The organism is Pseudomonas sp. S31, from assembly GCF_016648105.1.
In the GTDB taxonomy this organism is placed as follows: Bacteria; Pseudomonadota; Gammaproteobacteria; order Pseudomonadales; family Pseudomonadaceae; genus Aquipseudomonas.
Map to the genome: position 1 here is coordinate 1 of NZ_JACVVE010000018.1, position 111772 is coordinate 111772.

Annotated in this window: 110 protein-coding genes, 1 tRNA gene and 1 pseudogene (1 of these 112 cut by a window edge); 85 read left to right on the plus strand and 27 right to left on the minus strand. The window is 62.6% G+C overall.

Annotation, left to right across the window (positions count from 1 at the left end; genetic code table 11):
• Positions 1-393: 393 nt before the first annotated feature.
• Positions 394-1836, plus strand: a complete 1443-nt coding sequence (gene mgtE / locus IAE37_RS14755; protein ID WP_201174749.1) for a magnesium transporter — start codon at positions 394-396, stop codon at positions 1834-1836.
• 87 nt (positions 1837-1923) lie between these two features.
• Here the strand turns inward: mgtE and IAE37_RS14760 are convergent, their stop codons facing one another.
• Positions 1924-2250 carry an Arc family DNA-binding protein gene (locus tag IAE37_RS14760; RefSeq protein WP_003254499.1) on the minus strand — a complete coding sequence of 109 codons (327 nt, stop codon included), beginning with the start codon at positions 2248-2250 and terminating at the stop codon, positions 1924-1926.
• A 344-nt stretch (positions 2251-2594) separates the two neighbouring features.
• On the opposite strand from IAE37_RS14760, the gene phnN reads away from it, so the two are divergent.
• Both phnN and IAE37_RS14770 read left to right on the plus strand, forming a co-directional pair.
• Positions 2595-3185 carry a phosphonate metabolism protein/1,5-bisphosphokinase (PRPP-forming) PhnN gene (gene phnN, locus IAE37_RS14765; protein ID WP_201174750.1) on the plus strand — a complete coding sequence of 197 codons (591 nt, stop codon included), beginning with the start codon at positions 2595-2597 and terminating at the stop codon, positions 3183-3185.
• Between the two features lie 130 nt (positions 3186-3315).
• A tRNA-Arg gene (locus IAE37_RS14770) sits at positions 3316-3392 on the plus strand.
• 10 nt (positions 3393-3402) lie between these two features.
• Here the strand turns inward: IAE37_RS14770 and IAE37_RS14775 are convergent.
• Both IAE37_RS14775 and IAE37_RS14780 read right to left on the minus strand, forming a co-directional pair.
• A complete protein-coding gene (locus tag IAE37_RS14775; protein WP_201174751.1) occupies positions 3403-4962 on the minus strand; it encodes a J domain-containing protein in 1560 nt (519 codons plus the stop codon).
• A gap of 3 nt (positions 4963-4965) precedes the next feature.
• The gene (locus tag IAE37_RS14780; protein ID WP_201174752.1) at positions 4966-6663 is read right to left on the minus strand and encodes a molecular chaperone HscC; all 1698 of its coding nucleotides are present in this window, start codon (positions 6661-6663) and stop codon (positions 4966-4968) included.
• A 259-nt stretch (positions 6664-6922) separates the two neighbouring features.
• Here IAE37_RS14780 and IAE37_RS14785 point away from each other — a divergent pair, with 259 nt between their 5' ends.
• The 3 genes from IAE37_RS14785 to IAE37_RS14795 all read left to right on the plus strand — a co-directional run bounded on the left by IAE37_RS14785 (position 6923) and on the right by IAE37_RS14795 (position 9793).
• Positions 6923-7831, plus strand: coding sequence for a hypothetical protein (locus tag IAE37_RS14785; protein WP_201174753.1), 909 nt, complete (start codon positions 6923-6925; stop codon positions 7829-7831).
• A gap of 78 nt (positions 7832-7909) precedes the next feature.
• Positions 7910-8902, plus strand: a complete 993-nt coding sequence (locus tag IAE37_RS14790) for a YiiG family protein (protein WP_442967823.1) — start codon at positions 7910-7912, stop codon at positions 8900-8902.
• 150 nt (positions 8903-9052) lie between these two features.
• Complete coding sequence (locus tag IAE37_RS14795; RefSeq protein ID WP_201174755.1) at positions 9053-9793, plus strand: sulfite exporter TauE/SafE family protein; 741 nt, start codon at positions 9053-9055, stop codon at positions 9791-9793.
• 96 nt (positions 9794-9889) lie between these two features.
• On the opposite strand, the gene IAE37_RS14800 is transcribed toward IAE37_RS14795, so the two are convergent.
• The gene (locus IAE37_RS14800) at positions 9890-10942 is read right to left on the minus strand and encodes a proline racemase family protein (protein WP_201174757.1); all 1053 of its coding nucleotides are present in this window, start codon (positions 10940-10942) and stop codon (positions 9890-9892) included.
• Between the two features lie 219 nt (positions 10943-11161).
• Here IAE37_RS14800 and IAE37_RS14805 point away from each other — a divergent pair, with 219 nt between their 5' ends.
• The 6 genes from IAE37_RS14805 to IAE37_RS14830 all read left to right on the plus strand — a co-directional run bounded on the left by IAE37_RS14805 (position 11162) and on the right by IAE37_RS14830 (position 17580).
• Positions 11162-11512, plus strand: coding sequence for a cupin domain-containing protein (locus IAE37_RS14805; protein ID WP_201174758.1), 351 nt, complete (start codon positions 11162-11164; stop codon positions 11510-11512).
• A gap of 11 nt (positions 11513-11523) precedes the next feature.
• On the plus strand, positions 11524-11865 hold the full coding sequence (locus IAE37_RS14810; RefSeq protein WP_201174759.1) for a RidA family protein: 342 nt from the start codon (positions 11524-11526) through the stop codon (positions 11863-11865).
• Between the two features lie 201 nt (positions 11866-12066).
• Complete coding sequence (locus tag IAE37_RS14815) at positions 12067-13458, plus strand: NAD(P)/FAD-dependent oxidoreductase (protein ID WP_201174760.1); 1392 nt, start codon at positions 12067-12069, stop codon at positions 13456-13458.
• A 10-nt stretch (positions 13459-13468) separates the two neighbouring features.
• Positions 13469-14437, plus strand: a complete 969-nt coding sequence (locus IAE37_RS14820) for an NAD(P)-dependent oxidoreductase (RefSeq protein WP_201174761.1) — start codon at positions 13469-13471, stop codon at positions 14435-14437.
• Entirely contained in the window at positions 14434-15885 is a 1452-nt protein-coding gene (locus tag IAE37_RS14825; RefSeq protein WP_201174762.1) for an aldehyde dehydrogenase family protein, read from the plus strand. The genes IAE37_RS14820 and IAE37_RS14825 overlap by 4 nt, the downstream gene beginning before the upstream one ends.
• A gap of 366 nt (positions 15886-16251) precedes the next feature.
• Complete coding sequence (locus IAE37_RS14830) at positions 16252-17580, plus strand: MFS transporter (protein ID WP_201174763.1); 1329 nt, start codon at positions 16252-16254, stop codon at positions 17578-17580.
• A 45-nt stretch (positions 17581-17625) separates the two neighbouring features.
• On the opposite strand, the gene lpdA is transcribed toward IAE37_RS14830, so the two are convergent.
• From lpdA to IAE37_RS14850, 4 genes are read right to left on the minus strand one after another with little or no spacing between them, the layout of a single operon-like run.
• Positions 17626-19005: a dihydrolipoyl dehydrogenase gene (gene lpdA / locus IAE37_RS14835; protein WP_201174765.1), complete on the minus strand. Its 1380-nt coding sequence runs from the start codon at positions 19003-19005 to the stop codon at positions 17626-17628.
• A gap of 2 nt (positions 19006-19007) precedes the next feature.
• The gene (locus IAE37_RS14840) at positions 19008-20291 is read right to left on the minus strand and encodes a dihydrolipoamide acetyltransferase family protein (RefSeq protein ID WP_201174766.1); all 1284 of its coding nucleotides are present in this window, start codon (positions 20289-20291) and stop codon (positions 19008-19010) included.
• Entirely contained in the window at positions 20292-21350 is a 1059-nt protein-coding gene (locus tag IAE37_RS14845) for an alpha-ketoacid dehydrogenase subunit beta (RefSeq protein WP_201174767.1), read from the minus strand. It abuts the gene before it with no gap.
• A 1-nt stretch (position 21351) separates the two neighbouring features.
• A complete protein-coding gene (locus IAE37_RS14850; RefSeq protein ID WP_201174768.1) occupies positions 21352-22584 on the minus strand; it encodes a 3-methyl-2-oxobutanoate dehydrogenase (2-methylpropanoyl-transferring) subunit alpha in 1233 nt (410 codons plus the stop codon).
• Between the two features lie 197 nt (positions 22585-22781).
• Here IAE37_RS14850 and bkdR point away from each other — a divergent pair, with 197 nt between their 5' ends.
• Positions 22782-23267 (plus strand): Bkd operon transcriptional regulator BkdR, encoded by a 486-nt coding sequence (gene bkdR / locus IAE37_RS14855; RefSeq protein ID WP_201174769.1) that lies wholly within the window; start codon positions 22782-22784, stop codon positions 23265-23267.
• A gap of 148 nt (positions 23268-23415) precedes the next feature.
• The gene (locus IAE37_RS14860) at positions 23416-24759 is read left to right on the plus strand and encodes an MFS transporter (RefSeq protein ID WP_201174770.1); all 1344 of its coding nucleotides are present in this window, start codon (positions 23416-23418) and stop codon (positions 24757-24759) included.
• Between the two features lie 64 nt (positions 24760-24823).
• Here the strand turns inward: IAE37_RS14860 and IAE37_RS14865 are convergent, their stop codons facing one another.
• The 4 genes from IAE37_RS14865 to flgA form a co-directional block, all read right to left on the minus strand.
• Positions 24824-25567 (minus strand): flagellar brake protein, encoded by a 744-nt coding sequence (locus tag IAE37_RS14865; protein WP_201174771.1) that lies wholly within the window; start codon positions 25565-25567, stop codon positions 24824-24826.
• 81 nt (positions 25568-25648) lie between these two features.
• A complete protein-coding gene (locus tag IAE37_RS14870) occupies positions 25649-26116 on the minus strand; it encodes a flagella synthesis protein FlgN (RefSeq protein WP_201174773.1) in 468 nt (155 codons plus the stop codon).
• 46 nt (positions 26117-26162) lie between these two features.
• Positions 26163-26477, minus strand: a complete 315-nt coding sequence (flgM, locus tag IAE37_RS14875) for a flagellar biosynthesis anti-sigma factor FlgM (protein WP_201174774.1) — start codon at positions 26475-26477, stop codon at positions 26163-26165.
• Positions 26478-26630: 153 nt separating this feature from the next.
• Positions 26631-27383 carry a flagellar basal body P-ring formation chaperone FlgA gene (gene flgA / locus IAE37_RS14880; RefSeq protein WP_201174775.1) on the minus strand — a complete coding sequence of 251 codons (753 nt, stop codon included), beginning with the start codon at positions 27381-27383 and terminating at the stop codon, positions 26631-26633.
• 80 nt (positions 27384-27463) lie between these two features.
• On the opposite strand from flgA, the gene IAE37_RS14885 reads away from it, so the two are divergent.
• From IAE37_RS14885 to IAE37_RS14955, 15 genes are all read left to right on the plus strand, one after another.
• Positions 27464-28393: a chemotaxis protein CheV gene (locus IAE37_RS14885; RefSeq protein ID WP_201174776.1), complete on the plus strand. Its 930-nt coding sequence runs from the start codon at positions 27464-27466 to the stop codon at positions 28391-28393.
• A gap of 50 nt (positions 28394-28443) precedes the next feature.
• Entirely contained in the window at positions 28444-29271 is an 828-nt protein-coding gene (gene cheR / locus IAE37_RS14890) for a protein-glutamate O-methyltransferase CheR (RefSeq protein ID WP_201174777.1), read from the plus strand.
• 395 nt (positions 29272-29666) lie between these two features.
• A complete protein-coding gene (flgB, locus tag IAE37_RS14895) occupies positions 29667-30074 on the plus strand; it encodes a flagellar basal body rod protein FlgB (protein ID WP_201174778.1) in 408 nt (135 codons plus the stop codon).
• 2 nt (positions 30075-30076) lie between these two features.
• Entirely contained in the window at positions 30077-30520 is a 444-nt protein-coding gene (gene flgC / locus IAE37_RS14900; protein WP_201174779.1) for a flagellar basal body rod protein FlgC, read from the plus strand.
• Positions 30521-30532: 12 nt separating this feature from the next.
• Positions 30533-31225 (plus strand): flagellar hook assembly protein FlgD, encoded by a 693-nt coding sequence (locus tag IAE37_RS14905; RefSeq protein WP_136915926.1) that lies wholly within the window; start codon positions 30533-30535, stop codon positions 31223-31225.
• Positions 31226-31252: 27 nt separating this feature from the next.
• Positions 31253-32551, plus strand: coding sequence for a flagellar hook protein FlgE (flgE, locus tag IAE37_RS14910; protein WP_201174781.1), 1299 nt, complete (start codon positions 31253-31255; stop codon positions 32549-32551).
• Positions 32551-32736: a hypothetical protein gene (locus IAE37_RS14915; protein WP_201174783.1), complete on the plus strand. Its 186-nt coding sequence runs from the start codon at positions 32551-32553 to the stop codon at positions 32734-32736. The genes flgE and IAE37_RS14915 overlap by 1 nt, the downstream gene beginning before the upstream one ends.
• A 215-nt stretch (positions 32737-32951) precedes the next feature.
• The gene (gene flgF / locus IAE37_RS14920; protein WP_201174785.1) at positions 32952-33692 is read left to right on the plus strand and encodes a flagellar basal-body rod protein FlgF; all 741 of its coding nucleotides are present in this window, start codon (positions 32952-32954) and stop codon (positions 33690-33692) included.
• 63 nt (positions 33693-33755) lie between these two features.
• Entirely contained in the window at positions 33756-34541 is a 786-nt protein-coding gene (gene flgG / locus IAE37_RS14925; protein ID WP_133328297.1) for a flagellar basal-body rod protein FlgG, read from the plus strand.
• A gap of 60 nt (positions 34542-34601) precedes the next feature.
• Positions 34602-35297, plus strand: coding sequence for a flagellar basal body L-ring protein FlgH (flgH, locus tag IAE37_RS14930; RefSeq protein WP_201174786.1), 696 nt, complete (start codon positions 34602-34604; stop codon positions 35295-35297).
• Between the two features lie 12 nt (positions 35298-35309).
• Complete coding sequence (locus IAE37_RS14935) at positions 35310-36419, plus strand: flagellar basal body P-ring protein FlgI (RefSeq protein ID WP_201174787.1); 1110 nt, start codon at positions 35310-35312, stop codon at positions 36417-36419.
• A gap of 11 nt (positions 36420-36430) precedes the next feature.
• Positions 36431-37603 carry a flagellar assembly peptidoglycan hydrolase FlgJ gene (gene flgJ / locus IAE37_RS14940; protein WP_201174788.1) on the plus strand — a complete coding sequence of 391 codons (1173 nt, stop codon included), beginning with the start codon at positions 36431-36433 and terminating at the stop codon, positions 37601-37603.
• Between the two features lie 10 nt (positions 37604-37613).
• The gene (gene flgK, locus IAE37_RS14945; RefSeq protein ID WP_201174789.1) at positions 37614-39662 is read left to right on the plus strand and encodes a flagellar hook-associated protein FlgK; all 2049 of its coding nucleotides are present in this window, start codon (positions 37614-37616) and stop codon (positions 39660-39662) included.
• Positions 39663-39674: 12 nt separating this feature from the next.
• Entirely contained in the window at positions 39675-41243 is a 1569-nt protein-coding gene (locus IAE37_RS14950; RefSeq protein WP_201174790.1) for a flagellar hook-associated protein 3, read from the plus strand.
• 267 nt (positions 41244-41510) lie between these two features.
• Positions 41511-42440, plus strand: a complete 930-nt coding sequence (locus IAE37_RS14955; protein ID WP_201174791.1) for a ketoacyl-ACP synthase III — start codon at positions 41511-41513, stop codon at positions 42438-42440.
• Positions 42441-42535: 95 nt separating this feature from the next.
• Here IAE37_RS14955 and IAE37_RS14960 read toward each other — a convergent pair whose 3' ends face one another.
• Both IAE37_RS14960 and IAE37_RS14965 read right to left on the minus strand, forming a co-directional pair.
• Positions 42536-44395: an FkbM family methyltransferase gene (locus tag IAE37_RS14960; protein ID WP_201174793.1), complete on the minus strand. Its 1860-nt coding sequence runs from the start codon at positions 44393-44395 to the stop codon at positions 42536-42538.
• A 21-nt stretch (positions 44396-44416) separates the two neighbouring features.
• Positions 44417-46057 carry a tetratricopeptide repeat protein gene (locus IAE37_RS14965; RefSeq protein WP_201174795.1) on the minus strand — a complete coding sequence of 547 codons (1641 nt, stop codon included), beginning with the start codon at positions 46055-46057 and terminating at the stop codon, positions 44417-44419.
• A gap of 334 nt (positions 46058-46391) precedes the next feature.
• Here IAE37_RS14965 and IAE37_RS14970 point away from each other — a divergent pair, with 334 nt between their 5' ends.
• From IAE37_RS14970 to flhB, 26 genes are all read left to right on the plus strand, one after another.
• Positions 46392-47531, plus strand: coding sequence for a flagellin N-terminal helical domain-containing protein (locus IAE37_RS14970; RefSeq protein WP_201174797.1), 1140 nt, complete (start codon positions 46392-46394; stop codon positions 47529-47531).
• Between the two features lie 75 nt (positions 47532-47606).
• Positions 47607-47957: a flagellar protein FlaG gene (locus tag IAE37_RS14975; RefSeq protein WP_201174799.1), complete on the plus strand. Its 351-nt coding sequence runs from the start codon at positions 47607-47609 to the stop codon at positions 47955-47957.
• A gap of 96 nt (positions 47958-48053) precedes the next feature.
• Positions 48054-49463 (plus strand): flagellar filament capping protein FliD, encoded by a 1410-nt coding sequence (gene fliD / locus IAE37_RS14980; protein WP_201174801.1) that lies wholly within the window; start codon positions 48054-48056, stop codon positions 49461-49463.
• A 99-nt stretch (positions 49464-49562) separates the two neighbouring features.
• Positions 49563-49961 (plus strand): flagellar export chaperone FliS, encoded by a 399-nt coding sequence (gene fliS, locus IAE37_RS14985; protein WP_201174804.1) that lies wholly within the window; start codon positions 49563-49565, stop codon positions 49959-49961.
• Complete coding sequence (locus IAE37_RS14990) at positions 49958-50290, plus strand: flagellar protein FliT (protein WP_201174806.1); 333 nt, start codon at positions 49958-49960, stop codon at positions 50288-50290. The genes fliS and IAE37_RS14990 overlap by 4 nt, the downstream gene beginning before the upstream one ends.
• Positions 50291-50630: 340 nt before the next feature.
• The gene (gene fleQ, locus IAE37_RS14995) at positions 50631-52106 is read left to right on the plus strand and encodes a transcriptional regulator FleQ (protein ID WP_201174808.1); all 1476 of its coding nucleotides are present in this window, start codon (positions 50631-50633) and stop codon (positions 52104-52106) included.
• Between the two features lie 193 nt (positions 52107-52299).
• Entirely contained in the window at positions 52300-53508 is a 1209-nt protein-coding gene (locus IAE37_RS15000; protein WP_201174810.1) for a sensor histidine kinase, read from the plus strand.
• Complete coding sequence (locus IAE37_RS15005; protein ID WP_201174812.1) at positions 53508-54881, plus strand: sigma-54-dependent transcriptional regulator; 1374 nt, start codon at positions 53508-53510, stop codon at positions 54879-54881. The genes IAE37_RS15000 and IAE37_RS15005 overlap by 1 nt, the downstream gene beginning before the upstream one ends.
• A gap of 102 nt (positions 54882-54983) precedes the next feature.
• Positions 54984-55316, plus strand: a complete 333-nt coding sequence (gene fliE, locus IAE37_RS15010) for a flagellar hook-basal body complex protein FliE (RefSeq protein WP_201174813.1) — start codon at positions 54984-54986, stop codon at positions 55314-55316.
• 15 nt (positions 55317-55331) lie between these two features.
• Entirely contained in the window at positions 55332-57107 is a 1776-nt protein-coding gene (gene fliF / locus IAE37_RS15015; RefSeq protein ID WP_201174815.1) for a flagellar basal-body MS-ring/collar protein FliF, read from the plus strand.
• The gene (fliG, locus tag IAE37_RS15020; protein WP_201174816.1) at positions 57100-58119 is read left to right on the plus strand and encodes a flagellar motor switch protein FliG; all 1020 of its coding nucleotides are present in this window, start codon (positions 57100-57102) and stop codon (positions 58117-58119) included. Before fliF ends, fliG begins: the two co-directional genes overlap by 8 nt.
• Before the next feature lie 147 nt (positions 58120-58266).
• A complete protein-coding gene (gene fliH / locus IAE37_RS15025) occupies positions 58267-59028 on the plus strand; it encodes a flagellar assembly protein FliH (protein ID WP_201174817.1) in 762 nt (253 codons plus the stop codon).
• The gene (fliI, locus tag IAE37_RS15030) at positions 59018-60376 is read left to right on the plus strand and encodes a flagellar protein export ATPase FliI (RefSeq protein ID WP_201174818.1); all 1359 of its coding nucleotides are present in this window, start codon (positions 59018-59020) and stop codon (positions 60374-60376) included. The genes fliH and fliI overlap by 11 nt, the downstream gene beginning before the upstream one ends.
• Positions 60377-60382: 6 nt before the next feature.
• The gene (gene fliJ / locus IAE37_RS15035) at positions 60383-60835 is read left to right on the plus strand and encodes a flagellar export protein FliJ (protein ID WP_201174819.1); all 453 of its coding nucleotides are present in this window, start codon (positions 60383-60385) and stop codon (positions 60833-60835) included.
• 230 nt (positions 60836-61065) lie between these two features.
• Positions 61066-61371, plus strand: coding sequence for an STAS domain-containing protein (locus IAE37_RS15040; protein WP_201174820.1), 306 nt, complete (start codon positions 61066-61068; stop codon positions 61369-61371).
• A gap of 8 nt (positions 61372-61379) precedes the next feature.
• Positions 61380-63071: an ATP-binding SpoIIE family protein phosphatase gene (locus tag IAE37_RS15045; protein ID WP_201174821.1), complete on the plus strand. Its 1692-nt coding sequence runs from the start codon at positions 61380-61382 to the stop codon at positions 63069-63071.
• Positions 63072-63120: 49 nt separating this feature from the next.
• A complete protein-coding gene (locus IAE37_RS15050) occupies positions 63121-63468 on the plus strand; it encodes an Hpt domain-containing protein (RefSeq protein WP_201174822.1) in 348 nt (115 codons plus the stop codon).
• Between the two features lie 64 nt (positions 63469-63532).
• Positions 63533-64840: a flagellar hook-length control protein FliK gene (locus tag IAE37_RS15055; RefSeq protein WP_201174824.1), complete on the plus strand. Its 1308-nt coding sequence runs from the start codon at positions 63533-63535 to the stop codon at positions 64838-64840.
• A gap of 183 nt (positions 64841-65023) precedes the next feature.
• Positions 65024-65521 carry a flagellar basal body-associated protein FliL gene (fliL, locus tag IAE37_RS15060; RefSeq protein ID WP_201174825.1) on the plus strand — a complete coding sequence of 166 codons (498 nt, stop codon included), beginning with the start codon at positions 65024-65026 and terminating at the stop codon, positions 65519-65521.
• Between the two features lie 9 nt (positions 65522-65530).
• Complete coding sequence (gene fliM / locus IAE37_RS15065) at positions 65531-66499, plus strand: flagellar motor switch protein FliM (protein WP_133328350.1); 969 nt, start codon at positions 65531-65533, stop codon at positions 66497-66499.
• A 47-nt stretch (positions 66500-66546) separates the two neighbouring features.
• Complete coding sequence (fliN, locus tag IAE37_RS15070) at positions 66547-67008, plus strand: flagellar motor switch protein FliN (protein ID WP_201174827.1); 462 nt, start codon at positions 66547-66549, stop codon at positions 67006-67008.
• 12 nt (positions 67009-67020) lie between these two features.
• A complete protein-coding gene (gene fliO / locus IAE37_RS15075; protein ID WP_201174903.1) occupies positions 67021-67455 on the plus strand; it encodes a flagellar biosynthetic protein FliO in 435 nt (144 codons plus the stop codon).
• Positions 67455-68222: a flagellar type III secretion system pore protein FliP gene (gene fliP, locus IAE37_RS15080; protein WP_201174829.1), complete on the plus strand. Its 768-nt coding sequence runs from the start codon at positions 67455-67457 to the stop codon at positions 68220-68222. Before fliO ends, fliP begins: the two co-directional genes overlap by 1 nt.
• A 21-nt stretch (positions 68223-68243) precedes the next feature.
• On the plus strand, positions 68244-68513 hold the full coding sequence (gene fliQ, locus IAE37_RS15085; protein ID WP_008093282.1) for a flagellar biosynthesis protein FliQ: 270 nt from the start codon (positions 68244-68246) through the stop codon (positions 68511-68513).
• Between the two features lie 7 nt (positions 68514-68520).
• Complete coding sequence (gene fliR / locus IAE37_RS15090) at positions 68521-69297, plus strand: flagellar biosynthetic protein FliR (RefSeq protein ID WP_201174831.1); 777 nt, start codon at positions 68521-68523, stop codon at positions 69295-69297.
• Positions 69297-70439, plus strand: coding sequence for a flagellar biosynthesis protein FlhB (flhB, locus tag IAE37_RS15095; protein WP_201174833.1), 1143 nt, complete (start codon positions 69297-69299; stop codon positions 70437-70439). The genes fliR and flhB overlap by 1 nt, the downstream gene beginning before the upstream one ends.
• A 136-nt stretch (positions 70440-70575) precedes the next feature.
• On the opposite strand, the gene IAE37_RS15100 is transcribed toward flhB, so the two are convergent.
• The 6 genes from IAE37_RS15100 to IAE37_RS15120 form a co-directional block, all read right to left on the minus strand.
• Positions 70576-71505 (minus strand): D-alanine--D-alanine ligase family protein, encoded by a 930-nt coding sequence (locus tag IAE37_RS15100; RefSeq protein ID WP_201174835.1) that lies wholly within the window; start codon positions 71503-71505, stop codon positions 70576-70578.
• Entirely contained in the window at positions 71498-72670 is a 1173-nt protein-coding gene (locus IAE37_RS15105; protein WP_201174837.1) for a cysteine desulfurase family protein, read from the minus strand. Before IAE37_RS15105 ends, IAE37_RS15100 begins: the two co-directional genes overlap by 8 nt.
• A gap of 9 nt (positions 72671-72679) precedes the next feature.
• Complete coding sequence (locus tag IAE37_RS15110) at positions 72680-73558, minus strand: LPD16 domain-containing protein (protein ID WP_201174838.1); 879 nt, start codon at positions 73556-73558, stop codon at positions 72680-72682.
• Positions 73559-73587: 29 nt separating this feature from the next.
• A complete protein-coding gene (locus IAE37_RS15115) occupies positions 73588-74763 on the minus strand; it encodes a trans-sulfuration enzyme family protein (protein WP_236409970.1) in 1176 nt (391 codons plus the stop codon).
• On the minus strand, positions 74756-75172 hold the full coding sequence (locus IAE37_RS28825; RefSeq protein WP_236409971.1) for a hypothetical protein: 417 nt from the start codon (positions 75170-75172) through the stop codon (positions 74756-74758). The genes IAE37_RS15115 and IAE37_RS28825 overlap by 8 nt, the downstream gene beginning before the upstream one ends.
• Before the next feature lie 69 nt (positions 75173-75241).
• On the minus strand, positions 75242-76378 hold the full coding sequence (locus tag IAE37_RS15120) for a hypothetical protein (protein ID WP_236409972.1): 1137 nt from the start codon (positions 76376-76378) through the stop codon (positions 75242-75244).
• Between the two features lie 108 nt (positions 76379-76486).
• Between IAE37_RS15120 and IAE37_RS15125 the strand changes: the two genes are divergently transcribed.
• Positions 76487-77527, plus strand: a complete 1041-nt coding sequence (locus tag IAE37_RS15125; RefSeq protein WP_328822743.1) for a D-alanine--D-alanine ligase family protein — start codon at positions 76487-76489, stop codon at positions 77525-77527.
• On the opposite strand, the gene IAE37_RS15130 is transcribed toward IAE37_RS15125, so the two are convergent.
• Positions 77497-78201, minus strand: a complete 705-nt coding sequence (locus IAE37_RS15130; RefSeq protein WP_201174842.1) for a GntR family transcriptional regulator — start codon at positions 78199-78201, stop codon at positions 77497-77499. The genes IAE37_RS15125 and IAE37_RS15130 overlap by 31 nt on opposite strands.
• A gap of 404 nt (positions 78202-78605) precedes the next feature.
• On the opposite strand from IAE37_RS15130, the gene flhA reads away from it, so the two are divergent.
• The 14 genes from flhA to IAE37_RS15200 all read left to right on the plus strand — a co-directional run bounded on the left by flhA (position 78606) and on the right by IAE37_RS15200 (position 92839).
• Entirely contained in the window at positions 78606-80735 is a 2130-nt protein-coding gene (gene flhA / locus IAE37_RS15135; RefSeq protein WP_201174844.1) for a flagellar biosynthesis protein FlhA, read from the plus strand.
• A gap of 11 nt (positions 80736-80746) precedes the next feature.
• A complete protein-coding gene (gene flhF, locus IAE37_RS15140; protein WP_201174846.1) occupies positions 80747-82054 on the plus strand; it encodes a flagellar biosynthesis protein FlhF in 1308 nt (435 codons plus the stop codon).
• A 97-nt stretch (positions 82055-82151) separates the two neighbouring features.
• Entirely contained in the window at positions 82152-82994 is an 843-nt protein-coding gene (fleN, locus tag IAE37_RS15145) for a flagellar synthesis regulator FleN (protein WP_201174905.1), read from the plus strand.
• Entirely contained in the window at positions 82991-83731 is a 741-nt protein-coding gene (fliA, locus tag IAE37_RS15150) for an RNA polymerase sigma factor FliA (protein WP_201174848.1), read from the plus strand. The genes fleN and fliA overlap by 4 nt, the downstream gene beginning before the upstream one ends.
• Positions 83732-83836: 105 nt before the next feature.
• Positions 83837-84211, plus strand: coding sequence for a chemotaxis response regulator CheY (locus tag IAE37_RS15155; protein ID WP_133328372.1), 375 nt, complete (start codon positions 83837-83839; stop codon positions 84209-84211).
• 18 nt (positions 84212-84229) lie between these two features.
• Complete coding sequence (locus tag IAE37_RS15160; protein WP_201174851.1) at positions 84230-85018, plus strand: protein phosphatase CheZ; 789 nt, start codon at positions 84230-84232, stop codon at positions 85016-85018.
• Positions 85019-85030: 12 nt separating this feature from the next.
• Complete coding sequence (locus IAE37_RS15165) at positions 85031-87259, plus strand: chemotaxis protein CheA (protein ID WP_201174853.1); 2229 nt, start codon at positions 85031-85033, stop codon at positions 87257-87259.
• 45 nt (positions 87260-87304) lie between these two features.
• Positions 87305-88444 carry a protein-glutamate methylesterase/protein-glutamine glutaminase gene (locus IAE37_RS15170; RefSeq protein WP_201174856.1) on the plus strand — a complete coding sequence of 380 codons (1140 nt, stop codon included), beginning with the start codon at positions 87305-87307 and terminating at the stop codon, positions 88442-88444.
• Positions 88444-89184, plus strand: coding sequence for a flagellar motor protein (locus IAE37_RS15175; RefSeq protein WP_201174859.1), 741 nt, complete (start codon positions 88444-88446; stop codon positions 89182-89184). Before IAE37_RS15170 ends, IAE37_RS15175 begins: the two co-directional genes overlap by 1 nt.
• A gap of 3 nt (positions 89185-89187) precedes the next feature.
• Positions 89188-90045: a flagellar motor protein MotD gene (gene motD / locus IAE37_RS15180; protein ID WP_201174862.1), complete on the plus strand. Its 858-nt coding sequence runs from the start codon at positions 89188-89190 to the stop codon at positions 90043-90045.
• 186 nt (positions 90046-90231) lie between these two features.
• Entirely contained in the window at positions 90232-91023 is a 792-nt protein-coding gene (locus IAE37_RS15185; protein WP_201174866.1) for a ParA family protein, read from the plus strand.
• Positions 91020-91919 carry a CheW domain-containing protein gene (locus IAE37_RS15190; protein WP_201174867.1) on the plus strand — a complete coding sequence of 300 codons (900 nt, stop codon included), beginning with the start codon at positions 91020-91022 and terminating at the stop codon, positions 91917-91919. The genes IAE37_RS15185 and IAE37_RS15190 overlap by 4 nt, the downstream gene beginning before the upstream one ends.
• Before the next feature lie 43 nt (positions 91920-91962).
• Positions 91963-92442, plus strand: coding sequence for a chemotaxis protein CheW (locus tag IAE37_RS15195; protein ID WP_003254393.1), 480 nt, complete (start codon positions 91963-91965; stop codon positions 92440-92442).
• A gap of 1 nt (position 92443) precedes the next feature.
• Entirely contained in the window at positions 92444-92839 is a 396-nt protein-coding gene (locus IAE37_RS15200; protein ID WP_201174869.1) for a DUF2802 domain-containing protein, read from the plus strand.
• A 72-nt stretch (positions 92840-92911) separates the two neighbouring features.
• Here the strand turns inward: IAE37_RS15200 and IAE37_RS15205 are convergent, their stop codons facing one another.
• From IAE37_RS15205 to fliK, 3 genes are all read right to left on the minus strand, one after another.
• Positions 92912-95668, minus strand: a complete 2757-nt coding sequence (locus IAE37_RS15205) for a dermonecrotic toxin domain-containing protein (RefSeq protein ID WP_201174870.1) — start codon at positions 95666-95668, stop codon at positions 92912-92914.
• Between the two features lie 65 nt (positions 95669-95733).
• The gene (locus IAE37_RS15210; protein WP_201174871.1) at positions 95734-96054 is read right to left on the minus strand and encodes an EscU/YscU/HrcU family type III secretion system export apparatus switch protein; all 321 of its coding nucleotides are present in this window, start codon (positions 96052-96054) and stop codon (positions 95734-95736) included.
• The gene (fliK, locus tag IAE37_RS15215) at positions 96051-97607 is read right to left on the minus strand and encodes a flagellar hook-length control protein FliK (RefSeq protein ID WP_201174873.1); all 1557 of its coding nucleotides are present in this window, start codon (positions 97605-97607) and stop codon (positions 96051-96053) included. Before fliK ends, IAE37_RS15210 begins: the two co-directional genes overlap by 4 nt.
• Before the next feature lie 227 nt (positions 97608-97834).
• On the opposite strand from fliK, the gene ccmA reads away from it, so the two are divergent.
• The 14 genes and pseudogenes from ccmA to IAE37_RS15285 form a co-directional block, all read left to right on the plus strand.
• Positions 97835-98467, plus strand: a complete 633-nt coding sequence (ccmA, locus tag IAE37_RS15220; protein ID WP_201174874.1) for a cytochrome c biogenesis heme-transporting ATPase CcmA — start codon at positions 97835-97837, stop codon at positions 98465-98467.
• On the plus strand, positions 98464-99132 hold the full coding sequence (ccmB, locus tag IAE37_RS15225; RefSeq protein ID WP_008096270.1) for a heme exporter protein CcmB: 669 nt from the start codon (positions 98464-98466) through the stop codon (positions 99130-99132). The genes ccmA and ccmB overlap by 4 nt, the downstream gene beginning before the upstream one ends.
• Positions 99133-99177: 45 nt before the next feature.
• Positions 99178-99945, plus strand: a complete 768-nt coding sequence (locus tag IAE37_RS15230) for a heme ABC transporter permease (protein WP_201174875.1) — start codon at positions 99178-99180, stop codon at positions 99943-99945.
• A complete protein-coding gene (ccmD, locus tag IAE37_RS15235) occupies positions 99942-100118 on the plus strand; it encodes a heme exporter protein CcmD (protein WP_133332240.1) in 177 nt (58 codons plus the stop codon). The genes IAE37_RS15230 and ccmD overlap by 4 nt, the downstream gene beginning before the upstream one ends.
• Complete coding sequence (gene ccmE, locus IAE37_RS15240) at positions 100115-100570, plus strand: cytochrome c maturation protein CcmE (protein WP_201174876.1); 456 nt, start codon at positions 100115-100117, stop codon at positions 100568-100570. Before ccmD ends, ccmE begins: the two co-directional genes overlap by 4 nt.
• 11 nt (positions 100571-100581) lie before the next feature.
• Positions 100582-102555, plus strand: a complete 1974-nt coding sequence (locus tag IAE37_RS15245) for a heme lyase CcmF/NrfE family subunit (RefSeq protein ID WP_201174906.1) — start codon at positions 100582-100584, stop codon at positions 102553-102555.
• Positions 102552-103088: a DsbE family thiol:disulfide interchange protein gene (locus tag IAE37_RS15250; protein WP_201174877.1), complete on the plus strand. Its 537-nt coding sequence runs from the start codon at positions 102552-102554 to the stop codon at positions 103086-103088. Before IAE37_RS15245 ends, IAE37_RS15250 begins: the two co-directional genes overlap by 4 nt.
• Positions 103085-103573, plus strand: a complete 489-nt coding sequence (locus tag IAE37_RS15255) for a cytochrome c-type biogenesis protein (protein ID WP_201174878.1) — start codon at positions 103085-103087, stop codon at positions 103571-103573. The genes IAE37_RS15250 and IAE37_RS15255 overlap by 4 nt, the downstream gene beginning before the upstream one ends.
• A complete protein-coding gene (gene ccmI / locus IAE37_RS15260; protein ID WP_201174879.1) occupies positions 103566-104756 on the plus strand; it encodes a c-type cytochrome biogenesis protein CcmI in 1191 nt (396 codons plus the stop codon). The genes IAE37_RS15255 and ccmI overlap by 8 nt, the downstream gene beginning before the upstream one ends.
• Before the next feature lie 12 nt (positions 104757-104768).
• The gene (locus tag IAE37_RS15265; protein ID WP_201174881.1) at positions 104769-105188 is read left to right on the plus strand and encodes a hypothetical protein; all 420 of its coding nucleotides are present in this window, start codon (positions 104769-104771) and stop codon (positions 105186-105188) included.
• 157 nt (positions 105189-105345) lie between these two features.
• Entirely contained in the window at positions 105346-106284 is a 939-nt protein-coding gene (locus IAE37_RS15270; RefSeq protein ID WP_201174883.1) for a 2-hydroxyacid dehydrogenase, read from the plus strand.
• A gap of 51 nt (positions 106285-106335) precedes the next feature.
• Positions 106336-107124, plus strand: coding sequence for a PhzF family phenazine biosynthesis protein (locus IAE37_RS15275; RefSeq protein ID WP_201174885.1), 789 nt, complete (start codon positions 106336-106338; stop codon positions 107122-107124).
• 23 nt (positions 107125-107147) lie between these two features.
• Positions 107148-107486 (plus strand): FKBP-type peptidyl-prolyl cis-trans isomerase, encoded by a 339-nt coding sequence (locus IAE37_RS15280; RefSeq protein ID WP_201174887.1) that lies wholly within the window; start codon positions 107148-107150, stop codon positions 107484-107486.
• A gap of 55 nt (positions 107487-107541) precedes the next feature.
• Positions 107542-107658: pseudogene (locus IAE37_RS15285) on the plus strand (histidine phosphatase family protein); the annotation flags it as partial.
• 17 nt (positions 107659-107675) lie between these two features.
• Here IAE37_RS15285 and IAE37_RS15290 read toward each other — a convergent pair.
• From IAE37_RS15290 to IAE37_RS15300, 3 genes are all read right to left on the minus strand, one after another.
• Complete coding sequence (locus IAE37_RS15290) at positions 107676-108404, minus strand: aspartate/glutamate racemase family protein (RefSeq protein WP_201174889.1); 729 nt, start codon at positions 108402-108404, stop codon at positions 107676-107678.
• 16 nt (positions 108405-108420) lie between these two features.
• The gene (locus IAE37_RS15295) at positions 108421-109947 is read right to left on the minus strand and encodes an NCS1 family nucleobase:cation symporter-1 (RefSeq protein WP_201174891.1); all 1527 of its coding nucleotides are present in this window, start codon (positions 109945-109947) and stop codon (positions 108421-108423) included.
• Between the two features lie 641 nt (positions 109948-110588).
• Complete coding sequence (locus IAE37_RS15300; protein ID WP_201174893.1) at positions 110589-111026, minus strand: Lrp/AsnC family transcriptional regulator; 438 nt, start codon at positions 111024-111026, stop codon at positions 110589-110591.
• A gap of 133 nt (positions 111027-111159) precedes the next feature.
• On the opposite strand from IAE37_RS15300, the gene IAE37_RS15305 reads away from it, so the two are divergent.
• A protein-coding gene (locus IAE37_RS15305) for a DMT family transporter (RefSeq protein ID WP_201174895.1) crosses the window boundary here: on the plus strand, positions 111160-111772 show its 5' portion. The gene runs 281 nt beyond the window's last position; 613 of the gene's 894 nt are visible here — the first part of the coding sequence; its start codon is at positions 111160-111162; its stop codon lies off the right edge, out of view.

Genomic DNA, 111772 nt, shown 5'->3' on the forward strand with positions numbered 1-111772 from the left:
ACTCGGCTACGAACCGAGCGGTCGCAGGTTCGAATCCTGCTGAGTCCGCCATACAATCAAGAAGCCCGCTCATTTGAGCGGGCTTTTTGTTTTCTCGTTTCGCTGAATTGTCATCGAACTGCAACTACGCTTTCTTACACACACCGACATCTTATCGTTGACTGATTCGCTTCTTGCGTTGTCACAGCTTTATCACGCAAACGATTGTTCTGGCCAAAAATTTAGGCGATCTAGCCGCCCAGGCAGTGTATGATTGCGCCCGTCAGCCCCGCCGGGGCTTGTGGAAAACCACCATGGACTTACCCAGTAGTTACTCCCTAACACGATTCATACAGCTTGATCTGACAGATTGATTCTCCCGGCGTGCTCCGCTGCTGGGAGTGGAGTTCGCCTATGACCGAAGTAGAAGTAAAGAAAGGCCAAGACAGCCTGCAGGATCGCCTGGCTCAGGTGGTCGATCTGCTGCAGCGCCAGCGTGTCGTCGAAGACGTCACGCATCGCCAGGAAGGCCAGCACCAGGACCTGGTTGAAAGCCTCGTCCACCGCCAGAACCTCGTGGAGCTGCAGCGCAAGCTCGACGACCTGCACCCCGCCGACATCGCCTACATCCTCGAAGCCTTGCCCCTGCAGGATCGCCTGACGGTCTGGCAACTGGTGCGCTCGGATCGCGATGGCGACATCCTCCTCGAAGTTTCCGATGCCGTTCGCCAGTCTCTGATCGCCGACATGGACGATCACGAACTGCTGGCCGCAGCCAAGGAAATGGACGCCGACGAACTGGCCGACCTGGCACCGGAACTGCCGCGTGACGTCGTCCACGAGCTGATGGAAAGCCTCGACGCCCAGCAGCGTGAGCGTGTGCGCTCGGCGCTGAGCTACGACGAGGAGCAGGTCGGCGCGCTGATGGACTTCGAGATGGTCACCATCCGCGAGGATGTCAGCCTCGAGGTGGTCCTGCGTTATCTGCGTCGCCTGAAGGAATTACCGAACCACACCGACAAACTGTTCGTGGTCGACTACGGCGGCATCCTCAAAGGTGTGCTGCCGATCAAGCGTCTGCTGGTCAACGACCCGGAGAAGAAGGTGGCAGAAGTCATGGCCACCGACCCGGTGTCGTTCCACCCGGACGAAGACGCCTACGATGCTGCCCAGGCCTTCGAGCGTTACGACCTGGTCTCGGCTCCCGTGGTGGACAAGAGCGACCGCCTGATCGGCCGTCTGACCATCGATGAGATGGTCGACCTGATCCGTGAGGAAAGCGAAAGCGAAGTGCTGAACATGGCCGGTCTGCGCGAGGAAGAAGACATCTTCGCCTCGGTCTGGCGTTCGCTGCGCAACCGTTGGGCCTGGCTGGCAATCAACCTGATCACCGCTTTCCTGGCCTCGCGGGTGATCGGCCTGTTCGAGGGTTCGATCGAGAAGCTGGTGGCCCTGGCGGCGTTGATGCCCATCGTCGCGGGCATCGGTGGCAACTCCGGCAACCAGACCATCACCATGATCGTGCGCGCCATGGCGCTCGATCAGGTATCGCCGGGCAACACCAGCCGCTTGATGCGCAAGGAACTGGCGGTGTCGTTGCTCAATGGCCTGATCTGGGGCGGGGTGATCGGCGCGGTGGCGTTCTGGCTGTATGGCAGCTGGTCGCTGGGCGTGGTGATGACCGCGGCAATGACCTTGAACCTGCTGCTGGCCGCGTTGATGGGCGTGCTGATCCCGATGACCCTGACGCGCCTGGGGCGCGACCCGGCGATGGGCTCCAGCGTGATGATCACCGCCGTGACGGATAGTGGCGGCTTCTTCATCTTCCTCGGGCTGGCGACGCTGTTCCTGCTCTAGGCCTTGGAGAGAGGGGCGCGCAGCGCCCCTGACGGCAGACACGAAAAAGCCAGCTTTCGCTGGCTTTTTGCTGGTTGGCCGAACGACTCAGGAAGCGTCGGCAGCCATTTCCACATCGTGAGCGATGAGGGCCACCAGGGCGTTCTGTTGGCGGTGGGAGAGTTGGCGGAAGCGTTGGAGCAACTCGCGCTCATGCAAGGACAGCTCTGGGCTGTCCAGGCGCATGCTCAGCTCGTCACCCAACGCACCTTCTTGGATAAGGCTCTGTTCCAGGCGCGCGATGATCTCGGAGTTCATGCTGCGGTGATGGTTGCGCGCTACCTCGGCAATGCGCTCACGCATTCCGTCTGGCAGGCGGACGACGAACTTGTCAGCAGTGCGGCTCGAATAAATAGCCTGTTTCATTGGGCGCATATAAATTGACCGGATATCTGGTTCAGGGGAAAGCGGTTCTCAAATTGGCCGCACGGGATGGAAGTACGACCGTGGCGACGACAAAATGTTCAACCGAGATGAAAAATAGGCTGTGCATTTTGCCATGGTCGCCGTTTCCTTGGCGTCAATTATGTGACTAATAGTGAGCCGGGTAAAGGCTTTTTGCCAGTACCAATTATCAGAAATGAGCACTGGTTTGAAAAATTTCACATCGATCGGCGCATTCTACCGTCAGCCGTTTGCCGTCAAAAACCGGTAAATAACAGCAAATGGTCGGGAAAAGCCCTAGAATGCACGGGTTTCCTTCCTAGAGCATAGTGGCTATGCAATATGACGCAAGCGATAGCTGTTTCCATTCAGCACGTCTGGTATTTCTGGTAGGACCCTCCGGCTCGGGTAAAGATTCCGTGATCGACGCAGCCCGTGCGCGCCTGGCGGCTGCGGGGGTGAAAATCGCCCGACGGGTCATCACCCGCTCCGCCGAATCCAAGGGGGAGGCTGCTCAAGGCGTCACGCCCGAAGGTTTCGCGGCGATGCTCGCGGCTGGGGAGTTTGCCATGCACTGGCACGCCAATGGGTTGGATTACGGGATACCGGCGCAGGTGGATCGTTGGCTCGAGGAAGGGCATCCGGTGCTGGTGAATGGCTCGCGGGCCTACTTGAGCGAGGCGCGGCGGCGTTATCCGGACCTGCTGGCGATCATGCTCGAAGTGCGGCCGGAGATTCTGCGCCAACGCCTGCTGGCGCGCGGGCGGGAATCCGAGGCACAGGTGGAGCAGCGGCTGGCGCGTGGCGCCTCGCTGCAGGGCGAGGTCGAAGCGGATGTGCATCGCCTGGATAATTCGGCATCGCTGGAGACTGCTGTCGAGGCGCTGCTGGCGTTGCTGGGCAGGGAAGGGGTGATTCGGATTTGAAATTCAGTGTCGGCCGCTTCGCAAAGGAGGCCGGAAAAGTCGCCTGCAAGCGATCGAGACATGACAAACGGCAGCCCGCTGGTTAAGATGCTCGCCGTCCTGTCGCTTGGCTTTCATGCCTGGCAAAAATGTCTCAGTAGCTCAATTGGATAGAGCATCCCCCTCCTAAGGGGAAGGTTGCAGGTTCAAATCCTGCCTGGGACGCCATGCTCCTCCCTCAGAGGGACACTCCCTGCAACCGCAGATACCCGATCACCCCCACCATCGCAGCGCAAAACAACCACTGCAGCCAACTTAGCCCGGCTATCCGGTAGATCGCCTGCAATGGCCTGCGCCAGCGGTATTGGCGATCCTGTGGGGCCATGTCGGCCGGCTGCAGCACACCGATCACGCCGGTCAGCAAATAGGTGGCCAGCCCCAGCCACCCTAGCCAGAGCCCGATCACCAGGCCCAGGCCGATCAACGGGCCGGCGTTGCGTATCACCAGCAAGCGACGATCGCGGGTGAGGTTTCTGCGGACACATTCTGCGCTGAGCCGCTGGTCGAGGTCGTGAAGGCTCTCGGCGATATCGAACCAGAGACCGAGCAGCCACTTGCCGACATAGGCGCCTAGCAGTGCCGCCAGGGCATAGAGCGGTAGTATCAGCAGCATCACGGCCAGCCCGGCACCGGGTAGGCTCTGCAGGGCAAGTGTCAGGGTCAGCACGGCAGTCGTGCGCTTGATGCCGTAGGGTGGGTCGCGGGGCTCGACGAGTCGTTTCCAGAACCACGGATCATGCATGGGGAACATCCCCAGCAAGTCGGCGAAGCGCGACGAGAAGGCATCGGACAGCCGTTCACAGGCTTGCCAGTCGGCCTCGACGAAACCTGCGGCCAATTCCCTCTGCTGCTCGGGTTGTTGCACCAGCAGAAACAGCGCGGCGGCGTTGGCCTGGGGGCTCGGCTGTTGTTCGCGTCGAGCCGCCAGCGCGCGCAACGCATCGATCCAGGTGCGTTGCTCGCAACGCCGATGCAGCGCTTGCCAATGTTCGTCGGGGATCGGCGGCGTGGCGCCTGGAGCGTCCCAGGCGAAGACCTGGCAGATGCCGACGAACAACGCCGGTGGCCAGTCCTCGTTGTCGAGCAGCAGGGTCAGCACATGCACCTGGAATGCCTGGCGACGCGAGAGGTCGCCCAGCCAACCTTGGCGACTGGCTTGCGCCAGGCAATCGATGAACTGCGCAGGCTCACCCGCGGCCATGTACTGCTCCAGCCTGGCGTGGAGCGCGGTGGCAAGTAGCAGGGCCAGGCGTTGCTGCTCCAGTTCGCCGGTTGCGAACTGCTGCCAAGGGGTCAGCCACTGGCGCTGCTCCACGCCCCAGCGCAGCAGGTTCGGGTGGGCGGTGGCTGCCTCCAGGCAGCGTCTGAACAGCAGCGGCTCCAGGGCTCGTTCGATGCCTTTTGCCTTGGCCTCGTACCAGGTGCGCTCGACGGCGCCATCGTCGAGCGCTGCCAGTAGGGCCAGCGCCTGCTCGTGCTCTGAAGGCGCTGCCGGCTTGGGTACTGTCGATCTGCTGCAGATGGGGGGCACGGCATCGGCAAGCGCGACCGTGGCCTCGGTACGCGCCTCGCGCGCTGATTGCAGGGCTTCTTCATAGGCCTCGCGCAAGCGCTGGAATGCCACCGGATCTTCGTCGGGGCGGGTGCGCTTGAGCAACCTGGCGTATTGCCGCTTGATGCTGCGTTCATCGGCTTCAGGGGAAAGTTCCAGCACCTGCCAGCAACGGGAAATGCGCATGGCTCAGAAACCGCCCTGGTGTTCGAACTGGTCCAGGCGCTCGCTCAGTTGCTTGCGCGCCTGGCGGATGACGCGTTCGTCCTGGCTGGCCAGTGCCTGTTGGAACAGGTTGGCCCAATGATCGATCTGCTGGCGATGTTCGCCCAGGCTCTCCTGGTACAAACGCTCCAGGCGCGCGACCAGCAGCGTGTTGACCTGCTGCTCGCGGGGATGAACCTTGAGCGCTGCCAGGTTCTGCAGGCACGTGGCGATTTCCTCGGGGCTGAGTACCCCAGGATTGTTCTCGATCACCAGCTCGAACTGCTCACCGGTCAGCGGAATGCTCACCTGGCATTCCAGGATGCCGTTGTTGTCATAGGTGAAGCGCACATCCAGGTCCACGGAGCCGCCGGTGTTCGGCGGTACCGGGATCTCCAGGGCTCCCAGCGCGATATTGTCGCGCACCAGGCGGCTTTCACCCTGGAAAATCCGCACCTGCACGCGCTCCTGCGACTCATCGACGGTGCACACGGTTTCGACGCGGCTGACCGGTACCGTGCTGTTGCGCTCGATGATCGGCAGGTAATGCCCGGCCTCGAGCCGTTGGCCGAAGCGCTGCGAGGTCTCGATGCCCAGGGTATAGGGGCAGACGTCGGTCAGCACCACCTCTTCCAGGGCGGCATCCCGCGCGTTCAGTGCGGCTTGGATCGCGGCGCCGTGGGCCACGGTTTCGTCCGGGTTCAGGTGCACCGAGGGGAAGCGACCGAACAGGCTGGCGGCCAGTTTGCGCACCAGGGGCATGCGCGTGGCGCCGCCTACCATGAGGATCTGATCCAGTTCGTCGATGCGGATGCGCGCATCGCGCAGGGCGCGCTCGACCGGATTGCGCAGCCGCTCCAGCAACGGCTCGAACAATTGGGCCAGGTCTTGCTGGGTGAAGCTGTACTGCCACTGCTGGCCGTCGAGCCGCAATACGAACTCGCAGCTAGCGGCTTGCCCCAGCGCGATCCGCACCCGCTCGGCCTCGCGTTGCAGGGCCTCGCTGATTGCATGGGTGGCGGGAAATCCGGGGGTCTCGGCCTGGGTCTGGAGAAAGCGCTGCACCAGCAGCTGATCGAAGTCTTCGCCCCCCAGGTAGTTGTCGCCAGCACTGGAGCGGACCTCCATCACGCCATCGAACAACTCCAGGATCGACACGTCGAACGTCCCACCACCCAGGTCGAACACCAGGAACGAGGACTCGCCGCCGCGCTGAGGCAGGCCGTAGGCCAGGGCGGCTGCGGTCGGCTCGTTGATCAGCCGGGTAACGGTCATCCCGGCCAGTTCGCCAGCGATGCGCGTCGCCTTGCGCTGGGCATCGCTGAAGTAGGCCGGCACGCTGATCACCACATCGGTCACTGGCTTGCCATGAGCGCGCTCGACGTCTTCCTTCAGGCTCCTCAGCAGCATCGCCGATAGCTCTTCGGGACGAAAGGGCGTGGCTCCCAGCTGCACCGTGCGAGCACTGCCCATGTGGCGTTTGAACAGGGCAGTGGTCAGTCCGGGATGGGTAGACAGGCGCTCGCGGGCCGCTTGCCCGACCAGGATCCGCCCCTGGTCATCCAGGCCGACCACCGAGGGCGTCAGCAACTGCCCCAGGGCATTGGTGACGAGCACGCTGGTGCCCTTGTCCCAGACCGCTACCAGGCTGTTGGTCGTGCCCAGGTCGATTCCGACGATCATGAAGCAATTCCTTTTCCTTCCAGTCGCGAAGGCTCTGACGAACAGCGTCGTCCGCGCAAGTCCTTTTTCCAGAATGAGAGGCGGTACTCAAAAACGCAATAAAACCGCTCGAGATTGAACTTATATATTCCTGAGCGTTCTAGGATACCGCTCCGGGCTGGTGGCAATGTGTCAGCAGCTGCGCTGAATAGCGATGCAAAAGCGTGCAACAGGCCTGGATGGCAGAGTCCGACAGACACTTACAGGGATGCAACCTCTCATGCAGCAGACTTCCAATCAAGCGCCCGCCACGGGTGCCCTGGTCGGCCATTACTACTATGGCAAGGCGGCCAAGATCTTTGTCATCATCCTGGTCGCGACCCTGCTGTTGCTGGCAGGCGCCATCCTCTACTTCACTACGTTGCTGCCGGCGAACGGCTCCGGGCCGGTGGCGTTCACCACTTCGAGCGGCTCGACCGTACGCTTCGACGGCCAGGTCTCGTTGCTGTACTTCACCAGTGGCCTGCTGGCGGTGCTGGGGCTGGGCGTCGCGGCACTCTGGGCCTGGCACAGCCGCTATCGGCACAGCAGCTACGAGCTGTTCGAGAAGGGTATCGCCTACACCACCAAGGGCGTGCGTACCTATGTGCCGTTCACCGAGATCGAAGACCTCTACCTGTTCAGCTCCGGGCAGATGGTGATGACCGGCATGATCACCAACCTGGCCTTCCGGCGTAACGCCAGCGAGCCGTTCCATCGGGTGATCGAGCCGCTCAAGCGCTTCCACGAGTTCGTGCAGCTGTTCCGCGAGCTGTATCTCGATGCGCGCCAGCCGGCGGTCCTGCAAACGCTGCAGGCAGGTGGCTCGGTGACGTTCAAGTACATCGCCACCGGTGAGGTCTGGCGCAAGCGCGTGAGCGGCAACTTCCTCGATGCCAAGACCCTGCCCATCGTGGTCACCCGGGACCACCTGCAAGTGCAGGGCAGCCAGGTGTCGATCGCGTCGCTGCGCAGCATGGACACCAGCACCTGGTCCGAGAAGATCAACCTCAAGGATGCGTCCGGCAACACCGTCCTGTCGACCGTCGCCACCGGCATCATGAACATGGACCTGTTTCTCAATACCTTGGGCCTGCTGATGGAAGACTCCGCTGCGCAAGCGCCGCAAGCAGCTGCTTCCCAGGCCTGAACCCGTGCCTGGGGCGGCGATGACGAGCGCCCGGGCCAATGGCGATCGGATGAGCCGATCGCCCAGCGAACCTTAAGGATGAACACAGTGCAGTCGAAGAATGTTTGGGTAGGGATGCTGGTCGCCGTGGGCATTTTGCTTGCCGGTTGTGACAACGGCGAGTCGCCCCGCAGCGCGGCGGCGACCCAGGGGCAGGAGGCGCCGCAAGCGCCGAGCGCCGAGCAGGTCGAGATCGAGAAGTACAACTTCTATGTCGACGCGGCGAACCGTGGCGGCAACTTCGGCGCGATCCTGGAAAAGCGCCGCACCGAATATGCCAAGGGCCTGAAGTCGGACAAGCCATTGTCCGATTACTACATCTTCAGTGCGTATGACATCAGCGGCCTGCGCGACAACCTCAGCAAGGCCTTGGCCCTGTCGTCGCCCATGCCGGAACTCGACGAGCCGGCCAAGGCGATGCTGGTGGCGCTGGAGAAGCTCGCGCCGATCCACGCCGACCTCGCCAACTACGCCGACTCCAAGGGCTACCTGGCCGATGGTGGCAAGAAGGCCAAGGAGCTGGAGCCTGCGCTCGACGCCGCCATCGAGGCGGTTGCCACGGAGCAGGACAAGTTCTACGACGGCCTCGCCAAGCGCGACGAGATCAACACCCAGCAAGCGTTCGACGACGCCGAGAAGGATACCCTGGAGTACTACCGCGCTGGCATCGTGCTCTACGCCAAGCAATCGGTGCGCTTGTCCAAGGACTTCTACCAATCTGCAGGCAAGGAAGAAACCGCCAAGCCGTTCGAGGAAAGCCTGAACAAGACCGCGCAGATGATCGAAGGCTGGGACAAGCAGAGAAAGGCGCAAACGCCGCAAATGTCCTGTAGCGTGTTGCTGAGCGACCTGAACCGCTTCGTTGGCAAGGGGCGTGAGTCCATCGCCAATGCCCGCAAGGGTGGCTACAAGTACGATGAACAGCGTCAGATGATGTGGAAGAACAACAACCCGATCAAAGCCGATGCGCAATGGTTCGCGCGCTTCTACGACTCGGTCATCAATGGCATGAACGCTACTCGCTGCAGCTGAGTAGGCTCATCCGGGGAGGGCGGCCGGGTTGGCCGCCATCTCCTGTTTCAGGTCCATCCGCTTCTATCCGCCGCCTGCCGTCTTCTGCACACTGTGCTACATCGCCCAAGCTGCGCGTCGCCGCCGCTTCCCTCTTGTGCAGAGATCCTCATGCTCTCCCAGTTGACGCTCGTTTCGCCCTCGGTCACCGCCTATGCGCTGGGCTGTGTATTCATCGCCGCGCTCGCCCGAGGGTTTTCCGGGTTCGGCTTCACCTTGCTGGCGATCATGTCACTGTCGTTCGTATTGCCGCTGTCGACCATCGTGCCGGCGATGTTCGTGCTGGAGATCGCCGCGGGCGTGAAACTGCTGCCATCGATCTGGGGCCAGGTGCACTGGAGTTCCATCCGCGTACTGGTCATCACCTCGGTTCTCGCCACGCCCCTGGGGGCCTACCTGCTGGCGCGCATGCCGGGTGAGCTGGTGAAGGTGATCCTGGCCGTGCTGATCATCGGCTGTTGCCTGGTGATGATCACCGGCTTCAAGTTGCGGCGCATGCCGTCGTTCATGCAGACGGCCGCCACCGGCGCCGGGGCCGGTGTGCTCAATGGCTCGCTGGGCCTGGGTGGGCCGCCGGTCATCGTGTTCTTCCTCGGCTCGCCGCTGGCGCTGGAGGCAGGGCGGGCGTCGATCATCGCGGCGTTCCTGGCCATGGACGTGGCGGCGTTGCCGGCGTTCTGGGCGCTCGACCTGTTCGGTCGCGACGCGCTGCACCTGGGCCTGATGAGCCTGCCGGTACTGGTGCTGGGGGTGTGGCTGGGGGCGCGTATGGCGCAGCGGGTGGAAGAGACCTTGGCGCGCAGGATCATCATCGTGTTTTTGCTGATTCTGGCGTTGGGGAGCCTTTTTTAGCGGGGGGCTTGGCCTGGTTTTTGTGAGAGGGCTGAAATCGAGCGCCGCGCGGGCGGCGCTCGATCTACGCTACGCCGAAAATCCTCCGACAAACACTCAAGCCCAGATATCACCAATGGTGAAGCCTTCGGTAAACGGATCGTCATGGTCCAGCACGAAGGTGTTCAGGCCGTAGATCCAGCTGGTGCCGGTCACGGTCGGCACCACCGCCTTGTGCTCGCCGATGCGTGTCTCGTCGATCAGGCGGCCGGTATAGATGTTGCCGAGAATGCCCTGGTGACGGAAGTCCTGGTTCAGCGGTAGCTCGCCCTTGGCATGCAGGGTCGCCATCTTGGCGCTGGTACCGGTGCCGCAGGGGCAGCGGTCGAGAGCGCCGGTCCAGGTGGCCGGGTCGTCCCAGGAGAAGGTGCCGGAGGCCATGGTGACGACGTTCTTCCAGTCGGCGCTGGGGTCGTCGGTAGGGCCGGACAGCTGCGAGATGGTGATGCCCACGCCCGGATAGTCCGGGTGGGCGACCGGTAACTGCTCGATCGCCGCCTCGCGGATCATCGACGACACCCTGGCGATCTCGCCGCCGTGCTCGGGCTTGAGCTCCAGGCCCTTGAACTGGCGCACGTCGGCGATCACGTAGAACATCCCGCCCCAGCCCACATCGACCCGCACCTTGCCCAAGTGCGGCACATCGATGACGGCATCGATGTGCGCGGCGAAGGCCGGCACGTTCTGGAAGGTGACGCCCTTGACCTTGCCGTTCTGGCACTGCGCCTTGATGCGGATCAGGCCTGCCGGTGCTTCGAGCACCAGTTCGGTCAGTGGCTCCTTCATCGGCAGCAGGCCCATCTCCAGCAGTACGGTCACCACCGAGATGGTGTTGCCCCCGGACATCACCGGGTACTCGATCTGCTCCATGATGATGTAGCCCGCATCGGCTTCGGGGTGGCACGGCGGGACGATGATGTTGCAGCAGTGCGCCGGGTAGCCGCGCGGCTCGCGCAGCATCAGCTTGCGCAACTGGTCGTCATTTTCCTCCAGCCATTTCATCTTGGCGTAGACGGTGTCGCCGGGGATGTGCGGTACGCCGCCGGTGATCACCCGCATCGGAGTGCCGGCGTGGGTGTCGACCGCGTGAATGGTTCTCTTGAAGGCCATGGGCAAGCTCCAGCTTATTGTTCGTATGGATCGCGTGCCGGCACTTTCTCATCCTCGGCCCAGCAACCCCTATAAGAATTGGGACAGCTCATGTGAGGTTCGGGCGATCCCCTGACGCCGGGTGATTCGTACCAGTAGTTGTCCCAATCCTTATAGTGGGGGCGGCGTGTGGTTGGCAGAGTGATCGCCTGCAGAATGCATCCATCCGAGGAGTGTTTCATGAGCCAAGTTCTTACCGTCGTTCGTCAAGCCGCCGAGTCCGCCCTGGGTGAGCTGGCCCCGGCCAAGCTGCCGATCGGCGAACCGATCGCCCAGGCAGCCACCGGCCAACATCAGGCCGATGACGCCGTCAACGCCAGCATCGGCGTCTGGGAAAGCACCCCGGGTGTGTTCCGCCGCCACCTGAAGAACCGTGAGTTCAGCCACATCGTCAGCGGTGCCTGCACCTTCACCCCGGACGGCGGCGAACCGGTGGAGCTGCGTGCCGGCGATGCCGTGCTGTTCCCGGAAAACTGCGAAGGCGTGTGGCACATCCACGAGACCCTGCGCAAGACCTACGTGCTGTTCTGAGGAGGCGATCCATGATCGAGCGCATCAACCCTGGCAAGCGCGCCAGCCAGATGGTGATCATCGATGGCCGCATCGAGACCTCCGGCATCGTCGCCGAGAACCTCGACGGCGACATCGCCGAGCAGACCCGCTGCGTGCTGCGCCAACTGGAGTCCTGGCTGGCGCAGGTCGGGGCGAGCAAGGCCAACCTGTCGCGGATGCAGATCTGGCTGGCCGACATGGGCGAGTTCGCGCGCATGAACGAAGTCTACGATGCCTGGGTCGGCGAGGCGCCGCCGGTACGCGCCTGCGTCGGCGCGCCGTTGGCGGCTGCGGGCTACCGCATCGAGATCCAGGCGTTCGGGCAGCTCTGAGATGGGGCGCTGGGCTCGAGAGCTGTAGCGCCTATGAGAACGCGCGCCGCCCGCGCGGCGCCACCGCATCTCTCCAGCCGAACACCGAGCACCTGTGCGTACTTCTACCATCAATTGTCATGCTCGTTACAGCGAGGGGAGCCGCTGGGTGCGCATCATGTTGCAAAAACCAACATGCTCTCACGCTCAAAGGCACCAACTATGTACCGTGGATTTTGGTATGCCCAGGCACTCGACCTGGATAGCGATCTCGCCCCTGCCTTGCAGGATTCGATTCAAGCGGACGTGTGCATCGTCGGCGGCGGGTTTCTCGGCTTGTGGTCGGCCATCCGCCTGAAGCAGGCGCACCCGGAAAAAACCATCGTCATCGTCGAGCGTGATCGCTGCGGCTCCGGTGCCAGCGGCCGCAACGGTGGCATCGCGACCAACTGGTGGGGCAAGTACCTGTCGGTACGCACCATCTGCGGTGACGTCGAGGCGCGGCGCATCTGCGAAGCGGCCGAGTCGGCGATCGACGAGATCGGCAGCTTCTGCCAGGAGCATGGCATCGATGCCCAGTACCGCAAGGATGGCTGGCTGTGGACCGCCACCAACCAGCGGCAGATGAACTCCTGGCGCATACTCACCGACGGTCTGCAGAAGCTCGACGTCAACCCGTTCCAGGAAATGGACCGCGAGACCATCCGTGGCCGAGTCGGCTCGCCGCTGGTGCTGGGCGGCATCTACGACCCCAATGCCGCCACCGTGCAGCCGGCCATGCTGGCGCGCGGCTTGCGTCGGGTGGCACTGAAGCTGGGGGTGAAGATCTTCGAGAAATCGCCGTTCACCCACCTGGTGCGTGGCAAGAACCCGGTGGTGCATACCGCCAAGGGCCATGTGAAGGCCAACCACGTGGTGCTGGCGCTGAACGCCTGGGGCGCGCAGTTCCCCGAGTTGCGCCGGATGATCGCGATCATGTCCAGCGACATGGTGGCCACCGCGCCGGTCAAGGCCAAGCTCGATGCCATCGGTTTCAGCCGCGGCGAGTGCATGACCGACTCGCGCACCGTGCTCAACTACTGGCGCAACACGCCCGACGGCCGCGTGGTCTTCGGCAAGCCACTGGGCCAGTTCGCCTACGCCGGGCGCATCGGCAACCTGTACGAGAAACCATCGCCTGCGGCCGACAAGGTCGCCGCCGAACTGCGCCGGCTGTACCCGCAGCTCGAGGATGTGCCAGTGGTCAGCAGCTGGACGGGGCCGATCGACCGGGCCATGAAGGGCCTGCCCAACTTCGGCTACCTCGACCAGCACCAGACCGTCAGCTACGGCATCGGCTTCTCCGGCAATGGCGTCGCCACCACGGTGTTCGCCAGCCGCATCATCAAGGCGCTGGCCACCCATGCCAACGACGAGTGGGCCAACTGTGGCCTGGTCAACCAGAAGATGAAGCTGCTGCCGCCAGAGCCGTTCCGTTTCTTCGGTGCGCACATGGTACGTGACGCGCTGGTACGCAAGGAATCGTTGGAAGATCACGACCAGGACGCCGGCTTCATCACTCGCCAGTTGGTCGGCATGGCCCCGGCTGGTTATGTCCCCGCCCAGAAAAAATAAGATCAGGATCATGAGCGAACATATCGTTTTTCTCGACGACGACGGGCTTGCCGCCTCGACGCGTCTCAAGCGCCCCGACTGCGAACACACCTGGCAGCAGTTTGCGTACACCCATCCTGACCAGGTGCTCGAGCACCTCAAGGACGCCACCGTCGCCCTGACCTGCAGCGTGCCGCTGCGCGAAGAGCACCTGCGTCAGTTGCCCAAGCTGAAGATGATCTCGCTGGCGCTGACCGGCCGTGACATCGTGGACGTCGACTACTGCGATGCCCATGGCATCGAGGTCTCCAGCGTGCCGGGCTATGCCGCCAACACCGTGGCCGAGCACAGCATGGCGATGATGCTCGAGCTGTTCCGCCGGCCAGTGGCGTTCAGCCGCCTGATGCGCAAGGTGCAGGCTGGGCAGGCCGAGTACAAGAACATCTATTTCGACCACCGCATCCGTGATGTGCGGGGCAAGCAGATGGCGATCATCGGCAGCGGCCCGATTGCCCTGCGCCTGGCCGAACTGGCCCGGGCCTTCGGCATGGAAGTGCTGTTCGAGGACCGCGGCGGCAAGCGCCGTGGCGCCGATTGCCGTTCGCTGGAAAGCCTGCTCAAGAGCTGCGACGTGCTGTCGATCAATGCCCCGCTGACGCCAGAAACCCATGACCTGATCGATGCTGCAAAACTGGCGACCATGAAGCCCGATGCGTTGGTGATCAACACCGGACGTGGTGGCATCGTCAACGAGGCAGCCCTGATCGACGCCCTGCAAAACGGGCGCTTGGGTGGCGTGGCCCTGGACGTGGTGGAAGTAGAACCGCTACATCCGAGCAATCCACTGTTCCAGCTGATCGATCGCGACGATTTCATCCTCAACCCGCACATTGCCTGGAGCAGTGAGGATGCCATGCAGCAGTTGATGGATCGCGCCGTCGACAACATCACTGACTACGTTGCCCGCCACGCCACCGAGAAAAGGATCCGTACCGCATGACCATCGCCAGCAAAAGCAGCTTCGTCGACGGCGCTTTCGTCGCTCTGGATAGCGCCGCCGATATTCTCGAAAACCGCAATCCGTCGAACCCTGGTGAGGTCGTCGAGCGTTTCGTGCGTGCCGATCAGGCGCTGACCGAGCAGGCCATCGCCGCCGCCCGTCGTGCCCAGCCGGCCTGGGCGCGCAGCAACCCGCAGCAGCGCGCCGATGCGCTGGATTTCATCGGTACCGAGATCCTTGCCCGGCGTCAGGAACTAGCGGAGTTGCTGGCGCGCGAAGAAGGCAAGATCGTTCGTGAAGCCCTCGGCGAAGTCGACCGCGCGGGCCGTTCGTTCAAGTTCTACGCCCAGGAAGCGCTGCGCGCTGAAGGCGAGAAGTACCAGTCGGTGCGCCAGGACGTAGGCATCGATGTGTTCACCCAGCCGTTGGGCGTGGTCGGCATCATCGCGCCATGGAACTTCCCGATCGCCATCCCGGCCTGGAAGATCGCGCCAGCGCTGTGCTTCGGCAACTGCGTGGTGTTCAAACCGGCCGAACTGGTGCCGTCCTCGGCCTGGGCCCTTGCCGAGATCATCAGCCGTTCGGGCCTGCCAGCGGGCGTGTTCAACATGCTGATCGGCCCTGGCCGCAGCGTTGGCGACACCATCATCCGTTCGCCGCACATCGATGGCATCAGCTTCACCGGTTCGGAAACCACTGGCCGTCAGATCGCCAGGCTCGCGGCCGAAGGCATGAAGAAAGTCCAACTGGAGATGGGCGGCAAGAACCCGCTGATCGTGCTGGACGACGCCGATCTGGAGCAGGCGGTGGACGTTGCGCTCAATGGCTCGTTCTTCAGCACCGGCCAGCGTTGCACCGCCAGTTCGCGTGTCATCGTTACCGAGGGCATTCACGACGCATTCGTAGCGCGCTTGGCGGAGCGGACCCGAGCCCTGAAGGTGGGCGATGCATTGCAGGCTTGCACCGATATCGGTCCAGTCGTGGACAGTCGGCAGCTGGAGCAGAACCTGTCCTACGTGGCCAGCGGCCGCGAGCAGGGTGCGAAGCTGGTATGTGGTGGCGAGCGCATCGAAAACGAGGCGGGCGGTTACTTGTTCACACCGGCGCTGTTCACCGAAGTGACGCCCGAGATGCGTATCTACCGCGAAGAGATCTTCGGGCCGGTGTTGAGCGTGCTCAAGGTTCGTGATTATGAAGCCGCCTTCGCCGCTGCCGAAGATACCCAGTTCGGGCTGTCCGCCGGTATCGTGACTACTTCGCTGCGTTATGCCGAGCACTTCAAGCGCAACAGCTCGGCGGGGATGGTGATGGTCAACTTGCCGACGGCTGGAGTGGACTACCACGTTCCGTTCGGTGGCAATGGGGCTTCCAGCCTCGGGTCGCGTGAGCAGGGCACCCATGCCCGGCAGTTCTTCACCCGCGTCAAGACCACCTACCAATTGTCCTGATGGGGCCTATTCGCGGCGGTTCGGCGCCCCGATGAACCCGCTCCTACAGGCATTCACCGTTTCAACATGGATTGAGACCCTGTAGGAGCGGGTTTACCCGCGAATGCTGGCTGGCGGACCACACAGAAATACCCCCATTCAGCTGCTGGCCGTAATCTCGCATTCTTTGAGGTAATCCTCCTATTTCCTGAAGTCATGCAGGCTTACTCTGCAGCTAAGAGAGCGTGCGCACACTTTCGTATTACCCGTACCACCAGTTACTCACATTCTAAAAACAATAGATGGACTCCAAGTTCGCCATCGCCCATTCGTGTGCCTGGCATTCGAAGAGCCGTCTGCATTGCGCAGCAAAAGAGGCAACAGAACGTGACCAATAATCATAAGATTTCACTAGAAGACGCGCCGCTCAACAGCTTCCATAAAAAGCTGGCGATCTATTCATCGGGTGCACCGTTCCTGGATGGTTACATCCTCAGCATTATCGGTGTCGTTCTGCTTCAACTCAGCCAGGCCTTGCAACTGACCGTTCTCGAAGAGGGCATGGTGGCCGCGGCTTCGCTGATCGGCATGTTCTTCGGCGGTTTCGTCGGCGGCCTGTTCACCGACAAGCTTGGGCGCAAGACCTTGTACGTGCTGGTACTGGTTGCCCTGGCGGTATTCTCGCTCGGCCAGTTCTGGGTCACTTCCGCTGCGGCGCTGATTGGCCTGCGTTTCTTGCTGGGTGTCGCGATCGGTGCCGACCATCCCCTGGCCACCTCGCTGCTGGCCGAATTCCTGCCCAAGAAGCAACGCGGTTCGATTCTCGCCAGCCTGGTGATGATGTGGTTCGTCGGCGCTGCGGTAGCCTATGTCGCCGGTGAGTTCATCCTGCGCACCATGGGCCCGGAAGCCTGGCGCTGGGCGCTGGCCAGTGCGGTGGTGCCGGCGGTGGCATTCCTGGTGATGCGCGCCGGTACGCCGGAGTCGGCACGCTGGCTGTTGAGCAAAGGGCGCACCGCCGAAGCGGACCAGGTGATCAAGCGGGTCTACGGCGACGCGTTCTCCATCGCCGATCTGCCGGAACCGGTATCGCAACGCCGGGTGTCGGTGTGGCAGCTGTTCCACTCGCACTATGGCAAGCGCATCTTCTTCGTCAGCATCTTCTGGACCTGCTCGATCATTCCGCAGTTCGCCATCTACGCTTTCGCGCCGAAGATTCTCGCCGCGATGGGCCTGACCGGTGACCTGGCGGCCTGGGGCGCGGTGGCCATCACCATCATCTTCGTGTTCGGCTGCCTGCTCGGAGTGAAGCTGATCAACCCCATGGGCCGTCGGCGCATGCTCATCCACAGCTTCCTCTGGTCTGGCCTGGCGTTGCTCCTGCTGGGCCTGTACCCCGATGGCGCTGGCCTGGTCACCCTGGCGCTGTTCGGCAGCTATGCACTGTTCATCGGCGGGGCGCAGGTGCTGCAGTACGTCTACCCGAACGAGCTGTTCCCGACGGAAGTGCGCGGTTCGGCGGTCGGCCTGGCCACCTCGCTGTCGCGCATCGGCGCGGCGATCGGGACCTACCTGGTGCCGATGTCGCTGTCGTCGATCGGCATCGCCAACACCATGATCGCGGCCTTCGGCATTTCGATGGTAGGCCTGTTCTTCACCTGGCAGATGGCGCCGGAAACCCGCTCGCTCGACCTGGCGACGGCGAGCGCCGCCTGATCCAGCGTTTGGGCGCGCACTCTCACACGGGACGGGCAGGTTTGCTCAGATATGCAATGCATGCCCCAGTGCACGCAGTGCCGCTTCCTGCACCGCCTCGCCCAGCGTCGGATGGGCATGGATGGTGCCGGCGATGTCTTCCAGGCGTGCGCCCATTTCCAATGACTGGGCAAACGCCGTGGAAAGCTCCGACACGGCCACCCCGACCGCCTGCCAGCCGACGATCAGGTGGTTGTCACGCCGCGCCACCACCCGCACGAAGCCGCTTTTCGCTTCCAGGCTCATGGCCCGACCGTTGGCGGCGAACGGGAACTGCGCGACGATGCAGTCCAGGCCCTGTTGGCTGGCCTGCTCCGGCGTGGCGCCGACCACCACCACTTCCGGGTCGGTGAAGCACACCGCCGCGATAGCGCCGGGCTCGAAACGTCGCGCCTTGCCGGCGATGATCTCGGCGACCATCTCGCCCTGGGCCATGGCGCGGTGCGCCAGCATCGGCTCGCCAGCCACGTCGCCGATGGCCCAGACATTGCGCATGCTGGTCTGGCAGCGGGCGTCGATGGCGATCGCCGCACCGTTCATCTTGAGGTCCAGGCATTCCAGGTTGTAGCCCGAGGTGCGCGGGCGACGGCCCACCGCCACCAGCACGCGGTCAGCTTCCAGGCGCAATTGCCCGCCCTTGTCGTCGCGGGCCAGCAGGCAACCGTCGTCGTAGCCCTCTACGCTATGCCCGAGGTACAGCGCGATACCCAGTTTCTTCAGCGACTCGGCCACGGGCGCCGTGAGTTCGCTGTCGTAGGTCGGCAGGATGCGTTCGCGGGCTTCCACCACACTGACCTGCACGCCCAGCTTGCGGTAGGCGATGCCCAGTTCCAGGCCGATGTAGCCACCGCCGACCACCACCAGATGCTTGGGCAGGGTCTGGGGTGCCAAGGCTTCGGTGGATGAAATCACCGCGCCGCCCAGGGGCAGCATCGGCAGTTCGACGCTGTTCGAGCCAGTGGCCAGCAGCAGGTGCTCGCACTGGATACGCTGGCCGTCGACCTCGACCTGCTTGCCGTCGAGAATGTTCGCCCAGCCTTGGATCACCTTGACCCCATGTTTTTTCAGCAACGCGGCGACGCCTGTGGTGAGGCGGTCGACGATGCCGTCCTTCCAGGCCACGCTCTGGCCGATATCCAGGCGCGGCGAGGTGACGCTGATGCCCAGTGGCGACTGACCGGCCTGGCGGGTGGCCTGGTGGAACTGCTCGGCCACGTGGATCAGCGCCTTGGACGGGATGCAGCCGATGTTCAGGCAGGTGCCGCCGAGGGCCTGGCCCTCGACCAGCACGGTGGGAATGCCCAGTTGCCCGGCGCGGATGGCGGCCACGTAGCCGCCAGGGCCGCCACCGATGATCAGCAGGGTGGTATCGATGATCGGTTGCATGGTCACTCCACGAACAGGCAGGCAGGTTGTTCCAGCAGGCCGCGCACAGCCTGGATGAACAGGGCGGCATCCATGCCGTCGACCACCCGGTGGTCGAACGAACTGGACAGGTTCATCATCTTGCGCACCACGATCTGGCCATCGACCACCATGGGCCGCTCGACGATGCGGTTGACGCCGACGATCGCCACTTCCGGGGTGTTGACCACCGGCGTGCTGACGATACCGCCCAGGGCGCCGAGGCTGGTCAGGGTGATGGTCGAGCCGGACAGCTCTTCGCGGCTCGCCTTGTTGTTGCGTGCGGCGGTGGCCAGGCGCGAGATCTCGCCGGCATTGGCCCACAGGCTGGCGGCTTCGGCATGACGCAGCACCGGCACCATCAGGCCGTTGTCGCCTTGGGTGGCGATGCCCACGTGCACTGCGCCGTGGCGGGTGATGACCTGGGCTTCGTCGTCATAGGTGGCGTTGATCTGCGGGAAGTCGCGCAGGGCGACCACCAGCGCACGCACCAGGAACGGCAACAGGGTCAGCTTGCCGCGGCTGTCGCCATGCTTGGCATTGAGCTGCTGGCGCAGGGCTTCGAGGGCGGTCACGTCGATTTCCTCGACGTAGCTGAAATGCGCCACCCGGCGCTTGGCATCCTGCATGCGCTGGGCGATCTTGCGGCGCAGGCCGATCACCGGCACCTGTTCGCTGTCGGTGCGCTTGGCATAGCCGCTGGGCGCTTGCCCGGCGTTGCTCTGCGGTTTGCTCATGAAGGCGTCGAGGTCTTCATGCAGGATACGCCCGGCAGGGCCGCTGCCATGCACATAGCGCAGCTCGATGCCGGCATCCAGGGCGCGCTTGCGCACCGCAGGCGAGGCCAGCGGCTTGTCGCCTGGCTGGCGCGGCACGATCGGCGCGGCGACAGGCTCGGCCGGGGCCTGGTAGGCAGCCGCTTGTGGTTGTGGTTGCGCCTGTGGATGCGCCTGTAGCTTGCCGGCCTCGGCGGCAGGCGTTGCCTCGACCAGCTTGGCCTGTGGGATATCGACGTGGTTACCGCTGCCTTCGACCTCGATGCGGATCAGCTCGCTGCCCACCGCCATGACCTCTCCGGGCTGGCCACCCAGGGCCAGCACCTTGCCGCTGACCGGCGAGGGAATTTCCACGGTGGCCTTGTCGGTCATGACGTCGGCCACCACCTGGTCCTCGGCGATGACATCGCCGACCTTGACGAACCACTCCACCAGTTCGACCTGGGCGATGCCTTCGCCAATGTCCGGCATCTTGATGACGTGTGTGCCCATTCAGACCTCCATGACCCGTTTCAATGCCGCGCCGACCCGCGCCGGCCCTGGGAAATAAGCCCATTCCTGGGCATGCGGGTAGGGGGTGTCCCAACCGGTGACGCGCTCGATCGGCGCTTCGAGGTGATGGAAGCAGTGCTCCTGCACCAGCGCGACCAGCTCGGCGCCGAAGCCGCAGGTGCGCGTGGCTTCGTGCACCACCACGCAGCGGCCGGTCTTGCGCACCGAGTCGACGATGGTTTCCAGGTCGAGCGGCCACAGGCTGCGCAGGTCGATGACTTCGGCGTCGACGCCGCTTTCCTCGGCGGCCACCTGGGCCACGTAGACCGTGGTGCCGTAGGTCAGCACCGTGACGTCGTTGCCAGGGCGGGTGATCGCTGCCTTGTCCAGCGGCACCGTGTAGTAGCCATCGGGTACGGCGCTTTGCGGGTGCTTGGCCCAGGGCGTCACGGGGCGGTCGTGGTGGCCGTCGAACGGGCCGTTGTACAGGCGCTTGGGTTCGAGGAAGATCACCGGGTCGTCGCATTCGATCGAAGCGATCAGCAAGCCCTTGGCGTCATAGGGGTTGGACGGCATCACCGTGCGCAGGCCGCAGACCTGAGTGAACATGGCCTCGGGGCTCTGGCTGTGGGTTTGGCCGCCATAGATACCGCCGCCGCAAGGCATGCGCAGGGTCAGTGGGGCGATGAACTCGCCGGCCGAGCGGTAGCGCAGGCGGGCAAGCTCGGAGACGATCTGGTCGGAGGCGGGGTAGAAGTAGTCGGCGAACTGGATTTCCACGACTGGGCGCAGGCCGTAGGCACCCATGCCCACGGCGGTGCCGACGATGCCGCTCTCGGAGATCGGCGCGTCGAACACCCGCGACTTGCCGTACTTGTTCTGCAAGCCTTCGGTGCAACGGAACACGCCGCCGAAGTAGCCGACGTCCTGGCCGTAGATCACCACGTTGTCGTCGCGCTCGAGCATGATGTCCATGGCCGAGCGCAGGGCCTGGATCATGGTCATGGTGGTGGTGGCCATGGCGGTTTCCGGGTTGATGGCGTTGGTGTGGTCGTTCATCTCAAACCCCCAGTTCCTGGCGCTGGCGGCGCAGGTGGTCGGGCATGTCCTTGTACACGTCCTCGAACATCGAGGCAGCGCTTGGGATGTGGCCGTTGGCAAGGGTGCCGTACTGCTCGGCTTCCTTCTGCGCGGCGACCACTGCGGCTTCGAGCTCGGCGGTGGTGGCCTGGTGTTCTTCCTCGGACCAGTGGCCGATGTTGATCAGGTGCTGCTTCAGGCGGGCGATCGGGTCGCCCAGCGGGAAGTGGCTCCAGTCGTCGGCGGGGCGGTACTTGGATGGGTCGTCGGAGGTCGAGTGCGGGCCGGCGCGGTAGGTGACCCATTCGATCAGCGTTGGCCCCAGGCCCCGGCGGGCGCGCTCGGCGGCCCAGCGCGAGGCGGCGTAGACGGCGACGAAGTCGTTGCCGTCTACCCGCAGCGAGGCAATCCCGCAGCCCACGCCACGGCCGGCGAAGGTGGTGGCTTCACCGCCGGCGATGGCCTGGAAGGTAGAGATCGCCCACTGGTTGTTGACCACGTTGAGGATCACCGGCGCGCGGTAGACGTGGGCGAAGGTCAGGGCGGTGTGGAAGTCCGACTCGGCGGTGGCGCCATCGCCGATCCAGGCCGAGGCGATCTTGGTATCGCCCTTGATGGCCGAAGCCATGGCCCAGCCGACCGCCTGTACGAACTGGGTCGCCAGGTTGCCGCTGATGGTGAAGAAACCGGCCTCACGCACCGAGTACATGATCGGCAGCTGGCGGCCCTTGAGCGGGTCGCGTTCGTTGGACAGCAGCTGGCAGATCATCTCCACCAGCGACACGTCGCGGGCCATGAGGATGCTCTGCTGGCGATAGGTGGGGAAGCACATGTCGCTGCGGTTGAGCGCCAGGGCCTGGGCGCTGCCGATGGCTTCCTCGCCCAGGCTCTGCATGTAGAAGGACATCTTCTTCTGACGCTGGGCGACTACCATGCGGCTGTCGAAGATCCGCGTCTTGAGCATGGCGCGCATGCCCTGGCGGAGGATCTGCGGGGCGATGTCCTCGGCCCACGGGCCCAGGGCGTTGCCTTGCGCATCGAGCACGCGGACCAGGCTGTTGGACAGGTCGGCGGTGTCGGCGGCATCGACGTCGATCGGAGGTTTGCGCACTTGGCCCGCGTCGTTGAGGCGCAAGTAGGTGAAATCGGTCTGGCAGCCTGGCCGGCCGGTGGGCTCGGGCACATGCAAACGCAGGGGGGCGTACTCGTTCATGCTTTTTACGCTCGCTCGGATGTTGTTTTTGTGAGCACTGAAGCGGTCGCTGCTGGCTGCCGGCTCGTGACCAGCAGGTCAGCGTTGATTACATCTTAGAGGGACGGGCGGAGAATTTTTCTCTCAAGTTGATTGCCTTTGGCTGACAGCCCAGATAAACATTCCTCATAACCACAAAAAACCGGTGAATTTGTCTCATGCGTAAGCTCGACCGTACCGATATCGGCATTCTCAACAGCCTGCAGGACAACGCCCGCATCACCAACGCGGAGCTGGCGCGCTCGGTGAACCTCTCGCCGACCCCGTGTTTCAACCGGGTCAAGGCCATGGAGGAGCTGGGGGTGATCCGCCAGCAGGTGACGCTGTTGTCGCCCGAGGTACTGGGGTTGGATGTGAATGTGTTCATTCATGTGAGCTTGGAGAAACAGGTCGAGCAATCGTTGCATCGGTTCGAGGAAGAGATCGCCGAGCGGCCCGAGGTGATGGAGTGTTACCTGATGACTGGCGATCCGGACTACCTGCTGCGGGTGCTGTTGCCGAGCATTCAGGCGCTGGAGCGGTTTCTCGACTACCTGACGCGGTTGCCTGGGGTGGCCAACATTCGTTCGAGTTTTGCCTTGAAGCAGGTGCGCTACAAGACGGCGTTGCCGTTGCCGGCCAATGGGATGACGTTGCGCGAATAAGCCGGCTCAGGCCTGATCGCGACACAACCGCTACTGGACGCGCCCTTGCCCGGTTATTTTGCCGGGCAGGGCCTGCAACGCCAGCGATTTGCTTTTATGCTTGCCTGCAACCCAACCCGCCACCTGACCAGGGAGCCTCGCGGGACGTATGCGAAACATCTGGAAGTCTTTTCGCTCGCTGTACTTTGCCGCCCTGATGATGCTGATCGGTTCGGGTTTGTTGAGTACCTACCTGGCGCTGCGGCTCGCGGCCGAAAACGTCAACAGCCTGTGGGTCGGTGCACTGATGGCGGCCAACTATTTCGGCCTGGCGGTCGGTGGCAAGGTCGGCCACCGCCTGATCGCTCGGGTCGGGCACATCCGTGCGTATGCCACCTGTGCCGGCATCGTCGGCGCTGCGGTGCTCGGCCATGGCCTGAGCGACTGGCTGCCGGCGTGGGTCGGGCTGCGGATGATCGTCGGCCTGGGCATGATGTGCCAGTACATGGTCATCGAGAGCTGGCTCAACGAGCAGGCCGATGCCAAGCAGCGTGGGGCGGTGTTCAGCGGCTACATGATCGCCTCGTACCTGGGCCTGGTGCTCGGCCAGCTGATTCTGGTGGTGCATCCCCAGCTCGGCCCGGAACTGCTGATGCTGGTGGCCATGTGCTTCGCCCTGTGCCTGGTGCCGGTGGCGATGACCCGGCGTATCCACCCGGCGCCTTTGCGCCCGGCGCCGATGGAGCCGAAGTTCTTCATCAAGCGCGTGCCGCAGTCGTTGAGCACGGTGCTCGGCTCGGGGCTGATCGTCGGTTCGTTCTACGGCCTGGCGCCGCTGTATGCCTCCAGCCAGGGCTTGCCCACCTCGCAGGTAGGCCTGTTCATGGGCACTTGCATCTTCGCCGGGCTGGTGGTGCAGTGGCCGCTGGGCTGGTTGTCCGACCGCTACGACCGCGCGGTACTGATCCGCAGCGTGGCGTTGGGCCTGGCGTTGGCCTCGGCGCCGCTGGCGATCCTGCCCAGCGTGCCGCTGGAGCTGCTGTTCGGCATCGGCTTCGTCATCTCGCTGTTGCAGTTTTGCCTGTATCCGCTGGCGGTGGCGTTTTCCAACGACCATGTGGAAAGCGAGCGACGCGTCTCGCTGACGGCCATGCTGCTGGTGACCTACGGCGTCGGCGCCTGTATCGGGCCATTGGCGGCAGGTGTGCTGATGAAGTACCTCGGGCCGCAGATGCTGTATGCCTTCTTCGTGTTCTTCGCCCTGGTGCTGGTCTGGCGCATCCGGCCCAAGGCGGTCACCGGCCTGCACCAGGTGGACGACGCGCCGCTGGGCCACGTGGCCATGCCGGCCGCCGGTTCGCCACTGTCTGCGGCGCTCGACCCGCGGGTCGACGAGCAGACCGTGCAGGACGTGATGCAATCGCCGGTGGCGGCGGAGGATACCGAAGAACCCGATCAGGCCGAGCCGGCTGGCGAGGATCAGGCGCAGGATGAGATCAGCAGAACGGTTTGAGGTCAGGAGCGGCCAGACATGAAAACGCCACCCTGTGGGTGGCGTTGATGCATCTACCAGGCGCTCAGTAATCGTCTTTGTCGAACCGTCGCGCTTCGCGCTGCAGTTGGTAGACCAGGCTCTCGACCTTGCGCTGGGCCTGGCCGTTGAGGTTGTGGAAGCGCACGCCGGCGAAGGTGGTGTTGATGCGTTCCTCGAAGTGCAGGTGGCGCAGCTCGACCATGATGTCGGTCAGGCCCAGCGGGTTGCCGGCCTTGAAACGCTCGTAGACCTGGCCCAGTTGCAGGCGCTCTTCGACATTGCCCTCGAAACGCAGCTTGCAGCCGGTGGCGGAAATGTCCAGCAGCTTGCCGCGCAGTGCGCCATTGCCCTTGAGGTGGGTGCCGTCGAGGATGATGTCGAGCAGTTGCGACAGCTTCAGCGCCGCGCGGAAGGCGTTGCGGCGCTGGTGGTAGGTCATTTCCTCGGGCAGGCCGCCGCGGTAGCTGCGGTGGCCGTCGATTTCGGTGATCTTCAGCTCGGAGTGGCATTCCCAGGCGATACGCACGCCATCGTGGAAGCCTTCGACGCGGAACGGCTCGCCGTTCTCGATGAATTTTTCACCGTCGCGCGGGATCAGTTCGTCCAGCGCCAGGGTATTGGTGTCGCGGTCTACATGCACCACGTAGCTCTGGAACCGCTGGCTGCGCTCGGGGAAGGTGATGATCAGCGGATCATGGCTATCCATCAATTGGCGCAGGTTAGCCACGATCTCCAAAGGAGTGGTAAGCACCTTTGGCGGCTGCGGGGCATCGGTTTCATTGAACACGGGTTATCACTCTCCAGGCAAAAACGACACACGCAAGTAACGGCATTTTGCCAGTATGTTCCGTGCCTTGAATAGGAAAAATCACACCTGGCTGAGCGCCCGGGGCTTGGCCAGTAGGGAAGTGGCACCACGGCTGTTATAGAGCGATGGCGCATCGCCCCCCATCAGGACTCGAATCTGATTGGCCGTGGCATTCTGTTGAACCTGAATGATCTTGCCATTGGTCACGTTGACTTTCTGGCAGGCGTCCATCAGCTCGCTGAGCATTTCCAGGCGTTCGAGCATGATCTTGCCATTAGGCGATTTTGCCGCGACGGCTTGTACGCCGGCGTGATCGGCGCTGTGGCCGAGGCTCGTAAGCAATTGTCTACGCCGCTGCCCATGCTGTTCGAGCAGGATGATCAGGGACTGCTTGCGCGCCAGGATTTGCTCCAGCAGGGGCATGTTGCGCCCGTGCAGGGCGACCGATTCCTGGTTCAGAAGGTCAAGCAACTCCTGCATGGGGGCAAGGTCGTGTTCGATCAGTTGCAGCAGCGTAGTGTCGTGCATGGCTAACTCTTGGTTCTAGCGTCCGTGAAGCCAGCGCGCCTACAGGTCAGCGCTGGGCTTCGAAATCAAGCAGCTTGCTGGCGACCCGGTCGGCGTCGACCTTGTAGCTGCCGTCGGCGATCGCCTGTTTCAACTCGGCCACGCGGGCGCTGTTGACTACCGGCTGATCGCGCAGCTTGTCGGTGACCTGCTGCAACTGCTGGGCCTCTGGGCTCAGGTGTACCGATTCTCCGCTGGTGCTGGCGGTCTTGCTGGCCTCGACGGTTTCGCCGGTCTTTTCGGCGTTGCCGGAGGCGCTGTTGCCGCGCACGCCGCCCGTGATGGACGGAGAATTATTCAAACGACTGATGTCGATGACCATGATGAGAAAACCTCTGGGTATTGGGACGCTTGCCTTGTTTTCGGCCAACCCGAAAGAAACTTTAGCGGCAAATGCATTGCCGCCTGTCAGACGGCGAGCGGTCCCACGTATCGACACAGTTTAGGAAAAGCGGTTCCCCGCCGCCAGCCCTCTCTACATGGCGACCTCGACTTGGCCCGGGCCGGTGACCCGGGCCTTGATCACCCGCTTGGAATTGAGGTTGCGTACCCGGATCTGCTCGCTCAGGCCGCCTTTGCTCAGGGCTTCGCCGGGCATGCGCACGCTCAGGCTGCCACTGTGGGCGATGATCACCACATGGTCGCCCTTGCGCACCACCTCGGCCTGCTCCAGGTGCTGCGGGGTCAGTATCTGGTCGATCACCGTGGGGCGCAGCATCTTCATGCCAAGGGCCTGGTCCAGCGCAGTCAGGTAACCCTGGGTCAGGGTACCGACATCGCGTTCGCGCATGGCCACGTCGCCTTCGCCGATCACGTTTTCCCGCTTCAGCGGCCGCGTCACCACCACCACGTCGCGGAACAGCCGCACGGTGGCCGGGACGAACACCGTCCACGGCGCGCTGCTGTCACAGCGTACCCGTACCGTCACCCGGCCGATGGGCGTGCCGCTGCCTTCGAGCGACGCGTCGAGTTGCTGGCTGCACAGCGGCATGCGCAGGCGTGGATCCAGCGGGTTGACCTGGATCTCGTAGCGCCCTTCGGTCTGGGTGGTCGCCAGATAATCCTCGACGGTGAATTCAAGAAACCCCTGGGTGACACCGATAAGCTGTTCAGGCAAGGTGAACGCGACCGCCAGCGTGCGGCCGGCGCAAGCCAGCAGGCACAGTGCGGCCAGCGAGCCGCACAGCGCGCGCGTCAATCGTCGGGAAAATGTCGTTTTCGTGTACATGGCGCTCAAAAAAGCAAAGCCCGTGCCGACTCGGTATCGAGTGGCTATAAAAACGGGCTGATTCAAAAAAGGAGTCTGGCATGGCTGGTGTTATGGATTCGGTCAACCAGCGCACGCAACTGGTGGGGCAGAATCGCCTGGAGCTGTTGCTGTTCCGCCTCAATGGCGATCAGGTCTACGGCATCAACGTATTCAAGGTCAGGGAGGTGCTGCAGTGCCCGGAACTGACCGTGATGCCCAAGTCCCACCGAGTGGTGCGCGGCGTGGCCAACATTCGCGGGGCGACCATCCCGATCCTCGACCTGTCGATGGCGACCGGGTTGCCGGCGCTCAAAGAAGAAACCCGCAACAGTTTCGTGATCATCACCGAGTACAACACCAAGACCCAGGGCTTCCTGGTGCACTCGGTCGAGCGCATCGTCAACATGAACTGGGAAGAGATCCATCCGCCACCCAAGGGCACCGGTCGCGACCACTACCTGACCGCGGTGACCCGGGTGGACAACCGCATGGTCGAGATCATCGACGTGGAGAAGGTGCTGGCCGAAGTATCGCCGTCGTCCGAGTCGGTGTCGGCCGGGGTGGTCGATGCCGAGGTGCAGGACAAGGCCGTGCTGCTGCGGGTGCTGACCGTCGACGACTCGTCGGTGGCGCGCAAGCAGGTGACCCGCTGCCTGCAGACGGTGGGCGTGGAGGTGGTGGCGCTCAACGATGGCCGCCAGGCGCTGGACTACCTGCGCAAGCTGGTGGACGAAGGCAAGCGCCCCGAGGAAGAGTTCCTGATGATGATCTCGGACATCGAGATGCCGGAGATGGACGGTTACACGCTGACCGCAGAGATCCGCAGCGATCCGCGCATGCAAAAACTGCACATCGTCCTGCATACTTCGCTGTCGGGGGTGTTCAACCAGGCGATGGTCAAGAAGGTCGGCGCCGATGACTTCCTGGCCAAGTTCAAGCCGGACGACCTTGCCCAGCGCGTGGTCGACCGGATCAAGGCGACGCATTGAAACCGCCAGGGGCGACCCTGGCACCAGTGATTGAATTAGAGGCGGCAGCATTGTCTACGGGTAATTTGGATTTCGAACAGTTCCGGGTATTCCTGGAGAAGGCCTGTGGCATCCTGCTGGGCGAGAATAAGCAGTACCTGGTCTCCAGCCGTCTCAACAAGCTGATGGAGCAGCAGGGCATCAAGAGCCTGGGTGAGTTGGTGCAGCGTATCCAGACCCAACCGCGTGGTGGTCTGCGCGAGATGGTGGTCGATGCCATGACTACCAACGAGACGCTGTGGTTTCGCGACACCTATCCGTTCGAAGTGCTGAAGAACAAGGTCATCCCCGAGTTCATCAAGAACAACCCGGGCCAGCGCCTGCGCATGTGGTCGGCGGCCTGTTCGTCGGGGCAGGAGCCGTACTCGATCTCGATGGCCATCGACGAGTTCGAGCGCAGCAACCTGGGGCAGTTGAAGATGGGCGCGCAGATCGTCGCCACCGATCTGTCCGGGTCCATGCTGACCAACTGCAAGACTGGCGAGTACGACAGCCTGGCGATTGCCCGCGGCCTGTCCCAGGAGCGTCTGCAGCGCTACTTCGACACCAAGGGTCCGGGGCGCTGGGCGGTCAAGCCGGCCATTCGCAGCCGCGTCGAGTTCCGCTCGTTCAACCTGCTCGACAGCTATGCGAGCCTGGGCAAGTTCGACATCGTGTTCTGCCGCAACGTGCTGATCTACTTCTCGGCGCAGGTCAAGAAGGACATCCTGATGCGCATCCACAGCACCTTGAAGCCGGGGGGGTATCTGTTCCTCGGGGCTTCCGAGGCGCTCAATGGGTTGCCGGATCATTATCAGATGGTGCAGTGCAGCCCGGGGATCATCTACCAGGCCAAGTGAGTGTGGGGCGGGCATCCCGCGTCCGCATCGCGGGTGTTTTCTGGAAGCTGGTGCGATCCCTGTAGGAGCGGGTTCACCCGCGAAGCAGGCACCGCGATGAATGGCACGGGCTACGCCCGTGTTCGCGGGTTAACCCGCTCCTACAGAGGTAGCGCCAGCCGCGCGCTCTTGCTTACCCCGCCTTGCTGACGTCAATTTTTTGTTTTGCCGCTTTTGCCGCCCGGCAATTGCCGCTTTCGCGCCTCCCGGCGGAAGCACTTTGCCGCTTTTCTGGCATCGCCACTCCCGACGAATTCGCCCAAAGCCCCGCACTCAGAGGCTTTTGAAGGTTTGGCACAGCCCTTGCTATAGCTTGGCCAACGACACTCCGGTCAACCTTCGAAGGTTTCCCTGACATGAGCATCAGTTTCGACAAGGCGCTTGGCATCCACGAAAAGGCCCTGAGCTTCCGCGCCCAGCGCGCCGAAGTGCTGGCCAACAACATCGCCAACGCCGACACGCCCAACTACAAGGCGCGTGACATGGACTTCTCGTCGGTGCTCGCCGCCGAGAGCGACAAGCAGCAGAAGGGCCGCTTCGCCCTCGACCGGACCAACAGCAAGCACATCGAAGCCGAAGGGCTGGCCATGGCCGACGACACCCTGCAGTACCGCACCCCGACCCAGCCGTCGATCGACCAGAACACCGTGGACGCGCAGATCGAGCAATCGAACTACACCGAGAACGCGGTCGGCTTCCAGGCCAGCTTCACCTTGCTCAACAGTAAATTCAAAGGGCTGGTTTCGGCCCTGCGTGGAGAGTGACCATGTCCCTTGCCAGTGTCTTCAACATCGCCGGTAGCGGCATGAGCGCGCAGAACACCCGCCTCAACACCGTTGCCTCCAACATCGCCAACGCCGAGACCGTCTCGTCGAGCATCGACCAGACCTACCGCGCACGCCATCCGGTATTCGCCACCACCTTCCAGAACGCCATGGCCGGCAGCAGCCAGTCGCTGTTCGAGGATCAGGGCGAAGCCGGGCAGGGCGTGCAGGTCAAGGGCATCATCGAGGACCAGAGCAACCTCGAGGCGCGCTACGAGCCGAGCAATCCCGCCGCCAATAAGGACGGCTACGTGTACTACCCGAACGTCAACGTGGTCAACGAGATGGCCGACATGATCTCCGCCAGCCGTGCGTTCCAGACCAACGCCGACATCATGAACACCGCCAAGACCATGATGCAGAAAGTTCTGACCCTGGGTCAGTGAGAGGGATAGCCGATGACCACCACGACTGACGCCACCAGCGCTTCCGCGATCTACTCGCAGTACGCCCTGGCTAGTGATACCTCCAGCAGCACCAGTAGCACCGATACGCTGGGCAAAGATACTTTCTTGCAGTTATTGGTGACCCAACTGCAGAACCAGAACCCGCTCGATCCCCAGGACAACTCCGAGTTCGTCGCCCAATTGGCGCAATTCAGCAGCCTGGAATCGATGCAGACGCTGAACGACACCGTCGATACCTTGCTTGGCAACTACACCTCGACCCAGGCCCTGCAGGCTTCGTCGCTGGTCGGTCGCTCGGTCATCACCGAGGCGGACACGGCAACGGTCGCTGCCGGCACCGGCCTGACCGGGCAGATCGACGTGACCTCCTCGACCACCGGCCTGACCGTGAACGTGTATGACGCCGATGGCAACGTGGTGAAAAACATCGACCTTGGCTCGCAGAGCGCCGGTACGGTCAGCTTCACCTGGGATGGCACCGATAACGACGGGCTGGCAGTGGATGCCGGCACCTACACCTTCGAGGCCAAGGCCACCGTCGATGGTGAGGAGGTCGCCCAGACCACCTACCTGCCATCGGTGGTCAACAGCGTCACCGTGGGTAGCACTGCAGGTTCGTACACGCTCAATCTGGCAAGCGGCGAGAGCATCGCGCTTTCGGACGTCAAAACCATCGGATCGTAAGCCGGGCATCGGCACAGGAGTCAAGCAATGTCGTTCAATATCGGCCTCAGCGGCCTCAATGCAGCCAGCACCAGCCTGGATGTCACCGGCAACAACATCGCCAACGTCGGCACCACCGGTTTCAAGTCGGCGCGTGCCGAGTTCGGTGATCTGTACGCCAACTCGCTGTTCCTCGGTGGTTCCCGCTACACCGTGGGTAGCGGCGTGACCACCCAGGCGATTTCCCAGCAGTTCACGCAAGGCAACGTCAGCACCACAGGCGCCAGCCTGGACCTGGCCATCAACGGCAACGGCTTCTTCATCACCAGCAATAACGGCTCGACCACCTATACCCGCGCAGGTGCTTTCGGTACCGATAGCTCTGGCTACATCGTCGATGCCAGTGGCAATCGCCTGCAGGGCTATGGCGTCGATGCCGATGGCGAGGTGGTGGAAGGTATCCTCACCGACCTGACCGTCAGCACTGCCGCCGTTGCGCCGAAGGCCAGCACCAGCCTGACCGAAACGCTGAACCTGAACTCTTCGGACACAGTGCCTACCGAAACGCCGTTCGATGCATCCGATACCGACACCTACAACTACACCTTCAGTACCGACATCTACGACAGTCAGGGTAATGCTCATAGCCTGAGCCAGTATTTCGTCAAGACCGACCAGAATACCTGGACCATGTACGTCACCGTGGACGGTGTGAATCCGGCCGATCCGACTTCCACAGATCCCTACAGTGCGGACCTGACCTTTAACTCGGCCGGTGCATTGACCGCCTCCACCAGTTCCGACTTCACCGTCGACAGCCTGGGTAATCTGACCCTGACCAACTGGGTCCCTGCCGCCAAGAACGCAGCCGGTACCATGGCCAGCAACGGCGCTTCGGCAGCGACCGATGGCGTGACCATCGACATGTCGGCGACCAGTCAGTACAACAGCACCTCCGCTGTAACCGCCAAGTCGCAGGATGGCTATGCGCCGGGCAATCTGTCGTCGCTGTCCATCGATTCCGATGGCAACCTGTTCGGTACTTACAGCAACGGCCAGTCGAAGGTCATCGGCCAGGTCGCGTTGGCCAACTTTGCCAACGTGCAAGGTCTGACGCCGGTCGGTGGCACGGGCTGGAAGGAATCCTACGCTTCGGGCGTTCCGGTGGTCGGCGCACCGAACACCGGTGTCATGGGGGATATCACTGCCGGTGCTCTGGAGGACTCCAACGTCGACCTGACTTCCGAGCTGGTCAACCTGATCAAGGCGCAGAGCAACTACCAGGCCAACGCCAAGACCATCTCCACCGAAAGCACCATCATGCAAACCATCCTTCAGATGACCTGATGAGCACGTGCTTCAGGTTGATGCTGGTGCTGGTCTGCGCGCTGCCCCAGGCGGGCGCGGCAGCACCAGCGCCTTGGTACAAGTACCAGAGCATCAAGACCGGCGTGTTCATCTGCACCCAGGTCGATCCCGGCAAGCAATTCATCCGCTTTGCCGGCCCTTTCAAGAACGCCGCCTGCCGCTGAGCGCCAGGCGGCGTTTTTTTTGAGCGTCAACACGTTGCCGCCTACCGGCAAACAAGCGCCGTTTTGCCGGCGCCTACGCTTCGCGCGTGCCTTGGGTTTGCATGGAAAAGCCCGTGGTCAGCGGGTTGGCGGGATGTTGTGCGTATTGGCCCAAGACTTGCTAATACGTCTTCAGCAATGCACAGGCGGCGTGGTTCCGCCGAGGGAGGACAGAAGTGGACAAGATGCTGTACGTGGCCATGACCGGCGCCAGCCAGAACGCGCTGGCGCAGAAGGCCCACGCCAACAACCTGGCGAACGTTTCGACCAACGGCTTCCAGCGTGACCTGGAGCAGGCGCGCTCGATGCCGGTGTTTGGCGAAACGTTGCCCTCCCGCGCCTTCGCCATGACCGAACGGCCGGCTACCGACTTTGCCCAGGGCCCTCTGATCGAAACCGGTCGCGAGCTCGATGTGGCCATCGATGGCGATGGCTGGATCGCTGTGCAGGCACCCGACGGCAGCGAGGCCTACACCCGCACCGGCAGCCTGAACATCGACGCACTGGGCGTGCTGCGCACCGGCAACGGTTTGGCCGTGCTCGGCAATGGTGGCCCGATCGCCATTCCGCCGGAAGAGCACGTTGAGGTCGGCTCGGACGGCACCATCAGCATCCGCTCGCTGGGCGAAAGCCCCTCGGTGATGGCGGAGGTCGACCGGATCAAGATGGTCAAGCCCGAGCTCAATACCCTCAGCAAGGGTACCGATGGCCTGATCCACAGCAACACCGGCCAGCCCTTGGTGGCGGATGCGTCGGTGAAAGTGGTTTCTGGCTTCCTCGAAGGCAGTAACGTCAACGCGGTCGATGAGATGACTTCGATCATGGCGCTGTCCCGGCAGTTCGAGCTGCAGATCAAGATGATGACTGCCGCCAAGGAAAACGACGAATCGATGGCGCGGGTGATGCAGCTCAGCTGACACCCGCCTCAACCCCCTGTTCGACACAGACGGTCATCACGCCGTCGCGTAAGGAGAAGACACATGCTTCCGGCTCTCTGGGTCAGCAAGACCGGCCTCGCCGCTCAGGACACCAACCTGACGACCATTTCCAACAACCTGGCCAACGTCTCGACGACCGGTTTCAAGAAGGACCGCGCCGAGTTCCAGGACCTGCTGTACCAGATCAAGCGTCAGCCGGGTGCCCAGTCGACTCAGGACAGCGAGCTGCCCACCGGCCTGCAGGTCGGTACCGGCGTGCGCATCGTCGGCACCCAGAAGAATTTCACCGCCGGCAGCCTGCAGACCACCGACCAGCCGCTGGACATGGCCATCAACGGCCGTGGTTTCTTCCAGATCATGCAGCCGGACGGCACCATCTCGTATACCCGTGACGGCACCTTCCACCTGGACTCCGATGGTCAGTTGGTGACCGCCAATGGCCTGGCGCTGGAGCCGGCCATCGTCGTCCCGGCCGATGCCCAGACCTTCACCGTCGGCACCGACGGCACCGTGTCGATCACCACCGCCGGCAACGCCGCCAACCAGGTGATCGGCAACCTGCAGACCGCCGACTTCATCAACCCGGCCGGCCTCCAGGCAATCGGCAACAACCTGTTCCTGGAAACCGCTTCCAGCGGTGCGCCGAACGTCGGTACCCCAGGCCTGAACGGCTTCGGCACCACGCTGCAGAACACCCTGGAGAACTCCAACGTCAGCACGGTGGAAGAGCTGGTGAACATGATCACCACCCAGCGCGCCTACGAGATGAACTCCAAGGTGATCTCGACCGCCGACCAGATGCTGCAGTTCGTTACCCAGAACCTGTAATGCGCATCCGCTGAACCCGCCGAACCCTTGAAGCACCCGTAGCACCGTGAGGTCATGAGCATGAATCGTTTGTCCGTCGTTCTCGCCGCAGGTGGCGCTTGCCTGCTGGCCGGTTGCATGGCCCCGCCGGCCAAGCCCAACGATCCGTACTATGCGCCGGTGCTACCGCGTACGCCGTTGCCGGCGGCCGCCAACAACGGGTCGATCTACCAGGCCGGGTTCGACCAGAACCTGTACACCGACCGCAAGGCGTTCCGCGTGGGTGACATCATCACCATCACGCTGAACGAGAAGATGGCCGCCAGCAAGAGCGCCAACTCCTCGATCGCCAAGGACAGCGAGACCAGCCTCGGCCTGACCTCGTTGTTCGGCGGTGGAGTGAAGACCAACAGCCCGTTCGGTGGCGGCTCGTTGAGCCTCGATGCCGGCTACAGCGGTACGCGTGACACCAAGGGCGACGCCAAGGCGGCCCAGGGCAACAGCCTGACCGGCTCGGTCACCGTGACCGTCGCCGAAGTGCTGCCCAACGGTATCCTCGCGGTGCGCGGCGAGAAATGGATGACGCTCAATACCGGTGAGGAGCTGGTGCGCATCGCCGGCCTGATCCGCGCCGACGACATCGCCACCGACAACACCGTTTCGTCCACCCGCGTGGCCGATGCGCGCATCACTTATTCGGGAACCGGCTCGTTCGCCGATGCCAGCCAGCCTGGCTGGCTCGATCGGTTCTTCATGAGCCCGTACTGGCCTTTCTGAGTGCGTATCGACATGCTCAAGTTCAAACCGCTGCTGGTGCTGACGGCCCTGATGTTCGCCTCCTTCGGTGCGCATGCCGAGCGCCTGAAGGATATCGCCAGCATCTCTGGCGTGCGCACCAACCAGCTGATCGGCTATGGCCTGGTGGTCGGCCTCAATGGTACGGGTGACCAGACCACGCAGACGCCGTTCACCCTGCAGACCTTCAACAACATGCTGGCGCAGTTCGGCATCAAGGTGCCGGCCAACACCGGCACCGTGCAGTTGAAGAACGTCGCCGCGGTGTCGATCCATGCCGACTTGCCGGCGTTCGCCAAACCGGGCCAGGTGGTCGACATCACCGTGTCGTCGATCGGTAACTCCAAGAGCCTGCGCGGCGGCAGCCTGCTGATGACGCCGCTCAAGGGTATCGATGGCAACGTCTATGCCATTGCCCAGGGCAACCTGGTGGTCGGCGGCTTCGACGCCGAAGGCAAGGACGGCTCGCGCATCACCGTCAACGTACCATCGGCCGGCCGTATCCCTGGCGGTGCCACCGTGGAACGTGCGGTGCCGAGCGGGTTCAACCAGGGCAACAGCCTGACCTTGAACCTCAACCGCCCCGACTTCACCACCGCCAAGCACATCGTCGACAAGATCAACGACATGCTCGGCCCAGGCGTCGCCCAGGCCGTGGACGGTGGCTCGGTGCGGGTGACCGCGCCGATGGACCCGAGCCAACGGGTGGACTACCTGTCGATCCTCGAGAACCTCGAAATCGACCCGGGCCAGGCCGTGGCCAAGGTCATCATCAACTCGCGTACCGGCACCATCGTCATCGGCCAGAACGTCAAGGTGTCGCCGGCCGCCGTGACTCACGGCAGCCTCACCGTGACCATCACCGAAGACCCGATCGTCAGCCAGCCAGGCCCGTTCTCCAATGGCGAGACCGCCGTGGTGCCACGCTCGCGGGTCAACGCCCAGCAGGAGGCCAAGCCGATGTTCAAGTTCGGCCCGGGCACCACGCTGGATGAGATCGTCCGTGCAGTGAACCAGGTGGGCGCGGCGCCCAGCGACCTGATGGCGATCCTCGAAGCGCTCAAGCAGGCCGGCGCCCTGCAAGCCGACCTGATCGTGATCTGAGGCCGGCGCAGATGAAGACCGTCGACACCGGCGCCTACACCGACCTCAACCGCCTCAATGCGTTGAAGGTCGGTGACAAGGACAGCGAGGCGAACCTGCGCAAGGTCGCCCAGGAATTCGAGTCGCTGTTCGTCAGCGAAATGCTCAAGTCCATGCGCGCGGCCAACAACGTGCTGGCCAAGGACAACCCGCTCAACACCGAGACCACCAAGCAGTACCAGGAAATGTACGACCAGCAGCTGGCGGTCAGCCTGTCCCGCGAGGGTGGCGGCATCGGCCTGCAGGACGTGCTCATGCGCCAGCTGTCGAAGAGCGCCTCGACCCAGCGCCCCGGTGGCAACCCGTTCAACCGCGACGCCAGCACCAGTGGCACCCTGGGCGCTGTGCACAAGGCGGCAGCGGATGGCCAGGTGGCCAGCACCACGCACAACGACGTCGCGGCCCTCAACTCGCGGCGTTTGTCGCTCCCGAGCAAGCTGGCCGACCGCCTGCTCGCGGGCATCGTCCCCGGCGCTGGCACCGCAGCACCCGCCAACAGCCTGCGCCGTGGCGCCGGCAGCACCGCTACGGCGGTGGGCGCGGCAGGCGAATATGGCGACTGGACCCAGTCTCCGGCCTTCGCCGGGCTGTTGGCCGGTGGCCAGCGCAGCGTCGTCCAGGTGCCCTTGGCGCCGGGCAAGGCCGCTTTCGCCAACGCCGACGAGTTCGTCGCCACCATGCTGCCGATGGCCCAGGAAGCGGCCCAGCGCATTGGCGTGGAACCGAAGGTGCTGGTCGCCCAGGCCGCCCTGGAAACCGGCTGGGGCCGGTCGATCCTGCGCCAGAGCGATGGCAGCAGCAGCCACAACCTGTTCAACATCAAGGCCACCGGTAGCTGGAAGGGCGAGCAGGCGAGGGCGCTCACCAGCGAGTTCCGTGACGGCCAGATGGTCAAGGAGTCGGCGGCGTTCCGCGCCTATGGCTCGTACGCCGAGAGTTTCCACGACCTCGCCAACCTGTTGTTGAACAACGATCGCTATCAAGAAGTGGTCAAGTCGGCCGATAACCCAGAACAGTTTGCCGCTGAGTTGCAAGAGGCCGGTTACGCCACCGACCCGAACTACGCGCGGAAGATCTCGGCGATCGTCCGGCAGCTCGACAAGTACCAGACCTACGCAGCCAACGGCACACAAACGACTCTATAAGGCTTGAAGCATGTCGAATCTGATCTCTATTGGGCTTTCCGGGCTGTCGGCCAGTCAAAGTGCCCTGACGACCACGAGTAACAACATCACCAACGTGGCGACGTCGGGCTATTCGCGCCAGCAGACGGTGAACTCGGCGGGCGCCCTGCAGAGTATCGGTGGGGCAGGGTATGTAGGCAGTGGCACGACCTTGTCGGAAGTACGGCGGATCTACAGTGCGTACCTGCAGAGCCAGGTGAACGCCAGTACCTCGCTGAGTTCGGAAGCCAGCACCTACTCCACGCAGATCTCGACCCTCGACTCGTTGCTCTCCGATAGCACGACCGGTATCACCAGTGTGCTGTCGTCGTTCTTCGATGCCTTGCAGACCGCCTCGTCCACGCCAAGCGACACGGCTGCTCGCCAGTTGCTGATGACGTCTGCGCAAACCTTGAGCAATCGCTTCAATTCGATTGCTTCGCAGATGAACCAGCAGAACACCAGCATCAACTCGCAGTTGAGCACGCTGACCGGCCAGGTGAACTCCATCACCTCGTCCATCGCCACGCTGAACCAGCAGATCGTCGCGCTCTCGGCCAACGGCACCGAGCCGACCAGCCTGCTCGATGCGCGTGACGAGGCGGTGCGCCAGCTCAACGAGCTGGTCGGTGTGACCGTGCAGGAGCGCGATGGCAACTACGACGTCTACCTGGGCACCGGTCAGGCGTTGGTCACCGGTACCACCGCCAACAAGCTGACGGCGCAGGCGAGCAGCACCGACCCGTCGCAATACAGCCTGACCATCCACTACCAGAACTTCAGCACTGATGTGACGTCGGTGGCCACCGGTGGTGAGATCGGCGGCCTGCTGCGCTATCGCGACGATGTACTCAATCCTGCGTTGAACGAGTTGGGGCGCATGGCCATCGTGGTCAGCGATACCATCAACAGCCAGCTGGGTCAGGGCCTGGACCTCAACGGCGACTTCGGATCGATGCTGTTCTCCAGCATCAACAGCGCCTCGGCCATCAGCCAGCGCAGCCTGGCTTCGGCCAACAACAGCGCAGGCTCCGGCAACCTGGACGTGACCATCACCGACTCCAGTGCACTGACTGCATACAACTATGAAGTCAAGTTCACCAGTGACAAGGACTACACGGTGATGCGCTCGGACGGCACCAGCATGGGGTCGTACAGCCTGGATGACGATCCGGCGCCGGTGATCGATGGCTTTACCCTGGCGCTCAATGGTGGAGACCTGTCCGCAGGCGACAGCTTCCAGGTCATTCCGACCCGTACCGGTGCGAGCAATATCAGCACCGTGATGACCGACTACAACAAGCTGGCGTTCGCCAGCGCGCTGACTGGCGTGGCCGGGTCGAGCAACAGTGGCACCGGCACCTTCAGCCTGCCGACGCTGACCACCGATCTGGACATCTACTCCGGTACCGAGCTCGCGCAGATGCAAAGCGGCATCGAGAATGCCAGCCCGGTCAAGCTGGTGTTCGACGCCGCCAGCTCCGGCACCCAGGGCTACACCGTCTACAACGCCCAGGGGGTCAGCATCGGTACCGGCACCATCGTGCCGAACCAGGACAACACCCTGAGCGTCACCGTGCCGATGCTCGATGACAGCGGCAGCGCCATGTTCGATGCCGATGGCAACGCCATGACTTACACCTTCGAAATGACGGTGAGCGGTTCGCCAGCGGCCAACGACAGCTACAGCGTTTCGTTCAACAGTGACGGCACCACCGACAACCGCAACGCACAGAGCTTGTTGGCGCTGCAGACGGCCAATACCGTGGGCGTGAGCGGCAGCAACGTCGGCATGAGCATCACCAGCGCCTATGCGACCCTGGTCGAAGGGGTGGGCGCATTGACCAGCCAGGCAAGCATCGATGCCAGCGCGACTGCGGCGGTCCTGACCTCGGCCACCGACAGTCGTGATTCGGTATCGGGCGTCAACCTGGATGAAGAGGCCGCCGACCTGGTCAAGTTCCAGCAGTACTACACAGCCTCGTCGCAGATCATCAAGACTGCGCAGGAAGTCTTTCAAACACTGATCAGCAGTCTGTAAGGGAGGGCGATCATGCGTATTTCCACCAACCAGTACTTCGCCAACAGCATGACCAGCTACTCCAAGGCGTTCGCTTCGGTGACCAAGACCCAGGAGCAGATCTCGTCGGGCACGCGTATCCAGACCGCGGCGGATGATCCAGTCGGCGCTGCCAAGCTGCTCAAGCTGCAGCAGCAGAGTGCCTTGCTCGATCAGTACAACGGCAACATCACCACGGCGACCAATGCGCTGAATAACGAGGAATCGATCCTCTCCAGCATCACCGACTCGTTGCAGCGTGCCCGTGAGCTGGCATTGCGTGCCGGCAGCGGTGCGCTCACCGACGAAGACCGTGCGTCCATCGCCAGCGAGATCAGCCAGATCGAAGACACTGTTTTCAGCCTGCTCAACAGCAAGGACTCCAACGGCAACTATATCTTCGCCGGCTCCAAGAGCTCGACCCAGCCTTACGTGCGTAACGCCGACGGCAGCTACACCTACCAGGGCGACCAGACCCAGTTGAGCCTGCAGGTGTCCGATACCCTGAGTATCGCCACCAACGACACCGGCTATAGCACGTTCGAGCAGGCCACCAACGTCTCCCGTACCCAGGCAGCGCAGGTCTCGCCGACCACGGACGAGGGTATCCTGACCCTGACCTCCGGTACCCTGACCTCCTCGCGCAGCTACAACAGCAGCTATGTCGCGGGTGAGCCCTATACCGTGACGTTCACCAGCAGTACCGAGTTCACGGTGACCGATGCCTCGGGCAACGATGTGACCTCGGAAACCAGCACGGGTGGCCTCATCGACCCCGATGACGAAGCCGGCACCAACTTCACCTTCCGTGGCGTGGAGTATGCGGTCAACGTGACCCTGGACGACGACCAGGCGGCCGATGCCGATACGCTCGTCGGCCAGTACAGCTTCACCCTGTCGAGCATCCCGGACACCATCACTGCCAATCGCCTGCCCAGCAACACCTCGACGGCCCAGGTCACCGGTGGCTCGGTCACCGATAACGCCGCATATGCGGCGGGCTTCCCGGAAGGCGGTGCGGTGATCAAGTTCACCAGTGCTACTGCTTATGAGGTTTACGCCGCGCCGCTGACCGACTCGAGCAAGGCCATCGGCACCGGCACGGTGAGCGGGTCGACGATTACCGTAGCGGGCGTCTCGCTGGATATTTCGGGCACTCCGGCGGTGGGTGACAAGTTCACGGTTTCGGCGGATGCACACGAAACGCAGAACGTGCTCAATACGCTCAATACCCTGAAGAATGCGCTGAACCAGTCGACCGCCGACGGTGCCACGTCGTTGTCGATTACCAACGCTGTCGCCTCGGCTATCGGCAACCTCGACTCGGCCAGCGCGCAGATCGACATCGTGCGCGGCTCGATCGGTGCCCGGGGCAACGCCCTGGATATCCAGACCACCGAAAACTCCAGCCTTGGCCTGGTCAACGCGGCGACCCAATCGTCCATCGCCGACACCGACATGGCTGAGGCCAGCGTCCAGTTGACGCTCCAGCAAACCATGCTGCAAGCCGCGCAGTTGGCCTTCTCGCGCATCTCGCAACTGAGCCTGTTCGACAAGATCTGACCCGCCAAGCCGAAACGAGCTGCTACTTTTTGATTAAAAAGAGGCGCTCGTTTCGGCTTTTTTGTATCTTGATGTTCGGATGTGACGTCCCATACCGGTTGTGACCTATGGGTCAAAACGCGCATCTTCACTGTATTGTGTAAACGGGCCCATACAGCCAGGTGTTTCGGGGATATCTGCCCACCCTGCGCAACCCGGCCCGCCGCCCAGGCACCGCTCCGTTCAGGTGAGTGGTGATCTTTAGCTATTCAGTATTGGGAAGCCAGAATGATTGGCATTAAAAGCATCGCGAGCTACGTGCCCTCCGCCGGTCTCGACAACTACGCCCAAGGCGCCAAATTCGGCAAGGATGAAACCTTCATCCTCGGAAAGATCGGCTCGGCCTTCCTGCCGCGCAAGGATGACGACCAGGAAACCTCCGACCTGTGCGTCGAAGCGGTTCAGAAACTGTTCGCCAATCATCCGGAACTGGACCCCGAGTCCATCGATGCCCTGATCGTCGTGACCCAGAACGGCGATGAAGAAGGTTTGCCGCACACCGCGGCCATCGTCCAGGCCAAGCTCGGCCTGCCCACGCACATCGCTGCGTTCGATATCTCGCTGGGCTGTTCGGGTTATGTCTACGGCATCTATGCGATGAAAGGCTTCATGGAAGCGGCAGGCCTGAAAAATGGCCTGCTGATCACCGCCGATCCTTACTCGAAGATCGTCGACCCGGAAGACCGCAATACCACCATGCTGTTCGGCGATGCCGCTACCGTCACCTGGATGGGCGAGCAGCCGACCTGGGTGCTGGGCAAGGCCAAGTTCGGTACCGATGGTAGCGGCGCACCGCACCTTAAAGTCAGCGATGGCACGTTCTTCATGAACGGCCGCCAGGTGTTCAACTTCGCCCTGGTCAAAGTTCCGGCGCACCTTCACGAACTGCTGGGCGATTCGAACCTGCAATCGACCGATATCGATGCCTACTGCATCCACCAAGGCAGCGCGGCGATCGTCGATGCGGTGGCGCGGCGGTTCGAGGAAGGGCAGCCAGAGAAGTTCGTCAAGGATATGGTCGAGACGGGGAATACTGTGTCTTCGAGTATTCCGTTGTTGCTGGAAAAGCACATGTTCGACTCGAGCTGGAAGCGTGTGGCGATCAGTGGGTTTGGGGTGGGGTTGTCGTGGGGGTCGGCGATTATCGAGCGGGCTTGAGTTGAATCAAGTCGTGTGCTGATGGTTTAGACCCTGAGGGCTTCGACAGACCAACGAAAAAGGCCGTGATCCCAGGATCACGGCCTTTTTGCATCTCAGCCTTTCTTGAAATGGAGCAGGGTGATTCGGCTATCGAGCTGTTCTCCTGCGCCCAAGGCCGCCTTGTGTGGCAGCTTGTGGTAGTTATGCAAGCGATAGCCGCGGCGGCTTAGCTGACAGATGTACCACTCGGCATCGCGGTAGCGGTGGTTGAGCTTGAAAGCGCGGTCCCAGCGGGCGTCCATCAGATCAAAAAGGATGATTTCCTGAGTCGACCGTGCCAGACCGTCGAGGATATTTGACAGCAAACCATCGGTGATCTGGCCGAGGAGCTCGCCGAGCAGGACGATGCTTCCAGGGAAGCGACGGCCGAAGTCCTGCGTACCGTTAGGAAGACGCTCTTGAAGGCCGGATGTCAGCTCAAGCGCAATCAGCTGTTCGCCAGAGACAAGGAGCTCCAGTGTGCGCCGGCGCTGCAAATAGCCTTCGAAGAACTCGTTGATTGACCAACCGCAAGGCGCTTGGTCTTGGGCGAGTGGAGCTTTGGGTTTCCAGTCCCGAGTTGCTGCCACGCCTTGATCGTAGAATCCGTCACGGAGCTTTCGTGGCGCGAGGAGATAATTTGAGGCATTAACCAGCTCGAACGCCCGATGAACGCGATATTCGTTTCTAGCGACCCACGCCAAGAACTCTCCCTTGTTGGTGTTGGATACTTCAATCAGCAGGATTGGCTTATTGCGCTTGATCAGCTCGGCTGCGCCTGCCAGTACTTCCATCTCCATCCCTTGGGCGTCGACCTTGAGCAGGTCTATCGTGGCAGTGGGGTGGCGGTTGTCCAGAGAGTCGATTTCCAGTTCGCCTTCGGTGTCTCGTTTCAAGCTCGTTGCGCCGAGATTCGCAGGGTCCAGCATGTCATAGCTGGCTCTGGCGGGACCTGCTCCTACACCGATACGTTCTATTGCAAAGCGATCCTCCGGGATTTCGTTAAGGGCGAAGTTCGCTTGGAGTAGGTCGGCAGTGATTTGTGCCGGCTCGAAACAATGGATATATGCTGCATCACCAATCACGCTGAAGAACAGCGCATGGTTCCCAATATTCGCACCGACGTCAAAGATCCGAGCCTGCCGGGGCAGTACCAACAGAGTCTCAGTAAGCTCTCGCAATTCAAAGAACTGCTCTCGTGCAAGCTGATTCTGGACGAAGTCAAGCGTGTTGCTCAGCCGGAACTTCACCTCCTGACCATAGAATGGGACCGCAGCGATCACTTCGTTTGCATTACAAAAAGCGCTGAAGACTTCGGGGACAATGGCGCTCCAGTCCTGACCAGTGGCCGCGCGAGGACCGGTGGAATGTTGGCCGCGGACGTTGTAAAAAAGCGGCTCCGCCAGCTTAATGCAACGGTATCGACTCCAGACCCGCAGATAATAATCGACATCCTCGCCGCAATCCATTTCAATATTGAAAGGCTCTCCCTGCGCGACCGTGGCACGGATGAAGTGTCCGAATTGCAGCGTATTGAACGGGTGATTGAGCAGCACCTGCTCGAAACTATCTATTGGGCTAATCTCGCTCTGTCGGCGAGCTATCTCCCCGGTGATCGGATTGGCGGTGTAAATGGCGCCCCAAATTCCATCATTATCTTCAGTTTTCCCTTCAATCAGCTGAAAAGCCTCAGGTGCCATTAGGTCGTCGGCATCAAGGAAAAATATCCATTCAGCCTTAGTGGCAATAGCGCTCTCCACGGCTTGATTCCGTGCGCGAGAACGCCCTTGGCCCAGACTGTCATCTTGCAGGTGCAGGGTAACCTCTTCAAAAGGTCCGGTGCCGGTCTCGATGGCTTGCGCCACGGATTGGGCGGCGCGTTGGGCAAGCTCCTGATGGCCAGGTCCAACGGGGATAATGACGCAGCACTTCATTTAAAATTCCTGTTTACAAGGTTAGACGAGATTTTCGTCTTTCAAAGCCTGACATACACGCGCAAGTGCTTCTGTCCAATCAGACATCTCGCGGTTCCGGAAAAGTCTTACACTGCTGTACCAGTAGCTTCGGCCTTCCTCTAGCCCCCAGCGCCAATTGGGATTCAGCGGAAGGAGGGCGAATGTGGGGATGCCCAGCGCTCCCGCGAGATGGACGGTGGTGTTGTCAATGCTTATGACGGCATCGAGGGCCGCGATTTGAGAGGCCTGTCGATCCAAATTGATCCGAGCGTCTACGCTGTCGTCGTGATAGAGGTTCAGGCCCAAGGATGCGGCCTCTTCTCGCTCCTCGGGGGTGCTGTCATATTGCAGATCGATCAACTGGATACTTGGGAGGGTCTGCAAGAGCTTCAGGGTCTCGAGACGGATGCGGCGGCTTTGGCGCTCGGTAAGAATGGTTTTACCTCCGCGCCAAGAGATACCTATCAAGCGTTTGTCTGCAAATTGATTCGCGTAACGTGAGCTAAACTCTGCCGTTTCTTCAAGATCAGCAGTCAGAAAACTTTCGCGTACGGGGAAGGTTTCGATGTGAGGGCGTAAGATACCTGGAAGGCTAGCAAGTGGTATCTGGTAGTCGCTGGTGGGCCAGCTGTGCTTGAATAAGTGCACGCCATTTGCAAACTCTTGTCCTTCTTCCTTGCCTCGAATGAAATTCACATCTGGGTAGGTTCGCGCAAACAGATCATCTAATCGAGCGTAGATTTCGTAGTGAACTGTCCCACCTCTCTTCAGGAGGTCATCTAACAGGCTACCGTACATGATGTGGTCGCCGATACCTTGTTCAGCCCAGACAATCAAGGACTTCCCTTCCAGCGACTCGCCTCGCCACCGGGGGATGTTGAACTGCTGGTAAAACTGGCTCTGACCGGGGATTGCCCAGCGCCATTCGTGATGGCGCCACCCTTCTTCGAACTGCATTAGCCGTAACATCAATAAGGCGAGGTTGTTATGGGTGCCGGGGTGTTCAGGATCTTTAGCTAATGCCAGCTTATAATTCTTAAGCGACTCGTCATAGCGTCCAATTTGTTCGTACATCATTCCGAGGTTGAACAAGTTTGAAATATTGTCCGGCTCTATTTGTGCCGCGAGCTGATAGCATGCAACGGCGTCATGGAATTCGCCCTTGCTGAAATGTACCTGGCCCAGCACCCCGATCAGTTGTGCTTGATCTTTGCTCGATAACTGCTGGCTGAGCAGAGTGTGAAGAGGAGCTTCTGCGCGCTCTCGAATATCCAGCGTTAAAGTGATCTCATAAAGAAGCTTGAATCGATAAATGTTGGGTGATTGATTGAACCACTGTTCGGCTAAGTCAAGGTCTCTCAGTAGTGTCGCGCTTTTATAAAGGTACTGAGATAACAGCATGTCCACTTCCAGCGATGGCGGAAGCTCCAAAGCTCGAACTGCTGCTGCTGCACCTGATTGGTCATCATCGATTTGGAAAAAGACTTGCGCCAACTGTGCATGTGCCAAGGCGGCATCGGGGGTTAGCTTGATGATTTTCTCGAGAAGCCGGATCTGTGCTTGGTGGTTGCCAGTCTTTTCAGCTTGCTGAAGTGCTGTGCTGATTTTTCGCAGCTCGGAGTGGGCAGCATTCTGAGGCATGGGGCGGGTGCTCATAGGTGGCGTGAAATTGACTTGCGTATACGTGCGCAAGCAAAAATGAGGCCACGCCCTGATGTTCTCTTAGGATCACTCGATTGAGTATCCGTAGGTCAAAGGGCTGGCAGGACAGCTTTTTTGTGAATTTAAGTGACTGAATTTTAAGGATTTTTAGTGGCGATGATGCGGGCATGACTAACATCGTAAAAAAAAAACTAAAGCCGATGGCCATTACGACGATAACCCCTATGACGGTTCTGGACGGCAACCTCGGAGCAAGCTGCTCCTTCAGCCCAGGAACCCATTTCGCCGATTGACCTACTGCAAGGAAAATGTCATGGCTCTTACCGTCAACACCAACATTGCCTCCCTGTCGGTTCAAAAGAACCTGACCAAAGCATCCGACTCGCTGACTACTTCGATGACTCGTCTGTCGACTGGTCTGCGCATCAACAGCGCCAAGGACGACGCAGCGGGTTCGCAGATCTCCAACCGTCTGACCAGCCAGACCAATGGCTTGAACGTTGCGATCAAGAACGCCCAAGACGCCAACTCGATCGCTACAGCTGCTGAAGGCGCTCTGCAAGAGTCGACCTCGATTCTGCAGCGTATGCGTGAGTTGTCTCTGCAGTCGGCTAACGGCTCCAACAGTGCAGAAGATCAGGGCGCTCTGAACCAGGAGTTCAAGTCGCTGACAGCTGAACTGACCCGTATCTCCAAAACAACTACCTTCGGTGGCGGTAACTCAGGTATCAACCTCCTGGATGGTTCCGCTGGCAACCAGGGCACCTTGACCTTCCAAGTTGGTGCTAACGCCAATGAAACCGTTTCGTTCACTCTGAGTGACATGAGCGCTAAAGCGCTCAAAGGTACTGCGTCCATTGCTTCGATGAACCTTGGCCTGACTGGCATGTCCGCTAGTTCCGTGCTGACCGCAGGTGCAACGGTCACTGTGGCAGGTGTTGAAGTGACCATCGCGTCGGGCTCGACCATGGGTGATTTGGTCGCCGCAATCAACACCAACGTGAGCGGCGTTACCGCGACCCTGAAGAGCGGTGGTGGCGATATCGTGCTGACTTCGGGTGAGGATATTGCGACCGTCAGTGGTACTGTGGGTGGTAGCTCTCTAACTGCTGCTGCTCAAGCTGCAACTTCTACTTCGTACACCGTTCAAAGCCTCAGCATTGCTGATGCAGGCTCCGCGCAGGAAGCCACGCAGGTCATCGACGCCGCCCTGAAGCAAATCGACACCCAGCGTTCGGCTCTGGGTGCCATCCAGAACCGTCTGGACAGCACCATCTCGAACCTGCAGAACGTCGCCGAGAGCGCCACCGCTGCTCTGTCGACCATTCAGGACGTCGACTTCGCGGCCGAAACCGCCGAGATGACCAAGCAGCAGACCCTGCAGTCCGCCGCTACCGCTGTTCTGGCTCAGGCCAACCAGCTGCCTTCCGCTGTTCTGAAGCTGCTGCAGTAATACCGGCCTAACGGCTAAAAGATGAGAAAGGGCGCCTCGCGCCCTTTCTTGCTTCCGGTTTGAGGGATGTGATCCATGGACATAAATCTCAATGTGAATGCGGCATCCAGTAATCTCGCCTCCGCTGCGGCGGTCGGTTCCGCCCAGGGGCGGCCGGATGCTGGGATTCAGCCTGATGCTGGGCAGGACGCCTCGGAAAGCGCCATCCAGACGCTGGACCAGGCGGTCGAAAGCCTGCAAAAGCTCGCTCAGTCTTCCCATCGCAACTTGGACTTTTCCATCGATGAGGGCTCCGGCCAGACGGTGGTGAAGGTCGTGGCTAGCGATACCGGGGAGGTTATTCGCCAGATCCCTTCGGAAGTGGCGCTGAAACTGGCGCAAAGTCTGAAGGACGCCGACGGGCTACTGTTCAACGACATGGCTTGAGGGAGTGGCGCGGATCTTGTATGCCAAGCGGCCATACGTCATGAATCCGCCACATGAGCAGCGCTAAGCGCCAATTTTTGATAGGGAGCCTGAGCAATGGGCACTTCCGTTAACGGGGTCGGTTCCGGCATCGATATCGACTCGATCGTCTCTGCCCTGGTCTCGGCGCAAAAGGCGCCGAAGCAAAGCCAGATCGATACCGCCACGACCAAGGCCACTACCAGCCTGTCGGCCATCGGCACACTGAAAAGCGCGCTGTCCAAGTTCCAGACGGCGATGTCGGACCTGGCCGAGAACAGCTCGTTCACCGGTATGACCGCCAAGTCCTCCAATGAAGAGGCGCTCACCGCCAAGGTCGGCGCTGGCGCGGCGTCCGGTACCTACGTCATCAAGACGACTTCGATCGCTACCAGCTCCAAGGTCGCGACCCAATACATTTCGACTGGCACCACCTTCGGTGCGGGTACGTTCACCATCTCGCAGGGTGCAGGGGCGGCCAGTTCTGCATCGACGACGACCATCAAGGTCGCCAGCGGCGCCACGTTGTCGGACATTCGCGACAGTATCAACACTCAGCTCAAAGACAGCGGCATCACTGCCAACATCATTTCCGACTCCGAAGGCCAGCGCCTAGTGCTGAGCTCCACGAACACCGGTGAAGGCACTGACATCACCCTGACTACGAACTCCACTGCGTTGAGCGCGCTGGGGATCGCCGCGGGCGCCAAAGCGTCCGACTCCACGGGGGGGTATGTAGTCGAGCCGGCAGCCGATGCGGTGTACACCATCGATGGCCTGTCGATGAAAAGTGCCACCAACGAGATCACCACCGCCATCAGCGGTGTCGAGTTCACCCTGCTGGAAGACGACACCAAGTCGACCATCACCGTCGATACCAACACCGATGGCCTGAAAGAGTCGATCACTTCGTTCGTCGATGCCTACAACTCATTGATGTCCAGCATCAAGACGCTGACCACGGTGACCTCGGGCACCGATGACGATGGCAATGCGACGACCACGGCCGCAGCCCTGACCAGTGATTCGAGCGTGCGTAACATCGTCAACAGCCTGCGTAACCAATTGGTTAGCAGCTCTGGCGATGGCGGCACGCTCAAGCTCCTTTCGCAGTTGGGCGTTTCGACCCAAAACGATGGCACCCTCTCTATCGATGAGGATGATCTGGAGGCGGCGCTGGAAAAGAATGCTGCCTCTGTCGAAAGCTTCTTCACCGGTACCAATGGCCTGTTGTCGCGGATGTCTTCGACGCTGGATCTCTACGTGGCCGATGATGGCCTGCTGGACCAGCGCACCGACTCGCTGAACGACACGTTGTCCGACCTGGCCACGCAGCAGACCAACCTGGACCGCCGGATCACCAAATACGAGGCGACCATGTACGCCAAGTACAACGCGATGGACACCCTCGTGGCGCAGCTCACGGCTACGAGTACCAGCGTGATGACCACCCTGAACGCGCTGAACAATGCCAGTTCGGACGACTGATCGGGTGCATCGACCTCGCGGGGGTAAAGAAAGCCCCCTCGATGTCGATACAATGTTCAGTGGCGATCATCGCCAATAGAATTCCACAGGGGCACCGCAATGAACCGTATGGCCGCGCTTCGCCAATACCGCAACGTCAACACCCAATCCGAAATCCACGACGCTTCCCCGCATCGGCTGATCCAGCTGCTGATGGAGGGCGGCCTGAGCCGCATCGCCCAGGCGCGTGGCTGCATGGAGCGCGGTGAGATGTTCGAGAAGGCCAAGCTGATCGCCAAGGCGCTGGACATCATCGCCGGCCTGCGCGAAGCACTGGACTTCAAGCAGGGTGGTGAGCTGGCCAACGATTATGCGCGTCTTTACGATTTCATGACCCGTCATCTGGTCGAAGCCAACCGCAACAACAGCATCCAGGCGCTCGACGAAGTAACCAAGGTCTTGGTGGAGCTGAAGATGGGCTGGGACGGCATTGCCCAGCAAGCGGCGGTGGCCCCATGAGCCCGATCCTCGACGACTCGGACCTCAGCGTCTCGCAGCGGGTCAGTGCCGCTCGTGCGGCGTTGGCCGATGCGCTGGCCCGGGAGGACTGGGAGGCGGTCGGGGCGCTGGACGTCGAATGCCGCGCGTGCGTCGAGGCGGTGCTGGGTGAGCCGGGTCTTGATCGTGAGAAGCTGCGCGATGACCTTGAAGGCCTTCTCGAACTCTATCGCTCGCTGGTCGCGGATGTGAGCGAGGCGCGCCAGGCCATTGCCCGGGAGATGTCCGAATATCGCAAGTCAACGAGCCAGGCGAAGGTCTACAGCCTGTTCTCGGGCGCGCGTCGCTGAAGCAGTATTGTTGGGCGCAGTAGGGTCAGCGTCGTGATATGTCAAGATCTGGCTGTGTAAAGATAGGTAAAGTCAATCATCCGGCGCCAAGTGAAATCAGTATTGCTTTTTTTATGACGAAATGACCCTGAAACGCCAAGCAAAATGCGCCGCCAAGGTATACCATCTGTTCAGTTAACTCGAAACGCCCCATCCGGGCGCCATAAAATTGACCTTTACAGATTTTCGACTTAACTAGTGTCTATTTAACCATTTCCGGCATCAAATCATGACCGACCGGTCGGCTTTGAGCTAACTACGCCCTTTGGCGCCGAGAATTGACTAGGGAAGTTGCTATTGCATGTGGCGTGAAACCAAGATTCTCCTGATCGATGACGACAGCGCCCGCCGCCGCGATCTGGCGGTGGTCCTGAATTTCCTCGGGGAAGAAAACATCCCCTGCTCCAGCCATGACTGGCAGCAGGCGGTGGCTTCGTTGTCTTCCAGCCGCGAAGTGCTGTGCGTGCTCATCGGCACCGTCAACTCCCCAGGCAACGTGCTTGGGCTGCTTAAGACCGTGGTCGGGTGGGATGAGTTCCTTCCCGTTCTGCTTTTAGGCGAAATTTCTTCGGCTGAGTTTCCGGACGACCTGCGCCGCCGTGTGCTGGCCAACCTGGAGATGCCGCCCAGCTACAGCCAACTGCTCGACACCCTGCACCGCGCCCAGGTCTACCGCGAGATGTACGACCAGGCCCGCGAGCGCGGCCGCCAGCGCGAGCCCAACCTGTTCCGTAGCCTGGTCGGCACCAGCCGTGCCATCCAGCATGTGCGGCAGATGATGCAGCAGGTGGCCGACACCGACGCCAGCGTGCTGATCCTCGGCGAGTCGGGCACCGGCAAGGAAGTGGTGGCGCGCAACCTGCACTACCATTCCAAGCGCCGCGAAGCGCCGTTCGTGCCGGTCAACTGCGGGGCGATCCCGGCCGAGTTGCTGGAAAGCGAACTGTTCGGCCACGAGAAGGGCGCGTTCACCGGGGCCATCACCAGCCGCGCCGGGCGCTTCGAACTGGCCAACGGCGGTACCCTGTTCCTCGACGAGATCGGCGACATGCCGCTGCCGATGCAGGTCAAGTTGCTGCGCGTGCTGCAGGAACGCACCTTCGAACGCGTGGGCAGCAACAAGACCCAGAGCATCGACGTGCGCATCATCGCCGCGACCCACAAGAACCTCGAAGCCATGATCGAGGACGGGACCTTCCGCGAAGACCTGTACTACCGGCTCAACGTGTTCCCCATCGAGATGGCGCCGCTGCGTGAGCGCGTGGAAGACATCCCGCTGCTGATGAACGAGCTGATCTCGCGCATGGAGCACGAGAAGCGCGGCTCGATCCGCTTCAACTCGGCGTCGATCATGTCGCTGTGCCGCCACGGCTGGCCGGGTAACGTCCGCGAGCTGGCCAACCTGGTCGAGCGCATGGCGATCATGCACCCGTACGGGGTGATCGGGGTGTCGGAGCTGCCGAAGAAATTCCGCTACATCGACGACGAAGACGAGCAGATGGTCGACAGCCTGCGCAGCGACCTGGAAGAGCGCGTGGCGATCAACGGCCATGCGCCGAACCTGGGCAGCCACGCGATGCTGCCGCCCGAGGGGCTGGACCTCAAGGACTACCTCGGCAGCCTCGAGCAGGGGTTGATCCAGCAGGCGCTGGACGATGCCAACGGCATCGTGGCGCGTGCGGCCGAGCGCTTGCGTATTCGCCGCACCACCCTGGTGGAGAAGATGCGCAAGTACGGCATGAGCCGGCAGGGTGGCGAGGAGTCGGCGGAGGACTGACGGTCCACGCCGCGCCCTTCGCGGGTAAACCCGCTCCTACAGGCGTTACGCGCTCTTCTGTAGGAGCGGGTTTACCCGCGAAGAGGCCAGGCCTGCCAACCACAAACCCACAAACCCCCATCCCCGGCACGGCTATTGCACTACCGCTGGCAACACACCGTTTTTATGACGGTCAGCCACGCGAGAGAGCACGATGCCCCAGGCCGCCCACTTTTCCCGAGCCCCCGATCCGCAGGGGCGTACCCCGATCGAGCAGGAAAGTCGACAGGGGCTCGAGCAGGCCTTCGCCCTGTTCAACCAGATGTCCACCCAGCTCACCCAGTCCTACAGCATGCTCGAAGCCCGCGTCAGCGAGCTCAAGGGCGAGCTGGCGGTGGTCAGTGCCCAGCGCATGGCCGAGCTGGGCGAAAAGGAGCGCCTGGCCAACCGCCTGCAGCATCTGCTCGATCTGCTCCCGGGTGGGGTGATCGTGATCGACGGCCAGGGCCTGGTGCGCGAGGCCAACCCCGCTGCCTGCGGCCTGCTCGGCGAACCCCTGGTCGGCCAGCTGTGGCGCCAGGTCATCGCTCGCAGCTTCGCCCCGCGCAAGGACGACGGCCATGAAGTCTCGCTGCGCGATGGCCGCCGCCTGTCCATCGCCACCCGCTCGCTGGATGCCGAGCCCGGCCAGTTGGTGCTGCTCAACGACCTGACTGAAACCCGTCGCCTGCAAGACCAGTTGGCGCGCCATGAGCGCCTGTCGTCGCTGGGCCGCATGGTCGCCTCGCTGGCCCACCAGATCCGCACGCCGCTGTCCGCTGCCATGCTCTACGCCAGCCACCTGGCCGACGACCTGCAGACCCTGGCCCCGGAAACCCGCCAGCGCTTCGCCGCCAACCTCAAGGAGCGCCTGCACGAGCTGGAACACCAGGTGCGCGACATGCTGGTGTTCGCCCGTGGCGAGCTGCCACTGGGCGACCGGGTTACTCCCAAGGCGCTGTTCCAGGCCTTGCAGCAGGCGGCCCAGCCTCACGTGCAGGGCCACGCCGTGCGCTGGCAGTGCGACAGTCACCTGGGTGAGTTGCTGTGCAATCGCGACACCCTGGTCGGCGCCGTGCTCAACCTGATCGAGAACGCCGTGCAGGCCAGCGCCGATCCCGCTCGGCTCAAGGTTCACCTGTACCGCCGCGAGCAGACCCTGCACCTGTGCATCAGTGATGCCGGCAGTGGTGTCGCCGCCGAGTTGCTCGAACGCCTGGGCGAGCCGTTCCTGACCACCAAATCCACCGGCACCGGCCTCGGCCTGGCGGTGGTCAAGGCCGTGGTGCGTGCCCATCAGGGCCGGGTCGAGCTGCGTTCCAAGGTCGGTCGCGGCACTTGCGTGAAGGTGCTGCTGCCGCTGATTGCCACGGAGGCCAAGTGATGGGCATCAACGTGCTGCTGGTCGAGGACGACCGGGTGCTGCGCCAGGCCCTGGGCGATACCCTGGAGATCGGCGGCTTCGCCTACCGCGCCGTGGGCAGTGCCGAGGAGGCGCTGGAAGCGGTGAAGGCCGAACCTTTCAGCCTGGTGGTCAGCGACGTCAACATGCCGGGCATGGACGGCCACCAGTTGCTAGCCCAGCTGCGCCGCCAGCACCCGCAGTTGCCGGTGCTGCTGATGACCGCCCACGCGGCGGTCGAGCGCGCGGTCGAGGCCATGCGCCAGGGCGCCGCCGACTACCTGGTCAAGCCGTTCGAGCCCAAGGCCTTGCTGAGCCTGGTGCAACGCCATGCCGGCGGCGCCGGGGTGGCGGACGAGGAGGGGCCGGTGGCCTGTGAAGCGGCCAGCCGCCAGTTGCTGGACCTGGCGGCTCGCGTGGCGCGCAGCGACTCGACCGTGCTGGTGTCCGGCGAATCGGGCACCGGCAAGGAGGTGCTGGCGCGCTTCATCCACCAGCAATCGCCCCGTGCGGCCCAGCCTTTCGTTGCGATCAACTGCGCGGCGATCCCCGACAACATGCTCGAAGCTACCCTGTTCGGCCATGAGAAGGGCGCCTTCACCGGCGCCATCGCCGCCCAGGCGGGCAAGTTCGAGCAGGCCGAGGGCGGCACCCTGCTGCTCGACGAGATTTCCGAAATGCCCCTGGGGTTGCAGGCCAAGCTGCTGCGCGTGCTGCAGGAACGCGAGGTCGAGCGGGTGGGTGGGCGCAAGCCGATCCCCCTGGACATCCGCGTGCTCGCCACCACCAACCGCGACCTTGCCGGGGAAGTGGCGGCTGGGCGCTTCCGCGAAGACCTGTACTATCGCCTGTCGGTGTTCCCGCTGGCCTGGCAGCCGCTGCGCGAGCGCACCGGGGATATCCTGCCGTTGGCCGAGCGCTTGCTGGCACGCCACGTGGCGAAGATGAAGCACGCGCCGGTGCGCCTGTCGGCCGATGCCCGCGCCTGCCTGCAGGCCCATGCCTGGCCGGGCAACGTACGTGAACTGGACAACGCCTTGCAGCGGGCGCTGATCCTGCAGCAGGGCGGCGTCATCGAAGCGGCGGATTTCTGTCTGGCCGGCGCCATTCCCTTGTCGGCAGGCCGTCCGGCCGCCACTGCACCGGCAGCGCTCGAGGCTGCCGAGGCGCCGGGCGACCTCGGTGGCGACATGCGCCGCCACGAATTCCAGATGATCATCGACACCCTGCGCGCCGAGCGCGGCCGCCGCAAGGAAGCCGCCGAGCGTCTCGGCATCAGCCCGCGCACCCTGCGCTACAAGCTCGCGCAGATGCGCGACGCCGGCCTGGACGTGGAAGCCAGCCTGTACGGCTAAACCAATTAAGCAATCGAGCAGCGGGCTGGCACTCTTGTTGCTAGCACCAGGCTATCCGCCGCATGCGTGTCAAAAAAATGCGGCCGCCGGAGAGAGAAGTTCATGAGCCAAGGTGTTGAATTCAATCGTCTGATGTTGGACATGCGGGCCATGCAGGCCGATGCCATGTCGCTGCCAAAAGCCACTGCCGCCCCTGAGTTGGCGCAGGGCCAGAGCAGCTTCGCCGACATGCTCGGCCAGGCGATTGGCAAGGTGGACGCGACCCAGCAGGCCTCGACCCAGCTGGCCAATGCCTTCGAGATCGGCAAGAGCGGTGTCGACCTGACCGACGTGATGATCGCCTCGCAGAAGGCCAGCGTGTCCATGCAGGCGTTGACCCAGGTACGCAACAAGCTGGTCCAGGCGTACCAGGACATCATGCAGATGCCGGTTTGAGGACGGAAGTAAGTCATGGCCGAAGCAGTCGTCGATAACGCCCCCGCCAAGAGCGGCCCACCAGCGTCCAAGCCGCCGCTGTTCGGCATGTTGTTCCTGGAAAACATCTCGCAGATGCCCATGTTGCGGCAGGTCGGCCTGCTGGTCGGTCTGGCCGCCAGCGTGGCCATCGGCTTCGCCGTGGTGCTCTGGTCGCAGCAGCCGGACTACCGGCCGCTGTACGGTAGCCTGGCGGGCATGGACACCAAGCAGGTCATGGACACCCTGGCCGCAGCCGACATTCCGTACAACGTGGAACCCAACTCCGGCGCCCTGCTGGTCAAGGCCGACGACCTCTCCCGTGCGCGCCTGAAACTGGCGGCCGCAGGTGTTGCGCCGAGCGACGGCAATGTCGGCTTCGAGCTGCTCGACAAGGATCAGGGCCTGGGCACCAGCCAGTTCATGGAAGCCACCCGCTACCGTCGCGGCCTGGAAGGCGAGCTGGCGCGTACCGTGTCGAGCCTCAACAACGTCAAGGCCGCCCGCGTGCACCTGGCCATTCCGAAAAGCTCGGTGTTCGTGCGTGACGAGCGCAAGCCCAGTGCCTCGGTGCTGGTCGAGCTTTACCCGGGCCGCGCCTTGGACGCCGGCCAGGTGATGGCCATCGTCAACCTGGTGGCCACCAGCGTGCCGGAACTGGACAAGTCCCAGGTGACCGTGGTCGACCAGAAGGGCAACCTGCTCTCCGACCAGTTGCAGGACAACGCCCTGACCATGGCCGGCAAGCAGTTCGATTACAGCCGCCGTATGGAAAGCCTGCTCACCCAGCGTGTGCACAACATTCTGCAGCCGGTGCTGGGCAACGACCGCTACAAGGCCGAAGTGTCCGCCGACCTCGACTTCAGCGCGGTCGAGTCGACCTCCGAGCAGTTCAACCCAGACCAGCCGGCGCTGCGCAGCGAGCAGTCGGTCAACGAGCAGCGCTCCAGCAGCCAGGGCCCGCAAGGCGTGCCGGGCGCGCTGAGCAACCAGCCGCCGGCCGGTGCCTCGGCGCCGGAAAACGCTACCGGCGCAGCGCCGGCCGCCGGCGCCATCCAGCCCGGCCAGCCGCTGGTGGACGCCAACGGCCAGCAGATCATGGACCCGGCCACTGGCCAGCCGATGCTGGCGCCGTACCCGGCCGACAAGCGCGTGCAGACCACCAAGAACTTCGAGCTGGACCGTTCGATCAGCCACACCCGCCAACAGCAAGGTCGCCTGACCCGCCTGTCGGTGGCGGTGGTGGTCGACGACCAGGCCAAGGTCGACGCCAATGGCGAGACCACCCGCACCCCGTGGGGCGCCGAAGATTTGGCGCGCTTCACCCGCCTGGTGCAGGACGCAGTCGGTTTCGACGCCAGCCGTGGCGACAGCGTGACGGTGATCAACGTACCGTTCTCCGCCGACCGTGGCGAAGAGCTGGCCGACATTCCGTTCTACTCGCAGCCGTGGTTCTGGGACATCGTCAAGCAGGTGCTGGGCGTGGTGTTCATCCTGGTGCTGGTGTTCGGTGTGCTGCGTCCTGTGCTCAACAACATCACTGGCGGCGGCAAGCAGGCTGCCACGGACAGCGACACGGAACTGGGCGGCATGATCGGTCTGGATGGCGAACTGGCCAACGACCGCGTCAGCCTGGGTGGCCCGACAAGCATTCTGTTGCCGAGCCCGACCGAGGGCTACGAGGCGCAGCTCAACGCAATCAAGGGCCTCGTGGCCGAAGACCCGGGCCGCGTGGCCCAGGTCGTGAAAGAGTGGATCAACGCCGATGAGTGACAACCGAGCCGTTACCGCCAAGCTGAGCCGCGTCGACAAGGCGGCCATCCTGCTGCTCTCGCTGGGCGAGACCGATGCCGCGCAGGTGCTGCGCCACATGGGCCCCAAGGAAGTGCAGCGGGTCGGCGTGGCCATGGCGCAAATGGGCAACGTGCACCGCGATCAGGTCGAGCAGGTGATGAGCGAGTTCGTCGAGGTGGTCGGCGAGCAGACCAGCCTGGGCGTGGGCTCCGACGGCTACATCCGCAAGATGCTCAACCAGGCATTGGGCGAGGACAAGGCCAACGGCCTGATCGACCGCATCCTGCTCGGTGGCAACACCAGCGGCCTGGACAGCCTCAAGTGGATGGAGCCGCGTGCCGTGGCCGACGTCATCCGCTACGAGCACCCGCAGATCCAGGCCATCGTGGTCGCCTACCTCGACCCCGACCAGGCCGGTGAAGTGCTGAGCAACTTCGACCACAAGGTGCGCCTGGACATCATCCTGCGCGTCTCGTCGCTCAATACCGTGCAGCCAGCCGCGCTCAAGGAACTGAACCTGATCCTCGAGAAGCAGTTCTCGGGCAACTCCAACGCCGCGCGCACCACCCTGGGTGGCATCAAGCGTGCTGCCGACATCATGAACTTCCTCGACAGCTCTGTCGAAGGCGCGTTGATGGACTCGATCCGCGAGATCGACAACGACCTGTCGGAGCAGATCGAAGACCTGATGTTCGTCTTCAACAACCTGGCCGATGTCGACGACCGTGGTATCCAGGCGCTGCTGCGCGAGGTGTCGTCGGACGTGCTGGTGGTGTCGCTCAAGGGCGCCGACGAACGGGTCAAGGACAAGATCTTCAAGAACATGTCCAAGCGTGCTTCGGAACTGCTGCGCGACGACCTCGAGGCCAAGGGCCCGGTGCGTGTCAGCGACGTCGAGACCGCGCAGAAGGAAATCCTCACCATTGCCCGCCGCATGGCCGACGCCGGCGAGATCGTGCTGGGTGGCAAGGGTGCCGAGGAAATGATCTAAGCAACGGTGCAAAAGCTGGCGCAATCCCTGTAGGAGCGGGTTTACCCGCGAATGCGCCAGCCCAGGCACTGAAGTTGTTCCTGCCGACGCATTCGCGGGTAAACCCGCTCCCACAGGGGGGAGCATGCTTTTTGAGTACGTGAGCACATGCCAAGCAAAGAACAGCATCCCAGCGACCTGATCCGTGCCGGCGACCTCGAAGGCGTCGACGTCTGGGCGCTGCCCAGCTTCGACCCGGAGCCGGAACCCGAACCCGAGCCGGAACCGGAGGTCATCGAGGAAATCGAGGAAGTGCCGCTGGAAGAAGTCCAGCCGCTGACCCTCGAGGAACTCGAGGCCATCCGCCAGGAGGCCTACAACGAGGGCTTCGCCACAGGCGAGCGCGAGGGTTTCCACAGCACCCAGATCAAGGTCCGCGAGGAAGCCGAGAAGGCCTTGAATGCCAAGCTCGGCAGCCTGGAGCGCTTGATGGGCCACCTGCTGGCGCCGATCGCCGAGCAGGACACGCAGATCGAACAGACCCTGGTGCATCTGGTCGCGCACATGACCCGCCAGGTCATCGGTCGCGAGCTACGCACCGATTCCAGCCAGATCACCCACGTGCTGCGCGAAGCGCTGAAGCTGCTGCCGATGGGCGCCGAGAATATCCGCATCCATCTGAACCCGCAGGACTTCGAGCTGGCCAAGGCCCTGCGCGAGCGCCATGAAGAGCAGTGGAAGCTGCTCGAGGACGAGGCCCTGCTGCCCGGTGGCTGCCGTATCGAAACCTTGCATAGCCGGGTCGATGCGACCATGGAAACGCGCATCGAGAAAGCCGTCGCGCAGCTGTTCGACCAACTGCACGACCAGGCCCTGCACCCAGCGGCGGCGGACATGCGCATCGACCTGGACGCGGCCGATGCGCCTTAGTCGGACCAGCTTCGGCAAGCGCCTGGGCACCTACGCCGAGGCGATCGAGCTGCCGGTTCAGCCGGTGGTCGAAGGCCGCCTGCTGCGCATGGTCGGCCTCACCCTCGAAGCCGAAGGCCTGCGGGCCGCGGTGGGCGGGCGTTGCCTGGTGATCAACGACGATAGCTACCACCCGGTGCAGGTCGAGGCTGAGGTGATGGGCTTTGCTGGCAGCAAGGTGTTCCTGATGCCGGTCGGCAGCATCGCCGGCATCGCCCCCGGTGCCCGGGTGGTACCGCTGGACGACAGCGGCCGCCTGCCGATGGGCATGAGCATGCTCGGTCGGGTGCTCGACGGTGCCGGCCGTGCGCTGGATGGCAAGGGCGGGATGAAGGCCGAGGACTGGGTACCGATGGATGGCCCGGTGATCAACCCGCTCAACCGCGACCCGATCAGCCAGCCGCTGGACGTGGGCATTCGCAGCATCAACGGCCTGCTCACCGTCGGCCGCGGCCAGCGCCTGGGCCTGTTCGCCGGGACCGGTGTCGGCAAGTCGGTGTTGCTGGGCATGATGACCCGCTTCACCGAGGCCGACATCATCGTCGTCGGCCTGATCGGCGAGCGGGGCCGCGAGGTCAAGGAATTCATCGAGCACATCCTCGGCGAGGAGGGGCTCAAGCGCTCGGTGGTGGTCGCATCGCCCGCCGACGACGCGCCATTGATGCGTTTGCGCGCGGCCATGTACTGCACGCGGATCGCCGAGTACTTCCGTGACAAGGGCAAGAACGTCCTGCTGCTGATGGACTCGCTGACCCGGTTCGCCCAGGCCCAGCGGGAAATCGCCCTGGCCATCGGCGAGCCGCCGGCTACCCGTGGTTATCCGCCGTCGGTGTTCGCCAAGCTGCCCAAGCTGGTCGAGCGCGCCGGTAATGGCGAGGCCGGCGGCGGCTCGATCACCGCGTTCTATACGGTACTGTCCGAAGGCGACGACCAGCAGGACCCGATCGCCGACTCGGCGCGCGGCGTGCTCGACGGCCACTTCGTGCTGTCGCGGCGCCTGGCCGAGGAAGGCCATTACCCCGCCATCGACATCGAGGCGTCGATCAGCCGGGTCATGCCGCAGGTGGTCGATGCCGATCACCTGCGCCAGGCGCAGAAGTTCAAGCAGCTGTGGGCACGCCTGTCGCAGAGCCGCGACCTGATCAGCGTCGGTGCCTACGTGGCCGGTGGCGACCCGGAGACCGACCTGGCCATCGCCTTGCAGTCCAAGCTGGTCGACTACCTGCGCCAGGGGCTCGACGAACATGCCGGTATGGCCCAGTGCCGCGCCGAGCTGGAGGCGATCTTCACGCCTCCGGCGGGTCACTGATAGGCCATGTCCACGCCCAGCCGTGCCGCGCGCCTGGCGCCGGTGGTCAACATGGCCGAAGAGACCGAGCGCAAGGCCGCCCAGCGGCTGGGGCATTTCCAGCAGTTGGTGGCGCAGTCCCAGGCCAAGCTGGCCGAGCTCGAGAGCTTCCGCGAGGGGTACCAGGCGCAGTGGATCACCCGTGGCGGGCAGGGCGTCGATGGCAGCTGGCTGCTCAACTACCAGCGCTTCCTCGGCCAGCTGGAAACGGCCATGACCCAGCAGCGCCAGAGCCTGCACTGGCACCAGAACAACCTCAACAATGCCCGTGGCACCTGGCAGAAGGCCCATGCCCGGGTCGAGGGGTTACGCAAGCTGGTGCAGCGCTACCTGGACGAAGCAAGGCGCGCAGAGGACAAGCGCGAGCAGCGCCTGCTCGACGAGTTGTCGCAGCGCCTGCCACGGCAGAACCATTTCTGATCCTGCACAGTTCCTGTAGGAGCGGATTTGTCCGCGAACACGGGCGTAGCCCGTGCCTGGCACCGCGGTGTCTGCTTCGCGGGTAAACCCGCTCCTACAGGGTTGGCGCAAATCCTCGGGATCGGGCCTGAACAATAGTCAACCGCCCGCGCCGCAACGGTTTGCAAGCTCTGTCAGTGCCTGCTAAACCTTCAAGACGGGTATCCGCCATCATCGAAGGAATCGCTAGCATGGCCGTCGAAACCGATTTTTCGCAGGATGGGAAAAAACTGACGATCAGGATCAAGGGCCGCTTCGATTTTGGCCGCCACCAGGAGTTCCGGGAGGCCTACGAACGCCAGAATCGCAAGCCCGACTTCGTGGTCGTCGACCTCAAGGACACCACCTACCTCGACAGCTCCGCGCTGGGCATGCTGCTATTGCTGCGCGACCACGTGGGCGGCGACGAGGCGGAAGTGAGCGTGGTGCACGCCAATTCGGACGTGCGCAAGATCCTCGCCATCTCCAATTTCGACAAGCTGTTCGATATCAGTTGAGCCCCGTGATGTCGGCCGAGCAGGCGTTGACCGTACTGGTGGCCGAAGATGGCGCCGCCGACCGCCTGTTGCTGGCGCAGATCGTCCGTCGCCAGGGGCATGAGGTGCTCACCGCGGAAAACGGCGCGCAGGCCGTGGCGCTGTTCGTCGAAAAGCGCCCGCAGCTGGTGCTGCTCGACGCCCTGATGCCGGTGATGGACGGCTTCGAGGCGGCGCGGCGGATCAAGGCACTGGCCGGCGAGGCGCTGGTGCCGATCATTTTCCTGACCTCGCTGAACGAAGAGCAGGCCCTGGTGCGTTGCCTGGAGGCCGGAGGTGACGACTTCATGGCCAAGCCCTACAGTGCGGTGATCCTGGCCGCCAAGATCGGCGCCATGAACCGCTTGCGGCGGTTGCAGGCCACCGTGCTCGAACAGCGCGACGAGATCGCCCGCCACCACCACCACCTGCTCAACGAGCAGCGGGTGGCCAAGGCCGTGTTCGACAAGGTCGCCCATTCCGGCTGCCTGGGCTCGCCGAACATCCGCTACCTGCAATCGCCCTATGCGTTGTTCAACGGCGACCTGCTGCTGGCCGCGTTCACCCCTTCCGGCAACATGCACGTGCTGCTGGGCGATTTCACTGGCCATGGCCTGCCTGCCGCTGTCGGTGCCATGCCCCTGGCCGAGGTGTTCTACGGCATGACCGCCAAGGGTCATGGCCTGGCCCAGACCCTGCGCGAGATGAACGCCAAGCTCAAGCGCATCCTGCCGGTGGACATGTTCTGCTGCGCGGTGCTGCTCAGCCTCAATCCTCAGCGCGGTACCTTGGAGGCCTGGAACGGTGGCATGCCGGACGGCTACCGCCTGTCGGAGGGTGGCGAGGTACTCGGTGTGTTGCGCTCGCGCCACCTGCCGTTGGGCATCCTGCCGGCGGAGCGCTTCGACGACAGCACCGAGGTGCTGCCGATGGCCGCCGGCGAGCGTCTGCTGTTGCTGTCCGATGGCGTGGTCGACACCGCCGATGAGCAGGAGCGGCTGTTCGGCGTGCAGCGCCTGCGCGCGGTGCTGGCAGGCAATCGCGAGCCGGCGCAGCTGTTCGATGAGCTGCTGCAGGCGCTGCAGCGCTTTGGCGGGCGTGCCCGTGACGACATCAGCCTGTGCGATATCCGCATGTTCGCCCAGGGCGAGCAGGTGCCGGTGCCGACCCTCTACACCGACAGCGGGCGCTCCAGCCCGCTGGACTGGTCGCTGGGCTTCGAGTTGCGTGGCGACAGCCTGCGGCGTTTCAACCCGGTGCCGTACCTGGTGCAACTGTTGCAAGAAATCCATGCCCTGCGCCGGCATACTGGCACCTTGCACAGCGTGCTCAGCGAGTTGTACAGCAATGCCCTCGAGCATGGTGTGCTGGGCCTGGATTCGCGCCTCAAGCGCGACGTGCAGGGTTTTGCCGACTATTACCGAGAACGCGCCCGGCGCCTGGCGGAGCAGGTGGATGGCTTCGTGCGGATCGACCTGCGGGTGGAACCGCAGGCTGAGGGTGGGCGTCTGTTGATAGAGGTTCGCGACAGTGGCGCCGGCTTCGACGTGGCCGCGCAGCACGCGCAGCCGGTCCGCGAGCGGCGGCTCAGCGGGCGCGGGCTGAGCCTGGTGCAGGGCTTGGCCAGCTACGCCGAGTGGTGCGAGGGCGGCCGCTGCGCCAAGGCAGAGTTGAAATGGTGAGTCACTTCGGTGGCTCGTGGATGATCCGGCTTGATCAAGGAGTGAGCAAGTGGCTGATTTGCATATCGATCAGAAGGTGCTGAGCGACCTCAAGGAGGTCATGGAAGACGGCTACCTGCAGTTGGTGGACACCTTCCTGGAGGATTCCGAGCGGCGCCTGAGCCAGCTGCATGAGGCCAAGAGCGCCGAGGAGCTGGGGCTTGCGGCCCACAGCTTCAAGGGTAGCAGCAGCAACATGGGTGCGGTGGTCCTGGCCAGGCTCTGCGAGCAGCTGGAGGCGCGGGCGCGGCAGCAGCCGCTGTATGGCATCGAAGACTTGGTCAGCCGCATCGACCAGGAGTACCTGGAAGTGCAGCACTTCTATCGTGGCGAGCGTGAGGGCGTGTCCACCGACTAATTGGCGCGACTCTTGCAGGTCTTTACCCAGACGACTCTTTTGATTCTGGCGCGGAGATCTTTCAATGCCTGTCGCTTCCAACCCCTTGTTGCAAGCCAGCACCCTCGGTGCGTCCTCCCGAGGGGCTGGCGCGGTGGCCGACAAATCGGCGCAGACAGCGGCAGGGCAGGGCGGCGGCTTCGATCAGGTGATGGCCAGCCAGGGCCGTGACAAGCCGTCGGTGCAGGTCGACAAGGGCGCTCAGGCCAAGCCCAAGGACAAGCCCGATGCTGCTCAGGGCGGCAAGGCGGATGTCGCCGATAAACCGGCGGTTGCCGATGACGGCAACAAATTGCCAGTGACCGACGACGCCACTGCGCAAGCCGATAACGACTCCGATGCCGCTGACAGCAGCCTGCTCGACGCCAGCCTGGTGGCCGGCCAAGTCACCGATGCCCAGCCCGGCGCGCAGTTGATCCAGGCCCAGGCCGAAGCCGTGGCGCCGGTGTTGCAGGCGGCGGTTCAACAGCCGGTGGTGTTGCCCCAGGCGCAGCCCGAGACGCCTGCAGCGGCCGATGATTTCGACCCTGACGCCGACCCCCTCGCCAACCTGCCGACCTTGCGCCTGGCCTTGGAGCAGACAGCCCAGGCCAAGGGCACCACGTCCGCACATGCCGCGGCGGCCAACGACGCGGCGCAAGGCGACAATGACCAGGCGGCCGTCAATAGCTTGGCGAGCCAAGCCATCAAGCCGGAAACCGAGCCCGGCCAGTCCGACACCGGCGACAAGGCCTTCGGTGCCTTGCTCGAAGATGGCCTGAAGGACACCAAGAGCGCCAGCAGCGATACCCGCGTCGACGATTTCGCCGACCGCCTCGCCAGCCTGACCCAGGCCGCCACCGCGAAAACCGCCAATGCCACGCCAGTGACGGCCAGCCCGCTGCAGCAACCGTTGTCGATGAACCAGAACCCCTGGGCCGAGGGTCTGGTCAACCGGGTGATGTACATGTCCAGCCAGAACCTCAAGTCGGCGGATATCCAGCTGGAGCCGGCCGAGCTCGGGCGCCTGGACATTCGCGTCAACCTGGCGGCGGACCAGTCCACCCAGGTGACCTTCATCAGTGGCCACGCCGGCGTGCGCGATGCCCTGGACAGCCAGGTGCACCGTCTGCGCGAGCTGTTCGCCCAGCAGGGCCTGGCGCAGCCGGATGTCAACGTGGCCGACCAGTCGCGTGGGCAGCAGCAACAGGCGCAGCAGGAATCCAACCTGTCCGGCGTCGCGGCGCGGCGTGGCCAGGGGGGTGATAGCGATTCGCCGGAGCTGGGTGAAGTGTCGCGGCCGATGGAGCAGCAGGTGGTCATCGGCGACAGTGCGGTCGATTTCTACGCTTGATCTTTGTTGCCTGTGCCGGCCTCTTCGCGGGTGAACCCGCTCCTACAGGGATAGCGCTGCACCCTGTAGGAGCGGGTTTACCCGCGAAAGGGCCGGTACAGGCAAAAACCTCCAATCTGGCATAACACTTGCTCAAGCCTCGTCATCCTCCTTTGAAACCCCGCTGGACGACGGATTATTGGCATGGCGAAGAGCGACGCAGTGAAAGACCCCGCCACTAAAGGCAAACTCAAGCTGATCCTGCTGATGGTACTGGCCCTGCTGCTGGCGGTCGGCCTGTCGGTAGGCGCGACCTGGTTCATCATGCACAAGGGCGAATCGGCTCCCGCGCCGGAAGCGGCGGCCAGCAACGTCAAGCCGGCGGCGATCTACGAGCCCCTGGCGACGGCCTTCGTGGTCAACTTCAACCAGAACGGTCGCCAGCGCTACATGCAGGTGAGCATCACCATGCAGGGCCGCAGCCAGGCTGACCTCGACGCCCTCAAAGTGCACATGCCGGTGATCCGCAACAACCTGGTGATGATGTTCTCCGGGCAGGGCTTCGACACCCTCGCCAGCAGCCCGGTGGGCCAGGAAATGCTGCGCCAGAAGGCCACCGCGGTGGTGCAGGAAGTGGCGCAGAAGGAAATCGGCAAGCCGGTCGTCGACCAGCTGCTGTTCACCAATTTCGTATTGCAGTAGGAGCCCGTCATGGCCGTACAGGACCTGCTGTCCCAGGATGAGATCGACGCGCTGCTGCACGGCGTCGACGATGGTCTGGTGCAGACCGAGAGCGTTGCCGAGCCGGGCAGCATCAAGAGCTACGACCTGACCAGCCAGGATCGCATCGTCCGCGGTCGCATGCCGACCCTGGAGATGATCAACGAGCGTTTCGCCCGCTACACCCGCATCAGCATGTTCAACCTCCTGCGGCGCTCCGCCGACGTGGCGGTGGGCGGCGTGCAGGTGATGAAGTTCGGCGAGTACGTGCACTCGCTGTACGTGCCGACCAGCCTCAACCTGGTGAAGATCAAGCCGCTGCGTGGCACCTCGCTGTTCATTCTCGACGCCAAGCTGGTGTTCAAGCTGGTGGACAACTTCTTCGGTGGCGACGGTCGTCACGCCAAGATCGAAGGCCGCGAGTTCACCCCGACCGAGCTGCGCGTGGTGCGCATGGTCCTGGACCAGTGCTTCGTCGACCTCAAGGAAGCCTGGCAGGCGATCATGCCGGTCAACTTCGAGTACATGAATTCCGAGGTCAACCCGGCCATGGCCAACATCGTCGGCCCGAGCGAGGCGGTGGTGGTGTCGACCTTCCACATCGAGCTGGATGGCGGTGGTGGTGACCTGCACGTGACCATGCCGTACTCGATGATCGAGCCGGTGCGGGAAATGCTCGATGCCGGCTTCCAGTCCGACCTCGACGACCAGGACGAACGCTGGGTCAAGGCCCTGCGCGAGGACGTGCTCGACGTGGCCGTGCCGCTGACCGCCACGGTGGCGCGTCGCCAGCTGAAGCTGCGCGACATCCTGCACATGCAGCCGGGTGACGTCATCCCGGTGGAGCTGCCCGAACATCTGGTGCTGCGCGCCAACGGCGTGCCGTCGTTCAAGGCACGGCTGGGCTCGCACAAGGGCAACCTGGCGCTGCAGATCATCGACCCGATCGAGCGCCGCTGACGGCGTGCCGCTCGCTTCCCAAGAATTGAATGCCTGTCGAGGAAATCATGGCTAACGAAAACGAGATCAACTCCCCCGAGGAGCAGGCCCTGGCCGATGAGTGGGCTGCAGCCCTGGAAGAAACCGGCGATGCCGGCCAGGCCGACATCGACGCGCTGCTCGGCAACGACACCAGCGGTGGCGCCGGCCGCCTGCCGATGGAAGAGTTCGCCAGCTCGCCCAAGCCGAGCGACAACGTCAGCCTCGAAGGCCCCAACCTGGACGTGATCCTGGACATCCCGGTGAGCATTTCCATGGAAGTGGGCAGCACCGAGATCAACATCCGCAACCTGCTGCAGCTCAACCAGGGCTCGGTCATCGAACTCGACCGCCTGGCCGGCGAGCCGCTCGACGTGCTGGTCAACGGCACGCTGATCGCCCATGGCGAAGTGGTCGTGGTCAACGAGAAGTTCGGCATCCGCCTGACCGACGTGATCAGCCCCAGCGAACGCATCAAGAAGCTGCGCTGAGTGAAAGGCACGATGCGGGCCGTGATGGCCCTGGGCGCGCTGCTGGCCAGCGAACTCGCCATCGCCGCCGCCACGCCGACCCCGGTGGTGCCGGCGGCGCCTGGCAGCCTGGGCGGGCAACTGGCGCAGATGGTCTTTGGCCTGCTGCTGGTAGTGGGCCTGATCTTCTTCCTCGCCTGGCTGCTGCGCCGCATGCAGGGCGCGGCGCCCAAGGGCGGGCAGGTGATCGAGATCGTCGGCAGCCGTGCCATCGGCCCGCGTGACCGGCTGTTGCTGGTGCAGGTCGGCAAGGAGCAGATCCTCATCGGCCACAGCCCAGGCAGCATCGAGGCCCTGCATGTCATGGCCGAACCCGTGGAAGTGCCAGCCAGCGCCCGCCAGGCGGCGCCGGAGTTCGCCCAGCGTTTGCTGGAACTGATGGGCAAGGACCAGAAGGACAAGAAGTGATGAGCCGCGCCTTGCGCATGTTGTCGAGCACCTTGTTGCCACTCGCGCTGCTGCTGGCTGCGCCACTGGCGTTGGCCGCCGATCCGTTGTCGATCCCGGCGATCACCCTGGCGAATGGCCCGGACGGACAGCAGGAGTATTCGGTCAGCCTGCAGATCCTGCTGATCATGACGGCGCTGAGCTTCATTCCGGCGTTCGTCATCCTGATGACCAGCTTCACCCGCATCATCATCGTGTTCTCGATCCTGCGCCAGGCCCTGGGCCTGCAGCAGACGCCGTCGAACCAGGTGCTGACCGGCATGGCGCTGTTCCTCACGCTGTTCATCATGGCGCCGGTGTTCGACAAGGTGAACCAGAGCGCCCTGCAGCCCTACCTGAACGAGCAGATGACCGCCCAGCAGGCCATCGAGACGGCCCAGGGGCCGCTCAAGGACTTCATGCTGGCGCAGACCCGGCAGAGCGACCTGGACCTGTTCATGCGCCTGTCCAAGCGCACCGACATCGCCGGCCCCGACCAGGTGCCGCTGACCATCTTGGTGCCTTCGTTCGTCACCTCGGAGCTCAAGACCGCGTTCCAGATCGGCTTCATGATCTTCATCCCGTTCCTGATCATCGACCTGGTGGTGGCCAGCGTGCTGATGGCCATGGGCATGATGATGCTGTCGCCGTTGATCATCTCGCTGCCGTTCAAGATCATGCTGTTCGTCCTGGTCGATGGCTGGGCGCTGATCATGGGCACCCTGGCCGGCAGTTTCGGCGGCGTCTGACGCCGCCAAGGAGAGCCACGCATGACACCTGAAGTAGCTGTCGACCTGTTCCGTGACGCGCTCTGGCTGACCACCCTGATGGTCGCCATCCTGGTGGTGCCGAGCCTGCTGGTGGGGCTGATCGTGGCGATGTTCCAGGCCGCCACGCAGATCAACGAACAGACCCTGAGCTTCCTGCCGCGCCTGCTGGTGATGCTGGTGACGCTGATCGTCGCCGGCCCCTGGCTGGTGCAGAAGTTCATGGAGTACATCACCGGCCTGTACACCAGCATCCCGCAGCTGATCGGTTGACCGGGCCATGCTGGAGCTGACCGACGCGCAGATCGGCACCTGGGTCGCCACCTTTTTGCTGCCCCTGTTCCGGGTGACGGCGATGCTGATGACCATGCCGATCTTCGGCACCAAGATGCTGCCCACGCGCATCCGCCTCTACGTGGCCGTGGCCATCACCGTGGTGATCGTGCCGGCGCTGCCGCCGCTGCCGGAATTCGACCCGCTGAGCCTGCGCGGCCTGCTCCTGTGCGCCGAACAGATCATCGTCGGCACCCTGTTCGGCCTGGCCTTGCAGTTGTTGTTCCAGACCTTCGTCATCGCCGGGCAGATCGTTTCCACGCAGATGGGCATGGGCTTCGCCTCGATGGTCGACCCGGCCAACGGCGTCAACGTGGCGGTGGTCAGCCAGTTCATGACCATGCTGATCAGCATCCTGTTCCTGCTGATGAACGGCCATCTGGTGATGTTCGAGATCCTCACCGAAAGCTTCACCACGCTGCCGGTGGGCGATGCTCTAGTGGTCAACCACTTCTGGGAAATGGCCGGGCGCCTGGGCTGGGTGTTCGGTGCCGGGTTGCTGTTGATCCTGCCAGCGATCACCGCGTTGCTGGTGGTGAACATCGCCTTCGGCGTGATGACCCGCGCCGCGCCGCAACTGAACATCTTCTCCATCGGCTTCCCGCTGACCCTGGTGCTGGGCATGGGTATCTTCTGGATCGGCCTGGCCGATGTGCTGGCGCATTACCAGGCCTTGTCCAGCGAAGCGTTGCAATGGTTGCGTGAACTGGCGAGGGCGCGCTGATGGCGGAAAGCGAGGGCGGCCAGGACAAGACGGAAGACCCCACCGACAAACGCAAGCGCGACGCGCGCGAGAAAGGTGAGATCGCCCGTTCCAAGGAGCTGAACACCGTGGCGGTGACCCTGGCCGGTGCTGGCGGCTTGCTGGCGTTCGGTGGCCATTTGGCCGAGACCCTGCTGGAAATGATGCGCCTGAACTTCAGCCTGACCCGCGAGGTGATCGTCGACGAGCGGGCCATGGGCGCGTTCCTGCTGGCCTCGGGCAAGATGGCGGTGTGGGCGGTGCAGCCGGTATTGATCCTGTTGTTCGTCATCTCGTTCGTCGCGCCCATCGCCCTGGGCGGTTTCCTGTTCTCCGGCAGCCTGCTGCAGCCCAAGTTCAGCCGCATGAACCCGCTGTCGGGGGTCAAGCGCATGTTCTCGATCAACTCCCTGACCGAGCTGGTCAAGGCCATCGCCAAGTTCTTCGTGATCCTGCTGGTGGCGCTGGTGGTGCTGGCCAATGACCGCCAGGCGTTGCTGTCGATCGCCAACGAACCACTGGAGCAAGCGATCATCCACAGCGTCCAGGTGGTGGGCTGGAGCGCACTGTGGATGGCGGCAGGGCTGCTGCTGATCGCTGCGGTGGATGTGCCGTTCCAGCTGTGGCAGACGGCCAAGAAGCTGAAGATGACCAAGCAGGAAGTGCGCGACGAGTACAAGGAGCAGGAGGGCAAGCCCGAGGTCAAGCAGCGCATCCGCCAGCTGCAGCGCGAGGTGTCGCAGCGGCGCATGATGGCCGCCGTGCCCCAGGCCGACGTGATCATCACCAACCCGACGCACTATGCCGTGGCCTTGCAGTACGACCCGGAGAAGGGCGGTGCGGCGCCGTTGCTGCTGGCCAAGGGTACCGATTTCCTGGCGCTGAAGATCCGCGAGATCGGCGTCGAGCACAAGATCCAGATCCTCGAGTCGCCGGCGCTGGCGCGGGCGATCTACTACTCCACCGAGCTCGAACGCGAGATCCCGGCGGGGCTGTATCTGGCGGTGGCGCAGGTGCTGGCCTACGTGTTCCAGATTCGCCAGTACCGGGCTGGGAAGGGCAAGCGGCCGGATCCGCTGAAGGAAGATTTGCCGATTCCGCCGGATCTGCGCCGCGACGACTGAATTTTGTGTGAGGCCGGCACAGACAACATAAATCCCCCGCCGTACACAGTTGGAAGGCTTTTTGCAAAGCCACGCCCAAGCGGCTTTGAGGGCCAAGGGGCCCTCGATATCGAGAAATTCTTGAGAGAGCGGCAATTCATGCTGTGCTTGAGCTTGATGTTGCACTGGGTTGTAAATTATTCAACCGAAGAATCAAGTCGTCAAACGAAACGCCATGTTCTAAGCATGCTTTTGGAAAAAGACTGTGACTAGTGAGTCCTGGAAGTGTATTGAGTTCAATTAGGTAGGGTGATGAATTTTTTAAAATGAAGTCTGCTCTGAAATAATCAAGTTGTAGCGCTTCTGCAATAGCAAAGCAATCGGCTTTCAGTTTGTCGTAGCAATCATGATCAAGGGTGGCAAGCGTAGCAGTCGTTTTGGGGGATACAAACTTGGCGTTGTATGAAAAGAAATCGCTTTCAAATTCGATCATGTAGACAGGCAGTAGGCAGCCGTAATAATAGCATACGGATAACTCGGGGCCAGGAATGAACGATTCGATAAGGATGCCTGTGTTGAAAGCTTCTGCCCGATGTACAGCTGCCGCGAATTCGCTATCACTATTGCGAATGAGAGATACGCCAAAACTGCAACCTTCTCGATTAGGTTTGACGATGAAAGTATCGCCCAGTCGGCGCCTGACTGTTCCAAAGTCAGCGGTGCATTGGGTCTTGAAGTACATATAGTCTGCAACACTGATGCCTAAACCCTGCGCGATATGCTTGGTAAGTAACTTGTCCATACATATCGCACTAGCCTGTGGTGAGGGGCCGTTGTAGGGTATCCCCAGTGCCTCAAGGTAGCCCTGAGCCATACCGTTTTCACCAAAGCCACCATGTAGAGCCAGGAATACCCGCGTGAACCTAGTGAGGTCTAGTTGGTGCAGATCTTTGAATTCAGAGATCGTGAAAACTTCATGCTGAATGTTGGAGTTCATCAGGGAGTTCGAGACGGCCGCGGCGGTCTGAAGCGAAACATCCCGTTCTGATGAATCGCCGCCGGTGATAATGGCGATATAATTAATCATGATTATTACCTCTATGTATGAGCTGACGTAAGGTGGACACGGTTCTGCAAATTATTTCGACCCCATTACGAATCTGATCAATGTCCATATCGCTAGTAAACGAGAGTCGAATGGAACTGGCGGCCCTGTCCGAGTCGTGCCCTATCCCCATAATCACATGTGACGGCCTTAAGTCATGAGCATTGCAAGCGGAACCAGATGAGATACACACTTTGCCCAGATGACTAATCAGTGTTTCGGCTCGTATACCTGGAATCGATATATTAAGGATGTGAGGAACGGACTTATATTTCGGAGTGTTGATAAGGTAGGAGATTTTATGGGCGTTAAAAATTTCTAGAATGGTTGATCTGCGTTGGCAGGCAGCATTCCAGGACTCGCGATGATTTTGCCGTTGTATGAGCCGCGCAGCAGCGCCGAAGCCTGCGATCAGTTGCGTTGGTAAGGTCCCGCTACGAAGTGGGGACTGTCCACCTCCAAATGTTAGCGCATTCAAGCGTGAAATGGCATGTTGAGACACATAGAGTGCGCCTATGCCTTTGGGACCACCTATTTTATGCGCGGAAAGTGAAAGGCAATCGACGCCCAGTGATTTTATGTTCAAAGGAATTTTTCCAAGTGCTTGTGCAGCATCGACATGGAATAATATATGTGTTCTTTGCTTCAATATTTTTTTTATATCTTTCAAATTCTGAAATGTACCAATTTCTGAATTGACGTAAGAAATGGAAATCAAAGCAGTGTGCTCATCCAGCAGGCTTGCAAGATGGTCGATATCCACACGTCCGCAGGTGTTGACTCGCATTCTACGTACTTCGATATTCCGACGCTCCAGTTCTTCTGCTGCTGCAAGTGTGGACTTATGATCGATAGGGCAAATTACAATATTACTGGCTTGGCCGGATTTAACCGATCCAAGGACAACTATGTTGTTGCTTTCGGTGGCTCCGGAGGTGAATATAATTTCATTCGGTCGACACCCCAGTAGCGCGGCCAAAGTTGAGGTGCTTTCAATAATTGCACTTTTTGCAAGTCGGCCAAGGAGATGCGATGAAGATGGGTTTCCAAATGCGATCTGACCGAACTCATGCATGTCTGTTAAAACCTCATCGGAGCACGGTGTAGTCGATGCGGCGTCTAGATAAATAATAGGTGCTTGTGGCATGGTCTTGTCTCAGGTTTCATAAGTGACGATGTGAGCGCCTTTGCTAAAAATCTCGTTCTGAGTGAGCTCGCCAGACCCACCGAGATCCGCTACCAATAGACTCATAGGTTCAAAGTCGTAGAGTGACAGTGCGATTTCAATACCCTTTCGAATAGGGGCGTGGCATTCGCTAGGTGCAAACAGAATCAAGAGCCTAGCGCCAGATTTATAGGCTTCAGAAATCATTTCTGATATTTCTCCAGCGCAACCAGTCATGCCGCAACTGACTAATGGAGTAGTGGATCCGTACGCGTCAGTGAATGAGATTTCTGACATCGCCGGTCTATTTGGTAAATAGCGTTTCGCTAATTTCCCCTGTTTGACTAGGCGCGCAGCCTCATTTTGGAAACGATTTTTCAGCCACGTCTCAGGGAAACATATCGAGTTTCGCCGACTCTCGCATATGTTGTTGGTCGAAAGGGTGGTTGACGGGGCTAGTAATGACAGGTACGAGTCGGGTAGCGATGTAAATCGTTCATAAAATTGAGTTCGGTAGTCGGTGTCTTGTTTGTTGTCCGGGACATATTGCCAGTCATTAACTAGGAGTATGAGTTTGGCTGATTTTTTGTTGTTTATTGAGGCGTTCTCTGCCAATTGGATCGCCAGTTTCCATGTATAAGTAGGGAATATACCTACACGAGTTTTGACTGCTTCCTTAAGCATGGGGTTCTGGATGTCTTCGAATATTCCCGGTTCCAGTCGCTTGCCTTGGGGGTCAAAGAAAAGCATGAAATGCCCGGCCATGATGTGGAGAGTGCTAAAGTTTTGGTGTTCAATAAATTGGTAAATTATTTCAAGTAATGACTCTTCGCTAAATGCATAACTCTCTTTTATAGTTATCTCGTGCATGCCGCTAGCTCCGATGGTGGGGTTTGGGGTTAGTTGTTAAGCATTTTTTCGAGGTCTTGTAGCAAGTCGTGCGGGTCTTCAAGTCCTACGTATAATCTCACGCAGGAAGTGCTGAGGTTAAAGCGCATGGCAGATGGCAGTCCGATCGTATCGATGAGGTTAATGAGGCTTATTGATCCTCCCCATCCGTACCCAATTTTGATAAGTTGTAGGCGGTTTATTCTCTCTTTAAGTTCGACGCGAGGGCATGAAAGCTCCAGGGTGAGAAGGCTATTAAAGCCATTTATCTTGAAACGGTGTAATGTGGTGTCTGTGTATTGGACTCTAGGGTGTAACAGCTTTTTGCATAATGGGTTTTTTTGCAGGTGCTCTATGATTGCTTGCGTGGTCTTCATTTGAAAGCTTAAGCGGGCGGCCAATGTTGAGAGCGCTCGCAAAGCTGCAGCGCATGCGTGCGAGCTCACATGGTTGCCAATTAAAGCTGAAGTTGTTTTTAGTTTTGAATAGAGATCTTTTCGACGAGTAATGAGGGCGCCCAATGAAACACCCTCCACGGCGGCGTGTGACTTACTCATTGATATCAGGCTGATGTCGGCCCCCATTTCGAGTGGGCGCTGAAATAGAGAGGCAGCCCATGTATTGTCGGTAACGATTAGCGCCGGATGACCACAACATAGACGAACAATGCTCTCGATTTCGATGATTTCATATGTGATAGAGCCCGGGTTCTCTATGAAGATGAGCTTGGTTTTAGACTTTAATTTACTGTGCAAGGTGATCGCTTCATCTGGAGTGAAGTAATCAACGTCAATGCCCATAAGCTGGCAATGATCAAGCAGCCACCGTGTCGAGTAGATAACGGTATCAATCGCAAGTATGTGGTCGCCTGGCCTAACGAAGCTCAAAAGCACCAAGCTGATTGCCGATTGCCCGGATGGTGTCAGTACTGAAAACTTACCGTTTTCAATGTCTGCCAGTTTTGACGACAATTGACGGGTTGTTGGGGTATCCACGCCCCCGTAATAGAGGCCGGCGAAGAGATGGTTGTTAGCCCTTAGTAAGCTGCGTCGGTTTACTTTTGGCAATAAGTCAAGCTTATCAGCGATGACGGTTGTACACTCCATGCTTGGTGTATTTGCCAAGCGGGTGCCGTCTACGGGGAAAATTCCTATTTGGGCTAAGTCGCTAATTTTGGGGTTAGACATGGATCGCCTCGAAATCCTTCATGAGGTCAAGAATTTCCTTGACTTCGCCTGGTATCGGAGGCAAAACATTGGGCAGAGGGTATTCTAATGAAGCTTCTCCAAAGTTGTGGAAATACTCCAGTAACTCACCTTCGGGCGTCCCCCAGCGTAAAAAGTTTTCATTGTCCTTTTCGTCATTTTTTTTCAGCGGATGTCGAACAGCCCAGTTTGCACTAATGAGGATTGGTTGATTGATTTTACTTTTTAAAATTGCTAATCCTGTTAGCAGTTTCTTACGGCTCGCATGTGACTCGCCTAGACCAAACAAGAGAGCGCATCCGCATGAAATTCCATTGTCTTTTAGAATGCTCAAGGCCTGTATGAATCGGTTTTCCCATGTTTCATTCTTGCTTCCAAGGTCTTTACTCATGCCGCCTATGGCAACCGGCTCCAGTGTTTCTAAGCCAATGAAGACATAAGTAAGTCCGTTCTGTGCGAGTCATCGAATTATTTCTTTCTTGTTGATAATCTGATCAATGGTGAACTGGCCGCCGAAGATGATGTCTAGCGGATCTTGCTCGAGCAGTAGACATAATTGGTTTATGGCCGCTGGGCTGCCGCTCAGGAAGATAGAGTCTTCAACGAATGCACTTGCGAGCTTGTCTGGGTAATGTTGAGTTACCGTCCTTACGGTTTCCTTGAATTGCTTGTATAGCCGCCAGCCAGCGCTTTTGATTTCCTGGATGTTCCCGGTTACACTTCTTCGCTCGCTGCAAAAATTGCAGTCATACACACAGCCTGGTCCAGTATCGCTAAAGACATGTGAGGTCATTCTTCCGCGGAAGACATCGAACGAGGCTGTGATACCAAACGTCTCCACTACAGAGGGTAGTTGGTCGCGCTTCAGGGGAATACCAGCGCTTACCCGTGTCTTGTTTAGTGCTGGGAAGTCAACGATCCAACGTCCAGCTATTTTCCGATCCAAATAGTTTGCAATATGGAGGGTTGGCTGTTGCGAGGGCTGTGCAAATAACGCTCCGATTTCTTGGACCAGTAGTTCGGCTTCGCCGGAAATGATGATGTCAAAGAGCGGCGGTATCGCACCCTCCCTCATAAGTCGCCCAGGCGATGCCGGGTGATGTGTAACTGCGGAATCCAATCGCTGATTTTCGTCGTTGAGGAAGATAGTTTCATTTACGTGGCGACCACCAAGCACTATTAATGTGTCACGCCCCATTATTTTTCTAATCAGCTTTGCACATTCGATTGCGCCGGGAATACATAAGGTCATGGCGCCGATGAGCACCATGTTTGGACGCTCAGTCTGGAGTAGTTTTTTTAAAACGGATATGTCGTCAAGTGAATACATAAGCAGGAAATGCTTTCTGAGATTGTCCGTGTTCGCCCAATTACTCTCGCCCCAAGCACCATATCCTTGGAGAGCAGAATTGGCTGCGCAGCGACATGCGTTGAACAAACTGACAGGGTCCGGACTATTAAGGGCTTTGCGCGCCTTGGAACCTGTTATGCACTCCGGTGCGGATACTGCGATCGCTCGGATCGATCGTGGGGGATGGCTGGCGACGCCGTCATGAGGTGAAGCGCTTCGGCGAACCTTCATTGTGGGATCAAGCATGGCATTCCCTACCTCGCTCTCACGGCGATTAGCCGTTGTAATTTTTGTTGGATATTGGATACAGTAGCCAAAACGGCATCAAGCGAGGCGGGTAAATTGAAACAAATTGTGATTGCATTGATCTTTGGAGGAAGGAGCGCGGAGCATCGTGTGTCCTTGCGCTCAGCCGCGACGATTCATGCGGCACTAGTCGAACTGGGTCACCAAGTGCACTGCATAGGTATCGATCAGAAGGGGAATTGGAGGTACCAAGGCAAGCCCGACGTCTGCCCAAGCGAGGTGGATGGTAAGGCTTCGATAGTCTCTCTTTGCCCTGGCCGACGCTCGCTGACCTACGCGGTGGATAGGCACGTAGCAGTGGATATTCAAATCGATCTGCTTTTTCCTGCTCTGCATGGGCAGTGGGGGGAGGATGGCTCCATACAAGGCTTGGCAGCCATGTGCGGTATTCCGTGTGTCGGAACTGGCATTCTCGGTTCGGCAGTGTCGATGGACAAAGACATGACCAAGCGGTTGCTCGAGTATTCGGGAGTCTCAGTAGCCCCCTGGATAGCTATGAGAGCAATGCGCCCCTGGGAAGAGGTTGTCGAATGCCTGGGGAGTACGTTCGTATTTGTGAAACCTGCCAACTCAGGGTCTTCGATAGGGGTCTCTAGAGTTTCCAGCGCCTCGGAGTATGCTGAGGCCTACACTGCCGCCGCGCAGATAGATACCAAGGTTTTGGTGGAGGCTGAGATTCTGGGAAGGGAGATTGAGTGCGGAGTGCTGGAGTCAGCAAGCGGATTACGGGCCTCGGTGTTGGGAGAGGTCGTCACCAAGCATGGGATAAAATTCTATGACTACCACGCCAAATATGATGTGGCCGGAGCAGTGGAGCTTTGCGTACCTTGTGAACTGCCGCATCAGATAGTCAATTCCATACAGGAATTGTCGAAGACGATTTTTAGATGCCTGGCGCTTTCAGGTTATGCCCGGATCGATTTTTTCCTAGAAAGTAACGGTGCGATCCTGCTGAACGAGGTTAATACGCTCCCGGGTTTCACGAGTGCAAGCATGTTCCCCAAAATGTTCCAAAAGTCCGGTTTCACGCTACCCAGGCTTGTAGGGGAAATAGTCGATCATGCGGTTTCATGCGGTGAGAGGCTTTGATCACGCTGGGTTTCAAGGCGCGTAACGATACAGTCCCGGCCTCGTGAAAGGTGACTGGCTAGGCAGTTTTGAGCTGCCACTCGGTCACCCCGCGCACAGGCACTCAAGATGTCTTCGAAATCAAGTTGCGATTGCCTGTAATAATTGAGGTCTGTCAGTAAAAAACGGAGGTGCCGCGCGACTGAGTCGTTCAGTGATTTGATCAGTGCCAGTAGACGAGGTCGCTCTGCCTTCGCGTATAGCATGAAATGAAACTTTTCAATCAGCTCGCTGAGTCGGTGTGGATCATTGAGCTTCTCCATTTTTTTGACGGTTTCATGCAGGAATGTCAAATCACATTTAATATGATCAAAGCCAAAATCGAGTGCAGTGCACTCGGCCATGATCCGCATGTCATAGATTTCGGCAATATCTGCAATTGTCATAATTGCAACCGAGGCGCCTTTATGGGCCTCATAAATTATCAGCCCTTCGGCTTCGAGCTGTCGGATGGCATCTCTAATCGGCATGCGACTTACGCCAAATTTAAGCGCTAGCTCTTCTTGACGCAGTGGCGTCCCCTCGGATATGGCTCCCGATAATATGCCTTCGCGCAGTGACTCCACGACAAATCCCATGGCCGTCTTATGGCGGTGCTTTTCAGGCACATGAAAATTATCGAGAGCGCTAGGCATAATGATCTCCGGGTCTAGCAAGAGGCATGGCGGTGGCGAAGGTATCACAGAGTCTTATGGGCTGCCAGAATCAGGAGTTTCATCCTTCAATGAAGGTCAATGGGTAATTCTATTCCGTTGAGCATGCTCCCCGCGCAGTGCTCGGAGCCATGAACAATCCATTGACGCGATATTTTAGGGACGGTCAGTATCACCTTTGGCAAATGCAAGCACGCGAATCTGTTCCGTAATGAGTAGCAGGAACTCGCCTTGGTGCGTCCGCACCTGCAGGACCGAGGACTGGGCGGCGGCGCTCAGTCCCACAGGCGCCAAAAATCTAAAGGCGAGCAAAGTTGGAAGGCTTTTTGCAAAGCCACGCCCAAGCGCGCTTCGGGCGTCAAAGTTTTGCATCAAGAGGACTCGCGGTGGATCGCACTCAGTTAATCAGCAACGCCCGCAACAACCTGGCCGGTCTCGGCCGGGGCAGCCTGGGCGTGCCACTGCTGTTGCTGGTGATGTTGGCAATGATGATGTTGCCGATGCCGCCGTTCCTGCTCGACGTGTTCTTCACCTTCAACATCGCCCTGTCGATCGTGGTCCTGCTGGTCTGCGTGTACGCCCTGCGCCCGCTGGACTTCGCCGCCTTCCCGACCATCCTGCTGGTGGCGACGCTGCTGCGCCTGGCGCTGAACGTGGCCTCGACCCGGGTGGTCATGCTCCACGGCCAGGAGGGCCATGGCGCTGCCGGCAAGGTGATCCAGGCCTTCGGCGAAGTGGTGATCGGCGGTAACTACGTGGTCGGTGCGGTGGTGTTCGCCATCCTCATGATCATCAACTTCGTGGTGGTGACCAAAGGCGCCGGGCGTATCTCCGAGGTCAGCGCGCGCTTCACCCTCGATGCCATGCCGGGCAAGCAGATGGCCATCGACGCCGACCTCAACGCCGGCCTGATCGACCAAGCTGGCGCCAAGGCGCGCCGCGCCGAGGTGGCGCAGGAGGCCGAGTTCTATGGCTCGATGGACGGTGCCAGCAAGTTCGTGCGCGGTGACGCCATCGCCGGCCTGCTGATCCTGTTCATCAACCTCATCGGCGGCATGCTCATCGGCATGCTGCAGCACGACATGTCGTTCAGCGATGCCGGCAAGGTCTACGCCCTGCTGACCATCGGTGACGGTTTGGTGGCGCAATTGCCATCACTGTTGCTGTCCACCGCTGCCGCGATCATGGTCACCCGCGCCTCGGGCTCCGAGGACATGGGCAAGCTGATCAACCGGCAGATGTTCGATTCGCCCAAGGCCCTGGCGGTGTCCGCAGCGCTGATGATCGTCATGGGCCTGGTCCCGGGCATGCCCCACGTCGCCTTCCTCAGCCTCGGCCTGCTGGCCGCAGGCGGCGCCTACCTGGTGTGGAAGAAGCAGCAGAAGGTCAAGGCCGAGGCCCAGGCTGAAGTCCAGCGCCAGCAAGACCTGCTGCCGTCGCCGCAGCGTGCGCTGGAAACCAAGGAGCTGGGCTGGGACGACGTCACCCCGATCGACATGATCGGCCTGGAAGTCGGCTACCGGCTGATCCCGCTGGTCGATCGCAACCAGGGTGGCCAGCTGCTGGCGCGGATCAAGGGCGTGCGCAAGAAGCTGTCCCAGGACCTGGGCTTCCTCATGCCCACCGTGCACATCCGCGACAACCTCGATTTGCAGCCCAGTGCCTATCGCCTGACGTTGATGGGGGTGATTCTCTCCGAGGCCGAGATCTACCCGGACCGCGAACTGGCGATCAACCCGGGCCAGGTGTTCGGTACCCTCAACGGCATCGCCGCGCGCGACCCGGCCTTCGGCCTGGAGGCGGTGTGGATCGACGTCGGCCAGCGCGCCCAGGCGCAGTCGCTGGGCTATACCGTGGTCGACGCCAGCACCGTGGTGGCGACCCACCTCAACCAGATCCTGCAGAAACATTGCCATGAGCTGATCGGCCACGAAGAGGTCCAGCAATTGCTGGCGGTGCTGGGCAAGGCCTCGCCGAAGCTCGCCGAGGAACTGGTGCCGGGCGTCATTTCGTTGTCGGGCCTGCTCAAGGTCCTGCAAGCGCTGCTCGCCGAGCAGGTACCGGTGCGCGATATCCGCAGCATTGCCGAGGCCATCGCCAACAACGCCGGCAAGAGTCAAGATACCGCCGCGCTGGTTGCCGCAGTGCGCGTCGGATTGTGTCGCGCCATCGTGCAAAGCATTGTCGGCACTGAGTCGGAGCTGCCTGTGATCACCTTGGAACCAAGGTTGGAACAGATCTTGCTCAATAGTCTGCAAAGGGCCGGGCAAGGCCAGGAAGAAGGTGTTCTCCTGGAACCGAGCATGGCTGAAAAGCTGCAGCGTTCGTTGATCGAAGCGGCCCAGCGCCAGGAGATGCAAGGCCAGTCGGCCATTCTCCTGGTGGCGGGACCGATCCGCGCCATGCTGTCGCGCTTCGGCCGCCTGGCTGTACCGAATTTGCATGTTCTGGCGTATCAGGAAATTCCTGACAACAAGCAAGTCACCATCGTTGCCACCGTGGGCCCAAATGGCTGAGGTAGTGGGTTATGCAAGTTAAGCGTTTTTTCGCCGCCGATATGCGCCAGGCCATGAAACTGGTCCGCGATGAGCTCGGCTCCGATGCTGCCATCATCGGCAACCGCCGCATCGCCGGTGGCGTCGAGCTGACCGCCGCGCTGGACTACAAACTGTCCGCGCTGGCGCCGCGCGTGCCCAATGCCGAGCTCGAAGAAGAGCTGCGCAAGACCCAGTCGCGCATCGCCTCGGCCCAGGCCGAGCTGGCCAGTCGCGAAGGCGAGGCCCCGGGCAACCGCCAATTGTTCGCCGGCCAGTCGCTGACCGCCGCCGAGCCACTGATCGAGCCCCATGTCGATGAGCCCACCCCCGCCGCAGCGGCGCCGGCGCCGGCGGTCGACCCACGGATGTTCGATGCCATGCGCTCGGAGCTGTCGGGCCTGCGCGAGCTGCTCGAAGTGCAGCTCGGCTCGCTGGCCTGGGGCCAGTTGCAGGGCAGCCAGCCACAGCAGGCCAACCTCTGGCGGCGCCTGCTGCGCATCGGCCTGTCCGGCCCGATCGCCCGTCAGTTGCTCGACCTCACCCAGGAAATCGAAGAGCCGCGCCAGGCCTGGCGCATGCTCCTGGCGCACCTGGCGCGGATGATCGAAGTGCCTGAGGTCGAGCCGATCGAGGAGGGCGGGGTGATCGCCATGGTCGGCCCGGCCGGCATGGGCAAGACCACCACGCTGGCCAAGCTGGCGGCGCGCTATGTGCTCAAGTACGGCCCGACCAACGTCGCCCTGGTGAGCATGGACAGCTTCCGCATCGGCGCCCAGGAGCAGCTCAAGACCTTGGGCCGTATCCTCAACGTGCCGGTGACCTACGTCGACCCGGGCGAGTCCCTGGCCCAGGCCCTGGAGCCGCTGCTGCGCAAGCGCGTGGTGCTGATCGATACCGCTGGCCTGCAGGCCAGCGACCCAGCCCTGCGCATGCAGCTGGAAACCCTGGCCGGGCGTGGCATCGCCGCGAAGAACTACCTGGTGCTGGCCACCACCAGCCAGAAGCAGGTGCTGACCGCCGCCTACCACAGCTACAAGCGTTGTGGGCTGGCTGGATGTATCCTGACCAAACTCGATGAGACGGCGAGCCTCGGCGAAGTGCTGAGCCTGGCCATCAGTCATGAACTGCCCGTGGCCTATCTTACCGACGGCCCGCGCATTCCTGACGACCTGCACCTGCCGCGCAAGCACCAGTTGGTGAGCCGTGCGGTCAGCGTGCAGATGCAGGACGATCCGAGCGAGGAGGCCATGGCCGACATGTTCGCCGATCTTTATCACAACCCGCGCCGTGCCGGTTGAAGCAAGACGTGTGCAAGACAGCTATACCAAAGTACCTACACCCAGGGGCGCCCATGCGTGCCCTTCGTGTGGCCCAGGTCCAAGCGAGACAAGGTAAATAACAGATATGGGTAGCATGCACCCCGTACAGGTGATCGCCGTGACCGGCGGCAAAGGTGGCGTCGGCAAGACCAATGTTTCAGTGAACCTGTCACTGGCATTGGCCGAACTCGGCCGTCGCGTCATGCTGCTGGACGCCGACCTTGGCCTGGCCAACGTCGACGTCCTGCTGGGGCTTACACCCAAGCACACCCTCGCCGATGTCATCGAAGGCCGTTGCGAACTGCGCGACGTGTTGCTGCAAGGCCCCGGCGGTGTGCGCATCGTGCCAGCGGCCTCGGGCACGCAAAGCATGGTGCACCTGGCGCCCGCGCAGCATGCGGGCCTGATCCAGGCCTTCAGCGAGATCGGCGACAACCTCGACGTACTGGTCATCGACACCGCTGCAGGCATCGGTGACTCGGTGGTCAGCTTCGTCCGCGCCGCTCAGGAAGTGCTGCTGGTGGTGTGCGACGAACCCACCTCGATCACCGACGCTTACGCACTGATCAAGCTGCTCAACCGCGACTACGGGATGAACCGTTTCCGCGTGCTGGCGAACATGGCGCAGAGCCCCCAGGAGGGCCGCAACCTGTTCGCCAAGCTGACCAAGGTCACCGACCGCTTCCTCGACGTTGCCCTGCAGTACGTAGGCGCCGTGCCCTACGACGAATGCGTGCGCAAGGCGGTGCAGAAGCAGCGCGCGGTCTACGAGGCCTTCCCGCGCTCCAAGTGCGCCCTGGCATTCAAGGCCATCGCACAGAAGGTCGACAGCTGGCCGCTGCCGGCCAACCCGCGTGGCCACCTGGAATTCTTCGTCGAGCGCCTGGTGCAACCCAGCAGTGCAGGGCCGGTGTTATGAACGCAAGCGGCTTCAAGATGTACAGCAAGGCCTCGCGCGATGCCCAGTACGAGCTGATCGAGCGCTACGCGCCGCTGGTCAAGCGCATCGCTTACCACTTGCTGGCGCGCTTGCCGGCCAACGTCCAGGTAGAGGACTTGATCCAGGCGGGCATGATCGGCCTGCTGGAAGTGGCCAACAAGTACGACGCCAGCAAGGGCGCGAGCTTCGAGACCTACGCCGGCATCCGCATCCGCGGCGCGATGCTCGACGAGGTGCGCAAGGGTGACTGGGCGCCCCGCTCGGTGCACCGCAATACCCGCATGGTCAGCGACGCGATGCGTGCCGTCGAAGCAAGAACGGGGCGTGACGCTAAAGATCACGAGGTTGCTGCCGAACTCCAATTGAGTCTCGATGATTACTACGGGATTTTGAACGATACCTTGGGGAGCCGCCTGTTCAGCTTCGACGACCTGTTGCAGGACGGCGAGCACGAAGGGTTGCACGAGGACGGCGCCAGTGGCCAGGTCGAGCCTTCGCGCGACCTGGAGGACGAGCGCTTCCAGGCCGCCCTGGCCGATGCCATCGCCAACCTGCCGGAGCGCGAGCGCCTGGTGCTGGCGCTGTACTACGACGAGGAGCTGAACCTCAAGGAAATCGGTGAGGTGCTGGGGGTCAGCGAATCGCGTGTCAGCCAGTTGCACAGCCAGTGCGCCGCGCGTCTGCGCAGCCGCCTTGGCGAATGGCGGGCACGTTGAGCCCGGGGTCGTTGCAGTCGTTTGCCGTTGTACCGAATTGATTGAGTGCGTGCCCGCAGAGGCGAGCGCGTTTGAGACTGCTTGGAGGTCTAATTGAACAAAGACATGAAAATCCTCATCGTTGACGACTTTTCGACGATGCGGCGGATCATCAAGAACCTGCTGCGTGATCTGGGCTTCACCAACACCGATGAAGCCGATGACGGCACCACGGCGTTGCCGATGCTCGAAAGCGGCCATTACGACTTCCTGGTGACCGACTGGAACATGCCTGGCATGTCCGGTATAGACCTGCTGCGCAAGGTCCGCGCCCACGAGCGTCTGAAGGGCATGCCGGTGCTGATGGTGACCGCCGAAGCCAAGCGCGACCAGATCATCGAAGCGGCCCAGGCCGGCGTCAATGGCTACGTGGTCAAGCCGTTCACCGCGCAGGTGCTCAAAGAAAAGATCGAGAAGATCTTCGAACGCGTCAACGGCTGAGTCACGTCAGGGGGCGCCATGGAACCATCACATTCGTCTTTGGGGGAGTTCGAGTCGACCCTGAAGAAACATGCCGAGGAGCTGGTCGAAAGCCTGGAAAAGGGCCGCTTCGGCGACGCGGTGCAGCTGATTCACCAACTGAACCAGACCCGCGATCGCGGCCTGTACCAGGAGGTCGGCAAGCTCACCCGTGAGCTGCACAGCGCGATCGTCAGCTTCCAGATCGACCCGCGCATGCCGCAGGCCGAGGAAGTCTCGCAGATCACCGACGCCACCGAGCGCCTGTCCTACGTGGTGAAGCTCACCGAAGGTGCGGCCAACCGCACCATGGACCTGGTCGAACAGGGCACCCCGGTGCTCAACGAACTGGCGACCGAGGCGCAGAGCCTGAGTGTCGACTGGCAGCGCTTCATGCGCCGCGAAGTCGCGGCGCCGGAATTCCGTGACCTGGTCAAGCGCGTCGACAGTTTCCTGACGCACAGCGCCGAGGGCAACCGCCAAGTGGCCGGGCACCTCAACGACATCCTCCTGGCCCAGGACTACCAAGATCTCACCGGCCAGGTGATCAAGCGGGTCACCGCGCTGGTGACCGAAGTCGAGAGCAATCTGCTCAAGCTGGTGCTGATGGCCAGCCAGGTGGACCGCTTTGCCGGCATCGAACATGACCATCAGCAGCTGCGCGCTGAAAAAGATCAAGAAAAACATCCGACTCGGGGTGAAGGTCCGCAGATTCATGCCGATAAGCGTGAAGACGTCGTATCCGGTCAGGATGACGTCGACGATCTGCTGTCCAGCCTGGGTTTTTAAGGAGCACGTTTAATGAGCTTCGGCGCCGATGAAGAAATCCTTCAGGATTTCCTGGTAGAAGCCGGCGAAATTCTTGAGCAACTGTCCGAGCAACTGGTCGAGCTGGAAAGCCGGCCCGACGATGCCGACCTGCTCAATGCGATCTTTCGCGGTTTCCACACTGTAAAAGGGGGCGCCGGCTTCCTTCAGCTGAACGAGCTGGTGGAGTGCTGCCATATCGCCGAGAACGTGTTCGACATCCTGCGCAAAGGTGAGCGCCGGGTCGACGCGGAACTGATGGACGTGGTGCTTGTCGCGCTCGACACGGTCAACAGCATGTTCGGCCAGGTGCGCGAACGCAGCGAAGTGACCCCGGCCACGCCGGAACTGCTGGCGGCACTGTCGCGCCTGGCCGAACCGGCTGCGGCCGATGAAGCTGCGGCATTCGCCGAGCCGGAGCCGGTGGTCGAGGCGCCTGGCGCCGAAGCGGATATCACCGACACCGAGTTCGAGCAACTGCTCGACTCGCTCGATGCGGTCAAGGCCGAAGCGGCCGCCGCCGAACAGATGCAGGGCGAGACCGTCAGCGGCGCGGGTGACGAAATCACCGACGCCGAGTTCGAGTCGCTGCTCGATCAGTTGCACGGCAAGGGCCAGTTCAGCGCCGAAGTCGCCGCCAGCGAGCCGCCGGCGGTCGCCAGCGCGCCAGTGAGCGACGAAATCACCGACGAAGAATTCGAGTCGCTGCTCGACCAGTTGCATGGCAAGGGCACCTTCCAGGCCGATGCCTTGCCTGCGGCCAGTGCCGCACCCGCTGGTACGCCAGGGACGGGTGACGACATCAGCGAGCATGAGTTCGAGGCACTGCTCGATCAACTGCACGGCAAGGGCAAGTTCTTCGGCGATGCGGTCGCAGCACCAGCGCCTGCCGCTGTGGCCAGCAAGCCGCAAGCCAAGGCTGATGAGCCCAAGCCGCAGGCGCAGCCCGAAGCCAAGCCCAAGCCCGCTGCCGCTGCTCCGGCACCGGTGGCCAAGCCTGCCGCACCTGCCCGCGCCGCCGCGCCAGCCGGGGAAAAACCCGTGGCCAGCGAAGCGGAAACCACCGTGCGCGTCGATACCGCGCGCCTGGACGAGATCATGAACATGGTCGGCGAGCTGGTGCTGGTGCGTAACCGCCTGGTGCGCCTGGGCCTGAACAGCGGTGACGAGGCCATGTCCAAGGCCGTGTCGAACCTCGATGTGGTCACCGCCGACCTGCAGACTGCGGTCATGAAGACCCGCATGCAGCCGATCAAGAAGGTCTTCGGGCGCTTCCCGCGCCTGGTTCGCGACCTGGCTCGCCAGCTCAAGAAAGAGATCAACCTGGAGCTGGTCGGCGAGGAAACCGACCTCGACAAGAACCTCGTCGAGGCCCTGGCCGACCCGCTGGTGCACTTGGTGCGCAACGCCGTCGACCATGGCGTCGAGATGCCCGACGAGCGCGAGGCCTCGGGCAAGGCCCGCACCGGTCGCGTGGTGCTGTCGGCCGAGCAGGAGGGGGACCATATCCTGTTGTCGATCTCCGACGACGGCAAGGGCATGGACCCGGGTGTGCTGCGTGCCAAGGCCGTGGAAAAGGGCCTGATGGACAAGGACGCCGCCGACCGCCTGAGCGAATCGGACTGCTACAACCTGATCTTCGCCCCAGGCTTCTCGACCAAGACCGAGATTTCCGACGTGTCTGGCCGTGGCGTCGGCATGGACGTGGTGAAGACCAAGATTTCCCAGCTCAACGGTTCGATCAACATTTTCTCGGCCAAGGGCCAGGGTTCGAAGATCGTCATCAAGGTGCCGCTGACCCTGGCGATCATGCCGACGCTGATGGTGATGCTGGGCAACCAGGCGTTCGCCTTCCCGCTGGTCAACGTCAACGAGATCTTCCACCTCGACCTGTCGCGCACCAACGTGGTCGACGGCCAGGAAGTGGTGATCGTGCGCGACAAGGCGCTGCCGCTGTTCTACCTCAAGCGCTGGCTGGTTCAGGACCAGGTGCACGAGGAGCAGCGCGAGGGCCACGTGGTGATCCTGTCGGTCGGTACCCAACGCATCGGCTTCGTCGTCGACCAGTTGGTGGGCCAGGAAGAGGTGGTGATCAAGCCGCTGGGCAAGATGCTGCAGGGCACCCCGGGCATGTCCGGCGCCACCATCACCGGTGACGGCCGTATCGCGTTGATTCTTGACGTGCCGAGCATGCTCAAGCGTTACGCGGCACGGCGTATTTGATTCTGCCGGCGCACCCGCAGGGGCGCGCCAGCTAATGGAGTGTTTATGGCAGTCAAGGTCCTGGTGGTGGATGATTCCGGTTTCTTCCGCCGCCGCGTCTCGGAAATCCTCTCGGCCGACCCGACCATCCAGGTCGTGGGCACCGCGACCAACGGCCGGGAGGCGATCGACCAGGCGCAGGCGCTCAAGCCCGATGTCATCACCATGGACTACGAAATGCCCATGATGGACGGCATCACCGCGGTGCGGCACATCATGCAGCGCTGCCCGACGCCGGTGTTGATGTTCTCTTCGCTGACCCACGAAGGCGCCCGCGTCACCCTCGACGCGCTGGATGCCGGGGCGGTCGACTACCTGCCGAAGAACTTCGAGGATATTTCGCGCAACCCGGAGAAGGTCAAGCAACTGCTGTGCGAGAAGGTCCACACCATTTCGCGCAGCAACCGCCGCTTCGGCAGCTATGCCAGCCCCGCGCCGGTGTCGCCGCCTGCAGCGGCCAGCACACCGCACGCAACCGCCAGCAGCCTGGGGGCGTCGGCGCCTGCGCCGGTGCGCAATGCCGCGCCTGCTCGCGCCGTCGCCCCGGCGGCTGCCTCGGCATCGTCGCCAGCGCCCAAGCGCAAGCCCTACAAGCTGGTGGCCATCGGTACGTCCACTGGCGGCCCGGTGGCACTGCAACGGGTGCTGACCCAGTTGCCGGCGAGCTTCCCGGCGCCGATCGTGCTCATCCAGCATATGCCCGCGGCGTTCACCAAGGCCTTTGCCGAGCGCCTCGACAAGCTGTGCAAGATCAGCGTCAAGGAAGCCGAGGACGGTGACGTGCTGCGCCCAGGCCTGGCCCTGCTGGCCCCCGGTGGCAAGCAGATGATGGTCGATGGCCGTGGCACGGTGAAGATCCTGCCGGGTGACGAGCGCCTGAACTACAAGCCCTGCGTGGACATCACCTTCGGTTCGGCGGCCAAGTCCTATGGTGACAAGGTGCTGTCGGTGGTGCTCACCGGCATGGGCGCCGATGGCCGTGAAGGCGCGCGCCTGCTCAAGCAGGGTGGCAGCACGGTCTGGGCCCAGGATGAAGCCAGCTGCGTGATCTATGGGATGCCCATGGCCATCGTCAAGGCCAACCTGGCCGACGCGGTGTACAGCCTGGACGAAATCGGCAAGCACCTGGTCGAGGCCTGCGTCTGATGGATGTATTGAGCCTGATCGGCCTGAGCCTGGCCTTCGTCGCCATCATCGGCGGCAACTTCCTCGAAGGTGGTCACTTTGGCGCCCTGATCAATGGCCCTGCGGGCCTGATCGTGATCGGCGGCACCCTGGCCGCGGCGCTGCTGCAGTCGCCGCTGTCGGCCTTCAAGCGGGCGCTGCAGATTCTGCGCTGGATCATCTTCCCGCCCCGGGTGGACCTGGCGGGCGGCATCGACCGGGTGGTCAACTGGAGCCTGACGGCGCGCAAGGAAGGTTTGCTGGGCCTCGAAGGCGTGGCCGATGCCGAGCCGGACCCCTATGCGCGCAAGGGCCTGCAGCTGCTGGTCGATGGTGCCGAGCCGGAATCCATTCGCAGCATCCTCGAAGTCGACTTCCTGACTCAGGAGACCCGCGACATCCAGGCTGCCAAGGTGTTCGAGAGCATGGGGGGCTATGCGCCGACCATCGGCATCATCGGTGCGGTGATGGGCCTGATCCACGTCATGGGCAACCTTGCCGACCCGTCGCAGCTGGGCAACGGTATCGCCGTGGCCTTCGTCGCCACCATCTACGGCGTGGCCAGTGCCAACCTGGTGCTGCTGCCCATCGCCAACAAGCTCAAGGCTATCGTCCTGCGCCAGTCGCGCTATCGCGAGATGCTGCTCGAAGGACTGCTGTCGATTGCCGAAGGGGAAAACCCACGCTCTATCGAGCTGAAGCTGCAAGGCTTCATGGAGTAACCCATGCGTCGCCGTCGTCATACCGAGGAACACGAGAATCACGAGCGCTGGCTGGTGTCGTACGCCGACTTCATCACCTTGCTGTTCGCCTTCTTCGTGGTCATGTACTCGATTTCCTCGATCAACGAGGGCAAGTACAAGGTCATTTCCCAGGCGTTGCTGGGGGTGTTCAACGACCCCGAGCGGGCCATGAAACCGATCCCCATCGGCGAGGAGCAGCCGCTGAGCGTGCGCCCGGCCGAGCCGCTGATCAAGGATAGCGAGCAGACCGATGCCGGCCTGGCACAGACCAACGTCGACCCGCTGAAGACCATCAGCGACGACGTGCGCGATGCCTTCGGCGACCTGATCAAGTCCGACCAGATGACCGTGCGCGGCAACGAGCTGTGGGTCGAGATCGAGCTCAATTCCTCGCTGCTGTTCGGCAGCGGCGATGCCATGCCCAGCGACAAGGCGTTCGACATCATCGAGAAGGTGGCGAACATCCTCAAGCCGTTCGCCAACCCGGTGCACGTGGAAGGTTTCACCGACAACCTGCCGATCCGCACCGCGCAGTACCCGACCAACTGGGAGCTGTCGTCGGCACGAGCGGCGAGCATCGTCCGCCTGCTGGCGATGGAGGGCGTCAACCCGGCGCGCATGGCCTCGGTGGGTTATGGCGAGTACCAGCCGGTGGCCAGTAACGACACCGCCGAGGGGCGTGCGCGCAACCGCCGGGTGGTGCTGGTGATTTCCCGCAACATCGAAGTGCGCCGCAGCCTGACCGGTTCGGGCAGCGCCAATGCTACGCCGGATGCGGCCTTGCGCCGTGCTGGCACACAAAGTGCACCGGCAGCTGCGGCAGCAGTGGCGGGGCAGTGACTCGTCAATTCTCTGTCACCCTGAACACATTCGTGGGATCGTCGCGGTCCCCTGTAGGAGCGGGTTCATCGGAGCGCCGAACCGCCGCGAAGGCTGCAACTCGGTATATGGCACCGGCTATGCCGGTGTTCGCGGGTAAACCCGCTCCTACCGAGGCCCCGAAACCAATGAGATAGAATTTGTCCTATGAGAGTCTGGGCAGTAGCCAATCAAAAAGGTGGCGTGGGCAAGACCACCACCACGATCGCCCTGGCCGGCCTGCTGGCCGAGGCGGGCAAGCGCGTGGTCGTCGTCGACCTCGACCCGCATGGCTCGATGACTAGCTATTTCGGGCACAACCCCGATGCGCTGGAGCACAGCTGCTACGACCTGTTCCTGCACAAGGGCGTGGTGCCTGATGGGCTGCCGGGGCAATTGCTGCTGCCGACCAGCGACGAGCGTATCTCGCTGCTGCCGTCGAGCACCGCGCTGGCCGTGCTCGAACGCCAGTCGCCGGGGCAGAACGGCCTGGGCCTGGTGATCGCCAAGAGTCTGGCGCAGCTGTGGCAGGATTTCGACTTCGCCCTGATCGACAGCCCGCCACTGCTTGGCGTGCTGATGGTCAATGCCCTGGCCGCCAGTCAGCAGCTGGTGATCCCGGTGCAGACCGAATTCCTCGCGGTGAAGGGCCTGGAGCGCATGATCGGCACGCTGGCCATGATCAACCGCTCGCGCAAGCAAGCCTTGCCGTACCAGATCGTCCCGACCCTGTTCGACCGCCGCACCCAGGCTTCGCTGGGCACCCTCAAGGTGTTGCGCGACACCTATGATCAGCAGGTCTGGCAGGGTTATATCCCGGTCGACACGCGCTTGCGCGATGCCAGCCGCAACGGCGTCACGCCCTCGCAGTTCGATGGCAAGAGCCGCGGCGTGATCGCCTATCGGGCCCTGCTCAAGCACATGCTCACCTACAAAGCCGCGCAGCGGGTGGCGTCATGAACCGCCCTGTCGGCACGCGCCCGCAACTGGCCCTGCAGTCGTACCTCGACGGGTTGCTGCAGGAAGCCACCGAGTTCGACCAACCGCTCGAGGCTGCAGAGCCCGAGGCGGCCGAGTTGAGCGACGAATTTGCCGCGGCCGTGCGCGAAGAGCAGGCCTTCGATGCCCGCCAGCAGGCCCAGGAGCCTGCTGTGCCCGGCGTTCGCCCGTTCGCCGAGCCGCAGGCGCCGGTCCTGCCGGCAGTGATGCCGGTCGAGGAACCTGTCGTTGCGGTGGTCGAGACCCAGGTGCTGGCCGAGGCCAGCATCCCGGTCCTGACCGAAGTCCAGGCCGCCGAGCCGGTCGCGCCGCTGGTCGACGTGCACCTGCCGGCAGCGGCCGTAGCTACGCCCCCAGCCATGCCGCCGGCCACCGTCGATGGCCGCCCGGCTTGGGCCGCCGAGCCGTTCGAGTGCCTGCTGTTCGACGTCGCCGGGCTGACCCTGGCAGTGCCGCTGGTGTGCCTGGGCTCGATCTACAGTCTCGAAGGCCAGGAGCTGACGCCGTTGTTCGGCCAGCCAGACTGGTTCCTCGGCATCCTCACCTGCCAGGCCGGCAACCTCAAGGTGCTGGACACCGCGCGTTGGGTCATGCCTGATCGCTATCGCGAAGACTTCCGCCAAGGCCTGCACTACGTGATTTCCGTGCAGGGCTACGAATGGGGGCTGGCGGTGCACCAGGTCAGCCGCTCGCTGCGCCTGGACCCGGCCGAGATCAAGTGGCGCAGCCAGCGTGGCCAGCGCCCATGGCTGGCCGGCACGGTCATCGAACACATGTGCGCGCTGCTGGATGTCGCCGAACTGGCGGAGTTGATCGCCAGTGGCGCCGTCAAGCAGCTGCACAGCAACCACCAATGACAGCTAACACACCGCCGGATGGCGGATTTCAAGGGGTAGGGGAATGAAAAAGTCGTCCGCACAAGGTTCCGAAGATCCGATCCTGCAGTGGGTAACCTTCCGTCTGGACAACGAGTCCTACGGCATCAATGTGATGCAGGTGCAGGAAGTGCTGCGCTACACCGAGATCGCCCCCGTGCCGGGTGCGCCGAGCTACGTGCTGGGCATCATCAACCTGCGTGGCAACGTGGTGACGGTGATCGACACCCGCCAGCGCTTCGGCCTGATGCCGACCGAGGTGACTGACAACACCCGCATCGTCATCATCGAGGCGGACAAGCAGGTAGTGGGTATCCTGGTCGACAGCGTCGCCGAGGTGGTCTATCTGCGCCAATCGGAGATCGAGACCGCGCCGAACGTCGGCAACGAGGAGTCGGCCAAGTTCATCCAGGGCGTGTGCAACAAGAACGGCGAACTGCTGATTCTGGTCGAGCTGGACAAGATGATGACCGAGGAAGAATGGTCCGAGCTGGAGAACATCTGAGTTGATTTTCGAGGCTGCTGTCATCTTCCTGGCATTGCTCTGGGCGCTGAGCCTGTGGTTGTTCCTCAACTACAGCAAGCGCCAGCGCGAACTGGCCGCCGAGCAGGCCGCAGGCGATGCCGTGCGCGACCAGCGCATCAAGGACCTGGCCAAGCGCCTGGACGACTACCAGAACGGCAGCGTGCGTATGGGCGAGGCCATCCACGAGCTGCGCGCGGTGGTGGCGCCGTTGCCCGAGAAGGTGCAGCAACTGGAGCAGCGCGATCCCAACAGTGTGACCTTCACCCAGGCGGCCAAGCTGGTAGGAATGGGCGCCAGTGTCTCGGAGTTGACCGAGACCTGTGGCCTGACTCAGGCCGAGGCCGAGCTGATGAGCAAGCTGCATCGCGGTGAGTGACCGTGGCTGCCTGTGCTAGCTCTTTTACGGGGCCAGCACCGGCAACCCACCGCTCAGCGTCCTGTGCAGCGATCAGGTCCTGGCCCAGGAGTGGCTACCACCAATCTTGGCAATCCGATTCAGCGGCAGCAGGTTCCGTGTGGCTTGCCGCACCGCCTCCGGATTCACACGCAACCAGGCATTGACTTTGGGCAGGCACGCCAGGTTGTACACGTGTCGCAAACGATAAAGGCTCGGTAGCTGTCGGTCGATTATATCGGTGAGCAGGCGCGGGCCGGTCAGCCGGCTCAGCTCGCTGGCATAGCGATAGAACCCTGCCGGGTCGCTGGCCAGGCTCGGCTTGCTGTCGTAGAACCCCGGGCTGGCCTGGAACCGTGCATGCATCTCTTCGAGGATGGCCTTGAGTGTCGGATTGTTGGCATGGCTGCCGATGATGCTGGTGTTGTACAGGCACGTCATGCCCATCTTCTCGTTGGACATCGGTGGCGGCAGCAGCAGGCCATCCGGCGTTGCCAGCAACGGCACCTGGTCGATCGGCTCGCCTGGCGGGCCCAGGGGCTCCCCGCCTATCTCGTGGGGATGCTCACCGTCGGCCAGAATGGCATCGTCCACATCCATGTAGATGCCGCCTTGCTGGTCGAGCATGTAATAGCGCAGCGTATCCGAGGCCGAGGCGAAGTTGGTCGCCACCCCGCCATTGCCGTCCAGCGCCGCCTGGTACTGCTGATGATAGGGGCTCTGGCTGAATGCCTGATAGAACGGCTGCTTCTCCAGCGGCAGCACCTGCAGATCGGCTGCGCCCTCGCCGAGCAGGCGCAGGTTTTCCGCGAACGCGGCGGGGTTGGCGTTCGACAGGTACAGGCGGTAGCTGTAGCTGCTGTCCTTCAACAGGCTGGCGTTGCGCGCCAGGTTGCCGATCAGGTCGGTGTCGATGGTCTTGTCGCCCACCCACAGGCAGGAGATGGTCTCAGGGATGGGCAAGCTGCCTGGGGTGGGCTCTACCGGGAGTTCGAGGGGCAGCGGCAAGTCCACCCCCAGCGCCCGCAGGGTGACGCTGCGCATGATGTCGGTGACCGGACGCCCACGCTCCACGGGACGCAACTCCCTGGAACCTGCGCGGGCTGCGTAGAGTTGCGGGCTTACGTCGTTGGCATCGCGCTCGGTTATGAACGCGTCCTGCTCCATGTCGTAAATCACCTCTTCGTTGTAGCCACCGATGCTGGTCGCGAGCATGTCCGGTCGGCCATCGTACCGGGGCGTCCTGATCACCGCGCCAGCGGTAGCCTCATCGGCGCCGGCCAGGGGAGCGATGTCATCGGGAATGTGGAAATAGCGGGCCACTGCCAGCTCGGGGAGCCGGGGGGCGTCCAGCGGGCTCAGCGGGTAGCCCCATTGGTCGTTGACCCGGCTGGGGAGCAGGAGGAAGCCTTCGCGCTTGACCGTGAACAACTGGCGCAGTTGCTCGGCGGCAGCTGGCAGGAGCGCCGCATTGAGCAGCCCGTATGTGAGGGTCTCGACGCCTGCGGCCTGCTGCTGCGCGCCTTTGCCATTGATGGCCTGGTCCAGTCCCAGGCCGAACTGGGCGATGCCGCCCGCAGCGACGATCACCAGTAGTTCGGGCACCACCAGTGCCAGCGGTGCCAACAGGTTCATGGCTGAGTTCAGATACCCGCGCCAACGGGCCTTGGTCACTTCGCCGTCCGTGGTGATGATGAAGTCGGCGTCGGCATAGCTGCGGGTTTTCTGGCGCTCGGCCATGGCCTGGAACAGGTCGCCGGTCAACGGCGTGCTGTAGTGCTCTGGCCGGTAGTGCACGTATTGGCGCGGCGCCCAGGGCCCGTCGGTGGTAAAACCGGCACGCTGGGGCGAGCGGTGGTGGATGGCGGGGTAGGTCCCAAGGCCGATCAGGGCCTCGTCCAGGCCGCTGAAATCCAGGCCATCCGGCCCGTCGGCCAGAGCGAAGTAACGCTTGAGGGCGGCGCGTTTGTCGCCATCCCGGCATTGCTCGCCGACCCAGTCGCGCAGGTGGTCGAGGCTTGCGAATTCGTGCAGTGGCGAGCTGTTGCCGGCCAGGTAGAGCACCACCCTCGGGCTGTGAGCGGTGCTCAGCAACAGTGCGTCGGTACTGGCGTAGCCGTAGATGTTCAGGGTGCAGGCTTGTAGCCCCGGTGCCTCCTCGCTCAGCCCGGCTGCTTGCCAGACGAGCTTGCGCGCGGCGTCGCTCAGGCTGCCTTCCTGCACCTGTTTGTTGCAGGCAGTGATGAAGGCCAGTTTGGCTGACAGGCGATGACTGTCGAAGGACTGTAGCCAGTAGCGGTCGAGCATGGCCACGTAGGAGCTATGCAAGTCCAGATCCCAGATGAAGCTCTGGAACGCCTCGGCCGGGACCTGTACATGGGTGCTGGCATCGATGTGCGCGGATTGTTCGATGCGGAACAGGCCGTTGTAGGCCTCGTAGCGCCTGCCGGTGTGCCATTGGCCGGGCGCGGGGAGGGTGTCGACGAAGGTGACCGGGCCATCGGGGAAGGTGCCGGCCCAGGGGCTGGCGAACAGCGCGCCGACCAGGTCGTTGTTGCTTTCGCCCTGCCAATTGGCCAACACGGCCTGGGTCAGGGTCATGCGTTGGGTGATGCTGGCGAGGTAGCCTCGCGGGCCATCCGGCAGGTAATGGAAGGTGACCACCTCGACCCGGTCCGGGTCCAGTGGCTGGCCACGCTCGGCGCTCCAGGTGCGGATGGCGTTGGCGGCTTCCTGGTCGGGACGGGGGAAACCTTTGAGGTGGTCACGGACGAACTGCACGCCGGTGGCGTTGATGTTGGGCTTGGGCATCTTGCAGGCCTTGCTGGTGGATGAAGCCCGTATGGTTGACGTAAAGGTCTTATCGACAGCGGTACTTAATGCTGTGATGTCGGCGTGATGTCGCGTTCAGCCGGCGGTTCGTCGGCAAAGCCCACCGGGACCTTGCCGCGCAGCTGCCAGGCGAAGGCGATGATCTCGGCGATGGTCAGGTACAGGGCCTCGGGGATCTGCTCGCCCAGCTCCAGGCGTGCCAGCAGGCGCACCAGTTCGGCGTTTTCATAGATGGGTACTTCGTGCTCACGAGCCAGGGCGAGGATCGCCTCGGCCAAGGCATCGTCGCCCTTGGCAGTCAGGGTCGGTGCCTGCTGGCCGTCGTAGCTCAGGGCGATGGCCTGGCGGGGTTGCTTGGGGTTCATGCGTTTTCATCCACCCAACGTTGTTCGACCCGGGTACGTGGGCCTTGTGGCGGGATGCCCGGGTGGCATTCCAGGTCGCCGACCTCCAGGCCACGGGCCAGCAGGCGTTCGCGCAAGTTGCCGAGCTGGGCGTCGATCAGCCGTGCCGTCGGCTCGCGTTCGGCCCACAACTGGCCGCTCAGCCGGCCTTGGTTGAGTTGCGCCTGGACCTGCAAGGGCCCCAGCGGCGCCAAGTCGAAGGCCAACTCGATGCGCCACAGGGCGAGCAGTGGGTCCTTCGCTTCGGCTTGCCGGTCGGCCTGTTGTTGCGCGGTTTCCTCGCGCTGCAGTTTCACCTGCAAGGGGATGAAGTCCTGGCCATGGCGCACTGGGATCTCGGTTTGCCAGGTTGTCTGCAGGTTGCCGTTCTCCAGTGTTCCGGATTGCTGCAGGCTGCTCAGCGCGTGGCTCTGCAGGCGCGAGATGGCCGCACTGGCCAGGCGTAGCAACTGTTGCAGGTCACTTTCATCCTCGAGTGCCTGAAGCAGCCGTGAGGGCAGCGGGAAGGCGCCGGGTGGCTGCCTGGGGCTGACCCGGTCGAGCAGGCCCAGGGCGCTGCGGGCCATGGCCGGCAAGGCCTGGGCCAGGGTGGTCGCGCTCACGGCGGGGCTGCCAGGGGCGTTGGCCGAGACCAGTGCCACCAGCCGCACCAGCTGCGCCTTGAGGTCGGGCGCCACGCCAGCGGCGAGGCCGCCCAGCAGCTTGGCCTCAAGGAATACACCGCTGTTGTTCAAGGCTTCCACGAGGGTCTTGGGTGTACTGAGCTGGCGCGCATCCGGCAGGCTGTTCAGCAGATTGGCGGCGGCGGCGCGCAGCTCGCCGTTGGCTTGTGAGCTGCCGGCGATTTGCTGGAGGCCGCCGAGCAGGCTCGGCAAGGACGCCTGGCGGCCTTGCTGGGCCTGCAGTTGCTGGGTGATGTCGAGTTGTTCCTGGCGGCCGCTCAACGGCACGAAACGCAGCGACTGGTCGCCCTGCACTTGGGCGCTGAGCAGGCTGCCGATGGCTAGCGGGCGCGGGCTGTCGATGGTCAGGGTGGCGCCGGCCTGGGCGGTGTTGAGCAGGCTGACCAGCGAGCGGAATCCAGCCGCTTGCCCGGCCGCCGCAGGCAGCGCCTGGTTAGTCAGGACCTTGCCTTGGAGCAGGGTGCCGACCGGCACCTTGGTGGTGTCCAGCCGGGTGAGGGTGGCGACGTTGCTGGCAGTGGCCTGTTGCACCAGCAACGCCAGGCGGTTGCTCTCGGGTTGGCTGACAGTGACTTGGCTGCCCTGGGGAATCGGTTGACTGGAACTGGCCTGGACCTGGACCTGGGCGCCGTTGGCCTGGGCCAGGCGTAACACCAGGAGGAACTCATTGCCGTTCTGGCGCAGGGTCAGCACTTCGGCCTGGGCGGTCTCGCCGGGTTTGACCAGGCCTGGCTGCGCCTGGGTCAGGGTCAGCAGCTCGCTGGTCAGGGCCGCCTTGATCACTTGTGGGTTGAGGGCGGTTTGCGCGCCGACATTATTGATTTCAGTCATGTATTGTATACAACCTGTCGAACCCGCCTCTTGGCAGCGTGGCCGCTCATGTAATAATGCCCGGCCGCCAGCCATTGCCAGTATAACGGCAGGGCGGGGGGCGACTTGAGCATAGGGTTCGGGAGCGGTGTGCGGGTATTCGAATACCGCGCAATTCCTGTAGGAGCGGGTTCACCCGCGAATGGGGCGACACCGATCCCGAACCGAACACAGAATAAGGCGAATCCGTGACCCTTCACCTCCAAGCCGCGGGCCTGGCCTGCGAGCGCGACTGGCGCCTGCTGTTCGAGCACCTGGATTTCCAGCTGCGCCCCGGCGACATGCTGCAGATCAGCGGCCCCAACGGCAGCGGCAAGACCAGCCTGCTGCGTCTGTTGGCCGGGCTGATGCAGCCGACCGCCGGGCAGATCCTGCTCGGCGGCAAGCCGTTGGCCGAGCAGCGCCATGCCCTGGCCAGCATCCTGCTGTGGATCGGCCACGCCGCCGGTATCAAGGACCTGCTCACTGCCGAGGAGAACCTCACCTGGCTCTGTGCCCTGCACCAGCCGGCCACTGCCGAGGCCATCTGGGCGGCGCTGGCAGCGGTTGGCCTGCGCGGCTTCGAGGACGTGCCCTGCCATACCTTGTCCGCAGGCCAGCAACGCCGCGTGGCGTTGGCCCGGCTGTACTTGCACGGCCCGCCGTTGTGGATCCTCGACGAACCGTTCACCGCCCTCGACAAACAGGGCGTGGCCCAGCTCGAGGCGCACCTGGCGGCCCATTGCGAGCAGGGCGGCACGGTGGTGCTGACCACCCACCATACCCTCGAGCGCAAACCCTCGGGCTACCGTGAACTCAACCTGGGACAGTGGGCGGCATGAGCGTGTTCATCCTGTTGCTGCGCCGCGAAGCGCGGTTGCTGTTCCGGCGCCCGGCCGAGCTGGCCAACCCGCTGGTGTTCTTCGCCATCGTCGTCGCCTTGTTCCCGCTGGCGGTCGGGCCGGAAAGCCAATTGTTGCAAACATTGTCGCCGGGCCTGGTGTGGGTCGCGGCGCTGCTGGCCGTGCTGTTGTCGCTCGATGGCCTGTTCCGCAGCGATTTCGAGGACGGCTCGCTGGAGCAATGGGTACTCTCACCGCACCCACTGGCCATGCTGGTGCTGGCCAAGGTGCTGGCGCACTGGATCTTTTCCGGGCTGGCACTGGTATTGTTGGCGCCGTTGCTGGCGCTGATGCTCGGATTGCCGAGCCATTGCCTGCCGGTGCTGCTCGGCTCGCTGCTGCTCGGCACACCGGTGTTGAGCCTGTTAGGGGCGGTGGGCGCGGCGCTGACGGTCGGCCTCAAGCGCGGCGGCTTGCTGCTGGCGTTGTTGATCCTGCCGTTGTATATCCCTGTATTGATCCTGGGCAGTGGCGCCTTGCAAGCGGCACTGCAGAATATGCCGGCGACTGGCCACCTGCTGTGGTTGGCCAGCCTGACCGCCCTGGCGGTGACCCTGGCGCCTTTTGCGATAGCGGCCGGCCTGAAGATCAGCGTTGGCGAATAACGAGTCCCGGGCTTTCAAGCCCGGCTAATACCCTGGATGTACCTGATGAAAATTAGCTGGACGTGGTTCCACAAACTGGGCTCGCCGAAATGGTTCTATGCCATCAGCGGCCGCCTGCTGCCCTGGCTGGCCGTCTCGGCCGCGCTGTTGCTGGTCACTGGCGTGGTCTGGGGCCTGGCCTTCGCCCCGCAGGACTACCAGCAGGGCAACAGTTTCCGCATCATCTATATCCATGTGCCGGCGGCGATGCTGGCGCAATCCTGCTACGTGCTGCTGGCGGTGGCCGGGGCGGTGGGCGTGGTGTGGAAGATGAAACTGGCCGACGTCGCCCTGCAATGCGCGGCGCCCATCGGCGCCTGGATGACCGCCGTGGCGCTGGTCACCGGGGCCATCTGGGGCAAGCCGACCTGGGGTAGCTGGTGGGTCTGGGACGCGCGCCTGACCTCGATGCTGATCCTGTTGTTCCTGTACTTCGGCATCATCGCCCTCGGCCAGGCCATCAGCAACCGCGACAGCTCGGCCAAGGCCTGCGCGGTGCTGGCCATCGTCGGCGTGATCAACATCCCGATCATCAAGTACTCGGTGGAGTGGTGGAACACCCTGCACCAGGGCGCCACCTTCACCCTCACCGAAAAGCCGGCGATGCCCGCCGAGATGTGGCTGCCGCTGCTGTGCACGGCGCTGGGCTTCTACTGCTTCTTCGGCGCGGTGCTGCTGCTGCGCATGCGCCTCGAGGTGCTCAAGCGCGAAGCCCGCGCCAGTTGGGTCAGGGAAGAGGTGTTGAGCAGCCTGGGGCGGAGGGCCGCACGATGAAATTTGCTTCATTCGCCGACTTCGTCGCCATGGGGCACCATGGCCTGTATGTCTGGACGGCCTACGGCATCTGCCTGGCGGTCCTGGCGATCAATGTCGCTGCGCCCCTGTTGGCTCGCCGCCGCTACTTGCAAGAAGAGGCGCGTCGCCTGCGCCGGGAGAACAACCAGTGAATCCGCAGCGCAAGAAACGCCTGTTCCTGATCCTTGGCCTGCTGGTCGGCGTGGCGCTCGCCGTCGGCTTCGCCCTGAGCGCCCTGCAACAGAACATCAACCTGTTCTACACCCCGACCCAGATCGCCAATGGCGAGGCGCCGCAGGACACGCGGATCCGCGCCGGTGGCATGGTCGAGAAGGGCTCGGTGCAGCGTTCGGCCGACTCGCTCGACGTGCGCTTCGTGGTCACCGATTTCAACAAGTCGGTGCCGATCACCTACCGTGGCATCCTCCCCGACCTGTTCCGCGAAGGGCAGGGTATCGTCGCCCTGGGCAAGCTCAACGCCGAAGGCGTGGTGGTGGCTGACGAGGTGCTGGCCAAGCACGACGAAAAATACATGCCGCCGGAGGTCACCAAGGCCCTGAAGGAAAGCGGCCAGGCCGCCACCGGTGCGGAGGCCAAGCCATGAACGCGGCGTTGCTGATCCCCGAACTCGGCCAGCTGGCGATGATCCTGGCGATCTGTTTCGCGGCCGTGCAGGCCACGCTGCCGCTGCTCGGCGCCTGGCGCGGCGACAGCCTGTGGATGAGCCTGGCGCGGCCGGCGGCCTGGGGGCAATTCGCCTTTCTCGCGTTTGCCTTCGGCTGCCTCACCCATGCCTTCATGACCGACAACTTCTCGGTCGCCTACGTGGCCAGCAACTCCAACAGCGCCTTGCCCTGGTACTACAAGTTCAGCGCCGTGTGGGGTGCGCACGAGGGCTCGCTGCTGCTGTGGGCGCTGATCCTCGGCGGCTGGACCTTCGCCGTGTCGGTGTTCTCGCGGCAATTGCCGCAAGTGATGCTGGCGCGGGTGCTGGCGGTGATGGGCATGATCAGCGTCGGCTTCCTGAGCTTCCTGATCATCACCTCCAACCCGTTCTCGCGCCTGTTGCCGCAGGTGCCCGGCGATGGCCGCGACCTCAACCCACTGTTGCAGGACTTCGGCCTGATCGTCCATCCACCGATGCTGTACATGGGCTACGTGGGCTTCTCGGTGGCGTTCGCCTTCGCCATCGCCGCCTTGCTCGGCGGGCGCCTGGATGCGGCCTGGGCGCGCTGGTCGCGGCCCTGGACCATCGTTGCCTGGGCCTTTCTTGGCGTGGGCATCACCCTGGGCTCGTGGTGGGCGTACTACGAACTGGGCTGGGGCGGCTGGTGGTTCTGGGACCCGGTGGAAAACGCCTCGTTCATGCCCTGGCTGGTGGGCACCGCACTGATCCACTCGCTGGCGGTGACCGAGAAACGCGGGGTGTTCAAGAGCTGGACCGTGCTGCTGGCGATCGCCGCGTTCTCGCTGAGCCTGCTGGGCACCTTCCTGGTGCGCTCCGGGGTGCTGACCTCGGTGCACGCGTTCGCCGCCGACCCGTCGCGTGGCGTGTTCATCCTGATCTTCCTGTTGTTCGTGGTCGGTGGCTCGCTGACCCTGTTCGCCTTGCGCGCCCCGGTGGTCAAGAGCCAGGTCGGCTTCGCCCTGTGGTCGCGTGAGACGCTGTTGCTGGCGAACAACCTGGTGCTGGTCGTGGCGGCCTCGATGATCCTGCTCGGCACGCTGTATCCGCTGGTACTCGACGCCCTGACCGGGGCCAAGCTGTCGGTCGGCCCGCCGTACTTCGATGCGTTGTTCCTGCCGTTGATGGCGCTGCTGATGGTGGTGCTGGGCATTGGCGTGGTGGTGCGCTGGAAGGACACCCCGGGCAAGTGGCTGATCAGCATGTTGACCCCGGTGCTGATCGCCAGCGTGGTGCTGGCACCGGTGGCCGGCTTCATCGTCGACGATTTCGACTGGCCGACCCTGAGCGTGTTCGCCCTGGCGGCCTGGGTGGTGCTCGGCGGTGTGCGCGACATCTTCGACAAGACCCGCCACAAGGGGCTGAGCAAGGGCGTGCGCGGCCTGAGCCGCAGCTACTGGGGCATGCAGCTGGCGCACCTGGGCCTGGCGGTCTGTGCCCTGGGCGTGGTGCTGTCGAGCAACAACAGCGCCGAGCGCGACCTGCGCATGGCACCGGGCGAAAGCGTCGAGCTGGGCGGCTACCAGTTCCTGTTCCAGGGCGCCAAGCACTTCGAGGGGCCGAACTTCATCTCCGACAAAGGGACCATCGTGGTCACCCGCGACGGCCGCGAAGTGACCACGCTGCATCCTGAAAAGCGCTTGTACACCGTGCAGCAGTCGATGATGACCGAGGCCGGCATCGACGCCGGTTTCACCCGCGACCTGTACGTCGCCCTCGGCGAGCCGCTGGAGAACGGCGCCTGGGCCGTGCGCGTGCACATCAAGCCTTACGTTCGCTGGATCTGGCTGGGCGGTCTGCTGACTGGCCTGGGCGGGTTGCTGGCGGCCCTCGACCGGCGCTACCGCGTCAAGGTCAAGACCCGGGTGCAAGAGGCCCTGGGCGTGTCTGGAGCAGCTGCATGAAGCGTTGGATCATGGTGTTGCCGCTGGCGGTGTTCCTGCTGCTGGCGGTGTTTCTCTACAAGGGGCTGTTCCTCAAGCCCGACGAGCTGCCCTCGGCGATGATCGGCAAGCCGTTCCCGACGTTCTCCCTACCCGCAGTGGAAGGTGAGCGGACCCTGACCCAGGCCGACCTGCTCGGCCGTCCGGCGCTGGTCAACGTGTGGGGCACCTGGTGCCCGTCGTGCAAGGTCGAGCACCCGTACCTCAACCAGCTGGCCGAGCAGGGCGTGGTGATTCACGGGGTCAGCTACAAGGATGACAACGCCGCCGCGCAGAAGTGGCTGGCCGAGTTCCACAACCCGTACCAGCTGAACATCCGCGACGAACAGGGCAGCCTGGGGCTGAACCTGGGGGTGTACGGCGCGCCGGAAACCTTCCTCATCGATGCCCAGGGCATCATCCGCTACAAGCACGTCGGCGTGGTCGATGCCACGGTCTGGCGCGAGCAACTGGCGCCGTTGTACCAGGGGCTGGTCGACGAGGCCAAGCCATGAGGCGCTGGCTCGCCGCCGCCGTGCTGGGGCTTTACCTGGGCTTGGGCCTGGCCAGCGTGGCCCAGGCGGCTATCGACACGTACCAGTTCCGCGACGAGGCCGAGCGCGAACGCTACCAGGCACTGACCAAGGAGCTGCGCTGCCCCAAGTGCCAGAACCAGGACATCGCCGACTCCAACGCACCGATCGCCGCCGACCTGCGCAGGGAAATCTTCCGCATGCTCGGCGAAGGCAAGAGCAACCAGCAGATCGTCGACTTCATGGTCGATCGCTATGGCGACTTCGTGCGCTACAAGCCGGCGCTCAGCAGCCGCACCTGGCTGCTCTGGTTCGGGCCCGGCATCCTTCTGGCTTCGGGCTTCGTGGTGCTGGCGGTGATCGTGCGGCGCCGTCGTGGCGCGGCCACGCAAGGGAACCCGGAGCTGTCCGCCGACGAACGCGAGCGCCTCGCCAAACTGCTGGAAAAAGAACAGACCCATGATTGAACTCTGGCTTAGCGCGGGCCTGCTGCTGCTCGTCGCCTTCGGCTTTTTGCTGATCCCGATCCTGCGTGGGCGTACCCGCCAGCAGGAAGAAGACCGTACCGCCCTCAACGTGGCCCTGTACCAGGAACGTATCGACGAACTGGCGGCCCAGCAAGCCGCCGGCGTGCTCGATGCGGCGCAACTGGGCAAGGGCCGTGACGAGGCGGCGCGTGAGTTGCTGGCCGACACCGAAGGTGCCGAGCCGCTGCGCCAGGGCCACCTGGGCAAGGCCTTGCCACTGCTGGCGGCGCTGCTGGTGCCCTTGCTGGCACTGGGGCTGTACCTGCACTTCGGCGCCGCCGACCAGGTCCAGCTGACCCAGGAGTTCGCCGCCGCGCCAAAGACCATGGAGGAAATGACCACGCGCCTGGAGCGTGCCGTCGAGGCCCAGCCAGAGTCGGCCGAAGGCGTGTACTTCCTCGGCCGCGCCTACATGGCCGAGCAACGCCCGGCCGATGCTGCGCGGGCCTTCGAGCGCGCCGTGGCCTTGGCTGGCCGTCAGCCCGAGCTGCTCGGGCAATGGGCCCAGGCGCTGTATTTTGCCGCCGACAAGCAATGGAGCGGGCAGCTCCAGGCGCTGACCGACGAGGCGTTGCAGGCCGATCCGAAGGAAGTCACCAGCCTCGGCCTGCGCGGCATCGCCGCGTTCGAGGGTGAGCGTTACCAGGAGGCCATCGACTACTGGAATCGCCTGTTGGTGCTGTTGCCCGAGGGCGACTCGTCGCGGGCAGCATTGCAGGGCGGCATCGACCGCGCCGCCGAACGTTTGGGTGGTAGCGCCGCCAAGCCCGCGGCGCCGGTTGGTGCACGGTTGAAGGTTCGGGTCGAGCTGGCGGCAGCGCTCAAGGACAAGGTCAAGCCCGACGACACCGTGTTCATCTTCGCCCGCGCCAGCAATGGCCCGCCGATGCCCCTGGCGGCCAAGCGCGTGACCGTGGCGCAGTTGCCCATCGAGGTGGAGTTGTCCGATGCCGACGCGATGATGCCGCAGATGAAACTGTCGGACTTCCCGCAAGTCCAACTGGTTGCCCGTGTCTCGCGCGCTGGCCAGCCGACCCGAGGCGAGTGGATCGGCCAGGGCGCGCCGCTGGCCAATTCCACCCAGGCCCAGCAACAGCTGGTCATCGACAGCCCCGACCGGTAAGAGAACGACGCCATGCACAACACCCTACGCCTGACCCTGATCACCCTGGCCCTGGGTTTGTCCGCCTGTACGGTGCATGAGCCGGCCCAGCAGCCGACGCCGCCGATCGAGACGCCCCCGCCGCACCAGGGGCCAGTGGTCAAGCCATTGCCAGATGGCCAGCCGTCCACCCAGCCGAGCCAGCCGGCGTCGATTCCCAAGCCGATGCCGCGCACCTCGGCGAGCTTCGCGCCACCACCAGGAGGGGCGAGCCATTGGGATCCCAAGCTGGGGGTGTATGTGCTGGAGAAGAAGACCAATACGTTCTACCGCCAGCGTACCTATTATCGCTATGACAAGGGTTGGAGCTGGTCGCTGAGCCCGGATGGGCCTTGGCAGGAAACCGACAGCAGTGGCGTGCCGGGTGGTCTGGGGCGGGCGTTCGCGCAGTGATGTCTGATGGTTGGGTGTGGCCTCTTCGCGGGTGAACCCGCTCCTACAGGGGCACCACGAACCCAACCGATACAGTACAGTTAAACCCCAATTTACCGATTGACTGTACCGGCCACTGACTCCGCATAATGCCCCTTCGAATTGACCCGGAGGTGGCATGAGCAAGACAGTCCTGGTACTGGTTGAAACCGTCGACGATTACCTGCCGCTGCTCGAACAGGCTGGTTATCGGCTGATCCGTGCACCATCCCCGGCGCTGCGCGCCGACGCCATCCAACGCCACGCCAGCGAGATCGATGCCGTCCTCACCCGCGGTCCGCTGGGCCTCACAGCTGCCGAGATCGAGGCGTTGCCAGAACTGCGCATCATCTGTGTGATCGGTGCCGGCTACGAGCAGGTCGACCTGGCCGCCGCCGCAGCCCGTGGCATCACCGTCACCAATGGGGCCGGCGCCAACGCCGGCCCGGTCGCCGACCATGCGATGGCCATCCTGCTGGCGCTGCTGCGCGACATCCCGCGCGCCGACGCCAGCACTCGGCGTGGCGAATGGAACCGAGTGATCAGCCCTTCAGTCAGCGGCAAGCGCCTCGGCGTACTGGGCTTCGGTGCAGTCGGTCAAGCCATTGCCAAGCGCGCCAGCCTGGGGTTCGACATGAACGTCAGCTACCACAGCCGCACACCGCGCCGGGACTTGCCCTATACCTGGTACGACAGCCCGCTGCACCTGGCCGATGCCGTGGATATCCTGGTCGTCGCTACCCCCGGTGGTGCCGGCACCCACCATCTGGTCGATGCCCAAGTGCTCGAGGCGCTGGGCGCCGAGGGCTACCTGGTGAATATCGCCCGCGCCAGTGTGGTCGATACCCAGGCCCTGGTGGCTGCCCTGGAGCAGGGCCTGATCGCCGGCGCCGCGCTGGATGTGTTCGATGACGAACCCGCCGTGCCCGACAGCCTCAAGGCGCTCGGCAACACCGTGCTCACGCCCCATGTCGCCGGCCAGTCGCCGGAAGCGGCGCGCGACACCGTGGCTCTGGTGCTGCGCAACCTGCAAGCGTTCTTCGCCGGCGAGCCAGTGCTGACCCCGGTGCACCGATAACCTTCGCTTTCGTTTCCGCCCGGTAGAGGCCGGGCTCACAGGAGTGTTCGCATGCAACTCGAAATCTTCCAGGTCGATGCCTTTTCCGCCGAACCCTTCGGTGGCAACCCGGCGGCGGTGATCCCCCTCGACAGCTGGCTGCCGGACGATGTGCTGCAACGCATCGCCGAAGAGAACAACCTGTCCGAAACGGCCTATTTCGTGCGCACCGGCGAAACCTACGACCTGCGCTGGTTCACCCCCTCGGTGGAAGTCGACCTGTGCGGCCATGCCACCCTGGCTTCGGCCTATGTGCTGTTCGAGCAACTGGGCGAGCAGGCCGAGGTGCTGCGCTTCAATACGCGCAGCGGCGAGCTGCGGGTCAGCCGTGGCGCCGATGGTTTGCTGGCGATGGACTTCCCGGCCAAGCAGCCGGTGGCAATCGAACCCCCGGCGGGCCTGCTGGAAGCCCTTGGTCTGAGTGGTGTCGATACGATCTACCAGTCTGACGACTATGTACTGGTGGTCGATGACGTTGCACTGATCGAACCACTGACCCCCGACTTCGTCGCCTTGTCGGCATTTCCGGTGCGCGGAATCGCGGTGACGGCGGCCGGCCGTGGCTACGACTTCGTCACCCGCTGGTTCGGCCCGAACGTCGGGGTCAACGAAGATCCGGTCACAGGTTCCGCGCACACGTCGCTGGCGCCGATCTGGGCCGAGCGCCTGGGCAAAGCCAGCCTCAGCTGCGAGCAGGGCGGCGCACGCAAGGGCCAACTGCACTGCCAGGTACCAGGTAACGGCCGGGTGATCATCAGTGGCCGTGCGGCGCTATACCTGCGCGGTAGCGTGTTCATCTGATCAATCGGCATTGGGGGATATCCATGAGCGGTGAATTGCAAATCATCGAGCTGCAGGAAGGCGACGGCAAACCGGCCGTCAAGGGTGCGCTGATCACTACTCAGTACACTGGCTGGCTCGCCGACGGCCGTGAATTCGATTCATCCTGGTCGCGGGGCAAACCGTTCCAGTGCGTGATCGGCACAGGTCGCGTGATCAAGGGGTGGGACCAGGGGATCATCGGCATGCGCGTGGGCGGCAAGCGCAAGCTGCTGGTGCCGGCGCACCTGGGCTATGGCGAGCGCAGCGTGGGGAAGATCCCCGCGAATTCGGACCTGACTTTCGAAATCGAGTTGCTGGAAGTGCTGACGCGCGATGATTGAGCGTTCAGCAACATCCGCACGCTAACCTCAGCCTTGCCTAGGGAACGGCATCCGCGACGACTTCGGCTCACTGTACGTGCTGACCCTGACCTGGCACGACGGCAAGGCGACCTTGCAAAGCCGTGCCATGCGTCAGGGCCTGGACGATGGTGCGTCGAGCCGCCAGACCTGAGGTTGGCGGAGCTGCTCTCAGCGGCCCAGGCGCATCGGCCAGCCCAGCACCTTCTTCGGCCGAGGCGTGGCGTAGGTGCGTACCTTCGAGGTGCTGAGCCCCAGGCGTACCAGTGATTCGGCGATGGTCACCGCGGCACTCACGCCATCGACCACCGGCACCCCGGTGCGCTGGCGTATCTGCTCGTCCAGCCCGGCCATGCCGCCGCAGCCCAGGCAGATGACTTCGGCCTTGTCGTCGCGCACGGCACGCTCGGCCTGCTCGACGATGGCCTCCACGGCCCGTTGCGGGTCCTGTTCCAGTTCCAGCACGGCCAGGCCGCTGGCCCGCACCGAGGCGCAGCGGTCGTACAGGCCGGAGAGCTTCAGGCGGTCCTCGATCAGCGGCACGGTGCGGTCCAGGGTGGTCACCACCGAGTAGGCGTGGCCCAGGTACATGGCGGTGCTGGCGGCTGCGTCGGTGATGTCCACCACCGGCACGTCGAGCAGTTCCTGCAGGCCTTCGCGGCCGTGTTCGCCATAGCCTGCCTGGATGACCGCATCGTAGGGGCCGTCGTAGGCCAGCACCCGGTCCATGACCGCGATAGCGGCCAGGTAGCTCTCGAAGTTGCCCTCCACCGACTCGGCGCCGAACCAGGGCGTCAGGCCGACGATCTCGGTACCGGGTGAGGCGACGCCGCGCGCCTGCTCGGCGATGGCCTCGGTGATGGCTTCGGTGGTGTTGACGTTGGCAATCAGAATACGCATGGCGGTTGATCCTTGATCAGTGGCTGTGGTGATCGACAGCGATGCATTCGCCGCTGACATCGTGGTATTGGCGGTTACGCGGGGCGATCAGCAGGTACAGCGCTGCGGCGATGCCGGCGCCGATCAGCCAGGAGAACGGCGCGATGCCGTGGAAGTTGGGTACCAGGGCCAGGACGATGGCCAGCAGCGCCGCAGGTGCGAAGGCGGCGACGGCGCGCAGGTTGATGCCCTTGCTGTAGTGGTAGGCGCCGTCCGGGTGTTCGCTGTACAGCTCCGGCACGTTGATACGGCCTTTGCGCAGCAACCAGTAGTCGGCCATGATCACCCCGTAAAGCGGGCCGAGCAGGGCGCCGAGGCCCGACAGGAAGTACACGATCACCAACGGGCTGTTGTACAAATTCCACGGCAGGATCAGCACCGCCAGGGTCGCGCTGATCAGACCGGCGCGTTTGAAGTTCAGGTGGCGTGGGGCCAGGTTGCTCAGTACGAACGCTGGGGCCACGAAGTTGGCCATGATGTTCACCGCCACGGTGACGATCAGGAAAGCCAGGCAGCCGAGCACCAGGAACGGCGTGCTGGGGATGGCGGCGACGATCTGCGTCGGGCTGTCGATGATCTGGCCGTTGATCTGGAACTGCGCGCCGCACAGCACCACGGTGATCATGGCGAACACCAGGATGTTCACCGGCAGGCCCCAGAAGTTGCCGACGCGGATGGTCTTGCGGCAGGGCGAGGAGCGGGCGAAGTCGCAGAAGTTGAGCACCAGGGTGCCGTAGATCGCCAGCCACAGGGCGCCACCGGCGAAGATGTTGCGCCACATCTCATAGCCGGTCAGGGGCTCTGCCACCGACCAGGCGATGCGGGCATCGGCCTTGAAGTACATGAACACCGCCAGGCTGGCGACGGTGAGCAGGATCACCGGGCCGGCGAAGGCTTCGTAGCGGCGCACCATCTCCATGCCGTAGGCGAGGATCGCCAGCTGCACCAGCCAGATGGCCACGAAGCACACCCAGCCCAGGCTCGACAGCCCGAGGATGGCATTGTGGTCGTAGCTGGCCAGTTGCGGCCAGACCGCAGTGAGCAACACGCGCAGCACCACCGAGGCCAGGTAGGTCTGGATGCCGAACCAGGCGATGGCGATGATCGCACGGATCAGCGCGGGCAATTGCGCGCCGTGGATGCCGAAGGCAATGCGGCTGATCACCGGGAACGGCACACCGGTTTTCTGCCCCATGTAGCCGGACAGGTTCATGAAGAAGTACACCAGCGCCGCGCCGATCGCCAGCGACATGAGGATCTGCCAGCCGCCCAGGCCCAGAGCGAACAGGCCCATGGCGAACGAGTAGTTGGCGATGTTGTGCACATCGTTGGTCCACAGCGCGAAGATGCTGTAGCGGCCCCAGCGGCGGCCTTCGATGCGGGTCGGGGCGAGGTCGCGGTTGTGCAGGCGCGGGCTGAGTTCGAGAGGTGGATGGGTCAGGGTAGCGGCGGGGTCGGCGCTGGCAACGGACAGTTCAGGGGCAAGGTCGACACTGGTACTCATTCCGGCAGGCTCCTGATGCGTGACTGCGATGAGCGGGCGCTGGCGCACGGGCTCGCCATCTCGTCGGTGCAGGCGTTGCATCACTGGGTTCTGGGCGCGGCGGCCGGGATTGGACCGGCGTCGCGGGTTCTTGTGTATTTATGTTTTGTTTAATTTGTATACAAAACATGGGCACACAAAAGCGAGTTCCATGCCAGGCACAATGTGGAATTCAGATGGCCACTATTTTGAATCTGACTAATTGATAGGTAAGTTGATGAAATGGATCATCTATAAGTTGACCGAATGAACAGGTTTAAATTTTCAATGGGCTTTTTAGTTGATCAAATGGTCAGAATTTATTGAGCGATGGGTGTAACTTATTGGTGCGCTAGATGGAAAAAGTGCACACAAAAATGACACTTAAAGTGACGTTTTTGTGTACATAAAATAGTCAGCTTTTTCAGGTTTGGCCTTTCGTGGGCGGTCCGACTAGCCCGCTCAGGATCGTAATGCTGTTCACTTTGAGATCGCCGGGGCCGCTTTGCGGCCCATCGCGGCACAAGGCCGCTCCTACAGAGTCCGCGTGAGTCTGTGATGCTGGCTTGCGCGGTCGGTGTAGGAGCGGGCTTGCCCCGCGAAAGGGTCGCGGCAGGAGGGCATCACTCCATCGGCGGCAACCGCCGCTTCACCGGGCTCTTCTTGATGATGGCGGTGTTGGTCTCGGCGAGTACGTTGATCCGGTCGAGCAGGGTATCGAGCTGCTCCATCGAGCGCACATGCAGCCGGGCGATGAAGCAGTCCTCGCCGGTCACCTTGTCGCATTCGGTGAACTCGGGGATGGCGATGATCTGCCGCTCCACTTCCTGCAGTTGCCCCGGCAGCGGGCGGATGCGCACGATGGCCTGCAGCTGGTAGCCGAAGCTGCGCGGGTCGACGTCCACGGTATAGCCCCGCAGCACGCCGCGCTCTTCGAGGCGGCGCAGGCGTTCGCTGACGCTGGGGGCGGAGAGGCCGCTGATCTGCGCCAGGGCCTTGAGCGAGCGGCGCGAATCTTCCATCAGGGCGTTGATCAGCAGTTGGTCGATGGCATCGGTCATGGCTATCTCGTCAGGTCATTGAGCAGGTTTGCCTTGATAGTAAAGGCGAAAGCGTGATCGCGCCTTGTTTATCCCATGGCAGGCACGGCTGTCGCCTGCGCATACTGTGTCCTTCGTCAAGAGGAGGTGCGGGATGGACAGTTCACTGCGTCGCGGCTCGCTGGAAATGATCGGCGCCATGCTGATTTCCGGCACCATCGGCTGGTTCGTGCTGGTGTCGGGGCGACCGGTGCTGGAGGTGGTGTTCTGGCGTTGCGTGTTCGGCACCGGTACCTTGCTGGTGATCTGCGCGGCGTTCGGTTTTCTCAAGGCCGGCGTGATCAGCCGCACCGCATTGCTGTGGGCGGTGGTCAGCGGCGTGGCCATCGTTGGCAACTGGTTGCTGCTGTTCGCCTCCTATTCGCGGGCCTCGATCGCCATCGGTACGGCGGTGTACAACGTTCAGCCGTTCATGCTGGTGGGCCTGGCGGCGCTGTTTCTGGGCGAGAAGATCACCGTCGCCAAGTTCACCTGGTTGAGCGTGGCCTTTCTCGGCATGCTGGCGATCGTCAGCGCCCATGGCGCCGGCCAGGCCAGCGGCGAGGCGTATCTGGCGGGCATCGGCCTGGCCCTCGGAGCGGCATTCCTTTACGCGGTCGCCGCGCTGATCATCAAGCGCCTTGCCGGCACACCACCGCACCTGATCGCCCTGGTCCAGGTGGCCACTGGGGTAATGCTGCTGGCGCCGTGGGTGAAGCTTGGCAGCC

What these genes read in the sequence shown, in the direction of transcription:
- mgtE (WP_201174749.1), top strand. Translation starts at nt 394, where the DNA reads ATGACCGAAGTAGAAGTAAAGAAAGGCCAAGACAGCCTGCAGGATCGC.
- IAE37_RS14760 (WP_003254499.1), bottom strand. Translation starts at nt 2,250, where the DNA reads ATGCGCCCAATGAAACAGGCTATTTATTCGAGCCGCACTGCTGACAAG.
- phnN (WP_201174750.1), top strand. Translation starts at nt 2,595, where the DNA reads ATGCAATATGACGCAAGCGATAGCTGTTTCCATTCAGCACGTCTGGTA.
- IAE37_RS14775 (WP_201174751.1), bottom strand. Translation starts at nt 4,962, where the DNA reads ATGCGCATTTCCCGTTGCTGGCAGGTGCTGGAACTTTCCCCTGAAGCC.
- IAE37_RS14780 (WP_201174752.1), bottom strand. Translation starts at nt 6,663, where the DNA reads ATGATCGTCGGAATCGACCTGGGCACGACCAACAGCCTGGTAGCGGTC.
- IAE37_RS14785 (WP_201174753.1), top strand. Translation starts at nt 6,923, where the DNA reads ATGCAGCAGACTTCCAATCAAGCGCCCGCCACGGGTGCCCTGGTCGGC.
- IAE37_RS14790 (WP_442967823.1), top strand. Translation starts at nt 7,910, where the DNA reads ATGAACACAGTGCAGTCGAAGAATGTTTGGGTAGGGATGCTGGTCGCC.
- IAE37_RS14795 (WP_201174755.1), top strand. Translation starts at nt 9,053, where the DNA reads ATGCTCTCCCAGTTGACGCTCGTTTCGCCCTCGGTCACCGCCTATGCG.
- IAE37_RS14800 (WP_201174757.1), bottom strand. Translation starts at nt 10,942, where the DNA reads ATGGCCTTCAAGAGAACCATTCACGCGGTCGACACCCACGCCGGCACT.
- IAE37_RS14805 (WP_201174758.1), top strand. Translation starts at nt 11,162, where the DNA reads ATGAGCCAAGTTCTTACCGTCGTTCGTCAAGCCGCCGAGTCCGCCCTG.
- IAE37_RS14810 (WP_201174759.1), top strand. Translation starts at nt 11,524, where the DNA reads ATGATCGAGCGCATCAACCCTGGCAAGCGCGCCAGCCAGATGGTGATC.
- IAE37_RS14815 (WP_201174760.1), top strand. Translation starts at nt 12,067, where the DNA reads ATGTACCGTGGATTTTGGTATGCCCAGGCACTCGACCTGGATAGCGAT.
- IAE37_RS14820 (WP_201174761.1), top strand. Translation starts at nt 13,469, where the DNA reads ATGAGCGAACATATCGTTTTTCTCGACGACGACGGGCTTGCCGCCTCG.
- IAE37_RS14825 (WP_201174762.1), top strand. Translation starts at nt 14,434, where the DNA reads ATGACCATCGCCAGCAAAAGCAGCTTCGTCGACGGCGCTTTCGTCGCT.
- lpdA (WP_201174765.1), bottom strand. Translation starts at nt 19,005, where the DNA reads ATGCAACCGATCATCGATACCACCCTGCTGATCATCGGTGGCGGCCCT.
- IAE37_RS14840 (WP_201174766.1), bottom strand. Translation starts at nt 20,291, where the DNA reads ATGGGCACACACGTCATCAAGATGCCGGACATTGGCGAAGGCATCGCC.
- IAE37_RS14845 (WP_201174767.1), bottom strand. Translation starts at nt 21,350, where the DNA reads ATGAACGACCACACCAACGCCATCAACCCGGAAACCGCCATGGCCACC.
- IAE37_RS14850 (WP_201174768.1), bottom strand. Translation starts at nt 22,584, where the DNA reads ATGAACGAGTACGCCCCCCTGCGTTTGCATGTGCCCGAGCCCACCGGC.
- bkdR (WP_201174769.1), top strand. Translation starts at nt 22,782, where the DNA reads ATGCGTAAGCTCGACCGTACCGATATCGGCATTCTCAACAGCCTGCAG.
- IAE37_RS14860 (WP_201174770.1), top strand. Translation starts at nt 23,416, where the DNA reads ATGCGAAACATCTGGAAGTCTTTTCGCTCGCTGTACTTTGCCGCCCTG.
- IAE37_RS14870 (WP_201174773.1), bottom strand. Translation starts at nt 26,116, where the DNA reads ATGCACGACACTACGCTGCTGCAACTGATCGAACACGACCTTGCCCCC.
- flgM (WP_201174774.1), bottom strand. Translation starts at nt 26,477, where the DNA reads ATGGTCATCGACATCAGTCGTTTGAATAATTCTCCGTCCATCACGGGC.
- flgA (WP_201174775.1), bottom strand. Translation starts at nt 27,383, where the DNA reads ATGTACACGAAAACGACATTTTCCCGACGATTGACGCGCGCGCTGTGC.
- IAE37_RS14885 (WP_201174776.1), top strand. Translation starts at nt 27,464, where the DNA reads ATGGCTGGTGTTATGGATTCGGTCAACCAGCGCACGCAACTGGTGGGG.
- flgB (WP_201174778.1), top strand. Translation starts at nt 29,667, where the DNA reads ATGAGCATCAGTTTCGACAAGGCGCTTGGCATCCACGAAAAGGCCCTG.
- flgC (WP_201174779.1), top strand. Translation starts at nt 30,077, where the DNA reads ATGTCCCTTGCCAGTGTCTTCAACATCGCCGGTAGCGGCATGAGCGCG.
- IAE37_RS14905 (WP_136915926.1), top strand. Translation starts at nt 30,533, where the DNA reads ATGACCACCACGACTGACGCCACCAGCGCTTCCGCGATCTACTCGCAG.
- flgE (WP_201174781.1), top strand. Translation starts at nt 31,253, where the DNA reads ATGTCGTTCAATATCGGCCTCAGCGGCCTCAATGCAGCCAGCACCAGC.
- IAE37_RS14915 (WP_201174783.1), top strand. Translation starts at nt 32,551, where the DNA reads ATGAGCACGTGCTTCAGGTTGATGCTGGTGCTGGTCTGCGCGCTGCCC.
- flgG (WP_133328297.1), top strand. Translation starts at nt 33,756, where the DNA reads ATGCTTCCGGCTCTCTGGGTCAGCAAGACCGGCCTCGCCGCTCAGGAC.
- flgH (WP_201174786.1), top strand. Translation starts at nt 34,602, where the DNA reads ATGAATCGTTTGTCCGTCGTTCTCGCCGCAGGTGGCGCTTGCCTGCTG.
- IAE37_RS14935 (WP_201174787.1), top strand. Translation starts at nt 35,310, where the DNA reads ATGCTCAAGTTCAAACCGCTGCTGGTGCTGACGGCCCTGATGTTCGCC.
- flgJ (WP_201174788.1), top strand. Translation starts at nt 36,431, where the DNA reads ATGAAGACCGTCGACACCGGCGCCTACACCGACCTCAACCGCCTCAAT.
- flgK (WP_201174789.1), top strand. Translation starts at nt 37,614, where the DNA reads ATGTCGAATCTGATCTCTATTGGGCTTTCCGGGCTGTCGGCCAGTCAA.
- IAE37_RS14950 (WP_201174790.1), top strand. Translation starts at nt 39,675, where the DNA reads ATGCGTATTTCCACCAACCAGTACTTCGCCAACAGCATGACCAGCTAC.
- IAE37_RS14955 (WP_201174791.1), top strand. Translation starts at nt 41,511, where the DNA reads ATGATTGGCATTAAAAGCATCGCGAGCTACGTGCCCTCCGCCGGTCTC.
- IAE37_RS14960 (WP_201174793.1), bottom strand. Translation starts at nt 44,395, where the DNA reads ATGAAGTGCTGCGTCATTATCCCCGTTGGACCTGGCCATCAGGAGCTT.
- IAE37_RS14965 (WP_201174795.1), bottom strand. Translation starts at nt 46,057, where the DNA reads ATGCCTCAGAATGCTGCCCACTCCGAGCTGCGAAAAATCAGCACAGCA.
- IAE37_RS14970 (WP_201174797.1), top strand. Translation starts at nt 46,392, where the DNA reads ATGGCTCTTACCGTCAACACCAACATTGCCTCCCTGTCGGTTCAAAAG.
- IAE37_RS14975 (WP_201174799.1), top strand. Translation starts at nt 47,607, where the DNA reads ATGGACATAAATCTCAATGTGAATGCGGCATCCAGTAATCTCGCCTCC.
- fliD (WP_201174801.1), top strand. Translation starts at nt 48,054, where the DNA reads ATGGGCACTTCCGTTAACGGGGTCGGTTCCGGCATCGATATCGACTCG.
- fliS (WP_201174804.1), top strand. Translation starts at nt 49,563, where the DNA reads ATGAACCGTATGGCCGCGCTTCGCCAATACCGCAACGTCAACACCCAA.
- IAE37_RS14990 (WP_201174806.1), top strand. Translation starts at nt 49,958, where the DNA reads ATGAGCCCGATCCTCGACGACTCGGACCTCAGCGTCTCGCAGCGGGTC.
- fleQ (WP_201174808.1), top strand. Translation starts at nt 50,631, where the DNA reads ATGTGGCGTGAAACCAAGATTCTCCTGATCGATGACGACAGCGCCCGC.
- IAE37_RS15000 (WP_201174810.1), top strand. Translation starts at nt 52,300, where the DNA reads ATGCCCCAGGCCGCCCACTTTTCCCGAGCCCCCGATCCGCAGGGGCGT.
- IAE37_RS15005 (WP_201174812.1), top strand. Translation starts at nt 53,508, where the DNA reads ATGGGCATCAACGTGCTGCTGGTCGAGGACGACCGGGTGCTGCGCCAG.
- fliE (WP_201174813.1), top strand. Translation starts at nt 54,984, where the DNA reads ATGAGCCAAGGTGTTGAATTCAATCGTCTGATGTTGGACATGCGGGCC.
- fliF (WP_201174815.1), top strand. Translation starts at nt 55,332, where the DNA reads ATGGCCGAAGCAGTCGTCGATAACGCCCCCGCCAAGAGCGGCCCACCA.
- fliG (WP_201174816.1), top strand. Translation starts at nt 57,100, where the DNA reads ATGAGTGACAACCGAGCCGTTACCGCCAAGCTGAGCCGCGTCGACAAG.
- fliH (WP_201174817.1), top strand. Translation starts at nt 58,267, where the DNA reads ATGCCAAGCAAAGAACAGCATCCCAGCGACCTGATCCGTGCCGGCGAC.
- fliI (WP_201174818.1), top strand. Translation starts at nt 59,018, where the DNA reads ATGCGCCTTAGTCGGACCAGCTTCGGCAAGCGCCTGGGCACCTACGCC.
- fliJ (WP_201174819.1), top strand. Translation starts at nt 60,383, where the DNA reads ATGTCCACGCCCAGCCGTGCCGCGCGCCTGGCGCCGGTGGTCAACATG.
- IAE37_RS15040 (WP_201174820.1), top strand. Translation starts at nt 61,066, where the DNA reads ATGGCCGTCGAAACCGATTTTTCGCAGGATGGGAAAAAACTGACGATC.
- IAE37_RS15045 (WP_201174821.1), top strand. Translation starts at nt 61,380, where the DNA reads ATGTCGGCCGAGCAGGCGTTGACCGTACTGGTGGCCGAAGATGGCGCC.
- IAE37_RS15055 (WP_201174824.1), top strand. Translation starts at nt 63,533, where the DNA reads ATGCCTGTCGCTTCCAACCCCTTGTTGCAAGCCAGCACCCTCGGTGCG.
- fliL (WP_201174825.1), top strand. Translation starts at nt 65,024, where the DNA reads ATGGCGAAGAGCGACGCAGTGAAAGACCCCGCCACTAAAGGCAAACTC.
- fliM (WP_133328350.1), top strand. Translation starts at nt 65,531, where the DNA reads ATGGCCGTACAGGACCTGCTGTCCCAGGATGAGATCGACGCGCTGCTG.
- fliN (WP_201174827.1), top strand. Translation starts at nt 66,547, where the DNA reads ATGGCTAACGAAAACGAGATCAACTCCCCCGAGGAGCAGGCCCTGGCC.
- fliO (WP_201174903.1), top strand. Translation starts at nt 67,021, where the DNA reads ATGCGGGCCGTGATGGCCCTGGGCGCGCTGCTGGCCAGCGAACTCGCC.
- fliP (WP_201174829.1), top strand. Translation starts at nt 67,455, where the DNA reads ATGAGCCGCGCCTTGCGCATGTTGTCGAGCACCTTGTTGCCACTCGCG.
- fliQ (WP_008093282.1), top strand. Translation starts at nt 68,244, where the DNA reads ATGACACCTGAAGTAGCTGTCGACCTGTTCCGTGACGCGCTCTGGCTG.
- fliR (WP_201174831.1), top strand. Translation starts at nt 68,521, where the DNA reads ATGCTGGAGCTGACCGACGCGCAGATCGGCACCTGGGTCGCCACCTTT.
- flhB (WP_201174833.1), top strand. Translation starts at nt 69,297, where the DNA reads ATGGCGGAAAGCGAGGGCGGCCAGGACAAGACGGAAGACCCCACCGAC.
- IAE37_RS15100 (WP_201174835.1), bottom strand. Translation starts at nt 71,505, where the DNA reads ATGATTAATTATATCGCCATTATCACCGGCGGCGATTCATCAGAACGG.
- IAE37_RS15105 (WP_201174837.1), bottom strand. Translation starts at nt 72,670, where the DNA reads ATGCCACAAGCACCTATTATTTATCTAGACGCCGCATCGACTACACCG.
- IAE37_RS15110 (WP_201174838.1), bottom strand. Translation starts at nt 73,558, where the DNA reads ATGCACGAGATAACTATAAAAGAGAGTTATGCATTTAGCGAAGAGTCA.
- IAE37_RS15115 (WP_236409970.1), bottom strand. Translation starts at nt 74,763, where the DNA reads ATGTCTAACCCCAAAATTAGCGACTTAGCCCAAATAGGAATTTTCCCC.
- IAE37_RS28825 (WP_236409971.1), bottom strand. Translation starts at nt 75,172, where the DNA reads ATGAGTAAAGACCTTGGAAGCAAGAATGAAACATGGGAAAACCGATTC.
- IAE37_RS15120 (WP_236409972.1), bottom strand. Translation starts at nt 76,378, where the DNA reads ATGCTTGATCCCACAATGAAGGTTCGCCGAAGCGCTTCACCTCATGAC.
- IAE37_RS15130 (WP_201174842.1), bottom strand. Translation starts at nt 78,201, where the DNA reads ATGCCTAGCGCTCTCGATAATTTTCATGTGCCTGAAAAGCACCGCCAT.
- flhF (WP_201174846.1), top strand. Translation starts at nt 80,747, where the DNA reads ATGCAAGTTAAGCGTTTTTTCGCCGCCGATATGCGCCAGGCCATGAAA.
- fliA (WP_201174848.1), top strand. Translation starts at nt 82,991, where the DNA reads ATGAACGCAAGCGGCTTCAAGATGTACAGCAAGGCCTCGCGCGATGCC.
- IAE37_RS15155 (WP_133328372.1), top strand. Translation starts at nt 83,837, where the DNA reads ATGAAAATCCTCATCGTTGACGACTTTTCGACGATGCGGCGGATCATC.
- IAE37_RS15160 (WP_201174851.1), top strand. Translation starts at nt 84,230, where the DNA reads ATGGAACCATCACATTCGTCTTTGGGGGAGTTCGAGTCGACCCTGAAG.
- IAE37_RS15165 (WP_201174853.1), top strand. Translation starts at nt 85,031, where the DNA reads ATGAGCTTCGGCGCCGATGAAGAAATCCTTCAGGATTTCCTGGTAGAA.
- IAE37_RS15170 (WP_201174856.1), top strand. Translation starts at nt 87,305, where the DNA reads ATGGCAGTCAAGGTCCTGGTGGTGGATGATTCCGGTTTCTTCCGCCGC.
- IAE37_RS15175 (WP_201174859.1), top strand. Translation starts at nt 88,444, where the DNA reads ATGGATGTATTGAGCCTGATCGGCCTGAGCCTGGCCTTCGTCGCCATC.
- motD (WP_201174862.1), top strand. Translation starts at nt 89,188, where the DNA reads ATGCGTCGCCGTCGTCATACCGAGGAACACGAGAATCACGAGCGCTGG.
- IAE37_RS15185 (WP_201174866.1), top strand. Translation starts at nt 90,232, where the DNA reads ATGAGAGTCTGGGCAGTAGCCAATCAAAAAGGTGGCGTGGGCAAGACC.
- IAE37_RS15190 (WP_201174867.1), top strand. Translation starts at nt 91,020, where the DNA reads ATGAACCGCCCTGTCGGCACGCGCCCGCAACTGGCCCTGCAGTCGTAC.
- IAE37_RS15195 (WP_003254393.1), top strand. Translation starts at nt 91,963, where the DNA reads ATGAAAAAGTCGTCCGCACAAGGTTCCGAAGATCCGATCCTGCAGTGG.
- IAE37_RS15205 (WP_201174870.1), bottom strand. Translation starts at nt 95,668, where the DNA reads ATGCCCAAGCCCAACATCAACGCCACCGGCGTGCAGTTCGTCCGTGAC.
- IAE37_RS15210 (WP_201174871.1), bottom strand. Translation starts at nt 96,054, where the DNA reads ATGAACCCCAAGCAACCCCGCCAGGCCATCGCCCTGAGCTACGACGGC.
- fliK (WP_201174873.1), bottom strand. Translation starts at nt 97,607, where the DNA reads ATGACTGAAATCAATAATGTCGGCGCGCAAACCGCCCTCAACCCACAA.
- ccmB (WP_008096270.1), top strand. Translation starts at nt 98,464, where the DNA reads ATGAGCGTGTTCATCCTGTTGCTGCGCCGCGAAGCGCGGTTGCTGTTC.
- IAE37_RS15230 (WP_201174875.1), top strand. Translation starts at nt 99,178, where the DNA reads ATGAAAATTAGCTGGACGTGGTTCCACAAACTGGGCTCGCCGAAATGG.
- ccmD (WP_133332240.1), top strand. Translation starts at nt 99,942, where the DNA reads ATGAAATTTGCTTCATTCGCCGACTTCGTCGCCATGGGGCACCATGGC.
- IAE37_RS15250 (WP_201174877.1), top strand. Translation starts at nt 102,552, where the DNA reads ATGAAGCGTTGGATCATGGTGTTGCCGCTGGCGGTGTTCCTGCTGCTG.
- IAE37_RS15255 (WP_201174878.1), top strand. Translation starts at nt 103,085, where the DNA reads ATGAGGCGCTGGCTCGCCGCCGCCGTGCTGGGGCTTTACCTGGGCTTG.
- ccmI (WP_201174879.1), top strand. Translation starts at nt 103,566, where the DNA reads ATGATTGAACTCTGGCTTAGCGCGGGCCTGCTGCTGCTCGTCGCCTTC.
- IAE37_RS15265 (WP_201174881.1), top strand. Translation starts at nt 104,769, where the DNA reads ATGCACAACACCCTACGCCTGACCCTGATCACCCTGGCCCTGGGTTTG.
- IAE37_RS15270 (WP_201174883.1), top strand. Translation starts at nt 105,346, where the DNA reads ATGAGCAAGACAGTCCTGGTACTGGTTGAAACCGTCGACGATTACCTG.
- IAE37_RS15275 (WP_201174885.1), top strand. Translation starts at nt 106,336, where the DNA reads ATGCAACTCGAAATCTTCCAGGTCGATGCCTTTTCCGCCGAACCCTTC.
- IAE37_RS15280 (WP_201174887.1), top strand. Translation starts at nt 107,148, where the DNA reads ATGAGCGGTGAATTGCAAATCATCGAGCTGCAGGAAGGCGACGGCAAA.
- IAE37_RS15290 (WP_201174889.1), bottom strand. Translation starts at nt 108,404, where the DNA reads ATGCGTATTCTGATTGCCAACGTCAACACCACCGAAGCCATCACCGAG.
- IAE37_RS15295 (WP_201174891.1), bottom strand. Translation starts at nt 109,947, where the DNA reads ATGAGTACCAGTGTCGACCTTGCCCCTGAACTGTCCGTTGCCAGCGCC.
- IAE37_RS15300 (WP_201174893.1), bottom strand. Translation starts at nt 111,026, where the DNA reads ATGACCGATGCCATCGACCAACTGCTGATCAACGCCCTGATGGAAGAT.